Below are 110,013 nucleotides of genomic sequence, written 5' to 3'. Positions count from 1 at the left end.
ACCTACGGTCCCTCGCATCTTGATCCGCCGGAGCCGATCGATCCGGAGATCGCGCTGCAGGAGACCGAGAAATTCTGGCAGGAGTGGTCCAGCCGCTCCACGCATGACGGCGAGTATCGTGACCTCATCATGCGCTCGCTGATCACGCTGAAGGCGCTGACGTTCGGCCCCACCGGCGGCATCGTCGCGGCGCCGACCACGTCGCTGCCGGAAAAGCTCGGCGGCGCCAGAAACTGGGACTACCGCTTTTGCTGGCTACGCGATGCCACCTTTACGCTGCTGGCCCTGATGAACTCGGGCTATACCGAGGAAGCCTCGGCCTGGCACAATTGGCTGCTGCGCGCCGCCGCCGGCTCGCCGGCAAATATGCAGATCATGTACGGCATCTGGGGCCAGCGCCGGCTGCTGGAATGGGAAGCGGGCTGGCTCGACGGCTATGAGGGTGCGCAGCCCGTGCGCGTCGGCAATGCCGCGCATGCCCAGCTCCAGCTCGACGTCTACGGCGAGCTGATCGACGCCTTCCACCAGTCGCGCATGGCCAAGCTCAAGCTCGACGATGAAGCGACCTGGGCACTCGAACGCGCCGTGCTCCAGCATCTCGCCGAGGTCTGGGACCAGCCCGACCACGGCATCTGGGAGCGCCGCGGCGAGCCCCGGCACTACGTTTTCTCCAAGGTCATGACCTGGGTCGCCTTCGACCGCGGCATCAAGAGCGCCGAGACCTTTGGCTTCAAGGCGCCGCTGCTGCACTGGCGCGCCCTGCGCGAGGCCATTCACCGCGATGTCTGCCACAGCGGTTTTGACGCCGAGGAGAACGCCTTCGTCGAATCCTATGGCTCAAAACTGCTCGATGCCAGCGTGCTGCTGCTGCCGGCGGTCGGCTTCCTGCCGGCGGACGACCCGCGCATCGGTGGCACCATCGCCGCGGTCGAAAGGCACATGATGCGCGACGGCTTTGTGCTCCGACACGATCCGCGCGAGATCTCCGAGGAGATCCAGCCGATCGAGGGCGCGTTCCTGGCCTGCAGCCTGTGGCTGGCCGACGCTCATGTGCTCGCGGGCGATCTCGACAAGGCGCAAAAGCTGTTCGACCGCGTCGCGGGACTTGCGAACGATGTCGGGCTACTGGCCGAAGAGTATGATTCCGTCGCGCGCCGCCAAACCGGAAACTTCCCGCAGGCGCTGACCCACATCGCGCTGATCAACACCGCGCATAATCTCTCGGCGGCGAGGCACTCGAGCGAGAAGCCGGCGATGCAGCGGTCGAAGCAGTGAGCTAACCAGCCCCGTTCCGCGTCAAGATCATCTCCATCGCTTCCGCAAAACCATCCTGCTCGTTGGTCGCGGTGACGTTGGTCGCCTGCTCCTTGACGCTGTCGGTGGCGTTGCCCATGGCGATCGAGGTGCCGCTGACGCGGAACATCGCGAGATCGTTCTGCATGTCGCCGATGGTGGCGACCGCGTCGGTGGAGATTCCCAGCCGCTTGGCTATGGCCTGCACGAAGGTGCCCTTGTCGAAGCCGGGCGGGGTGATGTCGAGATAATAGGTCTGCGAGCGGACGGCAGTGGCCTCGCTGCCGAGCGCCTGCTGCATCGCCTTCTCGCAAGCCTCGAGCCCTGCCGCATCGGCGCTGGCGCCGACGATCTTGCAGGCGCTGGCGAGGTAGGGCGAAAAATCCGTCACGATGGTCGGCTCGGAGCGGATCGTGTGCTGCTCATGCGCGACATATTTGCCGGCCGGGTTGTCGATCAGCCATTTGTCGTAGGTGAACAGCCAGATGTCGGCGCCGAACTCGCGGAGGATTTGCAAGCTGCGCTCGGCCGCGCTTTTCGGGATCAAATGCTGCTCGACCGGATTCATCTCAGGGTCGACGATCGAGGAGCCGTTGAACGGGCCGACCGGCAGCCATAGCGCCAGCGGTTCGATCAGAAAGCGCATGCCGATCGCGGGGCGGCTGGAGGTGATGGTGAAGCCGATGCCGGCCTGGTGCAGCCGCTGCACCGCGGACCGTGCGCGGTCCGTCAGCGTCTTGTCCTTGGTCAGCAGCGTGCCGTCGACGTCGGAAACCACGAGTGAGATTTTGGTCATGGCTGAGCCCTGCTTTTTCCGCCGTCGATTTTCAATTGCCGCACGATGCCGTCCACAATCGCCTCGACCGATTCGTCGATCGACGCCGTGATGACATGTTCGCTCGCCACGGGCGGCTCCAGCGTGTTGAACTGGCTGGTGAGGAGCCCGGGCGGCATGAAATGGCCCTTGCGGTGCGCGAGCCGGTCGGCGATCAGCTCCTGCGTGCCCTTCAGGAACACGAAGCGCACGTCGTCGCGTCCGCGCAGCAGCACGTCGCGGTAGGTGTGCTTGAGCGCCGAGCAGGCGATGATGACGTGCTCGCCCTTGTTGCAGACCCGCGCGATCTCGTCGGCGATGGCGCTGAGCCATGGCCAGCGGTCCTCGTCGGTGAGGGGATGGCCGGCCCGCATCTTCGCGACATTGCTCGCGGGGTGAAAGCTGTCGCCATCCTCGAATCGCCAGCCGAGCCGCTTGCCGAGCAATTCCGCCACCGTGCTCTTGCCCGAACCCGACACGCCCATCACGATCAACGCACAAGGTGCTTTAGCGCCCGCCACGAATTCCCTCCGGAAGCGCGGCCTGGTCGACCATCCAGACGGTCTCACCATTCGAGCGCGCGCGTACAGCCGGCAGAGTCTCGCCATTGAGGAGGCGCGTCAAGATCGGCTGCTTGTCATGCCCGGCAATCTCGAACAGCATCTCGCGGCATGAGGCCAGCGCAGGCAGCGTCAGCGAGACCCGCGGCACGAAGGGCGCGACGTTGGCTTTTGGCACGCCGACAACCCAGCGCGCGGTCTCCTCGACGGCGGGATAGCCGGGAAACAGCGATGCAGTGTGGCCATCAGGGCCGGCGCCCATCAGCACCAGATCGAACAGCGGCCGCGCCGGATCGAGCTGGTCTGAGCCGTAGAAGGCTTTTAGCTTGCGCGCATAGGCCTCGGCGCTCTCGTCCGGGTTTTCGGCCGTGGTCGGGATCGGATGGATGTGTCCGGCCGGCGCATTGCGGTCGAGAAAGGTCGCGCGCGCGACCGCCATGTTGTTCAGGGGATCGCTCTCCGAGACAAAACGCTCGTCGCCGATGAACCAGTGCACACGATCCCAGGGGATTTTGCCGCGCCAGGCGTCGCTGCCGAGCAGCTGATAGAGCTTCTTCGGGCTCGAGCCGCCGGTGAGGCAGATTGCGATACGGCCGGGATTGGCCGAAATCAGAGCCATCACCCGCTCGGCCGCGGCCTGCGCCAGGGCCTCAGGATCGGCGACGACGATCAGCTTCGGCTCTCCGGCCGCTGCCATCACGAAAATTTCCGCCAGCTTCGGCCGTCGCGCCGCAGCAGCTCGTCGGCGCAGGCGGGGCCATCGCTGCCGGCCTCATAGGTTTCGATGCCGTTGGTGCCTGCGCTCTTCCAGGCATCGAGGAACGGCTGTACCGCTTCCCATCCGGCTTCGACGCCGTCGGCGCGCTGAAACAGGATGTTGTCGCCGATCATGCAGTCGTAGATCAGCGTCTCGTAGCCGGTCGAAGGATCGGCACGGAAATAGTCGCCGTACTTGAACTTCATCTCGACGCCGTCGATGGTGATGCTCGGCCCAGGAATCTTGGCGTTGAACTGAAGCTCGATGGTCTCGGTTGGCGCGATGCCGATGGTGAGAAAGTTCTGCGAGAGACGGTCGACCGTGGTCCCGTTGAACATCGACAGTGGCGCCTGCTTGAACTTGATCGCCACTTCCGTCCGCTTGTGACCGAGCGCCTTGCCGGTCCGCAGATAGAACGGCACGCCGGCCCAACGCCAATTGTCGATCAGAAGTTTCAGCGCGACATAGGTCTCGGTGGTGCTGCCGGGCTTGACCTCCTCGGTCTTGCGATAGTCGATGATATCGTCGTCGCCGATCCGACCGGCGAGATACTGCCCGCGAACCGAGCGCCTCAGTGCTTCTTCTTCCGTGGGCTGTTGAATTGCGGAAAGCACCTCGGCCTTCTCGGAGCGCACGGAATGTGCGTCGAAGCGCGCCGGAGGCTCCATCGCGACCAGCGACATCAGCTGGAACAGATGGTTCGGCACCATGTCGCGCAGCGCGCCGGTAGCGTCGTAGAAGCCGCCGCGATGGCCGACGCCGAGCTTTTCCTCCACCGTGATCTGGATGTGGTCGATGTGGTTGCGATTCCAGATCGGCTCGAACATGCCGTTGGCGAAGCGCAGCACCAGGATGTTCTGCACCGTCTCCTTGCCGAGATAGTGATCGATCCGGTAGATCTGGTGCTCTTCCATGATCTTCAGCAGCTCGGCATTCAGCGCCTTGGCCGATGCGAGGTCGGTACCGAACGGTTTTTCGATCACCAGTCGCCGCCAGGCGCCGTTCTCCTTCATCATACCGGTGCGGCCGAGCTCGCGCGCGGTCGGCGCGAAAGCGGCGGGCGGGGTCGCCAGGTAGAACAGGCGATTGCCGCCGGTGTCCTGCGCGCATTCCAGCGAATCCAGATGTTCGCGCAGGCGGTCGAACGACGGCGGGTCCTTCGCATCGGCTTCGACGAAGGTCACGCATTCCAGCAGCTTCCGGGCAATGTCGTCGTCCACGGGCCGCGTCGCGAATTGCTTCAGGCCCTTCAGCAGGCTGTCGCGCAGCTCGTCATCGGACTGGCCGTTGCGGGCCACGCCGACGACGCAGAACTTTTCCGGCAGCATGTGCTCGGCTGCGAGATTGTAGAGCGAGGGCATCACCAGGCGATGGGTGAGGTCGCCGGTGACGCCAAAGATGATGAAGGCGCAATTTTCCGGCTTGCGCTTTGCTTGCGGGTCTTTTGTCACGAACGATTGGCCTTCGCTTTGTGGAGTTTTTATTTGGGTTTCGAAGCGTCCGGCTGCTTTGGCTCCTTGTGGCCGCCGAAGCCCGCGCGCATCGCAGAGAGAATTTTTTCGGCGAAGGTGTGTTCCTTGCGGGAACGGAAACGTGCATACAGAGCCGCGGTCAGGACTTCGGCCGGCACGGCCTCGTCGATTGCCGCATTCACGGTCCAGCGACCTTCGCCGGAATCTTCCACGAACCCGGAATATTCCGACAGCGTCGGGTTATCGGCGAGCGCGGTTGAGGTGAGGTCGAGCAGCCAGGAGGGGATCACCGAACCGCGGCGCCAAACCTCGGCGATATCGGGGAGATTGAAATCGAAGCGATGGTCCACGGGCAGCGCATCGATATTGGCGTTCTTGAGAATATCAAAACCCTCGGCATAGGCCTGCATCAGGCCGTATTCGATGCCGTTGTGGATCATCTTGACGAAATGGCCGGCGCCGACCGGACCTGCATGGATGTAGCCCTGCTCGATGCGGGGATCGCGGCCGTCACGTCCTTCGGTGCGCGGAATGTCGCCGGCGCCGGGCGCGAGTGCCGCAAAGATCGGATCGAGCCGGTCGACCACCGGCTTCTCGCCGCCGATCATCATGCAATAGCCGCGGTCGAGGCCCCAGACGCCGCCGGAGGTGCCGACGTCGACATAGTGGATGCCGCGCGCGATCAGCGCCTTGCCGCGGCGAACGTCGTCCTGCCAGAAGGTGTTGCCGCCATCGATGATGACGTCGCCTTCCTGCATCGCGCCCGCGATCGTGTCGATGGTTTGCTCGGTGATGCGGCCCGCAGGCAGCATCACCCAGGCCGTGCGCGGCCGCTCCAGTTTCGAGATGAACTCTTCCAGCGTCGCCGAGCCGACTGCGCCATCCGCGGCCAGGCCGGCGACGGCCTTGGCGTCCTTGTCATAGACCACGGTCGAATGGCCGTGGCGCATCAGCCGGCGAACGATGTTGCCGCCCATCCGGCCGAGGCCGATCATGCCGAGTTGCATGTGAGAGATCCCCTTAATTCAGTGCGTCTGTGAGTGCGGCATTGAGTGCCGCGAGACCTTTCTTGAGCGGACCCTTCAGGTGCACCCGGAGCGCGCGCCGGCCGCGCTCGGTAAGCACGTCGAAATCGCCGCGCGCCTGTGCTGCCTTGATCACGCCGAAGCTTGCCTTCTGGCCCGGCACGGCCAGGTCCTTGGCGTCATCGGCGGTGATCTGGAGGAACACGCCGCTGTCGGGCCCGCCCTTGTAGGCCTGGCCCGTGGAGTGCAGGAAGCGCGGTCCGAATTCGGCGGCCGTCGCCAGATGCCGCTTCTCGAGCACGGCCGTCCGCATCTCCTGAAGCGCCTCGATCGTGGCCTTGTCGCGCGCGATGTAGCCGAGCAGGGCAAAATAATCGCCGCGCCGCGAGCGCGTGATGTGCGCCTTTAGCCATGAGGTGAGGTCGCCATTGGCTCCCATCGTCCGCAACGCGGCGGCGTTGGTGTCGTTGGTGTAGAGGTCGAACTCCGCGGTGCTGACCACTGGCTCTTCGGCCGGCAGCGCGCCGGTCTTCTCATACGCCGACGTCAGCTCGCGGGTCTTGATCTTCGCCGCTTCGACGTCGGGCTGGTCGAACGGATTGATGCCGAGGATCGAGCCCGCGACGGCCGTTGCCATCTCGAAGCGGAAGAATTCCTGACCGAGATGGTCGATCGACTTCATCACGATGCGGGCGACGGGATGACCGGCCTGTTCGAGCGCGATGAGCTTTGCGTCATGGCCGGCATCCGCTTCGCCTTCGGTACGAATGTCGATGAAGAACCGGTCGGTGCCGTAGACCGAGGGATCGCCCAGCGGCTCGCCGGCGATCGGGATCAGGCCCTTGCCCTCCTTGCCGGTCGATTCCGCGATGAGCTGCTCGGCCCAGGCACCGAAATCGGCGATCTTCTTCGACGACAGGATCGTCATCTTGTCGCGGCCTTCGAGGCCGGCGAGGCCCATGGCGAGGCCGAGCTGCACGCCCGGGTTCTCAGCTGGTGGCACGTCCGGTCCGCAGGAGCGCGCCATCGCGAGCGCATGCTTGATCAAGGTCTTGACGTCGATGCCGGCCGTGGCCGCCGGCACCAGGCCGAACGGTGACAGCACCGAATAGCGGCCGCCGATCGACGGCTCGCCATGGAAGATACGGGCATAGTTCAGCTTCTTGGCCGCCTTCTCCAGCGAGGAGCCGGGGTCGGTCACCGCGATGAAGCGGAAGCCGGTCTTGGCCTTCGGGCCGAGCGCCTGCGCCACGCGCTCATGGAAATAATCTTTCATCGCGTTCGGCTCGGTGGTGCCGCCGGATTTGCTGGAGACGATGAACACGGTGTTGGCGATGTCGATCTTGGCTTCCATCGCCCGTACCTGCGCCGGATCGGTGGAATCCAGCACGTGCAGCTTCGGGAAGCCTGCCTTCCTTGCAAAGGTCTCGGCCAACACCTCGGGTCCGAGGCTCGATCCGCCCATGCCGAGCACGACGGCGTCGGAGAATTTCTGGCCCTTCACGCGGTTGGCATAGTCCTCATAGTCGGCCACGTCGGCTTTCGCCGCGCTGTCGAGCCAGCCGAGCCATTTGTCCTCATCCGTCCCGGTCCAGACCGATTTGTCGCGCTGCCACAGCTTGCGGATCTTGGCAGAGGCGCGCCATTCCTCGGTGCTCTTGGCCACGGCCTTGCCGAGGCCCTCGCCCAGCGAAAGCTGCTGGCGGTCGATCGCGGGCCCGAGCACGGTTGCGCGCTTGTGGGCGACCGCGCCGTAGAGCTTGTCGGCGGCATCGGCGAACTGCTTGACGCCGTCCTTGACGAGTTCCTCGGTGATGGCGTCGAGCGAGACGCCGGAGCGTTCCAGCCCTTCCAGCACGCGGCGGGCGTCGTCGACGTTTTCCTCCAGGCTGTCGCGCGGCTTGCCATGGTCGCGGAACGCATCGAGCGTCGCCGGCGGCACGGTGTTCACGGTGTCGGGGCCGATCAGCTCCTCGACATAGAGCACGTCGCTGTAATCCTTGTTCTTGGTGCCGGTCGAGGCCCACAGCATGCGCTGCGGCTTGGCGCCCTTGGCGGCGAGCTTCTCCCAGCGGGGGCCCGAGAACAGGCGCTTGTAGTCCTGGTAGGCGACCTTGGCGTTGGCGATCGCGACCTTGCCCTTCAGCGCGGCGAGGCGCTCCTTCTCGGATGGATCGTTGGCCCGCGCGATCTTGTCGTCGAGCTGCTTGTCGACCACGGAGTCGATGCGGCTGACGAAGAAGCTCGCCACGCTCGCGACATGCGAGGGGTCGCCGCCGCCGGCGACATACTTCTCGAGGCCGGCGAGATAGGCCTCGGCGACCTGGAGATAGACGGCCTTCGAAAACAGCAGGGTGATGTTGATGCTGATGCCGTCGCCGATCAGCGTTTCGACCGCCGGCAGGCCCTCCGGCGTCGCCGGCACCTTCACCATCAGGTTCTTGCGATTGACGTCCTTCCAGAGCCGCCGCGCCTCGGCGACGGTGCCGGCGGTGTCCATCGCCAGATAGGGCGAGACCTCGAGGCTGACATAGCCGTCATGGCCCTTGAGGCGGTCATAGACCGGCCGCAGCACGTCGGCGGCATTCTGGATGTCCTCGATCGCGACCGCCTCGAACAAATCGGCCACGGTCCGGTCGCCGCGCTTCAGCGCCTTGCCGATCGGGGCGTCGTATTCGTCCGAGCTGCCGATCGCCTTCTCGAAGATCGACGGATTGGAGGTGATGCCCTTGACGCCATCGGTGTCGATCAGCCGCTTCAGGTCGCCCTTGGCGATGAAGCCGCGGGCGAGGAAGTCCAGCCAGACGGCTTGTCCGTGCTTTTCCAGTTCTTTGACGGGATTCATGATGTTTTTTATCTCCAAGCCTGCGGGCGGAGGGGGTTTCCGCGCCGGTCCTGACGCGCTATCCTTTAGCTCACATGCTCCCGGGAGGGAACCAATCAAGGGTATTGGCGTCATTCTCTCAGTCTAACTCCGTCGCGATCATGGCGATCCAGGCGGGAGTCGTGCTTTTGCGTAAATAAAAATTGGCCGGGATGGTTCGGCCGAGGTCTTGTTGCGCGAGGGCATCTGTCGCGTCGCGGAGTGTCGTCAGCGGTTATCGATCCGTCTGATCGTCATTGGCTCGGTCGCGAATGGCCATGCTGGGGAAAAGCATGCGCGCACATCCTGACGGCGTTGCCGTGGGCCATCACCGGCCGTTGATCCCATCCGCCGTTCATATCGGCGCATCCCATGATCTCGACATCGGTCAATCCTTCATGCGGCTCCTGGTCGCGGCGCGCCTCGCGACGGCGCAGCTGAGCGCAGGCGTTTCTTTCAAACGGCTTGCTTTCAAATCAAGTGCGGCAGCTCGCCAGCGTCCGAGCCGCCACGCAGAACGACGTTATCCCTTCGGAGGGTTTGGCGACCGATTTTGATACAGCGCTGCGCGCTTGCCGCGACATTCATGCTGCATGCAGCCTACGCATCGCATTGCAGCAAGGGAAGATGAACGCGGCGTGCAAGGCATCGCCCCGCGAGCGTCATAAGTTCGCCGCTCGCAGATCGCTCTATGTTGCAGTGCCGGAGGGACGCGTCCCCGGTATTGCCCGGATGTGGCGAGCGAGTGACATTTCTAGGAAATGAGCGAAGATAGATAGAGATTCGCACAAATTACAGGCAAGTGCCTGTTCGTAATTCAGCGAGTGCCTACCTTGTGCGTTGCGTCGTGTTGGCGCCCGGGTGTCCAATGAACGTCATGTGCTCACGCTGATTCGAGAAGCGGCCTGAGGAACGGTCCAGTAACTGCTTTCGTTTCAGCTTGTGGCGGAACTCACGCGGAGAGGGATCATGTACAACGATTCTTTGTTCAACGCTTTCGCTAAGTCGTTCGAGGCGAGAAGCCAGCACGACATGTCGATGGCGGAATACCTGGAATCGTGTCGAAGCGATCCCATGAAATACGCTAATTCGGCCGAACGGTTACTAGCGGCGATCGGTGAGCCTCAGACGATTGACACGGCCAAGGACCCACGCCTTGGCCGTATTTTTTTGAACCGCACGATCCGCACCTATCCAGCCTTCGCCGGCTTCTACGGCATGGAAGAGACCATCGAGCGCATCGTCGGTTTCTTCCGACATGCGGCGCAGGGCCTGGAAGAGCGCAAGCAGATTCTCTATCTGCTCGGCCCGGTCGGCGGCGGCAAATCCTCGCTCGCCGAGCGGCTCAAGTCGCTGATGGAAGTGCATCCGATCTACGTGCTCAAGGCCGGCGATGAACTCTCGCCGGTGTTCGAGAGCCCGCTCAGCCTGTTCGATCCCGATCAACTGGGGCCGATGCTGGAAGAGAAGTACGGCATTCCACGCCGTCGTCTCACCGGCTTGATGAGCCCGTGGTGCTACAAGCGACTGGAAGCCTTTGGCGGCGACATTTCGCAATTCCGCGTCGCCAAGATCCAGCCGTCGCGGCTGCGCCAGATCGGTATTGCCAAGACCGAACCCGGTGATGAGAACAACCAGGATATCTCCTCGCTGGTCGGCAAGGTCGATATCCGCAAGCTGGAAACCTACGCGCAGAACGATCCCGACGCCTACAGCTATTCCGGCGGCCTCAACCGCGCCAACCAGGGCGTGCTCGAGTTCGTCGAAATGTTCAAGGCGCCGATCAAGATGCTGCATCCGTTGCTGACCGCAACGCAGGAAGGCAACTATATCGGCACCGAGAACATCGGCGCGATCCCGTTCACCGGCGTCATCCTCGCGCACTCCAACGAGGCGGAGTGGTCGAGCTTCAAGGCCAACAAGAACAACGAGGCCTTCATCGACCGTATCTGCGTGATCAAGGTGCCGTACTGCCTGCGGATCACGGAAGAGCAGAAGATCTACGAGAAGCTGATCCAGGGCTCCGAGCTCGCGGCCGCGCCATGTGCGCCCTCGACGCTGGAGACACTGGCGCGGTTCTCGGTGATGTCGCGCCTGCGCAAGCACGAGAACTCCACCGTGTTCGCCAAGATGCGGGTTTACGACGGCGAGAGCCTGAAGGAATCCGATCCGAAGGCGCGCAGCGTCCAGGAATATCGCGATGCCGCCGGCGTCGACGAAGGCATGGACGGCGTCTCCACCCGCTTCGCCTTCAAGATCCTGGCTGCGACCTTCAACCACGATCCGCAGGAGGTCGCCGCCGACGCCGTGCATCTGATGTACGCGCTGGAGCAGTCGATCAAGCGCGAGCAGCTGCCTGAGGAAGTCGAGAAGCGCTACCTCGAATTCATCAAGGCAGACCTTGCGCCGCGCTACGCCGAGTTCATCGGCAACGAGATCCAGAAGGCTTATCTGGAATCCTACTCCGATTACGGCCAGAACCTGTTCGACCGCTACGTTGATTATGCGGATGCATGGATCGAGGACCAGGACTTCAAGGATGCCGACACCGGCCAGTTGCTCGATCGCGAACTGTTGAACCAGGAACTGACGAAAATCGAGAAGCCGGCGGGCATCGCCAACCCCAAGGACTTCCGCAACGAGGTGGTCAAATTCTCGTTACGGTCGCGCGCCCAGAACGGCGGCAAGAATCCGACCTGGATCTCCTACGAGAAGATTCGCGATGTGATCGAAAAGCGGATATTCTCTCAGGTCGAGGACCTGCTTCCGGTCATCTCGTTCGGGTCGAAGAAGGACGGCGAGACGGAGAAGAAGCACGGCGAGTTCGTTTCACGCATGGTGGAGCGCGGCTACACCGAGCGTCAGGTTCGCCGACTGGTCGAATGGTACATGCGCGTGAAGCAAGCCGGTTGAGGCGGATGAGAAAGTGGCCATTCACATTATTGACAGGCGCCTGAATCCAGGCGGCAAGAGTCTTGAGAACCGCCAGCGGTTCTTGCGTCGGGCCAAATCCCTGGTGCAGGGCGCCGTCAAGAAGACCTCGCAGGAACGCGACATCAAGGACGTCCTGGAGGGTGGTGAGGTCACGATCCCGCTGGACGGTATGCATGAGCCGCGGTTCCGCCGTGAAGGCGGAACGCGTGACATGGTGCTGCCGGGCAACAAGAAGTTCATCGAGGGCGACTATCTGCAGCGCTCCGGCCAGGGCAGCGCCAAGGATTCCGGTCCCGGCGAAGGCGACAGCGAGGACGCTTTCCGCTTCGTGCTCAGCCGCGACGAGTTCGTCGACCTCTTCCTCGACGATCTCGAACTGCCGGATCTTGCCAAGCGCAAGATCGCACAGACCGAGAGCGAAGGCATTCAGCGCGCCGGCTACACCACGTCCGGTTCGCCCGCCAACATCTCGGTCAGCCGTACCGTAAAACTCGCGCTCGCCCGCCGCATCGCGCTCAAGCGTCCCAGCAAGGAGGAGATCGACGAGCTGGAAGCCGCGATCGCCGCAGCGACCGACGAGGACGAACGCGCGGAGCTCGTCCTCCGGCTCGAAAAGCTGAAGGCGAAGACCAAGCGCATTCCGTTCATCGACCCGCTCGACATCCGCTACCGCCGCTACGAGAAGGTGCCGCGGCCGGTGGCGCAGGCCGTGATGTTCTGCCTGATGGACGTCTCCGGCTCGATGTCCGAGCACATGAAGGATCTGGCAAAGCGCTTCTACATGCTGCTCTACGTGTTCCTGAAGCGGCGCTACAAGCATGTTGAGATCGTCTTCATCCGCCACACCGACCGCGCCGAGGAGGTCGACGAGCAGACCTTCTTCTACGGCCCGGCCTCCGGCGGCACGCTGGTCTCCAGCGCGCTGCAGGCGATGCACGAAATCGTGCGCGAGCGCTTCAATCCGTCGGACTGGAATATCTATGCCGCGCAAGCCTCCGACGGCGACAATTCCTATTCCGACGGCGAGCTCACCGGCCTGCTGCTGACTGAGAAGATTCTGCCGGTCTGCCAGTTCTTCGCCTATCTCGAGGTCGGGGAATCCGGCGGCAGCGCCTTCGATCTCTCCGATTCCTCGCTCTGGACCCTTTACGAGCGCCTGCGCAACAGCGGCGCACCGCTCTCGATGCGCAAGGTCAGCGAACGCAGCGAGATATTCCCGGTGTTCCACGATCTGTTCCAGCGCCGCGACACTGCTCAGGAGAAAGCCGCTCCATGACGGAACGCTTGTTCGAAGGCGCCGATTGGGATTTCCACACCTTGCAGCGCATCACCGATGCCTGCGAGGAGGTGGCGTTGAAAGATCTCGGGCTCGACGTCTATCCGAACCAGATCGAGGTGATCACCGCCGAGCAGATGCTGGATGCCTATTCGTCCGTCGGCATGCCGCTGTTCTACAAGCACTGGTCGTTCGGCAAGCATTTCGCCTATCACGAGGCGTCGTACCGCAAGGGCCTGATGGGCCTTGCCTATGAGATCGTGATCAATTCCTCGCCCTGTATCTCCTACCTCATGGAGGAGAACACGGCGACGATGCAGACGCTGGTGATCGCGCACGCCGCCTTCGGCCACAACCATTTCTTCAAGAACAATTACCTGTTCAAGCAGTGGACCGATGCGGAAGGGATTCTGGACTATCTGGATTTCGCCAAGAATTACGTCATGCAGTGCGAGGAGCGCTATGGCCGCACCGAGGTCGAGCGGACGCTCGACGCCGCGCACGCGCTGATGTCGCACGGCATCGACCGCTATCCCGGCAAGAAGCAGCTGGATTTGCGCGAGGAGGAGAAGCGGGCAGGGCGCCGCCGCCAGCACGAGGAGGAAGTCTTCAACGACCTCTGGCGCACCGTGCCCAAGGGCGCATCGAAGGCCCGGACCGCGATCTCCCTCGAGCGTCGCCGCAAGCTGCTCGGCCTGCCGCAGGAAAACCTGCTCTACTTCCTGGAGAAGAGTGCGCCGCGCCTTGCGCCTTGGCAGCGCGAACTGCTGCGTATCGTCCGCCACATCGCGCAATATTTCTATCCGCAGAGCCAGACCAAGGTGATGAACGAGGGGACGGCGACCTACGTCCACTATCGCATCATGACCCAGCTGCATCAGCAGGGCCGTATCACCGACGGCAACTTCCTCGAATTTTTGGGATCGCACACCAACGTGGTGTTCCAGCCCGAATTCGACGATCAGCGCTTCTCGGGCTTCAACCCCTATGCGCTGGGCTTTGCCATGATGCAGGACATCGAGCGCATCGTCGCCAATCCTTCGGACGAAGACCGCGAGTGGTTCCCGGACATCGCCGGCAAGAACGACGTGATGGGCGTGCTGCGCGACGTCTGGGCCAATTACCGCGATGAAAGCTTCATCGCCCAGTTCCTGAGCCCGAAACTGATGCGGCAACTCCGCATGTTCCATTTGCACGACGATCCCGAGGAGCGCGCCGGCATCCGCGTCGATGCCATCCACGACGAGCGCGGTTTCCGCCGCGTCCGCCGCGAGCTGGCCCGCCAGCACGATGTCGGCTACATCGACGCCAATATCGAGGTGGTCGACGTCGATCTCTCCGGCGACCGCCGGCTGATCCTGCATCACCGCGTTATCAAGGGCTCGCAGCTCAACGAGACCGACGCAAAGCGGGTGCTGCAGCATCTGGCCGATCTCTGGACCTACGACGTTGCGCTGATCGAGGTCGACGGGAGTGACAAGGTGCTGCGCGAATACGTCGTCAGCCCGCGGCCGATCACGGCGGCGGCCTAACGCCGCCGTTCAGGCCTAGCTCTTCTTGGCCGGCTTCTTCCTGGCCTTGGACGCGTTCAGCGCCACGGCCGCGCGGATCAGCGCCTTCAACGCCTTCTCGTTGATCTCGGTGCCCTCGGGAATATCGATCGCGCGCCGCACATTGCCGTCGAGGCTGGAATTGAACAGGCCGGCCGGATCATCCAGCGCCGCGCCATTGGCGAACGTCAGCTTGACCACGGCCTTGTAGGTCTCGCCGGTGCAGATGATGCCGTCGTGCTCCCACACGGGAACGCCGCGCCATTTCCATTCCTCGACGACCTCGGGATCGGCCTCCTTGATCAGCGCGCGGATTCGCTTCAGCGTCTCGCCGCGCCAGTCGCCGAGCTCCTTGATCCTGCCGTCGATCATCCTGGAGGGCGAAGGTCCGTCCGCGTCCTTCGCGCCGGTCTTCTTTGCGGTCACCACCTTTTTCATGATCGCGCCTCGCTGCGACGGCCAAGATAGGGCAGCGCGAACAGATAGAGCCCGGTCGCGAGCAACGGGATCAGCGGCACGAAGGCCAGCAACCCGATCCACGTCGCCTGAACCTGCATGGTCAGTGCAACGATGTTGGCGATGACGGCGAGCGTGAAAGCAAGCGACAGCCAGCGATGGATCTGTCGAATCCACATGTTCGAACTCATTGAGGGTCTCCGGTGAGAATATTGGAAATGGACGCGCGTGGCGGGGCTATTCGGCCCGTGCCAGCAACTCGTCCAGCTTGGTGAAAAACTGCTTCCAGCCGGCATGCGCGCCGCCATAGGCCTGCTTCTGGCTCGGACGGAAGCCCGCTTGTTCGACACGCAGATGCGTGCCTGTGCCTTGCGGGGTGAGCGTGAACGTCACCACGCTCTTGAGGTCGTAGGCCGCGTCCTCATGCGTGAAATTCCAGGTGTAGGCGAGCGATCGCTGCGGTTCGATGGCGAGCACCTCGCAATCCAGCACGCCACCCCACTCGCCGCGGAGATTGAAGCGGTGACCGACCGTCGGCTTGAAGTCGTTCTTCATCAGCCATTCCTCGATCAGATGCGGCTGCGTCAGCGCGCGCCACAGCCGCTCCGGCGGATAGGCAAATTCGCGCTCGATGACCACGGAACGTGTTTCGGTCGCAGCCTCAGTCATTGGTCCATCCTCTTCAGCAAATCATCGAGCGCATCGAGCCGGTTCTGCCAGAAGCCCGCCATCTGGCTGGTCCAGTCGATCAGCGGATTGAGCGCACCGGGCTGCGCGCTGTAATGGGTCTGGCGTCCTTCATGGCGATCGCGCACCAGGCCCGCCTGCTTCAGCGCGCCGAGATGCTTTGAGACCGCCGGTTGGGAAACGCCCGATCGCACCGTCAGTGCCCCGACCGTCTGCTCTCCCTCGCGGCACAGCCGCTCGAAGATCGCCCGCCGGGTCGGGTCGGCGAGCGTCCGAAACAGAAGATCAGGGGTGGTGGACATGCGAAATCCATAACTTACAGGTTATGGATTTATTCATAACCGTAGGGTTATGGGTATGTCAAGCGGGATGAGGATGGGTCGGGAGGGAGCGCCACGGGCCCCTCTTACCTCTCCCGCTTGCGGGAGAGGTCGGCGCATCGCGCCGGGTGAGGGTTCTTTCCTCTAGGGGAGTGTCCCATTGCGGAAACACCCTCTCCCCATCCCTCCCCCGCGAGCGGGGGAGGGAGCGCACCGAATTCGCGGCGCGCCTCAGGGCCGCAAATACAGATACCCCTGCGACTGCAGCTCGGCCAAACGAACCACGCCGCCTTTCTCCGCGCTCACGAACCCCGGCAACAGATCCGTCAGCGTGATGTTCTGCGCCTTCATCGTGTTGCTGCAGGCGGCGAGCTCGACGCCGTCCTTGGAGAAATCGCCGATCCGCTTGGTGATATCAGGGTTGGCCTGCGCCGAGTGGAACGCCTTCAACGCCGGCCCGTGGATCACCAGCGCGATCGTGACATGGTCGGGGCCGCCGACGCCGTCGATGTGGTTCTGGATATTGCCGAGCACGAAATTGACCTTGTCGGCGTCGCTGAGGTGATAGACGACTTTCAGCTTGTCTAACTTGGTCGTCTCAGTTGCAGCATTGGCGCGCGAGGCGGCAAACGCCGCGCCGAGCGCCGAGACGGTGCTCCACAAGATGTTCCGGCGGTTCATGGCGATCTCCTTCAAAGCATGATCCGGAAAAGTGTGAAGCGGTTTTCCGGAAAGATCATGCGCAAACAACAACTGCGCCCGACTTTGCCGGTGGCATATCACTTGTGGCGGAGTGCGGCGAGTTCCTTGCGGTCGGTCACGAGCGCGGCGCACTCGCTGTTGTCGGTCCGGTCGAGCCGGAAAATCCCGTCATCACTGCCTGCGACCAGCGATCGCTCGGCCTCGTCGTCGGGCTTGTTGTGCAGCCAGACCCTGACGCTCGCGAGCCGCACGATGGCCGATTTGTCGTCCTTCGAGAGCGCGACGCCGATGCCGCCGCCCTCGCAATCGACGCCGCAGCCGAGGCGGACCTCGCCGCCGTCCTTGGTGAACACCACGTGGTGGCAGGAGCCGCTGGAGTCGAAATCGCCGCTGCGGTGGCGATACCGGAAGCCGAGCCGGAAGGAATTGTGGAGCTGCTTGTCCTCGCTGTCGGTCTCCGCCGAGACCAGCAGCTTCATCCCGGCGACCTTCTGCTTTGGATGCCGCGCCAGATGGTCGGCATCGTAGCGGCGGACGAAGCAGGCATAGGCCGTCTTGCCGGGCGTACCCGCGTACATGCGCGCGTTGAAGGCCTCGGTCTCGGTCTTGTTCGCCTCGCGGATGTCGTCGGCCTCCTCGGCCCGGGCGACGCCGATGAAGGCGGCAAGGGCAAGCGGAAGGACGAGGGCAAGCTTCATGATCGCACCGGATATGTCACCAATGACGGCCCGCATCGGGAGGGTCGGGGCCAATTGGCCGTTAGTCGCAAGCCGCACGCCGTGCGTTCAACTGCGTGGCCTCCGGCAGCCTCGCGCAAGGTTCCAGGCTTAACCGTTGCAAGGGAGGGGCGTGGATAGACCCCAGATTGTTGCAAATGGCTGGAGGCGATCGAAATGTCCGAAAGTCAAAACTTGCCCAATCTTGCGATCGGTTATTCGCGAGCCCGCCTGCTGACGCTTTTCGGTGGCAGCGGGCTGCTGACGCTGCTCTTTGCCGGGCTCGCATTCACCTGGCAGGAAGGCAAGAACATCACCTCATTCCAGGTCGCCGCCTGCTATGTCGGTGCGGTGTTCTTCGGCCTTGCCACCTGCCGCATGCTCTGGCGGCTGTTCTCCGCGCGGCAGCCGGTGGTCTTCATCAGCCGTGTCGGCATCCGCGACACCAGGCTCGCCGGCGAGACCATCGCCTGGAGCGCCGTGCGAAAGATCATGCTCTGGGAGCAGCGCACGCAGAAATTCGTGGTGCTCAAGGTCGACCCACTCATCGCCGAGCGATTCTCCGGAGGATTTGCGACGCAAGCCTTGGTGCTGATGAACAAGGCGCTTGGCGCTGACAGCGTGATCGTCAAAGCGGGCGGCCTGACCATGGACACCGAAACATTGCTCGAGACCTGCAAGCAATATTGGGGCGCCGGACGGCCGGCCCATGCGGACCATTCCGTGCCGGAGCCTGCGCCGGAGCCTGTCAGCTAAAGGTCAGGCTTGATTGCTTCCCAGCGGGTGGGCTTCCCTCGGAGCTGAGAGGGGTGTTCCGAGCGTTGCCTTAGTCGCAGGTTCGGCCAGGAAGGTTCAGGCAATTCATAAGTCGTTGCTCTCCGGAACTCTCTGTCGGCGATTCCTTCGACATTGTCCCAGTTCGTCAATGTGATAGCGTTCACACGCGATTGTTTCTCGAAGTCGTAGGCTGGGGCCGCCTCCTGCAGATTTGTGGAGTCCCCGTGCAATGGGCGAAATTCGCAACTTCAGATCCGGGAATCAGAACGAGCCGCCTCCGCACGGCGGAATGCCTCGTCGTCTCGCAGCCATCATTGTCGGGGACATCGCATCCTACAGCCGCTTGATGCAGGCCGACGAGGAAGGCACGCATGTCCGCGTCAAGCGGATCGAGCGGGACCTCATCGAACCCAGCATCGTCGAGCATCATGGAAGTCTGGTGAAGACCACGGGCGATGGTTTCATCGCCATTTTCGACAGCCCCGTCGAGGCCGTTCGATGCAGCATTGTGATCCAGCAGAACCTCATCGGCCGCAATGCCTCGATTCCGAAGGACTCCCGGATCGAATACCGAATCGGCGTCAATCTCGGTGATGTCATCGTTGAGCCGGACGACGTCTACGGCGATGGCGTCAACATCGCCACACGCATCGAGGGCATTGCCGAGCCTGGTCAGGTCTACATCTCTGGCGCGATCTACGAGCAGATCAAGCACAAGGTGGTGTGCGGCTATGAGTCGCTCGGGGATCGCAAGGTCAAGAACATCACGGATCCCGTGCGCGTCTATCGCGTGCTGCCGGACGCAGATGCAGTCGGCAGGACGCGTGGCCGGCGCGAGAATACCTTGATCTTTCTCCTGGGCATCACGCTGCTGGTGATTGCCACGGGCGTGCTCTGGTATTTGCTGGCGCAGACCGGCAGGGTGGGCGAGCAGGTCGCTACGCCGACCGCTGCTCCGGCCGCGTCACCGATCCCGCAGCCGTCGCCGCGCGAGGCGGCGACGCAGACACCGCAACCGTCTCCCTCAATGGCCTCAGTGCCTCCGTCGCCCACTCCGGCACCCAGCCAACCGACAGCGGCACCGGTCCGTGAACCCGAAATGATCGCCATTCGCGGCGGCAGCTTTGCGATGGGAAGCAACGATGATCCGACCGAACGTCCTGTCCACCAGGTCACGGTCAAGCCATTCTCGATCGGAAAATATCCAGTGACAGTGCAGGAATGGAACGAATGCGCCGCCGCCAAGGCGTGCGGATTCACTGCCATCGGCAAGGACGATGCGCCGATCACCAATGTGAGCTGGGCCGACGCCCAGCAATATGCCGCCTTCCTCGTGCAGACGACGAAGAAGCCTTACCGGCTCCCAAGCGAAGCCGAATGGGAGTATGCGGCGCGCGGCGGGACGTCGACAAAGTATTGGTGGGGCGACAAGGCCCAGCAGGGTATGGCCGGGTGCAAGGACTGCGGTGATGCCGCGGCCGAGCAGCCGGCGAAAGTCGGCAGCTTCAAGCCCAATCCGTTTGGTCTCTACGACATGGGCGGCGGCGTCGACCAATGGGTCGAGGACTGCTGGCACAAGACCTATCAGGGCGGGCCCAATGACGGTTCGGCATGGAGCGGCGGGGACTGCAGCTCGCACGTCCTGCGCTCGGGTTCCTGGAAGAACGACTTGAGATACGTACGGCCGTCCAACCGCGACGGTTACGATACCAATGTTCGTTACCCGACGCATGGATTCCGTGTCGCGCTCAGTCCCTAACTGCCGGAGTAGATCGATGCAAATCCTTCGCTGCCTTGCGCTGTCGGCGGCGCTCGCATTGCTCCCGGGCATGGCCTTCTCGCAAGGCAAGGCTGCTCCAAAGGACGCGAAGGTCTATTTTATAACCCCGTATGACGGGCAAAGGGTGCGCGGTACATTCCTGGTCCGGTTCGGCCTGCGCAACATGGGTGTGACGCATGCCGGCGACGACTATCAGAACGCTGGCCACCATCATTTGCTGGTCGATGTCAACGACCCCATCGATCCCAAGGAGCCGATCCCGCAGGACAAGTCGCATCTGCATTTCGGGGCAGGGCAGACCGAGACATCTCTCGAGCTTCCGCCCGGGACCCACACCCTGCAGCTGGTGCTCGGCGATGCGAAGCACTATCCGTTCGACCCGCCGGTCGTCTCGGACAAGATCACCGTGCGCGTCAGGCAGCCCGTTTCAGCGCGGAGCAAATGATCACCGCAGGCTGGGTTCTCGCCCGGGACGCGCGCTGCAACTGGCGCTGGGCGATGCCAAGCATAATCCGTTCGAGCCGCCCGTCGTTTCGAGCAAGATCACGGTGCCGGTGAGATAGAGCTTTCGGCGGCAAAGATTTGCCATTCGCCGGGAACGCCCTTCAGTGGCGTGACACCACGGCTGCCAAAGCGAAGGCCAGACCCCGCGACGAGATCCTTCACGGTGCTCGACACCAATACTTCCCCGGCGCCGGCCAGCGCCGCGACCCGCGCCCCGATGTGGACGGCGATCCCGCCGACATCATCGCCGATGATCTCGCATTCGCCCGTATGCAGGCCGGCGCGGATATCGATGCCCAGCGACCTGACTTCATCAGCGATCGCTCGAGCGCAACGGACCCCGCGCGCAGGCCCGTCAAACGTCGCGAAAAACCCGTCGCCGGTGGTCTTGACCTCGTGGCCCCGGAAGCGGGTGAGGATGCCGCGGACCATGGCGTGATGGTCGTCAAGCAGGGCGCGCCACCGACGATCGCCGAGGTTGGCAGCCTTTTCAGTCGAACCCACGATATCGGTGAACAGCACCGTTGCCAGCACGCGATCAGCCACTGCGGAACCACGTGCTCCCGTCAGGAATTCCACGATCGCATCGGAAATGTCGTCGGCGTTCTCGCCGACATAGAAGAGGTGATCGCTCCCGGGAAATTCCGCCAGACGCGCTCCGGGAATTTTCGCGGCGACGTCGCGCCCGCCCGCGACGTTGACGACCTGGTCCCCGGTCCGGTGGATGACGAGGGTTGGCACACGAACCGCCGGCAATACGCCGCCGATCTCGATCTGGCTGTTCATGCGCATCAAGGCCGTCACTGCGGCAGGGCTGGCGCCCAATCGCTCGTTGCGCCCCCACCAGCGCTGGAACGCGGCGTCGTTCGCCCGCGACGGTGCGAACTTCTGAACGCTGCCGCCGGTGCCCCAGGCTTTCTCGACATAGCCGAAGAATGCCGCGAGCGCCTCGTCGGTCGCAAACCAATAGGAGAAGCGCGAAAAGCTGCCGTAAAGCACGAGCGCGCGGCAACGATGCGGATAGGTGGCCGCAAACAGAATGGAGAGTGGCGCGCCCTCCGAGATTCCGAGCAGGGCGGCCTGCTCGATGCCAGCCGCATCCATCACCGCACGCAGATCGTCCATGCGCACGTCGAGACCCGGGAGTTCGCTGACGCGATCGGATCCGCCGGTACCTCGCTTGTCGAAGGTGACGACGCGCGCGTAGCTCGCAAGGCGGGTCAGGAAGCGAGCGAGGTCGGGTTGGTCCCAGTAGTTCTCGACGTTGGACACGAAGCCCGGCACCAGAACAAGGTTGATCGGACCGTCGCCGAACGTCTGGTAGGCAACGTGGACGTCTCCGCTCCTGGCGTACTGCGTAACCGGCTGCATAGGTGATCCCTGCCTGCAGGGCTGACCATAGCAAACAAGATTTGCAGACGGAAAGCCGTCACTTTGGTCCAAAAGGCTAAGGCGCGCTCGGGGACGAACGCGCCTCGGAATCGCGACGCCGGTTTCTAACGCAAACTGGCGTTGAACTTGTCCAGCGCCGCCGAGCCTGGGCAGAGCGTATCCGCCTCCAGCGTGTTGAGCGGCGTCTCGACTGTGTTGAGATGGCTGTGCAGATCTTCCGCGTCGGGATCGACGTAAAGCAGCCCGGTGACGATCTGGCCCTTGGCGGCGTGCCGCGCGAGGAACGTCTGGGCCCCTAACCGGTCATGCGGATCGTAATCGGCATCGATCTTGCGCAGCGCGATCTTGCTGCCGTCATGCTGCTCGACCACCTGCACCGTGCCCGGCGCATAGTCCACCGCGATGGGATCGCGGCCGACCAGCACGTCGAGCCGGTTCACGGCGTCATTGTGCTCGCGGACATAGTCAAAGCTCTTGGTCGAGCCGGCATGGTTGTTGAAGGCGATGCAGGGGCTGATGACGTCGATGAAGGACGCGCCCTTGTGGCCGATCGCAGCCGCGATCAGCGGCACGAGCTGGGCCTTGTCGCCGGAGAACGAGCGCGCCACGAAGGTCGCACCGAGCTGCAGCGCGATCGCGACGAGGTCGATGGCGTTGTCGGTGTTGGTGACGCCCTTCTTCGACTTCGAGCCGCGGTCGGCGGTGGCCGAGAACTGGCCCTTGGTCAGGCCGTAGACCCCGTTGTTCTCGACGATATAGGTCATGTTGACGCCGCGCCGGATCGAATGCGCGAACTGGCCGAAGCCGATCGAGGCGGAATCGCCGTCGCCGGAGACGCCGAGATAGATCAGATCGCGATTGGCGAGATTGGCGCCGGTCAGCACGCTGGGCATACGGCCGTGCACGGAGTTGAAGCCGTGCGAATTGCCGAGGAAATAATCCGGTGTCTTCGACGAACAGCCGATGCCGGAGATTTTTGCGACCCGGTGCGGCTCGATCGAGAGCTCGTAGCAGGCCTCGATGATCGAGGCCGTGATCGAGTCATGGCCGCAGCCCGCGCACAGCGTCGAGATTTTACCTTCGTAGTCGCGATGGGTGTAGCCGAGCTCGTTCTTCTTCAGCCCGGGATGATGAAATTTCGGCTTTGCAATATAGGTCATGATACGGCCTTGCGGAGCGGGGTCACCTTGAGGTGATCCTGGTGGTCGCCAATGGCTTTTGCGATGTAGCGGGCGGTGATCGGTGAGCCGTCGTAATGCACGATCGGCACGAGGCGAACGGGATCGATACCGTTCTCGTTGACGATGAGCTGACGGAGCTGGCTGTCGCGGTTCTGCTCGACCACGTAAACGAAATCGTGCTCGGCAAGGAAGCTCGCCACGCTCGAATGGAACGGGAAGGCGCGGATGCGCAGGCGGTCGAGCTGATGCCCGCGCGCCTCGAGCATCCCGATTGCTTCGTCCATCGCCGGCGAGGTCGAGCCGAAATAGATCACGCCATATTTGGTCGGCCGTTCCGCATTGGCTTGCAGCGGCCGCGGCACCAGGTCCTGCGCCGTCTCGAACTTGCGTACGAGCCGCTGCATGTTGTCCGCATAAACCGAGCCTTCCTCGGAGTAACGCGCATAGCGATCACGCGACGTGCCGCGGGTAAAATAGGAGCCCTTGGTCGGATGGGTACCGGGATAGGTGCGGTAGGGGATGCCGTCGCCGTCGACGTCGAGGTAGCGGCCGAAGTCGCGGCCCTCTTCCAGCATTTCCGTGGTCATCACCTTGCCGCGGTCATATTGCTTGGAATCGTCCCACTTCAAGGGACGGCAGAGCCGGTGGTTCATGCCGATGTCGAGATCGAGCATCAGGAAGATCGTGGTCTGCAGCCGTTCGGCCAGATCGAAGGCGGCGGCCGCGAACTCGAAGGCCTCGGCCGGATCTTCCGGGAACAGCAGCACATGCTTGGTGTCGCCGTGCGAAGCATAGGCGCAGGCGATGATGTCGCATTGCTGGGTGCGGGTCGGCATGCCCGTGGAGGGGCCGGCGCGCTGGATGTTCATGATCACGGCCGGAATCTCGGCAAAGTAGGACAGGCCGATGAACTCGGTCATCAGGGAGATGCCGGGGCCGGAGGTCGCGGTGAAGGCGCGGGCGCCGTTCCAGGAGGCCCCGATCACGATGCCGATCGAGGCCAGCTCGTCCTCGCCCTGCACGATGGCGTATTTCGCCTTGCCGGTTTCGGGATCGTGCCGGAACTTCTTGCAGTGAGCGGTGAAGGCCTCCGCCACCGACGAAGACGGCGTGATCGGATACCAGGCGCAGACAGTCGCGCCGCCATAGACGGCGCCGAGCGCCGCGGCACTGTTGCCCTCGATGAAGATGCGGTCGCCGACCTTGTCGGACTTCTTCACCCGCAGCCCGATCGGGCATTTCAGGTTTTGCAGCGCCCAGTCGCGGCCTAAATGCAGCGCATGGACGTTGGAGGACAAGAGCTTCTCCTTGCCTTTGTACTGCTCGCCGATCAGCTGCTCGATCAGCTTTGGGTCCATGTCGAGAAGCGCCGAGAGGCTGCCTAAATAGATGATGTTCTTGAACAGCTGGCGCTGGCGCGGATCGGTGTAGGTCGAGTTGGTGATCGCGGTGAGCGGCACGCCGATCACGGTGATGTCGTCGCGGAATTTGGTCGACGGCATCGGCTTGGTGGAATCGTAGAACAGATAGCCGCCGGGCTCGATGCCGGCGACGTCCTTGTCCCAGGTCTGCGGGTTCATCGCCACCATCATGTCGACGCCGCCACGGGCGCCGAGATGGCCGGCTTCGGTGACGCGCACCTCGTACCAGGTCGGCAGGCCCTGGATGTTGGAGGGGAAGATGTTGCGCGGGGACACCGGCACGCCATGGCGCAGGATCGCGCGCGCGAACATCTCGTTGGCGCTGGCCGAACCGGAGCCGTTGACGTTGGCGAAGCGGACGACGAAGTCGTTTACGCTGCTGATCGGCTTTTTGTCGGACATGTCGAACCCGCTTGAGTCATATCGATCAAATATTTCTGCATGTCCCAGGCTCCAGTGGGACAGCGCTCGGCGCACAGCCCGCAATGCAGGCAGACATCCTCGTCCTTGACCATCACGCGCCCGGTCTTGAGGTCGCTGGACACGTAGAGATCCTGGTCCGGATGCGGCGAGGGCGCCTTCAGGCGCTGCCGTAGATCGGTTTCCTCGCCATTCTCCGTGAAGGTGATGCAGTCCATCGGACAGATATCGACGCAGGCGTCGCACTCGATGCAGAGCGAAGTCGAGAACACCGTCTGCACGTCGCAATTCAGGCAGCGATGCGCCTCGCCGAGCGCCAGCTTGACGTCGTAGCCGAGCTCGACCTCGGTGCGGATGTCCTTCAGCGCAATCACCTTGTCGCGATGCGGCACCTTGAAGCGCTTGTCGTTGGAGATGTCGTTGTCATAGCTCCATTCGTGGATGCCCATCTTCTGCGAGGAAACGTGCACCTCCGGCAGCGGCCGTTCGGTGATGTCCTCGCCCGACAGCATCTTGTGGATCGACAGTGCGGCGTCGTGCCCCTGCGCCACCGCCCAGATGATGTTCTTGGGCCCGAACGCGGCGTCGCCGCCGAAGAACACTTTCGGGTTAGTCGAGACGAAGGTCTTGGGATCGACCTTTGGCATGTGCCATTTGTCGAACTCGATGCCGCAATCCTGCTCGATCCAGGGGAAGGCGTTCTCCTGGCCGACCGCGACCAGCACGTCGTCACACTCAATGGTCTGGTCGGGCTCGCCCGACGGCACGAGGTTGCGGCGACCCTTGGCATCGTATTCGGCCTTCACCTTCTGGAAGGTGACGCCGGTGAGCTTGCCATTGTCGTGGATGAAGGAGACCGGGACGAGGAAGTTGAGGATCGGAATGTCCTCGTGGATCGCGTCTTCCTTCTCCCAGGGCGAGGCCTTCATCTCCTCGAAGCCGGAGCGCACGATCACCTTGACGTCCTCGCCGCCGAGGCGGCGCGCGGTGCGGCAGCAATCCATCGCGGTGTTGCCGCCGCCGAGCACGATCACGCGCTTGCCGATCTTGTCGGTGTGGCCGAACGAGACCGAGGACAGCCAGTCGATGCCGATATGGACGTGCGCTGCGGCCTCTTTCCGGCCGGGGATGTCCAACTCGCGGCCGCGCGGCGCGCCGGAGCCGACGAAGATCGCGTCGTATTTCTCGGCGAGCAGCGCCTTCATGCTCTCGATGCGGTGACCGCCTTTGAAGTCGACACCGAGATTGAGGATGTAGCCGGTCTCCTCGTCGATGACCGAATTGGGCAGGCGGAATTTCGGGATCTGCGTCCGCATCATGCCGCCGGCTTCCGGGTCGCCGTCGAACACGGTGCAGTGATAGCCGAGCGGCGCGAGATCGCGCGCCACCGTCAGCGAGGCCGGGCCACCTCCGACGAACGCAACGCGCTTGCCGTTCTTCGCGGAAGGGCGCGGCAGACGGTGCGTGATGTCATCCTTGAAGTCGGCAGCGACGCGCTTGAGGCGACAGATCGCCACCGGCGTTTCTTCGACGCGTCCGCGGCGGCACGCCGGCTCGCAGGGACGATCGCAGGTGCGTCCCAGGATTCCGGGAAACACGTTCGATTTCCAATTGATCATGTAGGCGTCGCTGTAGCGGCCTTGTGCGATCAATCGGATGTATTCGGGAACCGGGGTGTGCGCAGGACAGGCCCACTGGCAATCGACCACTTTGTGAAAGTAGTCGGGGGCCGCGATATCGGTCGGTTTCATTCCTACCCTGTCCGCGCAGGCTCAAAGACCCGGCGGCCTTTTCTTGAGCTTGTCGAACGCTTAACGCGCCGCGATCTGGTTTCTGAATGACGTCATTGGGTTAGCTTATTAGAACCGTTCCCAAGTACAACGGCAAATTTGGGTGATCACCGGCTTTCATGGGAGCTGCGCGTGCACAGCATTAACGGCCGCGCGCAACTAATGCGGCGGTGCAATATGTTGCGATGCGGGTGACGCTTTAGCTGTGAGCAATATCGCTCTTCGCGAGGTCCCACATCAGGCTGTAAGTGCCGACGGAGACGGGAAGCGGGAAGGGTGTGGCCGCAGGGCCGGTGAAGCGCTCGGCGATGATAGCCGAGACTGCGCCGACACGTGTGCCGTCGATCAGCACGAACCAGTCGCGTGCGCCTTCGTTGCGCACCGCTGGAATGTCCGCCGTCGCGCCCGACAATTCCGGTTCGCTTTCGAGCAGATGCATCGAGATGATGCCCTCGCGCTCTCCGGGCGCCAGCTTTTCTTGCAGTGCATCACGCCATGCGCCGGCATTGTCGGCGCTGGGGCGCAGCCGCACCAGGCCGAGCGCCGCGCCGCGGCCGGTGCCTTTGCTGATAGTGATGCGCGCGACCACGCGCAGCATGTTCTTGAAATGCGCCATGGTTCGCCGCGACCATTCGGTCTGGTTGGCGAGCCGCGCCCGGTAGGCGGGACTGTCGAGCACGTCGAGCGTCGCGGTCGAATACAGCGAGAGATATTTGGGATTGGCGGCGTGCGCGACATAGCGCCGCGCTTCCAGAAACCCCTCGATCGCGACGCGCTCTTCAAGATGCTCGCGATCGTACCAGCGATTGAAATCGGCTTCGTCGCTTGCGTCGATGTTCATCGACGTCAGCAGCATGCCTGTCCCGGCGAGCGGCATTTTCTTGTCCTTCTTGATAGACCCTCATGGTGAGGAGCCACGAAGTGGCGTCTCGAACCATGAAGGCCCCGCTGTTGCATCTCGGCCTTCATCCTTCGAGACGCGCTCTTCGAGCGCTCCTCAGGATGAGGGATAGAGTTTATCGCGCGGCCTTCGACGCAAGATCGGCGATCGACCTCATGACCGCGTCCCGCACGCCGGCATCATAGAGCGAATGTCCGGCTTCTTCCACGATCCGAATCTCGGAACCGGGCCAAACTTTCGCGAGGGCTTGGGATGTCTCAGGAGGGCACAGCAGGTCGTACCGGCCCTGCACGATGATGCCGGGAATGCCGGCGAGCCGGGGCGCGTTTCGCAACAGCTGGTTCTCAGCCATGAAGCTGTCATTGATGAAGTAATGTGCTTCCATGAACGGTGTCGCGGGCAATGTGCGCCAGACGTTCAGTGACGCCAGGTCGATCCGCGCCTTTGCCGGCTTGTGCTCCGACAGCGCGCGCTCGGTGTCGTGCCAGGCGCGCGAGGCAGGTCCATGCACGGCCGGATCGGCGTCGAGGATGCGGCGATAATAGGCTGCCACCGGCTGCGCTCGTTCCTCCGGCGGCAGCACGCTCAGAAAATCCTCGTGCAGCGCCGGATAGAATTGAGCCAGGCGCGAGGTGAAGGCCGTCTCGACCTCTGCCTGTGTGCCCAGAAAGGTCGCACGTAGCGCAATGCCGGAGACGCGCTCGGGATGGGCCTGCGCATAAGCCAGCGCCAGCGTCGCGCCCCAGGAGCCGCCGACCACCATCCAGCGGTCGAAGCCGAATTTTTCGCGGATTTTTTCCATGTCCGCGATCAGATGCGCGGTCGTGTTGTGCTCGCGCGATCCCTTCGGGCGGCTGCGGCCGCAGCCGCGCTGGTCGAACAGCACCGCTTGCATACGCTCGGGATCAAAAAGCCGGCGATGATCGGGCTGGCAGCCGCTGCCGGGACCGCCATGCAGATAGATCGCGGGGATGCCGTCGGCGCGGCCGACGCTTTCGACATAGAGCTCGTGGCCGTCGCCGACGTCGAGCATGTCGGAGGTCAGTGGCGCAAAGGGATCGGCGCGTCTGGCCGATGCGGCCGCGTCGGCGTCAGGCGTCATTCCCGGATTCCAGAGTGCCGCCGGCAAAATTGCGATAGAGGAAGCGGTTGGTTTCGCCCTCGGCCTCGCGCTCGGCCTGCTTGAAGATGGTCTCGTGCAGCGGCGACAGCGCGCAGGCCGGATCGGTGTTGGCGGCGTCACCCGTCAGCGCAAAGGCCTGGCAGCGGCAGCCGCCAAAATCGATCTCGCGGAATTCGCAGGTCTTGCACGGCTCCTTCATCCAGCCGGTGCCGCGATAGCGGTTGAAGGCGTCGGAGTTTTGCCAGATCCAGGCGATCGAATGGTTCGAGCGCACCGACTCGAAATCGAGCCCGGTGATGCTTTCGGCGGCGTGGCAGGGCAGCACCTTGCCGGCGGGCGAGATGTTGAAGAACTGCCGGCCCCAGCCGCCCATGCACTTCTTCGGCCGCAGCGCGTAATAATCCGGCACGACGTAGTCGATCGCCAGTGTCCCCTTCAGCCGCTCGCGCGCCTCCTCGACGATACGGGTGCATTCGTCGAGCTGCGCCACTGTCGGCATCAGCGCGGCGCGATTCTTCAGCGCCCAGCCGTAATACTGCACGTTGGCGACCTCGAGCCGGTCGGCGTCGAGATCGATCGACATCTGAATGATGTCGGGGAGCTGGTGCAGGTTCTGCCGATGCATCACCGCATTCACGGTCAGCGGCAGATCCAGCTCGCGGGTCCACTTCGCGACCTCGAGCTTCTTGCGATGCCCGTTCTTGTAGCCGGCAACGCGATCGGCGAGGCCGTCTTCGACGCCCTGGAAACTGATCTGCACATGGCAGAGCCCGGCGTCCGCAAGGTCGCTGAGCTTCTCGCGCGTCAGCAGCACGGCCGAGGTGATGAGGTTGGTGTAGAGGCCGACGTCGCTGGCGTGCTTCACCAACTCGACGAGGTCCTTGCGCGCCGTCGGCTCGCCGCCGGAGAAATGCACCTGGAGCACGCCGATCTCGGCGAGCTCGCTCAGCACTTTCTTCCATTCGTCCGTCGTCAGCTCCTTGCCGGAGCGGTCGAGCTCGACAGGGTTAGAGCAATAGGGGCATTGCAGCGGGCAGCGATGGGTGATCTCGAGCAGCACGGCGAGCGGAATGCCAAAGGTCTCCGCCGTCGAGCGGCTCTTCTCCAGCACCGCGAGGCTGTCGCTTGTGTCAGGCGGGATGGTCGGGAGCACATCGCTCATGGCGTCTTCTCCCGGGCCTCGGTGAGGAAGCCCTTGTCGGCGAGATCCTGCAGCATGACGATGACGTCGGCGAGGATCGCCTCGCGCGGTGCGGCGTATTTCGCCGCCAGCTGATCGGACACGTCGCCGACATTGCGCTTGCCGTCGCAGAGCTGCAAGACCTCGACCGCGATCTCGTCAGGCGCCAGCACGCGCTCCGGCGCCAGGATCACCCAGACCTTTCGCGTGTCGTCATATTTCAGCTTGGCGTGCCGCGGCAGCACGGGGCGGCTTGCCTCGCTGACGCTGATGTTCCGCGGCCCGGCCATCGCTCTAGTTCCCTAACTCGCTTTGGGCACGAACGCGCCCGGCGGAATGTTGCCCTCGACATAGGCGTGCTGGAGCGCGTCCAGTTGCACCCATAGCACGCTGGTCTTGAAGATCAGCGCGTTGCACACCAGCGCGCGCTGCTCCGGGGTCGTGGCATGCGCCTTGACGTAATCGAGCGCAAAGCCGGCATCGCGCGGCGCCTGCGCCAGGCGGCGCTTGAAGTAGCTCATGATGTCGGGATTGACGAAGTCGTAATGCTCCAGCATGCCCGAGATGCGCTCTTCATGCAGGTTCGGCGCGAACAGTTCGGTGAGCGAGGACGCGATCGCCTCCAGCGGGCTCTTTTCGCGGCAGTAGTGGACATAAGCCTCCACCGCGAAGCGCGTCGCCGGCAAGATGCCTTCGGTGGATTCCACATAAGCCGTGTCGAGCCCGAGGCCTTCGGTCAGCTTCAGCCAGCGCTCGATGCCGCCCTCAGAGCCGACATCGCCATCATGGTCCTCGATGCGGTGGCGCCATTCCAGCCGCGTGGCGCGGTCGCGGAAGCGCGAGATCACCACCGCGTCCTTGATCGGGATCGTGCTCTGGTAATAGTAGCGGTTCAGCGCCCAGGCCTGCACCTGGCCCTTGTTGAGCTTGCCGCCATGCAGCAGCTTATGGAACGGATGCAGGCTGTGATAGCGCGTGGCGCCGATGTGGCGCAGCGTCGCCTCCAGCTCCTCGGCGCTGGTGAGCCTGATGTCCTTGCCGATCGAGAGCGCAGTCATTCCAGTCATGGACGCGGCATTCACAGCACGATCTCCGTTCCGTCGGCGGGTATCTGCCAGCCCGCTTCTTCAGCGGCCTTGCGCTCGGGGGACGAGGGCAGCAGCGCCGGGTTCGAATTATTGATATGCAGGAACATCTTCCTGTCGATATTGAGGTCGGCGAGCCGCGCGATCGCGCCATCGTGACCGGACATCGCGACATGGCCCATGCTCTTGCCGGTCTTGTGGCCGAGCCCGGCCTTGATCATCTCGTCATCCTGCCAGACCGTGCCGTCGAAGAACACCAGCGCGGCGCCGTCGATCTCGGCCTTCAGCGCATCGGTGACCTCGGCGCAGGCGGCGATGAAGTAGAAGCACTTGCCGGTCGCCTTGTCGGTGATCTTCAGGCCCAGCGTATCGCCGTCGCCGCTCGCGCCGCCGGGATGCGCCTTGCCTTCGAGATACCAGGCCGACTTGCCCGGCACCGCAAATGGCAGCACCTCCAGCCCCGAGCGCGCACCATCGGTAAGCCGCGGCTCGAACGGCTCGCTGATGCCGATCGGCTGGCGCCTGACGTTTGTCTCGTTCAGCACGTTGAAGATGCTGTTGCTGGCAAGGATCGCCAGCACCTTTTCATGCGCATAGACCGTGAAGGGCGAGCCCTCGCGCATCGAGAGCAGGCCGGTGACCGCATCGACTTCGCTGTTGGTCAGGATCACGCCTGCAACAGGCGTATGGCGCAGCGCGCCGGCCTTGGGATGCAGCTGCGGCGTGGCATTCAATTGCTGGCGAAGGTCGGGCGAGGCGTTGATCAGGAACCAGTGCTCGCCGTCGCCGCTGAAGGCAACCGAGGCCTGGGTTCGATAAAGCTCATGGCCGTGGTGACGGGCTGCCCGGCAGCCCTCGCAACCGCAATTCCATTGCGGGACTCCGCCGCCGGCCCCGGCGCCCAGGACGACGACGCGAAGCATGATCCGTCTCCTGGAAGCAACGTCGCCAGGTGGATCCTAAGGCCAACACAGTTTCCATCATCCGGAAACCGATCGTGACCGGCAGACCCACCTGCGCAGAACGCGTACTCACCAACCGCTTATTTGCGGGTGGCGCTCACATACATGTTGATTTCCATGCCGCACGGCACTTCGACGATCTTGGGGGCTTTCCAGGCCATTTTGGCTCTCCATTTTCGAGATTTCGGACGTGTACGCCCGAGAGCTAAGTTAATGCGGGCACAAAAGTTCGCCAGTGAAATTTTCCCGAGAAAGCCATGTTGCGCTGCGAAAAGCGCACGTGGAACGCCAGTTTCTGCCGATGCAGCCTTGCGCCTGGCGTATTCGGTCGCGAACCCTGTCCTGATAAAGCAGTTGTGAGTGCAGTGCAGCTTTTCTATCCGGTACAGGCGACCCAAGTGGAATTCGGTGATGCCCAAATATTTCTTCAACACCCGTATCGGCGATGAACTGATCGTGGATCCCGAAGGCGAGGATCTGCGCAACCCCGATCGTGCCTGGGAGGTCGCCCGCCAGATGATCCTGGAGGTGGTGAAATCCGAGGGCGCCCAGCCGGCGCTCATGGAGGCGGTGATCGAGGTCACCGACGTCGAAGGCGACATCGTGCTGGAATTCCCCTTCACCGAGGCGCTGCTGGACATCCCGGACGAGTCCGCAACGCGGCATTAGGGGCCCCGCTACGCTCTCCACGTCATTGCGAGGAGCTCGCGACAAAATTGCGTAGCAATTTTGCGCTGATGCGACGAAGCAATCCAGACTGCCTCCGCGGTGGGATTCTGGATTGCTTCGCTTCGCTCGCAATGACGGAGTATCCCTGCGAAATCCGCATGGCTTTGCCGCGTTCCCGGCGCTAAAAGAAGCCGGTTACACGGAGCAAATCATGCAAGATCTCTGGCGCCTGTCGGCCGCCGACCTCGCTACCCTCGTCAGATCCAAGAAGGTGTCCGCCCGGGAGGCGGCCAAGGCCGGCCTCGACCGCCTGGACGCCGTCAATCCCAAGCTCAACGCCGTGATCGACCACCGGCCCGAGGACGTGCTCAAGCAGGCCGACGCCGTCGATGCCGCCATCGCCAGGGGCGAGAACCCCGGCGTACTGGCCGGCGTGCCCGTCACCATCAAGGCCAATGTCGACCAGGAGGGCTTTGCCACCACCAACGGCCTCAGGCTGCAGCGCGACCTGATCGCGCGCGAGGACAATCCGGTGGTCGCCAATTTCCGCAAATCGGGCGCCATCCTCCTTGGGCGTACCAATTGCCCGGCCTTCTCCTACCGCTGGTTCACCACCAATCTGGTCCATGGCGACACCAGGAACCCGCGCGATGCGTCGCTGACCCCGGGCGGCTCGTCCGGCGGCGCCGGCTCGGCGGTTGCGGCCGGCATCGGCCACATCGCTCACGGCACCGACATCGCCGGCTCGATCCGCTATCCCGCCTATGCCTGCGGAGTGCACGGCCTGCGCCCGACCCTGGGCCGCATCCCCGCCTTCAATCCGGCGCTGCCGGAGCGCCCGATCGGGCCGCAGATCATGGCGGTGTCGGGACCGCTGGCGCGCACCGTGAATGACCTGCGCATCTCGCTCGCTGCCATGTCGGCCCGCGATGCGCGCGATCCCTGGTTTGTGCCGGCGCCGCTGGAAGGCCCGGCCGTGCCGAAACGCGCCGCGCTCTGCCTCAACCCCGACGGCCTCGCGACCACGCCAGAGGTGAAGGCCGCCGTGACCGACGCCGGCAAGCGCCTCGAGCGTGCCGGCTGGACTGTGGAGGTGATCGAGAACACCCCGCCGATGCGCGAAGCCGTCGAGTGGCAGCGCAAGCTCTGGCTCGGCGACGGCTACGAGGCGCAGCTGGACATGGCCGAGCGCGAAGGCGATCCCGGCGCGCTGGCGTGCCTGCGCGGCAACCGCGCCAAGGTCACGCCGATGGACCAGGCCAACTACGCGCAGGCGCTGACCCGCCGCGCCACGCTGACCCGCGACTGGATGCTGTTCTTCGAAAAATATGCCGTGGTGCTGACGCCGGTCTCCGGCGAGCTGCCGTTCCCCGATCATCTCGACCGCAAGGACGCCGCCTCCTTCGAGCGCGTCTGGGAGGCGCAGCTGCCGCAGATCGCGACGCCCTTCATGGGGCTGCCGGGCCTCGTGGTCTCGACCGGCCTCGTCGGCAAGACGCCGGTCGGCGTGCACATCGTCTCCGGCCGTTATCGCGAGGATCTGTGTCTGCTCGCCGGCGAAGCAATCGAGGCGGGCGGCGTGCCGCCGTCACCGATCGACCCCGTGGGTTAGCGATGTCTGTTATCTACGACTTCAAGGCCAATTCGCTTCTCGGCGATGAAGTGCCGATGCGCCAGTTCGAGGGGCAGGTGCTCTTGATCGTCAACACCGCAAGCAAATGCGGCTTCACGCCGCAATATCGGGGCCTCGAGGATCTGCACCGCGATCTGGCGCCGCGCGGCTTCTCGGTGCTCGGCTTTCCCTGCAACCAGTTCGGCGCGCAGGAGCCGGGGCAGGCCGCCGAGATCCAGGCGTTCTGCTCGACCAATTACGACGTCACCTTTCCCTTGTTCGAGAAGATCGACGTCAACGGTGCCCACGCGCATCCCCTGTATGAGTACCTGAAACACCAGCAATCCGGCCTGCTGGGCGCCTCCATCAAATGGAATTTCACCAAATTCCTGGTGGATCGTGCCGGCCAGGTGATCGCGCGCTACGCGCCGACCGCGCGGCCGGAAGGATTGCGGCAGAAGATCGAGACCCTGTTATGAGCGAGACAATCATGAGCGACGAATTTCCGGACCGCCTGTCGGTCGACCCGAACAGCCCCTATTACAACGCCGACATCCTGTCGCGCGACGTCGGCATTCGCTTCAAGGGTGTCGAGAAGACCAATGTCGAGGAGTACTGCATCAGCGAAGGCTGGGTCCGCGTCGCCGCCGGCAACGCCAAGGACCGCTACGGCAATCAGCTGACCATCAAGGTGCACGGGCCGGTGGAGCCGTATTTCAGGGATAAGAAGTAAGCGCAACGCGCACTCTCTCCTCGTCATTGCGAGGAGCCCTTGCGACGAAGCAATCCAGAATCTATCCGCAGGTCGCAGACTGGATTGCTTCGCTTCGCTCGCAATGACGAAAGGAACCCGCATGTCCGTCCGCATCGTCGACGTCCGCGAGATCACAAAGCCGATCTCGTCCCCGATCCGCAACGCCTATATCGACTTCACCAAGATGACGACGAGCCTCGTTGCCGTCGTCACCGATGTGGTGCGCGAGGGAAAACGCGTCGTCGGCTACGGCTTCAACTCCAACGGCCGCTATGGCCAGGGCGGCCTGATCCGCGAGCGTTTTGCCTCGCGTATCACCGAGGCCGATCCGAAGTCGCTCTTGAACGCTGCCGGCGACAATCTCGACCCCGACAAGGTCTGGGGCGCGATGATGACCAACGAGAAGCCGGGCGGCCATGGCGAGCGCTCGGTCGCGGTCGGCACCATCGACATGGCGGTGTGGGATGCGGTGGCGAAGATCGCAGGAAAACCGCTGTTTCGCTTGCTCGCTGAGCGTCACGGCCTCACAGCCAATCCGCGTGTGTTCGTCTACGCCGCCGGCGGCTATTATTATCCCGGCAAGGATCTCACGGCGCTGCCCGGCGAGATGCGCGGCTATCTCGATCGCGGCTACAACGTCGTGAAGATGAAGATCGGCGGCGCGCCGATCGATGAAGACCGCACCCGCATCGAGGCGGTGCTGAAGGAGATCGGCAAGGACGCGCAGCTTGCCGTCGACGCCAACGGCCGCTTCGGTCTGGAGACCGGCATCGCCTACGCCAAGATGCTGCGCGATTATCCGCTGTTCTGGTACGAGGAGGTCGGCGATCCCCTCGACTATGCGCTGCAGGCCGCACTTGCCGAGTTCTATCCCGGCCCGATGGCGACAGGCGAGAATCTCTTCAGCCACCAGGACGCCCGCAACCTGATCCGCTACGGCGGCATGCGCCCCGACCGCGACTGGCTGCAATTCGACTGCGCGCTGTCCTATGGTCTCTGCGAATACCAGCGCACGCTGGACGTGCTGAAAACCCACGGCTGGTCCCCCAACCGCTGCATCCCGCACGGCGGCCACCAGATGTCGCTCAACATCGCAGCCGGCTTAGGCTTGGGCGGTAATGAGAGCTACCCGGATCTGTTCCAGCCCTATGGCGGCTTCCCGGATGGCGTGCGCGTCGAAAATGGCCACATCACCATGCCGGACCTTCCGGGCATCGGGTTCGAAGGCAAGTCCGATCTCTACAAGGAGATGAAAGCGCTGGCGGAGTAGCCCTCGCTGGTGCAACCCACTCCGTCATTGCGAGCGCCTTGTCCGCCATAGCTCGAAGAGCGACGGCGGAAGCGAAGCAATCCAGAATCTCTCCGCAGCGACAGTCTGGATTGCTTCGTCGCAAGAGCTCCTCGCAATGACCGTGGAGGGAGTTGGGCCAGCTGCGGGTACCTTGCTCTGCGATGCACGGTGATTCGGAATTGGCGGGATGCCGCCACACACTCCGTCATTGCGAGCGCAGCGAAGCAATCCAGAGTCTTTCCGCGGAGGCAGTCTGGATTGCTTCGTCGCAAGAGCTCCTCGCAATGACGGCGGAGGGAGCTCTGTCACCCCACCGCCGCCTCCGCCACCACCATCGGCTGCCGCTCCCCATACATCAACGACCGCCATAGCCATTCGAGCGGGCCGTAGCGGTAGTGGTGCAGCCACCATGTGCTGAAGCGGACCTGTGCGGCGTAGACGATGAGGCCGATGGCAAGCGCCGGGGTGATGCCGAGCCGGCCGAACAGGCCGAGGCCGTAGCCGTAGAAGATCCAGCCGAAGATGATGGATTGTGCGACGTAGTTGGTGAAGGCCATCCGTCCCAACGGCGCGGCCCAGCCGAGCAGCTTCTTGCCGCGCTCGAAATGGGCAATGCCGAGAATGGCGGCGCCATAGCCCAGCGCCAGCAGGATGGTGCCGAGCGGCTCGATGCCGCGATAAAGCAGGCCAGCGCCGAGGCCGATCGCGGGGAGCGCGATGGCGAACAGGCCGCTTGTATTTTGCACAATGCCGCTGCGCCATGCCAGCGCGCCGACCAGAAACAGCCCGATCGTGCGCAGGAAGACGAAGGCGTGCAGTGAGGCGATCAGGGGAATCTCGCGCAGACGGAACGCCAGCACGTCGACGAAGCCGCCCGTTGCATAGATGCGATTGGCGTCCATGACGTCCTGCCAGATCGCGGCCCTGCTCGGAAACAATCCCGCCGGCGGAAAGGCCTGCATCGCCAGATACAGCGCGAGAGACACCAGCGCGGCGAGCGTCAGCAGCCAGCGCGGACCGAACAGGAACGGCAGCACGATGAACCCGGCAAGCGCATATTCGGTGAGGATGTCGCCGTTCCAGATCAGGCACAGATGAATGACGCCGAACACCAGCAGCACGGCGAGCCGGCGGACGAGCAGCGCGGCGCGGCGCCCGCTGTTTGCGAGCCGGTCGAACTGAATGGCAAGGCCTGCGCCGAACAGCAGCGAAAACAGCGCGAACGCCTTGAGCTCGACGGCCTGGGCCAGGATCGCTTCGATGGCGCGATCGATCGGCGAAGCCAGCAGCCTGGGGCCAAGAAACTGGTCGAAGATCGAAACGCGAAATTCCATCACGAGGTTGATGGCCATGACGCCGAACAGGGCGATGCCCCGCAGCACGTCGATGGCGTCGATCCGCTCCGCGGAGGACGTCGGCCTGGGGACTGCGGCGCTATCGGACGTCATGGAAGGATTCAGGTGCGTTGGATGAGTGGCCGCAAGCTCCTTATATCCGTCACCGTCTCGATCTCATACACCGACTTCACCAACTGCTCCGACTTGTCCCGTCCCACCACCGGCGCGATCAGGTCGCGGGCCTTGTCGATGACCTCTTCGCGCGTCATCGGGTTGCGCGGGGTGCCGCGCACGGCGGTGACGCGCTCGGACAGGCGGTTGCCGTCGGCAAGCTCGATCTCGACGATCGCGACGCGCACCGGCAACAGCTTGGCAAGCTCCTCGTCGCGCACCAAATTCACCTTGGCGCGCTCCTTCAGCACGGCGGCATCCTGCATGCGCGGCTTGTCGTGGGCGGCGTGGAACGAGGCGGTCTTGTCGAGCAGCATCACGGCGACCATGTGCTGCAGACAGATGTCGGGGATGTCGCGGTTGTCCACGACCTCGGCAACCGACGGCGCAAGGCGCACAATCACGCGCTTCACCTGCTCGGCCTCGAACGCCTGCTTGCTGCGGATCGCGTAGATCGCATCTAGCGGTCCCTGGATTGGCGAGCCCACCGTCCATTTCTTGATGTCGGTGCCCGCGATCTCGTAACGCTCGCCGAGTTTTTCGACGAGCTTTGCGGTCGCGGCCTTCGGCGCATAGGCCAGGAAATAATTGTCCGGTCCCGAAAACACGTCGTCCACGCCGTTCCAGTCCGCGCGCACCAGCAGCGCCGAGGTCACGCCGTTGCGGGCGGGCATGCCGGCGAACACAAACCCCTTCTCGATATGGTCGACGTCGCGCCGCCACACGATGAAGCCGGAGGATTGCTGCGCGGCATAGTCGAGCACCCAGCGCATCCGGCGTGCGTCGAAGCCGGCGACGCAGGCGGCTGCCGCGGAGGCGCAGAACGTGCCGGAAATGCTGTGCGTGCTCAGCACGCTCTCGTAACTGAAATCGGCGCCGCCCATCGCCATCACCACGCGTGTGCCGACATCGTAGCCGAGCGTCACCGCGCGCAGGAAATGCGCGCCGTCGATGCCGAGATGTTCGCCAAGCGCAAGCGCGGCGGGAACGGTCGAGGATCCCGGATGCGACCGCGACGGGCTGTGGGAATCGTCGGTCTCGTCGGCATGCGCCATGACGCCGTTGGCAAGCGCAGCCTCGACCGGCGACGCCGTGAACGCCGTGCCGGCAATTGTCGCCGAGCCCTGCGCGGCGTTGGCGCGGATGTAGCGCTGCGCGGCCTGACCGGGCGGCAGCTCCGACCCCGAGATCATCGACGCCAGCGTGTCGAGGATGTGGTGTTTTGCCTGTTCGGCGACTTCGGCCGGCAGCGCGCGGGTTTTGGCCGCGCTCATGTAATCGCACAGCGCCGTCATCTCCGGCCCGGAGCCGGCGCCTTCCGCGAAACCACGTGTGGGCGCGAGGGTAAGGCTGGTGGCGGCGGCCGCGGTGAGGCCGAGGAAGTCGCGTCGTTTCATGGTGTCCCGTTCTTTGGTGCAGGAACTGATGAACCGTCTAGCGCACATTCTCCGTCATTGCGAGCGTAGCGACCTGTCCGCCGAAGCTTTAGCGAAGGCGGAAGCAGTCTGGATTGCTTCGTCGCAAGGGCTCCTCGCAATGACGGGGGAGGGAGCGGGGTCGTCGGCTGGCGCTTTGGTCTGCGCTGCACGGTGATGCGGAGTTGTGCGAGAACTCGCCACATCATCCGTCATTGCGAGCGGAGCGAAGCAATCCAGGAGCTTTCCCCGGAGACGGTCTGGATTGCTTCCGCCTTCGCCCGCAATGATGGTGGAGAGAGCGTCTTCCCCCTACGACAACCGCATATCCAGCAGCCTTCGCCCTTCGCCCTTCAAGAGCTTCTTCACCGCGCCGGACGCCACGACCTCGCCGTCATTGGCGTAGGCTTCGTGGTTCTTCTCGATGTCGTCGAGGCGATAGAGGTAGTTCACCATCACGCCGGCGGATTCGCGCACGCCCTTTGGCGAGAGGTCGCCGAGCCAGTTGATGCGCTCGAGGCGGGCACCGTTGCCGAGATGGAAGCGGGCGACGGAGTCGATCAGCTTGCCCTTCGGCGTGCGCGCCTTCAGGAAATAATGGGCGGCCAGCGGCTCGATCACGGCGCGCAGCTGCGCGGTGGTCTCGGGATTCTCATACCATTTGGGATCGTCGAGGCGCTTGAGGATCTCGCGATCCTCGTCCGACAGCGGCAGGTCCTTGTCCTGCTTCACCCATGGCATGAAGCCCGGCACCGGCGATAGCGTCACGAAGGTGTCGAGCTTCGGCGTCTCGCGGCGCAGCTCCTCGACCACCTGCTTGATCAGGAAGCTGCCGAAAGAGATGCCGCCAAGACCGCGCTGGGTGTTGGAGATCGAGTAGAATACGGCGGTGCGCGCCTTCTCGATCGGCAGGTACTGCCGATCGACGGCCAGCAGCGGCGCGATCGCACCGGGAATGGTCTCGGTCAGCGCCACCTCGACGAAGATCAGGGGCTCGTCCACCATCGCGGGATGGAAGAAGGCGTAGCAGCGGCGGTCGACCGGATCGATGCGGCGGCGCAGATCGTCCCAGTCGGAGATCTCGTGCACGGCTTCATAGCGGATGATTTTTTCGAGGATGTTGGCCGGGGTCGACCAGTCAATCCGGCGCAGCACGAGAAACCCCCTGTTGAACCACGAAGAGAGAAGATGCGAGACGTCGCGGTCGAGCGCGGCGAGATCGGTGTGTCCGTTCATCATGCCGAGCAGATCGGCACGCATGCTGACGAGATCGCTGGTGCCGCCCGGCGCGCGGTTGAGACGGCGGATCAGCTCCTGCCGCCGCGGCTCCGAGGCGAAATGCAGCGCGCTCGCGTCCTCGTCGGCCGGCTTCGCGCGCCATGTCTCGATCGCCTGTGCCAGCCGTTCCCGGTCCGGGCCGAAATCGCGCACAAGTCCCTCGAAGAAGGCGCGGCGTCCTGCCGCATCCAACTCCTGGTAGATGTCGAGCACTTCACGCGCCATGGCGGTGCCGGAAGCTTCGCCCCGGCCCGACAGCAGCGCGCCACATAGCTCGATCAGCCCGTCGGCGTCCTGTTTGGTATCGGCAGAATCCCGGCGCAGCAGCGTGCGGCCGCGCTCGGAGATGGTGGCGAGCAGGTCGGAGAAGAAGGCGTTAGCCATCTGGGCCTTTCGAAACCGGATTTGTGCGTTGCGGAAGCTTACACGGGATTTAGGCGGAAGCCGATCACAATCAAGCAGGCGAATTTGGCAACTTTAGTTGGGCCGTGCGTTTCGAGAAGTCTGTCATGCCTGGCGAAGACGAGGTAATCACACGCGGGGGCTTGAGCTGCCGTAGGGTGGGCAAAGGCGCACTTGCGCCGTGCCCACCATCTCTCTCGATCACGAAAAATGCGTGGGCACGCTTCGCTTTGCCCACCCTACGAGTTCTGCGCTCGCAATCACGAGGCCTCAACCCTTCCCCGCAAACTCCGTCGGCGTCCGCCCCATCACCTGACGGAACGCCGCCGAAAACGCCGGCACGCTGGCATAACCCAGTTGCGTCGCAAGCTGTTTTACCGACACGCCGGCATCCGTCGACAGCCGCTGGATCGCCGCCGCAATCCTCGCCCGCTGGCACCAGCTCTTGAAGCTCAGCTGCGTCTCAGTCGAGAACAGCCGCGATAGCGTCCGCGCGGAGGTTCCGACCTCGCGTGCCAGCGTGTCGATGTCGTGGAGGCCGGTGGGATCATCGAGCACGATCATCGCGGCGCGCCGGCAGCGCGGCTCGTGCGGCAGCGGCACGAAGGTCGCGGAATCCTCGGCCTGGTGCAATTCCAGCATCACCAGGCGCACCAGCAACTCGGTGCGCTCTTCGGTGTTGCGCGCGTCGAACAGCGCGAGGATCGCCTGGTTGAGCAGCGGCGACACCCGCACCACGAATTCCCTGGTCAATCCCTCATAACGCTTCTCGCGCTTCAGCCAGGCGAGGTCGAAATACAGCGTGCGCATCTCGATGTCGGCGAGCACGTCGATGGCATGCTCGAGCCCGGCCGGGACCCACACCGCGCGGTCCGGCGGCACCAGCCAGCGTCCCCCGGGCGTGTTCACCTGCATCGTGCCCTTCGCGGCATAGACCAGCTGGGCCTCGCGGTGCATGTGCGGGTCGAGCCGCAGGCCCTTGGGATAGTCGCGCGCGACCAGGTGCACGCCCGCGGTGGAGCGGTGGTTGCCACGGACTTCCCTGAGGATTGGCGTTTCGACGACAGTCATTGGCAGCATCCCGTCAAGCCCACGACATATAACTCATTTCGGAACAGGAGAGGATTCCGAATGAACAGCCCCAGCCGGGTCATCAGTTTCGTCAACGCAGGCCATTTCATCGACCATTATGCGATGCTGATCTTCGCCGCAGCCGTGATCATCATGGGGCCGGCGCTCGGCATGGCCTATTCGGAACTGCTGCCCTACGCGACCCCCGGCTTCATCGCCTTCGGCGCCGGCTCGCTGCTCACCGGCTGGCTCGGGGACCGCTGGAGCCGCCGCCACATGATGCTGATCTTCTTCATCGGCATCGGCGCGTCCATGATCTCGGTCGGCTTCGTACAAACGCCTGTGCAGCTCGGCGCGGCCCTGTTCGCGATCGGTGTGTTCGCCTCGATCTATCATCCCGTCGGCACCGCGATGATCGTGTCCTATGCCGACAGGCTCGGCCGCGAGATGGGCATCAACGGCGTCTGGGGCAATCTCGGCGTCGCCTCGTCCGCGCTGGTCACCGGCGTGATCGGCCAGTATTTCGGCTGGCGTTTTGCCTTCATCGTCCCCGGCATCGTCACCATCCTGATCGGCATCGCCTTTGCGATGCTGGTCGTGCATGAGGACCGCAAGGGCTCGAAGCAGGCGGCCGCGCAAGCGCGCGTCGCCAAGCAGGACATGTGGCGCGTGGTGCTGTCGCTTCTGATCGTCGTGATCGCGATCTCGACCACCTTCAACGCCGTCACCGTCGCGCTGCCAAAGCTGTTCGCCGAGCGGCTCGCCGACCTGACCAAGAGCCCGGCGCTGTTAGGGGTCATCGCGGCCTGCGTCTATGTGTTCGGCGCGATGACGCAGTACACGATCGGCCGGCTGCTCGACCGCTACTCACTCAAGACGGTGGCCTTGCCGCTGTCCTTCATGCTGGCGCCGTTCCTCTATCTCGCCGCGAGCCTGTCCAACTTGCCGTTGATATTGGTCTCGATCGGCATCGTCATGGGCGCGTTCGGACAGGTCACGGTGAACGACGCCATGGTCGGCAAATACACCAGCGAGGAATGGCGCTCGCGCGCCTATGCCGTGCGCTATTTCATCGGCTTCACCGCGGCGGGTGCGTCCGTGGGCCTGGTCGCCTGGCTCTACGAGCAGGGCGGCTTCGTCACCATGCTGCACGCGTTTGCAGCGCTCTGCCTGCTCGCGATTGCGGCGGCGATCATCCTCCCGCGCGAGATCCGGACGCCGGCGGCGGCGTCCGTTTGACGGGTCGTCGTGAGGCGCGAGGCAGGGAACCCGCTCCACCTCCCGCGGGTTCTATCCCCGTGGCTCCGGCACGTGGCCGGGACGGAACGCGGGAAAGACACCTGCATGCAGTGGAGCCTGCTCCGGCCGGTCGGCCTTGTCCCGGCGGCGCTCGTCGTTACCACCATTGCGGCCAGCGCCGAGGGCGGCAAATCGGCCGGCCCGTCCGAATTCCTGCTGGTGGCGCAGATCGTGCTGCTGATCGCGGTGGGGCGCGGCCTCGGCGAGATCATGCAGCGGATCGGCCAGCCCTCGGTGATCGGCGAATTGCTCGCCGGCATCTTGCTCGGGCCGTCGCTGTTCGGCTGGATCTGGCCCGAGGCGCAGCACGCGATCTTTCCGAAGACACCCGAGCAGAAGGCGATGATCGACGGCATCGCGCAGTTCGGCATTCTGCTGCTGCTGTTGCTGACAGGCATGGAGACCGACCTCAAGCTGGTCAGGAAGGTCGGCAAGGCCGCAATCACGACCTCGATCGCCGGCATCCTTGTGCCGTTTGCCTGCGGCTTTGCGCTCGGCGGGTTCCTGCCCGATGCACTGCTGCCGAAGCCCGAGCAGCGGCTGGTGGCCTCGCTGTTCATGGGCACGGCGCTGTCGATTTCTTCCGTGAAGATCGTCGCCGTGGTCGTGCGCGAGATGAACTTCATGCGTCGCAATGTCGGCCAGATCATCGTCGCCACCGCGGTGATCGACGACACCATCGGCTGGATCATCATCGCCGTCATCTTCAGCCTGGCCTCGCAAGGCACGCTGGACGTCGCCTCGGTGGCGAAGGCCGTGCTAGGCACACTCGCCTTCCTCGCGGTCAGCTTCACCATTGGCCGCCGGCTGGTGTTTCAGCTGATCCGCTGGGCCAACGACAACCTCGTCAGCGCGGCGGCGGTCATCACCGTGATCCTGCTGCTGATGTGCGCGATGGCGCTGATTACGCACCTGATCGGCGTCCATACCGTGCTCGGTGCCTTCGTCGCCGGCATCCTCGTTGGCGAGTCGCCGATTCTGACACGGCAGATCGACGAGCGCTTGCGCGGGCTCATATCCAGCTTCTTCATGCCGGTGTTCTTCGGCCTCGCCGGCCTCAGCGCCGATCTGTCGGTATTGCGCGATCCCAATCTTCTGATGCTCACGGGCCTCTTGGTCGTGATCGCCAGCGTCGGCAAGTTCGGCGGCGCCTTTGTCGGCGGCACTGTGGGGGGCCTGAGCACGCGGGAGTCGCTGGCGCTCGCGAGCGGCATGAATGCGCGCGGCTCGACCGAGGTGATCATTGCCACCATCGGTCTCTCGATCGGCGTGCTCAGCCAGAACCTGTTCACGATGATCGTCACTATGGCGATCGTAACCACGATCGCGATGCCGCCGATGCTGCGCGCGGCGCTCGCGAAGCTGCCAATGAACAAGGAAGAGAAGGACCGGCTCGAGCGCGAGGAGTTCGAGAGGTGCGGCTTCGTCGCCAATCTCGAGCGTCCCTTGCTGGCGGTCGACGAGAGCGTCAACGCCACCTTCGCCGCTCACATCGCGGGCCTGATCGCCGGCATGCGCGGTTTTCCGGTGACTGTGCTGCATGTCGGCAAGCGTGGCAAAGAGCAGGAGAAGGGCCGTGACGAGGCGGAGAGCCACGAGGCCGTGGTGAAGAGGGCGGCGGAGACGGTGTCCGCCAATAGTGACGGCGATGCCGGCAGCGTCGATGTCGTCACCCGCTCGCGCCGCGCGGAGCTTGGCGAGACCATCGCCGACGAGGCGCGCAAGGGCTTCGATCTCCTCGTCGTCGGCGTCGACAAGGTCGCTGCGAGCAAGGATCGGTTCGATCGGAAGATCGAGGAGATCGCCGCAAAGTTCGACGGACCGCTCGCGATCGTTGCGGCCAAGGGCAAGCATTTGAAGCAGCCGATGCCGGACGGGCTCAACATCCTCGTTCCCGTCTCCGGCAGCGGCGTCTCCAAGCGTGGCGCGGAGGTCGCGGTCGCGCTGACGCAGGCGGGATCAGGCTCGTTACGCGTGATCTATGTTGCGACGACGCGGGACAAGGGCGCACAGCGCGGCGCCTCCCGCGGATTGAGCCAGGAGGCGGGCATCCTGAAGGACGCCAGCGATCTCGCCGCCCGCTACGACGTCGACATCACCACGACCTTGCGCGTGAACCGGGCGCCGGAGGCTGCGATCCTGCGCGAGATCGACACCACCGATGTCGATCTCGTCGTCATGGGCGTCGACCGCATCCAGGGCGACCATCTCTCCTTCGGTGGCGTCGCCGATGCAGTGCTGCGGCAGTCGAAGGTCTCGGTGGTGCTGGTTTCTAGCGGAGAGGCACGGCAGGCGCCGGCGGAGAAGGCTTAGCAGGTGATGCATACTCCGTCATTGCGAGCGTAGCGAAGCAATCCAGAATCGTTCCGCGGAGGGACTCTGGATTGCTTCGCTGCGCTGGCAATGACGGGGAGCCGTAGGCGTCGCGCCACGTCACGCACACCACCCATGATGCCATCATGCCAGTGTTTTGCCCGACGGAGCAAGCGATTTCGGCAAGACCGAAATTTCTCGCGCCTTTTCCACCCCATCTCTACTGTGCATGGGGTTGTTTTCGCCTTTTGGTCGGAGCGACCTAGGGCTTCACCTCCGCGACCGGCTGTGCCTTCGGCGCCTTCTTCGACGCGCGCCAGTTCTCGAAGCGCTGCACCACCACGAAGAACGCCGGCACGAACAGCACCGCGAGGCAGGTCGAGGCCAGCATGCCCGAGAACACCGTGATGCCGATCGACTTGCGGGCGCTGGCGCCGGCGCCGGTCGCGATCACCAGCGGCACCACGCCGAGGATGAAGGCGAACGACGTCATCAGGATCGGCCGGAAGCGGGCGCGCGCCGCCTCGATCGCGCTCTCGAGCACCGGCTTGCCGTCGCGGCCGTGCAGTTCGAGCCCGACCTCGACGATCAGGATCGCGTTCTTGGCCGACAGTGCGATCAGCAGGATCAGGCCGATCTGGCAATAGAGGTTGTTGTCGATCTTCAGGCCGTTGAGGATCAGCATAGGCCCGATCAGCGACAGCGGCACGGCGAGGATCACCGAGATCGGCGCGTACCAGCTCTCATACTGGCCGGCGAGCACGAGATAGACCAGCAGCATGGCCAGGCCGAACACCCAGTAGATCTGGTTCGAGACCGCCTTCTCCTGATAGGACATCGCGGTCCATTCGAAGCCGGTGCCCGGCGGCAGCGTCTTGTCGCCGATCTCCTCCATCAGCTTCAGCGACTGGCCCGACGAATAGCCCTGCGCCGGCAGGCCGACGATGGTCGAGGACGGATAGAGATTGTAGAGGCTGATCAGCGACGGGCCTGTCACCGGCGTGATGGTGGCGACCGTGCCGATCGGGATCATGTCGCCGTTCTGGTTGCGCACCTGCATGTTGGCGATGTCGCGCTCGGTGACGCGGAACGCCGGATCGGCCTGGGTGTAGACCTGGAACACGCGGCCGAACTTGTTGAACTGGTTGACGTAGGATGAGCCGAGATAAGTCGACAGCGCCGCGAACACCGCGTCCGTGGTCACATGCAGCGTCTGGGTCTTGACGCGGTCGATCTCGACGTTGAACTGCGGGACCGAAGAGCGGAACGAGGACGAGACGCGCTGCAGCGCGCTCTGGCTCTGGGCGTTGGAGACCATCGCGCTGGTGATGGCCTGCAGCTTGGCGAAATCGTTGTTGCCGTCGCGCAGCTCGACCTGCATCGAGAAGCCGGCGGCATTGCCGATGCCTTGAATGGGCGGCGGCGGCAGCACCAGCGTGCGCGCCTCCATGATGGTCGCGAGCTTGTCGTTCAAGCCGTACACCAGCGAGCGCAGATCCTCGCCAGGCCCTTTGCGTGCGTCCCAGTCCTTCAGGATGATGTAGGCGACGCCGGCATTGGCGAGGCTCGCACTGCTGTCGAGCGCGGAGATGCCGGCAATGGTGATGACCTGAGCGACGCCCGGTGTGTCCTTGATGATATCGGCGGCCCGGTCGAGCACCTTCTGGGTTCGCTCGAGCGAGGCGCCATCGGGCAGCTGCACCGCGGCGATCAGATAGCCCTGGTCCTCGATCGGCAGGAAGCCGGTCGGCACCCGCGACAGGCCGTAGCCGCCGATCCCGATCAGCACCAGTGCAATCGCGACCGAGATCGTGCTGTTCCTACACAGCATGCCAATCAGCCGCGTGTAGCCGCGCTCGACGCGGTCATAGACATTGTTGAAACCGCGATAGAAGAAGTTGCGCTTTTCCGGCGGCACCGTCGGCCGCAGCCAGAGCGCACACTGCGTCGGCTTCAGGGTCGCCGCGTTGATGGCGGACAAAAGCGCGGTCGCCGCGATCACCAGCGCGAATTGCGAGTAGATGCGCCCGGTGAGGCCGGCGAGGAACGAGGCCGGCAGGAACACCGAGATCAGCACCAGCGTGATGCCGACGATCGGCGCGAACAGCTGGTCCATCGCCTTGATCGCGGCGTCGTGGCCGTTCATGCCCTGCTCGATATTGTGGGCGGCGCCTTCGACCACGACGATGGCGTCGTCGACGACGATGCCGATTGCCAGCACGATCGCAAACAGCGTCGACATGTTGATGGTGAAGCCGAGCGCCGCCATCGCCGCGAAGGCGCCGATGATGGTGACCGGCACGGTCGTCGCCGGCACCAGCATCGCGCGCCAGTCCTGCAGGAACACCAGGATCACGACCAGCACCAGCAGGCCGGCCTCGATCAGCGTCATGTAGACCTCGTGCACCGAGGCATTGACGAATTTGGTGGTGTCGAACGGCGTGTCGTATTTGATGCCTTCCGGAAAACGCTTGGCGAGCTCCGTCATCTTCTTCTCGACGGCCTGCTCGACCTCGAGTGCGTTGGCGCCGGGCGACTGGAAGACGCCGATGCCGACCGAGGGCTGCTTGTTGAGCGAGAAAATCTGGCTGTAGGTCTGCGCACCCAATTCGACCCAGCCAACGTCGCGCACGCGGGTGACGTCGCCGCTGGTGCCGGTCTTGACGATGATGTTCTCGAACTGGCCGGTGTCGTCGAGCCTTCCGTTGACGTTGAGGGTGTACTGGAACGCCTGTCCCGGCGGTGTCGGCGGCGCGCCGACCTGTCCGGCCGAGACCTGCTGGCTCTGCTGCTGGATCGCCTGGATCACGTCCTGCGGCACCAATCCGCGCGCCTGCAGCTTGTTCGGATCGAGCCAGATCCGCATCGAATATTGGCCGGCGCCGAACACCGTGACGTTGCCGACGCCGGGCAGGCGCGAAAGCTCGTCGCGGAGATTGATGGTGGCGTAGTTGCTCAAGTAAAGGCTGTCGAAGCGGGAGTCCGGCGAGGTCAGCGTCACGAACAGCAGGATCGAGGTCGATTTCTTCTGAACGGTGACGCCCTGGTTCTGCACCGACGACGGCAGCTGCGACAGCGCGCTGGAGACGCGGTTCTGCACCAGCACCTGCGCGAAGTTGAGGTCGGTGCCGATCTTGAACGTGACCGTCAACGTATAGGTGCCGTCGGAGCCGCTGTAGGACTGCATGTAGAGCATGTCCTCGACGCCGTTGACTTGCTGTTCTATCGGCAAGGCAACCGTGTCGATCACGGTCTTGGCGCTAGCGCCGGGATAGCGCGTGGTGACCTGCACCGTCGGCGGCACCACGTCGGGATATTGCGAGATCGCGAGGTTGAACAGCGCGACGCCGCCGATCAGGATCATCAGGAGCGCGATGACGTTCGAGAGGACCGGCCGTTCGATGAAGAACTTTGAGATCATGGCTGGCGGCCCCTCACTTGGCAGACGCCTGCGGCTGCTCGATCTTGGTCTGTTGCGGGTCGATCTTCTGGCCTGGAATCACGCGCAGCAGTCCCGAAATGACCACGCGGTCGTCCGGCTTCAGGCCGCTTTCGATCACGCGCAGGCCGTTGTCCGCGGCGCCGATCTGCACCTTGCGCTGCTCGACCATATTGTCCTTGTTGACCACCAGCAGATAGCGGCCGCCCTGGTCGCTGCCGAGCGCGGTGTCGGGGACGAGGAGGGCGTTCTTGTCCTGGTCGAAGGGCACGCGGACGCGGACGAAATAGCCGGGCAGCAGCACCCGCTTGTCGTTGGGCACGAGGCCGCGCACGGCGAGCGTGCCGGTCGACGAATTCAGGGTCGGCGCGACGTAGTCGAGGTGGCCTTCATGCGGATAGCCGGTCTCGGTCTGGAGGCCGACTTCGATCGGGAATTGCTTGAGGTCGACGGCGGTCAGCCCGCGCCGTTGCGCTTCGGCGCGGATGCGCAGCACGTCCTGCTCGTTGACGGTGAAGTTCACCCAGATCGGGTCCATCGCGACGATGGTGGCGAGCTGTGTCGGAGAGGAGACGCCGACGAGCTCACCGACCGAGACCATATGCGCGCTGACGATACCGTCGAACGGCGCGCTCACCTTGGTATAGCTGTAGTTGAGCTCGGCGATCCTGGTGTTGGCCTGGGCCTGCTGGAGACTGGCCTGGGCGTTGTCGCGGGTGGATGTCGAGGTGTCGAGGGTGGCCTGCGAGACCGCCTGGCGCTGAACAAGATCGACCTGCCGCTTGAAATCGGCTTCGGCCTGTTTGAGCGTGGCCTGCGCGCCGGCCTCGGCGGCCTGCGCCTGGTCGAGCTTGAGCTTGTAGGTCTCAGGCTCGATCGTGAACAGCTGGGTGCCCTGCTTGACGAAGGTGCCGTCGGTGTAGTCGATCGTTTGCAGAAACCCCTGCACGCGGGCGACGAGATCGACGCTCTTGATCGGCGCGGTGTTGCCGGTGGCCTCGACATAGCGCGTGACAGGGCGCTGGATCGGCGTCGCGACGTCCACTTTCGGCGGCGGCGGCGCCACGAAAGTGTTCTTGTCCTCGCAGCCGGTGAGCGCGACTGTGGCCGCGATCGCGACAGGTAGAAGGCCGATCCGCCGCCATGGTCCGTCGGCTCGTGCGGGAGAAGCGAGAGTCGCGCGCGTCATTCGATGGCCCCCGATGGCTGGCTGTCGGTGCGGCAGGCTAGCAACAAATGCCCGGCCGTGGAACCACCATAGCTATGGTGGTCACAGGCCTTGCATCGCAAACAGACTTGAAGTTTGTCATGAGATGCCGCTTTTCACGGAGCGCATGATCCGTCAGAATTGCGGCAAAGGCTGCGCGACGGGCGCGACGCCGGCAAAATGAAGCGGACGCAAAAAAAGAAACGTGAGGAGATAATGACATGCCATCGCCGTTCTGGTCGGCCTGCGCCGGCCTCGCTCTTGCCGCCATGGTCGCCATGCCCGCGCTAGCCGATGGCCTGAAAGACGAGATCGCGCCGACCGGCAAGCTGCGGGTCGCGATCGCGATCAGCCCGGCGGGCGGCGCGTTCTGGTCGACCAAGACCGAAGCCGGTTATGCCGGCGTACCGGTCGATCTCGGCAAGGACATGGCGGCGCAAATCGGCATCCCCGTCGAGTATGTCGTGTACCAGAATTCCGGGCAGATTACCGACGCGGCCGGCAACGGCAGCTGGGACGTCACCTGGTTGCCGAAAGATCCCGAGCGCGAAACCAAGATGACATTCGGCCCGATCTACGAGGTCGCGGACGCCACCTATATCGTCAAGGCGGGTTCGAGCGTCACCAATTTCGCTACGCTCGACCAACCTGGTATCAAGGTCGCAGCCGTCAACGCCACGACCACGATGCGCGGCGCCGTTGCGCATCTGAAGAATGCGAACGTCACGGGCTATCAGACCTATGATGAGATCTTTGGCCTGTTGAAGAGCGGCGAGGTCGATGCCTTCGCGCTGTCGCGCGATCAGCTCAACAAGATGGCGCAGAAGATTCCCGGGACCAGGGTGCTGGACGAAACGTTCAAGAAGACGGTGACGGCCGTTGCGGTCCCGCTCGGCCACCCGCAGTCGCTTGCCTTCGTCACAAAATTCATGAACGAGGCCGTGACGAACGGCACCTTGCGCAAGGCCTATGATAATAATGGTCTGAAGGACACGCCGATCCGTACCGAGTAGATGGTCCTTGGGCTGAGAGCACATGCTTGGACGTTGGATTGTAGCCGCGATGGTGGCGCTGGTCTTGATGATGCAGAGCGCTCAGGCCCAACAGCTGACGGTCGATCCCGAGACCATCGTCCCGTTGCCGCCGCGGTTCGACATGGAGGCGCCGGCGTCCGACGTGCCGCCCGAGATCGCGCGCTTCCAGGGCGCTTGGATCGGGACCTGGCAAGATGACAGGCACATCCTCGTGGTCGAGCACGTCAGGGCCGACGGCCATGCAGACCTCGTCTTCGCCCGGTCGGACTCCGCCTTCAACGGCATGAATCGCGAATGGTGGCGCGACCAGGCGACGGTCGTGGACGGCGTGCTGACCATGACGGGGTTTCGCATCTTCCGTTATGCCTTTGATGGCCCCGACCGATTGTACATGACGGCCACGCTCAAGAATGGCGCCGTCACCTCCGGCGCGCTGGTCCGCACCGATCCGGCGCGTCTTGCTGCAGGCGATCGGCCGAACGACTGGCCGTGGCCCGGCGAGCGCGTCCGGATTCCGCATCTCACGGTTCGCACGCCTGATGGCACACGGCCGATCACGCTCGAAGGCACGTTCTATCCGCCGTCGACGCCGGGGCCGGCACCGCTTGCGATTTTCACCCATGGATCCGACGTCGGTCGCAATCAGCTCAGGTCGTGGTCGTTCTCGACCGAGGCGCATTGGCTGCGCGACAACGGATTTGCCGTGCTGGCGGTGATGCGTCGTGGACGCGGCAGTTCCGAGGGCATCAACGGTGAAGAAACCTTTGGACGCGATCATGACGGCGGGCTGACCGATGTCTCGGCCGGTGTCGCTGAGGCCGTCGAGGATCTCGAGTCCGCGATCGCCTATGGCCGCACGCTGCCGGGCGTCAAGCCGGGCAAGGTGCTGCTCGCCGGCCAGTCGCGTGGCGGCTTTCTCGCCATGCACTACGCTGGGCTCAAACCGAACGAGGTGATGGGCGTGGTGAATTTCAGCGGCGGCTGGTACCCGTACGGACCGGTGACCACGCCATATTACACGAATGCCGGCCGCGGCGCGGGGGCCAACGTCAAGCAGCTCTGGCTCTATGCCGACAACGACCGCCTCTACAAGGAAGATCTGATCCGCGAATATCAGCAGGCGTTCGCCGCCGCCGGCGGCAACGCGCACTTCGAGCTGCTGCACGGCGTTCCCGGCGACGGCCATTTGCTGCGGCTTTATCCCGAGCGATGGCGTGCAGTCGCAGACCAGTATCTCACGTCACTCGATCGATGAGTCCTTACGGCTCGGCAGTGCGGATGCCGGCAGGACTCACCTGCATCTTGAGCGTCGATGTCCTGGTCAGCGCCTTGCCATCGAACGAGAACGCGATCAGCTCGCTCTCGACCATGCACTGGGCCACGACAAATTTGGAGTCCGTTGACCACACCATGCCCTGGCACCAACGGCCGATCTTTGCATCTGCCACCGGCGCGAGCTCGGTCCCGGAGATCTTGTAGACTTTCAGCAGGCCGAAATCGTTGAAGAAGGGCGAGGCGGACGGCTTGTTCGAGCCGTTCATGACGGTGACGGCGACGTAGTGTCCGTCCGGCGACATCTTCACGCCCTCGGGCGTCTGCCCCACGCTGATCGTGGTGACGACGCGGATCGGCCTTGCATTCATGTCGATCACGCTGATCGTATCGGCGTCGCTGCCGCTGGCACCGACATTGCCGATGATGGCGGTGGCGCTCCCGGTGAGATCGATGTCGTAGGGGCGCACGCCGGAATAGAGGTCGCGCTTGGCGTACTCGACCTTGTTGCCGTCCACGGTCAGCAGCGAGGTCCGGCTGTCGCCGTCGCGGGTGACCAAGGCAGTTGCGCCGTCATGGGAGAAGACGACGTGGCTTGGACCTGATTTGGCGTCGCCGAGCTGGATCTTGCCGGCGGCCGTCAGCGTGTTGCCGTTGATGGTGAAGACCGAGACCGTGCCTTCGCTCCGGTTCGCGACCAGCGCCAGGGTCGCTGTACGGTTGATCGACACGCCGGCCGCCCCGGCGCCTGCCTGCAGCGTCGCCAGCACTTTTGGCGGCGAGGATTTCAGGTCGATCACGGAGAGCTTGTCGTCAGGCACCGTCTTGGTCGCATCCGCCGGGTCGACCTTCATCGCGCCCGTGACCAGCGCGAAGGAACCATCAGGCGCGACCGCGACGCTCGGCGGCGGGCCGACGACGCTTGCAGGAGCCGGCACCTCTGCCAAGAGCTTGAGTGCGCCGTCGGTGAAATCGATGACGCTGACCGTGTCGGGCAGAGGCTGCTTGCGCACCACGGCGTTGCCGTTCTCCAGCACCATCTTGCCGTCATTGGCCGTGACGAGGATCTCGGCATGGACGGGGAAATTGGCCAGGCCAGCCACTGCGCTTGCGACGACGGTTGATGCAACGCGGCACAGGCGCGTGTGATAAGCGGCTCTCATGGTTCCCCCGAAGGATTGTTTTTGTTCGACAAAGCTAAAGGTAACCGGAGCGATTTCGCAACAATGCCGGAACCGCGATTTTTTATTCCACGCGCGGAATAATTGCCGATGCGCGGGCCCGTGAATTTTTTTGTCCCAACAATTACGCAAGATGTCTCTTGCGTCAAACTGACACAGCTCTGTCAAATGTGATCGCTAGGGTCGCGCCGTCATTCCTTCAGGGCACACAAAAATGAAATCCAGATTTTTGACGACGGCTGCGATTTTCGCCGCCGCGACGACTCTTGCGTGCAGCGTTCCGGTGCTCGCAGAAGATTTCGGTCGTGATCACGACCGCGATCATCGCCATCCGCATGAGATTCATACGGAAACGCCGATCAAGCATCTCGTGATCATCTTCAACGAGAACCGCTCGTTCGACCATTATTTCGCGACCTATCCGATCGCGGCCAATCCCACGGGCTCGATCCCCTTCGTGCCGAAGCCGCATACGCCCCGGGTCAATAACCTCGCCAACGCCAATTTGCTGGTGAACAACCCGAACAACAATCCGGCCAATGGCACCGGCGCGACGGACCCGTTCCGGCTCGACCGCACCCAGGCCAACACGCGCTCGCAGAACCACTCCTATACGCCCGAGCAGCAGGCCGTCGACAACGGCAAGGACGACCTGTTCCCGAAATTCACGGGCCGCGGCACCGCCGGCGGCGCCGGCGCGTTCGGCACCAACGGCCAGGTGATGGGCTATTTCGACGGCAACACCACCACCGCGCTCTGGAACTACGCCCAGCACTTCGCCATGAGCGACAACAACTGGACCGACACCTTCGGTCCGTCGACGCCGGGCATGCTGGAAGTCGTCGGTGGCCAGACCAACGGCGTGCAGCCGGTCATCGGCACCACGGCGTCGATCGCGGACGGCCAGGGCGGCCTCACCCTGATCGGCGACACCGATCCGGGCAACGACGCCTGCTCGAGCACGACCAGCACCATGCTGATGGGCGGCAAGAACATCGGTAACCTGTTGACCGATGAGCGCATCAGCTGGGGCAGCTTCATGGGCGGCTTCGACCTGACCCTCAAGAACGCCAACGGCACCACCGGTTGCGCCCGCAGCACATTCTCGACCAACGTCAACGGTACCATCGTCGACTACATCCCGCACCACGCCTTCTTCCAGTATCACCCGTCGACGGCCAACCCCACCCATGCGCGGCCGAGCTCGGTGCACGCGATCGGCCATACCCATGACTTCAATGGCAAGGTCGATCCCGCCAACCACAATTACGACCTCGAAGACCTCTATGCCGCGATCAAGGCCGGCAATTTCCCGGCCGTCTCCTATGTCAAGATGCCCGCCTTCCAGGACGGTCACGCCGGCAACTCCGACCCGCTCGACGAGCAGGCCGGCAATGTCGAGCTGATCAACTTCCTCCAGAAGCAGCCGGAGTGGCGCGAGACCGCCGTCATCATCACCTATGACGACTCCGACGGCTGGTATGATCACCAGTACGTCGCGCCGAAGAACGCCTCGTATGATGCGACCGCCGATCAGGTCAACGGTCCCGGCCTTTGCGGCCTCGGCGCGAGCAAGCAGCCGGCGCCGATGGGTCTCAGCGGCAAGCCGGTCAACGGCCGCTGCGGTCCGGGCACCCGCGTTCCCCTGATCGTGGTCTCGCCCTACGCCAAGACCAACTATGTCAGCCACACCTATACGACCCAGGCTTCGGTGGTTCGCTTCATCGAAGACAACTGGCTGCATGGCCAACGTCTCGGCGGAGGCTCCTTCGACGCCACCTCCGGATCAATCATGGACCTGTTCGACTTCGACCAGGATCACAGCCATGACTTCCGCACCGACGCGCTGTTCCTTGATCCGACCACGGGCACAGTGATGGTCAGCCCGCCGGACGAGCACCACCACCACTAGTCCAACGGGACGTCATAATGAACAGCCGCACTTCGTGGCTCCTCGGCGCCGGCCTGCTCGCTCTGGCCGGCGCCGTCTTTGCAGCGGGGACGCAAGGACTTGCAGAGGCGAACCCGGCGGGCACGAACCCGAACCCGGTTCGCCTCATGCGTCCGCCTGTTGCCCCGTTGTCCGCGATGGCGCAGCTCGGCAAGGAGATCTTCTTCGACGCCTCGCTGTCCTCCTCCGGCGCGTTGTCATGCGCGTCCTGCCACAGCCCTGATCGCGCCTATGGCCCGCCCAACGACGGGCCGGTGATGCTCGGCGGCGCCACCCTGTCGCGGCAGGGTGCGCGCGCCGTGCCGTCACTGACCTATCTGGAGCGGCACCCGAATTTCAGCATCGGCCCGGACAAGGGCGACGACGACAACATCATCGACCTCGCGCAGATGGCCGCGCTCGGCCAGCAGGCCGCGCGTACGACCAAGACCGCAGGCGGCAACGCTGCATCGGCGCAAAACATCGTGCCGCAGGGCGGCCTGTTCTGGGACGGCCGCGCCGATACGCTTCAGGACCAGGCGCTGTTTCCGTTGCTCGATCCCAACGAGATGGACGGCGGCAGCGCGGAAATCGTCGCCGACAAGCTGCGCCGCTCGCCCTATGTCAACCGCTTCGTCGAGCTGTTCGGAGCCGGCGTGCTGAGGAATCAGCGGCTGCTGATTGCGGAGGCGATGTTCGCCGTCGCGCGCTATCAGGTCGAAGAGCAGAGCTTCCATCCCTACAGCAGCAAGTATGACTACTGGCTCGAGGGCAAAGCCCGGCTGTCCGAGAGCGAATTGCGCGGCCTGCAATTGTTCAACGACCCAGACAAGGCGAATTGCGCCGGCTGCCACACCTCCGCGCCGACCCGCGACGGCCTGCCGCCGCAGTTCACCGACCACCAATACGAGGCGCTCGGCGCGCCGCGCAACACCACGCTCGCGAACAATCGCGATCCGAATTACTTCGACCTCGGCGTCTGCGGTCCGCAGCGCACCGACGTTGCCGAGCAGACCCAATATTGCGGCATGTTCCTGACACCGACGCTGCGCAATACGGCGACGCGTCACGCCTTCTTCCACAATGGCGTCTTCTCCACCCTCGAGCAGGTGATGGATTTCTACAATTTCCGCGACACCAATCCGGACAAGGTGTTCCGGCGCGCCGCCGACGGCACGGTGCAGAAATTCGATGACATTCCGCAAAAATACCATGCCAATGTCGACGTGACCGATCCGCCGTTCGATCGTCATCTCGGCGATAAGCCGGCAATGACGGATCAGGACATGGCCGACATCATCGCCTTCCTGAAGACGCTCACGGACGGTTACAAGGTGGAGAACTAGGGGCTTCGGTCAGCGCGGTTTGATCTCCGCGTATTTCACCATCGCCTTCTCGAACTTCCGCTTGAACAGCCACATCGCGCCGAGAATCTCGCGGAAGCTCGCCGAGCTTCGCGCCCGGTCGGTCTTGCCGAAGGCGAAGATGCTGTTGTTGCGCAGGTGCTTCATGATGGTGGGATCGGAGACTCTGTAGTTCAGCAAGTCTCCTGACTTGAGTGCCGAGCGCGTCGGTGTCGGGATGATCTGGATCAGCTCGAACAGCTTCATCTGGTCGATCGGATCGGGCAGCGTCTTCACGATCGCGGGGATCTCGGCGAACAGCTCCGCATGCGCGTTCATGAGGCCGTCGCGCACATTGGTCCAGTGATTGAAACGGCGATCGGTGCCGCGGGATCGTGCCTCCTCCTTGTCGTCGCGCGCGTTCAGCGCGGGATCGACGGCCGCGATCGCACCCTTGATGGCCGCCCATTTGCGCTGGCCGTTGCGGTCCTCGGACGGGCCGGTCTGCAGGCTGCCCATATAAGTGTTCGAGCGCGCATTGCGGACGTTCTGCTTGCCGTTGGTCTCGGCAAAGAACAGCCCGAGGCTGATGCGGCCCGCCGCGTCAGCTTGAACAGGCGCAAGCCCCTTGGCGCGCGCAATCGCTGCAGCGAGATCGACGACATCCTTGAACGGCGTTGCCGAATTCTGTGCGCCCGCCGGCGGTGCCTCCATGATCTCGAACAGATCAGCATATTCGTCGACCAGCGGCTCGATTGCGGCATCGAAATAGGCCGGGGGGATTTCGAACTTGTTCGGTTTGCCGATCCGCGACGGTAGGGCGTCGGTGAGATCCTTGTACGTGCTGATCACCGCGACGCGCGCAAGATACAAGGCCTGGCCCGGCAGGTTGGGCAGCGGCTGCCTCGCCTCGATCTGGCGGCGACGCTCGGCAAGGACCGATTTGAAATCACCAAGCGCGCGATCGTAAGCGGCTTGCGCGTCCGATTGCGTTGCCGTGAGCGTTTGCGCTTCGCCCGTGACAGCCGTTGCGAGGAACAGGGTAAGCGCCGCGATGGCCGCGGCTGCGTGGCGTTGTGGTCGCATCGCGGGCTCCCGGGCCAGTCGATTCGTTCGCCTGGGAGCGTAAACATCAGGATGCAGCTTGGCGAGGCACAACTCCTGATCAGTCCACGTCGCGCCAAAACTCCGTAGAAGAACGGATCAATCCGTCGAGGCTGACAGGGATCTGACTAAACGCGCCCCCGATTCGCAAGACGACTTTACGATTAAGTAGTGCGGCATCTGCACAATGCACCGTCTCGTCAGGGACGACGCGAGTCTTCCAGCGGAATTCATCTTCGCTACCGCGTGTTGGTCCTGGCATCAGTTTCGTCTCACCTTCCTGCAATTCATCTCAGTTACTTCAGATCGAACAGTCGAGCGGGGGCTTGGCAATGGCAATTCCCGAAACGATCCAGCATGTCGGCCGGCTTATCTCGCGGTTGAAGCACGACACCAAGGCCAATATCGCCGTCACTTTCGCGGTCGCGCTCGTGCCGATCGTCGCGACGATTGGATGTGCGATCGACTACAGCATGGCGACGCGCATCAAAGCCAAGCTGCAAAGCTCGGCGGATTCGGCAAGCGTCGCTTCGATCTCAGTGAACTCGGCTGGTTACAACGCCGCGATGGCGATGACGTCGAACGGATCGGTTGGCGCCGGCGTCACGGAGGCGAATAACATCTTCAACGGAAATGCTGCGACGTTCTCCAGCAGCTACACCAATCTGGGTGTGACGAGCACCGTCACCAAGACCGGCAACAAGCTCGTGTCGAACGTGCAGTTCAGCGCGGATGTGCCTGTCACCTTCATGCAGATTCTCGGCTATAGGAAGTTGACGGTGACTGGCAATTCGTCCTCGTCCACGACACTGCCGCTGTATCTCGATTTCTACCTGACGCTGGATGTCTCGGGCTCGATGGGTCTGCCCTCGACCACCGCGGAAGCCCAGCGCATGCAGTCGATCAGTCCCGACAACTACCGGCAATATCCGACGGGCTGCACGCTCGCCTGCCATTTCTCGCCGCAGAACAGCGCCTGCACGGATTCGGGAACGCAAGGCTATCCCACCAACAATTACTGTCTCGGCTATGCGATCTCGCGCGTCAGTCAGAGCGGATACAAGGGCCTGCTGCAGACAAAGGCCAGCAACCCCATGGGGGTCCAGCTGCCGTCCTCGATCGTCTCCGGCCTGCCGAACTCGCTTTACTCCAACCTCGCGACAGTGGCGAACTGTCCGACGGATGGGACCGATTCCTGCATTCAGTTGCGGCTGGACGCCGTTGGCTATGCGGTCAACCAGTTGTTCGTCACCGCGAACAGCACCACGAAGGTGGCGAACCAGTTCCGCATCGGTCTCTATCCCTTCATCCGCTACCTCTATTCCTACTTTCCGTTGACCAGCAGCATCAATGGGTCGACGACCAACCCCTCGACCATCAACTATGCAGCCGCGAACCTCGCGACCTTGCTTGATACCAACACGAATACAGATCTCGGTTCGGGCGGCACGCATATCGACACGGCGTTGTCGAGTGTGAACACGCTGATCACGAGCGTGGGCGACGGCAGTGCGTGGAATAACACGTTGCCCTATGTCTTCCTCGTGACCGACGGCGCGCAGGATCCGCAGGTGAAGGGCGTTCCGAACGGCTCCTGGTCCGGCAGCAACCATGCCACGACGATTGATCCGGCCACGTCATGTACGCCGCTGAAGAACCGCGGCGTCATCATCTCCGTGCTCTATATTCCCTATCAGAAGATCAATCCGGTCAACACATCCTTCGCCGGCGACGAGGACGACTACGCCAACTGGAATATCCCGAACATTCCGGCGAGCTTGCAGAATTGCGCCTCGCCGGGCTTCTTCTACACCGCGAACACGCCAGCCGACATCACGTCGGCATTGAACGCGATGTTCAATCATGCGGTAGCCGAGGCCCGCATCACCAATTAACCCGTCGCCCGGTACTCCGGCGCTGACGTCAGGAATTTGGCATAGTCTTCGGCGTCGGGCGGCAGGAAGTGTCCGGCGAGGCCGCCGCGCTTCCGGGTCTTGGCGCCGATGTCGGTCATCAGCTCGTCGAAATGGCGATAGTGGTAAGGCGCGACGCACAAGCCGCCATAGACGCCGGCGGCCGGCCGCTCGACGCGCTTGAAGTGCAGCATCATCTCGATGTTGTCGCGCATCTGCTGCGCCGTCGGCTGGTTGGCGAGTTGCCCGTCGGCATAGCGGACCAGCCAGTTAGCGGCGAGATCGGCGCAGAGCACGGTGCAGAACGACGAGTTGAAGCCGACGAAGCCGAGGTCGGGCAGATCAGGGTTCGCGATCAGCCGGTAGAGCCGGTACTGCCCGTCTGCATCGACCAGCTTGGCCTGACAGGCGTCCGGCAGGAAGGGCACGCCGAGCTTGTAGCCGATCGCGAGCACGGCGATGTCGGCCGGCACACGCTCGCCGCCGCTCATCACGATGGTGTCGCCTTCGTAGTGGTCGAAGCTGCCGAACACGGCCTTGATCCGGCCATCGGCGACCATCGGGTAGAAGCCGGGCGTTGCGATCGGGACCGAGCAGTTGACGCCGTCCTCGATCCGCTCCTTCGGCACCATCTTGCACCGGTTGAGCTTGAGCTGCGCCTTCAACAGACTCTCAAGCCCGCGCCAGTTTGCCCAGATCAGGGGCGCGGCGACGCGGTACGCCAGGCGCGACATCGCGCCGATGCCCCAGCCCTGAAACATCTCCTCCTGCGCGCGGATGTAGAGGATGCGCTTGAAGTTCACGAGCCCGCCGATGAAATAGGGGATGCGCCAGACCGGCTCGCGCATCACGATGGTGACCTCGCGCGCGCCCGATTTCACCGCGTTCACGGCGATGTCGGTCGCGGACTTCGAACCGCCGAGCACGACGACGCGGCGTCCTTTTGCCGGCGCGGGATCGCTGTATTTCGACGAGTGCAGGATCTGCCCGCCCTGCGCCAGAAAGCCGTCCTCGCCGGGGCAATGCAGCTCGCGCGGCTCGTTGAACTGCCCGGTGCACACCGCGACGAAATCGAAGTCCTCGTTCGTGGTCGTACCGTCCTTGCCGGATAGCGCGAGCGTCCAGCCCGGCCTGCCGTCGGCGCGCCGCGCCATGCCGGCGACCGCGGTGTCGAGGTGCAGCATGCGGTCGAGACCAAAGCTTTTCGCGTAGTCGGCGAGATAGGCGTGGACCTGCGGCCCGGTCGGCCATTCCGGATAGGAGTCCGGCATGGCGCGATCGGTGTAGCGGTAGAGATCCTTGGGGCTTTGGGTCTGCACCTCCGGATAGGAGCGCGCCGGCTCCCAGACGCCGCCGAGATCGGCGCTGCGCTCCACGATGGTGACGCGGTGGCCGCGGGCGGAGAATGCTTTTGCGGTGGCGAGGCCGGAGACGCCGGCGCCGATCACGCAGACATGCTTTGGGCTGACCATGGGATGGCTCGCAATCAATGTGTTTCGCGCGCAAGCGGCCTCGTTCGGCCGCAAGACGCGGCCGGCGAACCACCAAGCAGATGAAAGTGGACGCGGAGGGCCCGACGCCTAGTCGTTGGCCTCGGGCGGCAGGAAGTCGACCTCGTGCAGCGCCGAGATGCGCACGACTTCGGCAGGGTCGGTCAGATTGTGGAGCTGATTGAACAACGCCTCCAGCTTCTGCATCGGCGAGACCCAGAACAGCGCGCGGGCCGGCTTGTCGGATTTGTTGAAATAGCCGTGCGGGATGCCGCGCGGCAGGCGCACGAGGTCGCCGGCATGGGCCTTGACCCATTTGCCGTCGAGCTTGAGGTCAAGGGTCCCTTCCTGCACGAGGATGAACTCGTCCTGAGTCGGATGGATGTGCACCGGCACGAACTGGCCGGGATCGCTGTTGGTCTCGAACGCGAAAGTGGACTCGGTAACGGCCTTGGGGAAATAGACCTGACCCAGAATGTTCCAGGTCTTGCCGCCATAGCCCGTGCCGTTTGCGGTAATGCCCTTTTCTAGTGCAGTCATGTTCGCCTCCATGTGAACTCCGGCTGGTACCGAGCTTCGGCCACGTGCGAGCCGGTGTCTATCCGCTAAACGAATCCTCAAGCGGCTGTTGCCGTGCAACACGACGATTTTGCGACGCGGCCCTTTTCGCGTCCGCGGAACCATTATAGGCTTAAAGTAATTCCGTGACGCGAAGCGTGGTCGACGATGTCCGCAGCCGTGCAGGAAATGAGCACACGGTGCTCCCAGGCCGAAAGGCTTGCGGAGTTCGCTCGCGTCACCACCGATGATGTCGACGAAGCGGCCGAGCAGATCGGACGCATCTTCTGTCCGCACGACCTCAAGCCGGCACAGGCCCGTGCTTCCGGATTTTCGGCCCGGCACAATTGCGCAGCGTTCGACGGCTTTTCCATCAACTACGTGGCCTATGGCGGGACCGTCAGCATCGATCCGGGCTGCCTCGATCGCTTCTTCCTCGTCCAGATACCGCTCACGGGCACCGCGCAGGTTTGGGCGGGTGCCAGCGGAGTCGATGCCGCGCCGGACCGGACGGCGTCGCTGCTGTCGCCGACGGTCCCGACCCGGATGATGTGGCGCGATTGTGCGCAGGCGATTCTGCTGCTCGACCGTCGCATGGTTGAACAGCGCGCCGCAGCGGTGTCGGGCAGGGCGTCCGGTGCGGTCGAGTTCGATCCCGTGATCGACCTGAGCGCGCCGTCCGGCCGCCACCTGCAAGCCAGCCTTGCCGAGCTGATGAGGCTTGCCGAAGGGCTCGGGCGGTCCGGCCGGCTTTCACCGGTCGCGATCGCCGACTGGCGCGAGGCGCTGCTCGATCGTCTCCTCAATGGCCAGCGGCACGGTCTGTCGGATGCGATCAGGACGTTCTCAGGGCAAGCCGAGCGTCTGCCGCGCGCACTCCGCGCCGCGCGGGACCATCTTGCGGAAAATGCCGGCGAGCCGCTCGATCTCGCGCAGCTCGCGGGTGCGTCCGGCATCGGCATCCGCGCGCTCCAGCTCGGCTTCCGCCGTCACTTCGGCGTGTCGATCTCGGAGATGCTGCTCGATATGCGCCTTGCAGGTCTCCATGCCAGGCTCGCGCAGGCTTCGCAGGAGGTCTCCATCACCGACATCGCTTTCGATCTCGGCTTCACCCATCTCGGCCGCATGGCCGGAGCCTATCGCGAAAAATTCGGCGAGACACCGTCGGCAACGCTGCGGCGGCGGATGAGCTAGCGAGAGGCGCTCGAAACGATCATTTTCGCGATCGCGTCGTGCCCTCGTCGGTCTCCTGCTTGCGCAAGAAGCCTTCGACCTCGGCCTGTACCGAATAGGGTGTCGGGATCGGGTCGCCTGCCGCATCGACGGCGGTGTCGAGCGAGCGGCGCAGCATGCGTGCGAGCTCGGCCTTGCGGTAGGGTTTCGTCAGAAGTGGCGCACCCATGGTGGCCTGTCCCGGCCCGTGCGGGGCGTCGTGGGCATAGCCTGACGTGAACAGCACCCGTAAGGACGGCCGCGCAGCCACCATCTCGTCGGCGAGCTCCCGTCCATTCAGGGCGCCGGCCATCACGATATCGGTGAAGAGCAGATCGAAGGGCGTGCCCTGAGCCGCGATCGCGAGCGCGTCGCTCGCGTTGGTGGCGGGGATGACCTTGTAGCCGAGGCTTTCGAGCTGGACCGTGACGTAGTGACGGACATCGCGGTCGTCCTCGACGCAAAGGATGGTTTCCGTCCCGCCCACGATCTTGCGCTCGTCAAAGCCGGTCGGGCGAAGCACGCTGGTCTCGGCCTTCGGCAGGTAGATCGTGAATGTCGTACCGCTGCCTTCGGCGGATTCGACCTTGACGCCGCCGCCTGACTGCTTGACGAAGCCGAACACCATGCTGAGCCCGAGGCCCGTGCCCTTGCCGACCTCCTTGGTCGAGAAGAACGGATCGAAGATGCGTTCGAGGATCGCCTGCGGAATGCCCGTGCCGGTGTCGGCAATCTGGATCTCGACATAGTCGCCGGCATAGCCGGCGCCGACCGCGACGGCCTCGCGCACGCCGAACACCACGTTGCGCGTCGTCAGCGTCAGCCTGCCGCCCTCAGGCATTGCGTCGCGGGCGTTGATCGCGAGGTTGAGCAACGCCGAGGAGAGCTGCCCGCGGTCGGCGAAGGCGAGCCAGATGGTGCCGTCGAGCCTCCTCACGATCTCGATCTTCTTGTCGAAGGTCGCCAGCATCAGCTTTGCGAGCTCTTCGAGCAGGTCGTTGACGTCGATATCGGCCGGCTGCAGCGCCTGCTTGCGCGCAAAGGACAGCAGGCTCGAGGTCAGTGCGGCGCCGCGATCGGCGGCCTCGCTGATCAGCTTGGTGATGGTGGCGAGCGGCGGGTTGTCTTTCACGGCATCGGCGAGGATCTCGATCGTGCCCGTGATCACCGTGAGCATGTTGTTGAATTCATGCGCGATGCCGCCGGTGAGCTGGCCGACAGCGTCCATCTTCTGCGCCTGGATCAGCTGCTCCTCGGCGGCGCGCTTCTGGGTGACGTCCTTGACGAAATTGTTGATGACGGTGCGCCCGCCGAGCTGGAGCGTGGTGCTCGACGCCTCGATCAGGATCTCATCGCCATCCCGGTGCAGCAGGGTCGCCTCAAACCGGATCCCGATCGGCGTATTCGCGAGTTCCGGCAGAAGGCGCATCATGCGTTGCCTGAAACCGTCGCGGAGCGGCTCGGCGATGAGAAGGTTGACGACATCAGCGCCAAGCGCCTCCTTGCGCGTCCATCCGGTCAGCGCCTCGGCCTGAACGCTCCACTCCAGGATGATCCCATTCGCGTCGGTCTGGACGAAAGCATCCAGCGCAGTCTTGATGACGGCCTGGGTCATCTGTGCGCTCGACTGCGCCTGCTCGGCCAGTTGCGCGGCGGTGCGCTTGTCCTGAACGGTCTCGATCGTGCGCGTGCAGAGCCGCGCGATCAGCACGGCGACGGCGCCGCTTGCGAGCAGGGCAATGATCTCCGCAACGCCGAACCCGGGTCCGGTCACGGCATACGAGACAAGGAGAGCCGCGGCGGTCACGACGACCTGCGCGGCCATCGCGAGTGTCAGAAGCCCCCTGAGTTTCATGGTCTCGCACCAACGACGTCAGCCGCGGAAGTCCGCTTTGTCAAAATGAGTCCGGCTCCCTGTGAGCTACAGACTCCCTGCGGCGGCGTCGAGGGCAATTTCCGGCGGTATCGGGGCGAGGTGTTGCCTTGGGTCAACCTGCCGGCGAATCGGTCTGGCGTAGCGTCGTGACCCAGATCACACGCGCCGCCTGCTGGGTCGGGTTGTCGAACATGTGCGGCACGATGCTCGGAAAACGAAAACTGTCGCCGGCCTCGAGCACATGGGCCTCGTTGTCGAGCCACAGCCGCAGGCTGCCGGAGAGGATGTAGCCGGCCTTCTCGCCGGTGTGCTGCAGGAAGTCGGTGCCCGACGAGGCGCCGGGATTGAGCGTGAGCTCGTAGAGTTCGAGCTGGCCCGTGCCTTCCGGCGTCAGCGCTTCCTTGACGACGCCGCTGGCGGTGAGCCGCAACAGGCGCCGGTTGTTCTTGCGCACGATGTAGCGCTGCACGTCGGCGGCGGGATCGCTGGTCTCGAAGAAATAGGAGATGGGGACGTCGAGCGCGATGCTGAGCAGGCGCAGCGTGCGGATCGACGGCATGGCGCGCGCCCGTTCGAGCTGGCTGATCATGCCGTTGGAGAGACCGGTCTTGTTGGCGACGTCCTGGATCGAGAGGCCGGCACGCTGGCGCAGCAGCCGCACGGTTTCGCCGAGCCGCTGGTCGATCGCATCGTCGGTCTCGGTCGTCGGCGCGTCCTTCGGACCGTTGGTGTTGCCGCGACCATCCATGTCGCTCTCCCGTGCATGACCTCACCGCCGGAATCGGCCGGCGCTGTGAAAAGGTCGCGCATCCTAGCAATCCGATTGACAGCTGTATTTAGTCATGATGAACTTTTGATCGAAAAATTTAGAAGCACTAAAGCCCACTCCTGTCCCTTTGCCGGGGTTTCGGGGGCGCGGGAGACGGTGCCGCGTGCGACAACGGAGAGTGGTCATGGCAGGCGACACCGGAAAGTTCGGCGTTGAGGCACTGCATCTCGGTAGTCCGAATCGCCGTCAGTTTGTCCAGCTCGGTGCGGGCGCCGCGGCGGGATGGAGCCTCGCAGGTAGCGCCTTTGCCCAGACCGAACGCCCGAGCAATCCGCCGGACAAGCCGCGCGGGCAGGTGATCGCGGCGCTGTCGCAGGAGCCGACCGTGTTTCATCCCTTGATGCCCTGCATCGAGGTCGATCAAGGCGTCTGGTACCAGGTGTTCTCGCTGCTCTGGTTCATCGACCCCGACGGCAATTTCATTCCCGATCTCGCCCGCGAAATCCCGACCGTGGAGAACGGCGGCCTGTCGGCCGACGGCCTGACCTGGAAGATCAAGCTGCGCAGCGACGTGAAATGGCACGACGGTACGGCCTTCACGGCCGACGACGTGAAGTTCTCGCTCGATCTGATCAACAATCCCGATTTCCGTACGCGCAGCCGCGTCGGCCACAGTCTGGTGAAGGACATCACGATCGTCGCGCCCGACGAGATCCACTGGCGCATGGAGGCTGCCTATTCGCCCTACATGTCGATCCTGGGATCGCTGACCTTCATCGTGCCAAAGCACATTCTGGAGAAGGTGTCCGACCCGAATTCGTCGCCGTTCCACAACGCGCCGGTCGGGACCGGACCGTTCCGCTGGGGCGAGCGCGTGCCCGGCGACCACATCCTGCTGAATGCCCACACCGGCTACCACGGCAAAGGGCCTTACGTCGAACGCGTCGTCTTCAAATACATCCCGGACCTCACCGTGCTCTACACGCAGTTCCGGACCGGGCAAGTCGACTACACAGGCATGCAAGGCATCCTGCCGAACTTCGTGCAGGAGGCGAAGACGCTGAAGGGCCGCAAGATCTTCGTTTCCTCGACCTCCTCGGTCGAGCATATCGCGCCCAATCTGGAATTCGGTCCCTTCGCCGATCGTGCGGTGCGCGAGGCGCTCTATCTCGGCATCAACAAGCAGGCGATCATCGATGCGCTCTATTACGGTCTGCCGACGCAGACCGAGAGTTTCGTGCCGCAACAGGCGTGGTCGTTCCAGCAGGGTCTGCCGCAACACAAATATGATCCGGCAAAAGCCAACGCGCTGCTCGATGCGGCGGGATGGGTTCGCGGCTCCGGCGGCATTCGCGAGAAGGGCGGCGTCAAGCTCGAATTCGCCAACTCGACGACCTCGGGCAATGCGGTGCGCGAGCAGACCCAGCAGCTCCTGATCCAGGACTGGCGCGCGATCGGTGCTGCGATGCGCGTCAACAACATGCCGGCCGCGGTGATCTGGGGTGACTTCTGGCAGCAGTCGAAATTCAATTCGGTGATCGTGGGCGTGAACTTCATGCTGGGTAGCGACCCCGACGTGACGCCGCGCTTCGGCTCCGGCGCCATTCCAGCCCAGGGCGGCCGCGGCTACAATACTTATCAGTACAAGAGCCCCGAGGCCGATCGCCTCCTGACCGAAGGCGCAAAGCAGTTCGATCTGGCGCAGCGCAAGACGACCTATGGCGATCTGCAAAAGCTGATCCGCAACGACCTCGCGATCCTGCCGCTGTTCCAGGCTTTCATTGCCGAGGGCGTCAAGGAGGGTCTGCAAGGCTTCCGGCCCAACATCAACACCTCGATCAATTGCTGGAACATCCGCGAATGGTACTGGGCCTGATGCGTCCGGCGCGCGGAATCGCCTGAGATGGCCCGTTACGTCGCCAATCGCCTGGCGCAGGCGATGATGCTGCTGGTGATCGTCTCGGCGATCGGCTTTGCCATTCTGCATCTTGCGCCTGGCGGCCCGCTCTCGCAATTTGCCGTGTCCGGGCAGATGACACAGGAGGATCTCGACCGCGTCACCAGGCAGCTCGGGCTCGATCGCCCGCTGCCGATCCAATATCTCGACTGGTTCGGCCGTATGCTCAAGGGCGATTGGGGCAAGTCGTATCGCGACGGCGAGACGGTGCTAACCGTGATCTCGTCGCATCTCGGCGCCACCCTCGAGCTGATGGCGACGGCGACCATCATCGCAGTCCTGCTCGGCTGCTGGATCGGCATAATCGGCGCGCTGCGCCGCTATTCGCTGTTCGATACGCTCGCAACCGTCGGCGCCATGATCGCGCTGTCGATCCCGACCTTCTGGTTCGGCCTCGTCACGATCTACGTGTTCTCGGTGAAGCTCGGCTGGCTGCCGGCCGGCAACCGCGAGACGGTCGGTGATGGGTCTTTCCTCGATCTCATGCATCATCTGATCGCGCCGGCTTTGGTGCTGGCGCTGGTCGAGACCGCGATGTGGGGCCGCTTCATGCGCTCCTCCATGCTGGAGGTCATCAACCAGGACTACATCCGCACCGCGCGCGCCAAGGGCATGCCGGAATGGCGGATCCTCACCGTGCACGCCCTTCGCAACGCGCTGCTGCCGATGATCACGGTCGCGGGCCTCCAGTTTCCGACGCTGCTCGGCGGCGCGCTGGTGGCGGAGACCGTGTTCACCTGGCCCGGCATGGGCCGTCTGTTCCTCGATTCCATCGGCTATCGCGACTATCCGGTGGTGATGGGCATCCTGATGTTCTCGGCGATGATGGTGCTGATCGGCTCGCTGCTGGCCGACATCTTCTATGCCGTCGTCGATCCGCGCATCCGGGTGGGCTAGGCGATGACGAGCGCGGCCCTCTCCACCGTCCATCTTACGCCCGGCCAGGCTGCCTGGCGGCGATTCCGCCGTCACCGGCTCGCGCTTGCGGGTGCGGTGATCATTCTGGTTCTCGTGCTCGGCTCGGCACTCGGTCCCTACCTGCTGCCGTTCGACGACACCTATATCGACATCATGAAGCGGTTCGCGCCGCCGTTCTCGGGCGCGCACATTCTCGGCACGGACGAGCTCGGCCGCGACGTACTGGCGCGGCTGATGATGGGCGGACGGGTGTCGCTCTCGGTGGGTATCGTCGCGATGGTGATGGCGATGGCGGTCGGCATCGTCGTCGGCGCCTTCGCCGGCTTCTATGGCGGCGTGGTCGGCGCGGTGCTGATGCGGCTCGTCGATGCCGTGCTGTGTTTTCCGACGATCTTTCTCCTGCTTGCACTCGCCGCGCTCACCGAGCCCGGCCCCGTCACCACCACCGTGCTGATTGCGGCGACCGCATGGATGAGCGTTGCCCGCATCGTCGAGGCGCAGGTCCGTTCACTGCGCGAGCGCGAATTCGCGGTCGCAGCTCTCGCGTTCGGTTCGTCGAACCTGCGGATCATGTTCCGCGAACTGGTGCCCAACGCGATCGCGCCGATCGTGGTGGCTGCGACGCTCAACGTTGCCCAGGCGATCCTGCTCGAATCCTATGTCAGCTATCTCGGCTACGGCATCCAGCCGCCGGCCGCGAGCTGGGGCAACATGCTCAACAACGCGCAGATCTATCTCACTAGTGCGCCCTGGCTTGCGATTGCGCCGGGCCTCGCCATCACGCTGGCGGTGACGAGCTTCAACTTTCTCGGTGACGGCTTGCGCGACGCGCTTGATCCGCGAATGAACATCCCATGACGAGTAAGACCTCGATCGAACTGAAGTCCAGGAGTGTCCGATGTCCCCGCCGCTCAATCGTATAAATAGCGACGAACGCCTGCCGGGACAGGCGGACGTCGTCGTCATCGGCGGCGGCGTCATCGGCGTCTCCGCCGCCTATCATCTCGCGAAGAAAGGGCTTTCCGTCGCGCTGGTCGAGAAGGGGCATGTCGGTGGCGAGCAGTCGAGCCGCAATTGGGGCTGGTGCCGTCAGCAGGGCCGCGCGCGTGAGGAAATTCCGCTGGCGCGCGAAGCGCTGCTTCTGTGGGAGGACATGCAGAACGACGCCGGCGTCGATGCCGGCTTCCGCCGCACCGGCGTGCTGTTCCTGACCAAGAGCAAGGACGAGCTCGCGAGCTGGGAGCGCTGGGCGGCGGTCGCGCGCGAGATGCAGGTTCACTCGACCGTGCTGACGCCGGCCGAGGTCGCCGAGCGCATGCCGGGCAATACCGACAAATGGGTCGGCGGCCTGCACACGCCGAGCGACGGACGCGCCGAACCGTCGATGGCCGTGCCTGCACTCGCCGCCGCCGCGCGAAAACACGGCGTCACGATCCATCAGGGCTGCGCCGCGCGTGGGCTGGAGACGACCGGCGGCCGGGTCAGCGCCGTCGTCACCGAGAAGGGCACCATCCGCACGCAAGCCGTGCTGCTGTCGGGTGGCGCGTGGTCCTCGCTGTTCTGCCGCCGTCACGGCATCGAGCTACCGATCGGTCTCGTCAATGCCACGGCATGCCGGACCACGCCAGCGCCGGAGATTACTTCGGGCGCGCTCGGCACCGATCTCTATTGCATCCGCCGCCGCCTGGACGGCGGTTTCACGCTGGCGCTGCGCAACCGTGGCACGGTGGAGCTGTCGCCCGACCTGTTCCGCTACGCGCGCACCTTCTGGCCGACCTATCAGCATCGCAAGGGCGGACTGAAGCTGTCGTTCGGCAAGTCGTTCTTCGACCAGATCATGCGCGGCACCAACTGGAGCCTCGACAAGCCGTCGCCGTTCGAGACCGAGCGCGTGCGCGATCCCGAGCCCGACATGTCGCTGGTCAATGCCGCGCTGGCCTCGCTGATCAAGGCGAACCCGGAACTGAAGGACATCGAGATCGCGGAGGCCTGGGGCGGCACCATCGACTGCACGCCGGACACGATCCCGGTGATCTCGCCGGTCGACGCGCTGCCCGGATTCTTCCTTGCGACCGGCTTCTCCGGCCATGGTTTCGGCATCGGTCCTGCGGCCGGCAAGCTCGCCGCCGACATCGTGACCGGCGCAACGCCGCTGGTCGATCCCGCGCCCTACAGCCACAAGCGCATGATCGACGGCCGGCGGCTCGCGCCGGTCAGCCCGTTCTGAGGGCGGCATGACGGTTCTCTATAAGGCGAACATGGTGCGCGGCGCAGAGTGGGCGACCTTCTTCGCCGAGCGCGCGCCTGACGTGCCGTTCCGGGTCTGGCCCGATATCGGCGATCCCCAGGCGGTGCGCTATCTGGTGGCCTGGCAGCCGCCGGACGACATCGCGGCGACGTTCCCCAATCTCGAGCTGGTGTTCTCGGTCGGCGCCGGCGTCGATCAGTTCGACATCACAAAACTTCCGCCGCATGTTCCGCTCGTACGTATGATGGAGCCCGGTATCACCGAGCGCATGGTCGAATATGCCTGCATGTCGGTGCTCGCGCTGCATCGCGATCTCGTGCAGTTCATCGGCCAGCAGCGCGACCAGGTCTGGCGCGAGCTCTCCGTGACGCACACGAGCGAACGGCGTGTCGGTGTGATGGGACTCGGTCTGCTTGGTCAAGCCGTGCTTGAGCGGCTTAAATCGTTCGACTTTCCGCTGCTCGGCTGGAACCGTTCGCCGCGCAGCGTCGAAGGTGTCACCTGTTATGCGGGTGCGGAAGCCCTGCCGGATTTCCTGAGGCAGACCGACATTCTCGTCTGCCTGCTGCCGCTGACATCGGAGACGCGCGGAATCCTCAACGCAAGATTGTTCGCGCGTCTGCCGCGCGGCGCGCGGCTGCTCAATGTCGGGCGCGGCGGGCATCTGGTCGAGGGCGACCTGATCGCGGCACTGGACGGCGGCGTGCTGTCGGCCGCCGTGCTCGACGTCGCCGAACCTGAGCCGCTGCCCGCGGGCCATCCGTTCTGGAGCCATCCGCGCGTTCTTCTGACGCCGCACATCGCCAGCACGACGAAGCCGGAAACGGCGGTCGACTACGTGCTCGACACCATCGCACGCCACCGCCGCGGCGAGCCCCTGCCGGGGCGTGTCGACCGTGATCGTGGCTATTAGGTTCTTCGCATGAGCATCGGCGCAAGCAGACCGGACCAGATCGTTGCCGAAGCACAGTCGCCCGTGCTGTCTGTTGCGGGTCTCACCACGTCCTTCCTACGCGAGCGGCAATGGATCCCGGTCGTCCGCAACATCTCCTTCGATGTCGCGCCCCGCGAAACCGTCGCGATCGTCGGCGAGTCCGGTTCGGGCAAGAGCGTCACCGCGCTCTCGATCATGCGGCTCATTCCCAAGGAGAGCGGCCGTAGCGAGGGCCGTATCATGCTCGCCGGCCGCAATCTGCTGACGCTGCCCGAAGCTGATATGAAGGACATCCGCGGCAACGACATCGCGATGATCTTCCAGGAGCCGATGACGAGCCTCAATCCGGTGCTCACGATCGGCTTCCAGATCGCGGAAGCGCTGATCCAGCATCGCGGCCTGTCGCGCGCGGCGGCGGAAGCCGAGACCGTCAGCCTGCTCGACCGTGTCCGTATCCCTGCGGCAAAATCGCGCTTCCACGAGCATCCGCATCGTTTCTCAGGAGGCATGCGCCAGCGCGTGATGATCGCGATGGCGCTGGCCTGCAAACCAAAACTCCTGATCGCGGACGAGCCGACCACGGCGCTCGACGTCACCATCCAGGCGCAGATCTTGCAATTGCTGAAGGAGCTTCAGCAGGAGGAGGGGATGTCGATCCTCTTCATCACCCACGACATGGGCGTGGTCGCGGAGATCGCTGATCGTACCGTGGTGATGTATGGCGGGCAGGCGGTTGAGACCGACGCGACGTCGCGCATCTTCGCCGCACCCTCGCATCCCTACACGCGCGCACTGCTCGCGGCCGTGCCGCGGCTCGGCTCGATGGACGGCCGGACGCGGCCGATGCGCTTTCCCATCGTCGACAAGGTCACGGGCACCTCGGACGAATCGGCGGAGACGCCGGACACGGTGTCGAGCGCCGAGCGTCCGCTGTTGGAGGTGTCAAATCTCACCACGCGATTTCCGATCCGCTCGGGCCTGTTCGGCAAGATCTCGGGCCGCGTCCACGCGGTCGAGAACATCTCCTTCACCTTGCGCGCCGGTGAGACGCTGGCGCTGGTCGGTGAATCCGGCTGCGGCAAGTCGACCACGGGCCGTTCGATCCTCAAGCTGACCGAACCGGACGCCGGCAGCGTCTTGATCGACGGCCAGGATGTGCTGGCCATGAGTGGCCGCACCTTGCGCGATTTCCGCAAGCACATGCAGATCGTGTTTCAGGATCCGTTCGCGAGCCTCAATCCGCGCATGTCGGTGGGAACGGCGATCGCAGCGCCACTGCTGGCCAATGGCCTCGCGACAGCGTCGCGGGCGCGCGACAAGGTCGCCGACCTGCTCGAGCGCGTCGGCCTCACCGCCGACATGGCCGCACGCTTTCCACACGAATTCTCTGGTGGCCAGCGCCAGCGCATCTGCATCGCGCGCGCGCTCGCGCTCGGACCAAAATTGATCGTCGCGGATGAGGCTGTCTCCGCGCTCGACGTCTCGGTCAAGGCGCAGGTCGTCAATCTGATGCTCGATCTTCAGGCCGGCATGGGACTGGCCTATCTCTTCATCTCGCACGACATCGCGGTGGTCGAGCGGATGAGCCATCGCGTCGCAGTAATGTATCTCGGCGAGATCGTCGAGATCGGTCCGCGTGCGGCATTGTTCGGCAATCCGCAGCATCCCTACACCGAGAAGCTGATGGCTGCCGTTCCCGTGCCCGATCCCGCGCGCCGCGGGACCAGGCGCGAGGTCGCAAACGACGAGATCAGAAGCCCGGTGCGCGCGCCCGACTATCAGCCGCCAGCGCGGCAATATCGTGAAGTCTCGCCCGGCCATGCCGTGCAGGTCTGGGGCGAGGAGTGGTCGGCTTAGTTCGTGCTCTGCGGCTCGGTCAGCAGCTTAGTCAGCAATCGGCCACTCGGTGGAAGTGGCCGGTTGATCGCCGACACCAGCGAGAACTGGGTCATGTAGCGAAACGCCTCGGCACCCGACACTTCCTCCAATGGATGGATCGGTCTTAGCATCTCGACATAATGCGTCGGCAGGAAGCCAACAAACCCGCCACCGACCAGCATTGTCGCGACCGCCTCGAGCCCGAAGGCAACGGCATGTTGCTTGATGTGAAGCCGCCGCGCGAGATTTTGCGTACGTCGATCGTTTGTCCGCGTCACTACAACCACACCGCCGTCGCGCAAATCGTCGAGCGCAAGCGGCGCCGCTGCCGCCGTGTAAAGCCGGAACTCCTCGGTGAACAGCGAGACGTATTCGAGCTTGCCGTTGACGGCCGGCTGTCCGCTGATGGCCAGATGCAGTCGTCGCTCCAGTACGTCGTCGACGAGCGCACTCGGCAGGCCGATCGCAACGTTCAGGGTGACATTGGGGGCGGCAGCGCGAAACCGAGCCAGCGTGTCCGCCAACCGGCAGTGCGGGTTGGACAGGCAGTTGTCGGCGATGCCAATCTTCAGTTCGCCCGACAGGAGGTTGCGGGCGAGATTGAGCTCGTGGTGCACCATTTCAAGCGCGTCACAGGCCGCGATGCTGGCCGATAGGGCCCGTTGCCCGAAATCAGTCAGTTCGAACCCGGAAGGACCGCGAAAACAGAGCCTGCTGCCGAGGCGCGTTTCCAGCGCGAGTAAATGCCGGCTGATGGTCGATCGCTCCATCCCGAGCTGGGCCTCCGCTGCGGTCAAGCCGCCCGCTTCGGCGACGGCGCGAAAGATGCGCAACAGCCTGAGATCGCTCTCCGTGAGCTGCGGAACGGGTGCCGACGGGACGTGCTTCATGTTGCGGTTCCTACAAGCATGGTTTCGGGAAACGTCATTCCGGGCGCTATTCGGTCCGCGTTAGCGTCGCTGAACATCTGAGCGATGCGCAGACCGGTTGCCTGGCGGCCGGATGCCGATTTGCTCGGCAAGACCAACCTGCTGTGACCTGGAGGACCTATGGTTCTGCCTCTGACGGTGCCGCCTTCTCTCAAGCACCAGAGCCTGCTCTGGTCGCCAATTTGCACCGATCTCGACGCTCTCGACGCGCACATTGCCATCCTCGGCATTCCCTACGGCAGCGCCTACGATGCCGCCGCGATCACTAACGACCAGTCGAAGGCACCTGATGCCGTCCGTTCGGTCACCGATCGCATCTGTCGCAGCCTGGAGCGCTACGATTTCGACGTCGGCGGCCCGATCTATGGCGGACGTGCCTTGAAAGTGGTCGATGTCGGCAACGTGCCCGCCGACATGACCGATCTCCGCAGCCACTCCATCCGCGCCGAACAAGCGGTAAGCAAGATCCTTGCCGCGGGCGCCATGCCCATCACGATCGGCGGCGACCATGGCATTCCGATCCCGATCCTGCGTGCCTTCAAGGGCCATGGTCCGATCACGCTGATCCAGGTCGATGCCCATATCGACTGGCGCGATGAAGTGAACGGCGTTCGCGATGGCCTCTCGAGCCCGATCCGGCGGGCCTCGGAGATGTCCCACATCGGCGAGATCTTCCAGATCGGTATTCGCTCATCCGGCAGCGCGCGACCCGAAGAGGTCGAGGCGGCGGCAGCCTATGGCGCCAACATTATTCCGGCCTTCGAGGTGCACGACAGGGGCATGGACTCGGTGCTTGAGCGGATTCCGGAGGGCGGCCAATATTACATCACGATCGACGCCGATGGCCTCGATCCGACCGTGATGCCTGCCGTCGAGGGCCCGGCTCCGGGCGGCCTCACCTTCCATCAGGTCCGCAAGCTCATCCACGGCCTGGTGCGCAAGGGGCGGGTGGTCGGCATGGACATCGTGGAGATCACGCCATCCATCGACGTCAACATGATCACCTGCATCACGGCCGGCCGCCTGATCGTGAATCTGATCGGCGCGGCGGTGAGGGCGAATTATTTCGACGCGCCGCCTGCCTGAGGCGGCGGCAACCTTTGCGGACATCGACAACGAAGGGATCAGCCATGCGGAAGACCAATCGCACGATATTCGGCGTTCTGGCGGGCAGCGCCTGTCTCGCGCTGGTCGCGAGCGAGCCTGCCTTCGCCGAGACGACGCTGGACAAGATCAAGCGGACCGGTGAACTGACGGTCGGCACCGAAGCGGCCTTTCCTCCTTTCGAATTCGTCAAGGATGGCAAGATCGTCGGCTATGGTTCCGATATTCTCGCCGAAGTGGTCAAGGAACTCGGCGTCAAGAAGCTGAACCAGCTCGACCTGCCCTGGCAGGGCATCCTGCCGGGTGTGCTGGCCGGCAAGTTCGATTTTGTCGCCACCACGGTCGGCATCAACGCGGAACGCGCCAAGCGTTACGCCTATACGATGCCGATCGCCGATGGCGTGCCCTACGCCATGAAGCGCAAGGGCGACAAGCTCACCAAGGTGGAAGACCTCAACGGCAAGGTGGTCGCAACCCAACTTGCGTCGTCAACCGAACCGGTCGCTCGTGCGCTCGATGCCAAGCTGAAGGCCGCGGGGGGAACGGGCTTCAAGGACCTGAAGCTCTTCACCGCTTTCCCCGAAAGCTACGTGGCCCTCGCCAGCGGCGAAGCCGACGCCGTGATCCAGTCGCTGCCGAGCCTTGCCGCGCTGGTCAAGGAGAAGCCTGACGTCTTCGAGTTGCTGGCGCCAACGCCTCAGGACGGCGGATACTCCTATCTCGCCTGGGTGACGCGGCCTGACGACAAGGATCTGCGGGACGCCATTTCCGCGGTGATCCGCAAGATGCGCGACGATGGCCGCCTCGCGACCCTTCAGAAGAAATGGTTCGGTTTCGAGATGACGATCCCGGATCAAGGCTATCTGCCGCCCGGGGCAATGTAGCCGATCGACGTGGTGACCGAGGGGTAACGGCGAGACCAGGCATCTTGCGACAGGAAAGGCCCGTGCCATGGGCTTCAAGCTCAACTACCTGCTGTCGATCCTGCCCCGTCTGATCGGTGCGGCGGCCGTGAACATCCGGCTGGCTGTCATCATCATGCTGTTCGCCCTTGCGCTCGGCACGGCGTTGACCATCGTCCGCTCGCTGAAGATCGTTGCCGTCAACGCGTGCATCGCCGTCGTCATCAGCTTCGTGCGCGGCACGCCGCTCCTGATCCAGATCTTCATCGCCTATTACGTGCTTCCGGCGGTCGGTCTCGACCTCTCGCCGGAAGTGGCGGGCGTCTCGGCCATCGCCTTCAACAGCATGGTCTTCGTCAGCGAGAGCATGCGCGGCGGCCTCGCCACCATCGATGCCGGTCAGATCGAGGCGTCGACGGCGCTCGGGCTGCCACCGCACGCCATCTGGCTCAAAGTGGTGCTGCCCCAGCTGTTCCGGCGCATCGTACCGGTGCTGATCAACGAAGCGACGATCGTCGTGAAGGGTACCGCGCTTCTGTCGGTCATCACCGTCGTCGACGTGCTGCGCACGGCGCAGCAGATCGCCAGTGCCAGCTATCGGCCGTTCGAGACCATGATCGGCTCGGCGCTCGTCTTCCTCGTCATCAATCTCGTCATCAGCCTGTCCGGCAGGGTGGCGGAGAGCCGCTTCGCTGCGGCGCGGGTCTGAGGCGATGCATTTCGATCCCGCCGTTCTGGTCGACTATTGGCCGCTACTCCTGCAAGGTGCGTGGCTGACGCTCCAGGTCTCGGTTGCGGCGCTCGTGATGGGCTATGTCGCGGGGATTGCGGTTGCCTTGATTGCGCTCGTGCCGGGTTGGCTGCCGGGACTCGTCACGGGCTGCTATGTCGAAACCCTGCGCAACATCCCCTTCATCATCATTCTCTTCGTCGTCTATTATGGATTGCCGTTTTGCGGTATCCGGCTGCCGGCGACCCTGGTCGGGACCACAGCACTCGCGCTGTTCGCCAGCGCCTATTATGCCGAGATCGTGCGTGCTGCGATTCTCGCATTGCCGCGTGGCCAGTTCGAAAGCGCGCGCGCCATCGGCATGTCTCCGATGAGCGCGATGTGGCATGTGGTAGCGCCACAGATCCTGCGCGCCCTGGTGCCGCCATCCACCAACATGACGCTGACCATGATGAAGGAGTCGTCCGTCCTGTCCTCCATCACTGTGCCGGAGCTCACCTACCAGAGCCTCGTGGTGCAGGGAAACACCTTCGCTCCCTTCGAGGTGTTCGCAGCCGTGGCCTCGATCTACTGGCTGATCGCGGTCGTCATCGCGGAGGCATCCAGGCGACTGGAGCGCAGGGTCGGTGCCGTGCAGGCCGAGGCCGTCAGCCGCAACCGCATCGCCGACCGCTATCTCTCGCTGGTGGCCAGGAGGACGTGATGAGCGCTCCCCCCGTCCTCCGCGTCTCCAACCTGACCAAGCGCTTTCACGGCGTCACCGCGCTCGACAAGGTGTATCTTGACGTGCATGCGGGTCAGATCGTGGCGCTGATCGGTCCGAGCGGGTGCGGAAAGAGCACCCTGTTGCGCTGCCTGACCTGGCTCGAGCAACCCGACGATGGCTTCATCGAGGTGGCGGGCAAGCCGTTGGGGCGCGAATTGATGCCGGGCGGCGTCGTGCGCCGCCAGAACCGCCGGCAGATCGACGCCTTGCGCCCGCAGGTCGGCATCGTCTTCCAGCAGTTTCATCTCTGGCCGCACATGACCGCGCTCGAGAATGTGGTCCGGCCACAGACCGTGGTGCTGGGCCGGCCGCGGGACGAAGCGACGCGGCGCGGTATCGAATTGCTCACGCGGCTCGGGCTCGCCGACCGGATGGACCGCCACCCGCATGCGCTCTCCGGCGGACAGAAGCAGCGCGTGGCCATTGCGCGAGCGCTGGCGATGGATCCGGCCCTGATGCTGTTCGACGAGCCGACCTCGGCGCTCGATCCGGAGCTGGTCGGTGAGGTACTCGCCGTGCTGCGCGCGCTGGCCGGTACCGGCATGACCATGCTGGTCGTCACGCATGAAATCGGCTTCGCGGCGAGCCTCGCCGACCGCATTGCCTTCATGGACCACGGACGCATCCTGGAGGAGGGGCCGGCGCGCGACATCATGGCCGCGCCGAAAGAGCCGCGCCTTCGCAACTTTCTCGACCTGGTGCGGGCGGACCACCGCATCGTCACGACTACAGTCACCCCCACGGAGTAGCGCCATGCCTCGCGTCAACCGTCCCTATGTCGGGATCCCGTCCTTCCTGCGTTCGCGAATCTGCGAGGATCTGTCCACGCTGGACGCGGCCATTGCCGTACTCGGCGTGCCTTTCGACGAGGGCTCGCCGTTCATGCCGGGCAGCCGCCTTGCGCCGCGCGCACTGCGCGAGCATTCACTGCGCTTCTACGGCAGCGGCGAAGGTTACTACGATCCGGAGACCCGGCGCGAATATCTGGTCGAGGAAATGTCGAAGGGCCTGATCGCCGACGTCGGCGATGTCGATATTCACCCGGCCAACGCGCCTCGCACCTTCGAGAACATCACGGCCATGGTGCGCGGGATCCTTGAGCGCGGCGCGCTACCGGTGGTGCTCGGCGGCGATCATTCGATTACCTATCCGATCTTCCGTGCCTTCCAGGAGAAGCTGCACGTCATCCATTTCGACGCGCATACCGATTATGCGCCGTTCGAGAACGACCTGACCATCACCAACAGCCATGCCTTTCGCCATATCGCCGGCATGGACAACACGCTCAGCCTGACGCAGGTCGGCATTCGCAGCCTGCGTCATTCGCCGGCGCAGGTTGAGGAGGTGATCGCCGGTGGCAACCGTGTCATTCCGATGGGCGAGTTCCGTCAGATCGGTCCGCAAGGGATCGCCGATCTGCTGCCCGCGGGCTCACGGGTGTACGTCAGCATCGACGTCGACGCTATGGACATGTCGCTGGTTCCAGGCTGCGTTTCGGCTGAGCCCAATGGACTGACGTATCCCGAGCTACGCGACAGCCTGAAGGCGATTGCCGAGAGGCACGATATCGCGGGCTTCGACTTCGTCGAGGTCAATCCGCCGCTCGACGTCGGCACCGGCGTCACCGCCTACCTTGGCGCGCTGACCGTCATCGAATTCCTGGGCCACATCTGCGCCCAGCCGCGCTGGGCAGCCCGCCGCAGCGCTCGTCTCGCCGCTTGAAGGAGGGCATCATGACTGGAACACTCGACGTCATCCCGGCCACGCGCGGCAAAGCCGTTCGGCTGGGCAAGGGGCAGGCCGTCCAAATCATCAACACCCATGGTTCTCAGGTCGTGGACACCTGGGCGTTCTGCATCGGGGATCTCGGACACCATATGTCGATGGAGCACACAAGGGTCGAGAACGGCCGGTTGATGCCAGCCGCCGGCCAGACGCTCTTCACCAATAAACGGGAACCGATTCTGGTGCTGGAGCAAGACACATCGCCCGGCATCCACGACACCCTGATGGCGGCGTGCGACCGCTGGCGCTATGAGCATCTGGGTTGCACGGACTATCACCGCAACTGCGCCGACAACATGGTCGAGGCCCTGGACGAGATCGGCGTGAAGGCGAGCCATGTACCGCAGCCGCTCAACCTGTTCATGAACATCCCGGTCAACGGCGATCTCAGCCTGACGCAGGGCGAGCCTGTCAGCAGGCCAGGCGACTATGTGGTGCTGCGGGCTCTCCGGGATTGCTACGTGGTCTTCTCGGCCTGCCCGCAGGATATCACACCGATCAACGGCGCCGGGCGCAAGCCGACCGCCGCGCATATCCGGCTGGTCACTTGAAATCGACGCAGCGCCTCACGAATTGACGTGCACGAAATCCCGCAGCAGCGGATAGATCTCGTTATTCCAGCGCTTGCCCGAGAATACGCCGTAATGGCCGACGCCGGCCTGCATGTGGTGGACGCGGCGATAGGCGCGCACGCCGGTGCAGAGGTCTTGCGCGGCGAGCGTCTGGCCGATCGAGCAGATGTCGTCCTTCTCGCCCTCGACCGTCATCAGGCCCATGCGGCCGACGGCCTTGGCGTCCACCGGGCGGCCGCGATGCATCAGCTTGCCTTGCGGCAGCAGATGCTCCTGGAACACGTCGCGCACAGTCTCGATGTAGAACTCGGCCGGCAGGTCCATCACGGCGAAATATTCGTCGTAGAAGGTCTTGATGCTGGCGGCCTTCTCCTTCTCGCCCTTGGCGATGTGGTTGGCGAGATCCATGTGCTGCTTGATGTGGCGCTCGAGATTCATCGAGACGAACGCGGTGAGCTGCACGAAGCCGGGATAGACTTTCCGGAGCGCGCCGCGGCACTGCACCGGCACGTAGTTGATCAGGTTCTGCTCGAACCATTCGATCGGCTTGCTCTTGGCGAAGTCGTTGACCTTGGTCGGCTGGATGCGCGTGTCGATCGGCCCCGCCATCAGCGTCAGCGTCGCCGGCCGCGAAGGGTGATTGCCCTCGCACATGATCGCGGCGGCCGCGAGCGCCGACACCGACGGCTGGCAGATCGCCACCATGTGCGGGCGCGGACCCAATTGTCCCAGGAAGTCGATGAGATGCTCGGTGTAGTCGTCGAGCCCGAAGCGGCCTTCGCTGCGCGGGATGTCGCGCGGATTGTGCCAGTCGGTGATGTAGACGTCGTGGTCCTGCAGCAGCGTCTTCACGGTGCCGCGCAGCAGCGTGGCAAAATGGCCGGACATCGGCGCCACCAGCAGCATGCGCGGCTGCTCGGTCATGCCGTCCTTCTTGAAGTGCAGCAGCGAGCCGAACGGCGTCGCGTAGGCGACCTCCTCGGTCACGCCGATTTCGCGATCGCCCACCATCACGCTGTCGATGCCATAGGCCGGGCGATGGTAAGTGAGGGTGGAGCGCGAGATCAGCTCAAGCGCCGCCGAGAGTCGGCCGACCACCTGATCCGACATGCCCTGCGGCACCAGATGGAGGAATTTGAGCGCGGACGAGGCGCCTGCCCGCCACGGCGCCGTCAGGTCCATCTGGTTCTGAAAAGCCTGATAATACATCGACATCATACTGAAGCGCCCACCTGTCCGATGGTGCCATGCAATATCGGAGCCAGAAGCGCGTTGAGCCGCCCTCAAAATTGGCACGTCGCTTGCTGCTCATTTCGCAGGAAGCACAGGTGACGGGCACGCCCAGGCCGGGCGGCGTGCAAGTCACTGCAGGTCAAAGGCGTGAGGGAATAGCCCTATGGCGAAGGCGACACTGACCATCAGCAGCAAGAACTACTCGTCCTGGTCGCTGCGTGGCTGGCTGCTGACGAAGTTTTCCGGGCTCGATTTCGAGGAGATCGTCACCGCGCCCGATGACGCATCGGCGCGCGCCGAAATCCTGCTGCTGTCGTCCTCGATCCTGGTGCCCTGCCTGCGCCACGACGGCGCCACCGTCTGGGATACGCTCGCCATTGCCGAATATCTCAACGAGGTGATGCCGGACGCAGGGCTCCTGCCCGCGGACCGCGTCCAGCGCGCGCATTGCCGCTCGATCTGCGGCGAAATCCATTCCGGCTTCACCACGCTGCGCGCCTCGCTGCCGGTCAATCTGAAGGGGCATTTTCCTGGCTTCAAGATCTGGTCGCGTGCGCAGGCCGACATCGACCGGGTCTGGTCGATCTGGAGCGACTGTCTGGCGAAGTCGGGCGGCCCATTCCTGTTCGGCGAGACGCGCACCATGGCGGATGCGATGTACGCCCCCGTCGTGACGCGCTTCGTCACCTATGACGTGAAGCTCGAGCCCCGGTTGAAGGCCTATGCCGACACCATCATGGCAATGCCCGAAATGAAGGAATGGATCGCGGCGGCAAAGGAAGAGCCGGCCGAGATCGAGGAGCTCGAGGTCGAATATTAGGCAGGCGCTGCATGGCCCTGCCTGTTTTGGGGGCGGCGGCGGCCCGCGTCCTCGCCGACCTCTATGTCTTTGCCATCATTAACTTTTGGCGCCGGTAGTTGGCGAGCGCGGCACGTGCCCCGCGCAGATCTTGTGCGTCCCGGGAGGTCCGTGTCGACATCTAGCCGTGAACAGCCGCGTACGGGGCTAAACGGCTGATTCGGACGTGATTCGTTCGGGCCGCGTTCCGTTCGTTAAGGCAGAGCGCGGCCCCGTTGCATTTTGAGACAGACGCGCGCCGTCAGGCCACGCCCGAATGCTTCATGCGCGGCACGCGCCAGCCGATGACGGTGGCTTCCACCGGGACGCCGGCCGCGTCGTTCTGCCAGCGGCCCTCGACATAGCGGCAGGCGAACGGCAGTTGATACGTCCCGCTGTGGTCCTCACACAGTACTTCGACTGGCAGGCCAGGTGGCGGCTCTCCGGCGCCATCGAATTCCGCCAGACGTCTATCACGCGTTGCCATTCCAAAAATCTCCCCTAATCAAAGCTGCGGAAAGAGCGCCCACTTCTTCCGCGCGCGGTTCACTGCTCCCCGTCCGAGGGAACAACCCAAGCTCAACGCGAGAATGCGGTACGAGTGTGGTAGCTTCGGGAAGGCGCGCCCAATCGGCGCACATTGCCGTGATTAATTTGACGAGGAACCTGAATGCCGCGCACGCTCGCCGCCGTGTGTTTCGCCATGTTACCGCTCGTCGCGCGCACTCAGGCGCTGGCGCAGGACGTGCCCGGCATCGAGATCTGCACGGTCGAGAAGACCATGGAGCGGCGCACTAGCTGTCTGCAGAGCAATGTCGATTTTCTCCAGAAGACCATCACCAAGCTCAATCTCGATCACCAGCAGAAGATCGATGCCGCCAATCGCCAGATCGATGCGCTGAAGGTGACGCTCGTGGGCCTGCAGAAGACCGTCGGCGATCTCCAGGCGGCGCAGACGAAGCAGGCGGACGATCTGAAGAAGAAGCAGGACGCGCCGCCGCCGAAGGATGCGGTGAAATAAATGGTGCGGTGTTCCTACGCGGTGCGGTGCCGTAGGGTGGGCAAAGCGAAGCGTGCCCACGACCGCGGGCGATGATGCGATGGATGCTGGACACGGCGCCAATGCGCCTTTGCCAACCCTACGATTGCAGCGCCCGGGGGCTCGACCGCAATCCTGATCAAGCGAGGCGCGCGGTGACAGCGCATCATCGCCACGCTTCGAACGAGAGTCGCAACCCATGAACCCAGCCCAGCGCGCGCTCTGGTACATCGAGAGCCATCTGGCCGAGCCGATGACGCTCGACGAGATCGCTGCGATCGGTGGTGTGTCGCGGTTCCACATCGTGCGTGCGTTTGCCGCAGCCACCGGTCTGCCGGTGATGCGTTACGTGCGCGCACGACGGCTGAGTGAGGCGGCGCGCAGTCTTGCCAGGGGCGCGCCGGACATTCTGTCGCTGGCGCTGGAGGCGGATTACGGCTCGCACGAAGCATTCACCCGCGCGTTCCGCGACCAGTTCGGCACCACGCCGGAAGCAGTAAGGGCGGCGACGTGCGTCAATCATCTCACGCTTCAGGAGCCGATCCTCATGGATTCCACCATGCTCGACCATCTCAAAGCCCCGCGTTTCGAAACCGCAAAAGCCTTCCTCGTCGCCGGCCTCGCCGAGCGCATCACCTGCGACAACGGCGCGATGATTCCTGGCTTATGGCATCGTTTCCATCAGGAGGTTGCCGACATTCCGGAGCGCGTCGGCAACGTCGCCTATGGCGTGTGTTGCAACGGCGATGATTCCGGCAATTTCGATTACATCGCCGGCGTCGAGGTCGCCGACTTCTCCGATCTGCCGCGCGGGCTTGGCCGCATCCGCATTCCCGAGCGGCGCTATGCGGTGTTCACTCACACCGACCACGTCGCCTCGATCCGCAGCACCGTCAACACCATCTGGAATCAATGGCTGCCGGCCTCTGGCTTCAAAGCGGCGGACGCGCCGAACTTCGAGCGCTACGACGAGAAGTTCGATCCCGTGAGCGGCAATGGCGGCTTCGAGATCTGGGTGCCGGTGAGGGAGTAGCATTGCAACGCTGGCATACCATCCCGCTTGCTTGGCAAGGGGGACCTACTTTGTCATAACCGCAGGCAAATCTTGCGTGTGGGGCCCGTGCCGGACATCCCGTGCAAGCCATAACAAGCAGCCGGGAGGGTCCCACATGTCCAACGTTCGCGTTCTCGCCACCGACCTCGAATTTCCCGAAGGGCCGGTCGTGATGCCGGACGGCTCGGTCGTGCTGGTGGAAATCCGCGGCCAGCGCCTGACCCGCGTTTATCCCGATGGCCGCAAGGAGGTCGTCGCCAAGGTGCCGGGCGGCCCGAACGGCGCGGCGCTGGGCCCCGACGGCAAGATCTACATCTGCAACAATGGCGGCTTCTCCTGGCATCCGACCGGCAAGCTGATCATGCCGGGTCCGCAGCCGGACGATTATCTCGGCGGCTCCATTCAGCGCGTCGACCTGCAATCAGGCCAAATCGAGACCGTCGTCACCAGATGCGGCGAGCACGATCTGCGCGGGCCGAACGATCTCGTGTTCGACAAGCATGGCGGCCTGTGGTTCTCCGATCTGGGAAAACGCCGCGCGCGCGAGATGGATGTCGGCGGCATGTACTATCTCAAGCCCGGCATGAAGGAGATCGTCGAGGTCGTGCACGGCGTGTTGCCCGCCAACGGCATTGGTCTCTCGCCGGACGAGAACACCGTGTACATCGCGGAGACGCCCACCGGCCGGCTCTGGGCCTATGAGCTCTCCGCGCCCGGCACGCTCAAGCCACGCGAGGTGATCTATCGCGGCGAGCGGGGCAAGCCGATCTGCGGCCTCGGCGGCTACCAGATGTTCGATTCGCTCGCAGTGGAAGCCAACGGCAATGTCTGCGTCGCCACCCTCGTCTCCGGCTGCATCTCGGTGATCGCGCCCGATGGCACCCTCGTCGAGCAGGTCCCGACCGGCGACCGCGTCACCACCAATATCGCCTTCGGCGGCCCCGAGCTGAAGACCGCCTACATCACGCTGTCCGGCAACGGCGAGCTGATCGCAATGGACTGGCCGCGCGGTGGTTTGCCGTTGAATTTCCTGAATAAGTGAGCCAAGCCGTCATTGCGAGCGAGGCCAAGCAACCAACAGACCCTCACCCTGAGGAGCGCGCCCTTCGCACGCGTCTCGAAGGGCGAGGCCACCAGCCGGGCCTTCATCCTTCGAGACGCGCGTTCCGCGCTCCTCAGGATGAGGGACTGACAGTCTGGAGTGCCTCGCTGCACAATGACGTAAGGAGAGACCCAAATGCCCTGGCCTGATCCGATCACCCTGCGTGGACAGCACGCCCGTCTCGAGCCGCTGTCGAAAGAGCACCGCGAGGGGCTGGTGGAGGCCGTGAAGGACGGCGAGCTCTACACGATCTGGTACACTGCGATCCCGACGCCGGAGAACGTGGCCAAGGAGATCGAACGCCGCCTCGGCCTGCAGGCCGCGGGCTCGATGCTGCCGTTCACCGTGTTCGACGCCGGCGGCAAGATCGTCGGCCAAACGACTTACATGAACATCGATGCCGCCAACCGCCGCGTCGAGATCGGCTCGACCTGGTATGGCAAGAGCGCACAGCGCGGCCCACTCAACACGCAGTGCAAGATCCTGCTGCTGACCCACGCGTTCGAGACGCTGAACTGCATCGCGGTCGAATTCCGCACGCACTTCTTCAACCACCAGAGCCGTCGCGCCATCGAGCGCCTCGGCGCCAAGCAGGACGGCATTTTGCGCAGCCACCAGGTCGCGCCGAACGGCACTCTGCGCGACACCGTCGTGTACAGCATCACCGCCGCGGAATGGCCGACGGTGCGAACGCATTTGAATTATCAACTCAACGACAAGCCGCGCTAAAGGCGGCCGAGGTACCATGGATAGATTTGATTATGTGATCGTCGGTGCGGGCTCCGCCGGTTGCGTGCTCACCAGCCGGCTCAGCGAAGATCCCTCGACCAGCGTCTGCGTGCTCGAGGCCGGCCCGAGCGACTGGCATCCCTACATCCATCTGCCGGCGGGTTTCATCAAAACCTTCCACATGAAGAGCATCAACTGGGCCTACCAGCAGGAGGTCGGGCCCTACACCGGCGGCCGCAGCATCTACGCGCCGCGCGGCAAGACGCTCGGCGGCTCGTCCTCGATCAACGGCCACATCTACAACCGCGGCCAGCGCATGGATTTCGACACCTGGGCGCAGATGGGCAATCGCGGCTGGGGCTATGCCGGCGTGCTGCCGTACTTCAAGCGGCTGGAGAAGCGGGTCGGTGAGGGCGAGGATACCTATCGCGGCCGTGACGGCAACCTCACCGTCACCACCATGAACTGGCGCGATCCGCTCTGCGAAGCCTTCATGGAAGGCGCGGTCTCGCTCGGCATTCCCCGCAACCCCGATTACAACGGCGCGAAGCAGGAGGGCGTCTCCTACTGCCAGCGCACCATCGACAAGGGCCTGCGCGTCTCCGGCTCGACCGCGTTTCTGAAGCCCGCGATGAAGCGGCCGAACGTGCATGTGCACACCCATGCGCACGCGACCGAGATCATTTTCGAAGGCAGGCGCGCCGTCGGCGTGCGCTACGCCAAGGGCGGCCGCGACGGTACGCCGATCGAAGTGCGCGCCAACAAGGAAGTGATCCTGTCCGGCGGCACCTATAATTCGCCGCAGCTGCTCCAGCTCTCCGGCATCGGCTCGCCCGATTTGCTGAACGCCCACGGCATCCAGGTGCGCCACGCGCTGCCGGTCGGCGAGGGCCTGCAAGACCATTACGCGCCCCGAACGGTGGCGCGTGTCAAGGACATCAAGACCATCAACGAGCTCCGCCGCGGCTTCTCGCTGTGGATCGAGGCTCTGAAATGGGCGACGACGCGCCGCGGCCTGCTCTCGCTGTCGCCGACCATGGTCTATTGCTTCTGGCACTCCGGCGAGAGCGCCGACTCGTCCGACCTGCAGCTCACCTTCACCCCCGCGAGCTACAAGGAAGGCGTGCAGGGCCAGCTCGAGGACGAGCCCGGCATGACCGTCGCATCCTGGCAGCAGCGCCCGGAGAGCCGCGGCTATGTCCGCATCCGCTCAAGCGATCCGTTCGCGCCGCCGATCATCCAGACCAATTATCTCGACGCCGAGCTCGACCGCCGCGTCATCGTCGGCGGCATGAAGCTCGCGCGCAATCTGCTGAAGTCCGCGCCGCTGTCGCCCTACTACGCCTACGAGGATTTCCCGGGCCCCAACATCAACACCGACGACGAATTCCTCGCCGCCGCCACCGAACGCGGCACCACCACCTTCCACCCCGGCTGCACCTGCCGCATGGGCCCGGCGGATTCGACCTGGGCGGTGGTGGACGACCAGCTCCGCGTCCATGGGTTGGAGGGTCTCCGCGTGATCGATGCCTCCGTGATGCCGCGCATGATCTCGGCGAACCTCAATGCATCCACGATGATGATCGCGGATCGTGCCTCGGACCTCATCCGCGGCAAGGTGCCGATGGAAGCCGCGCGTATTCCGGAGGCCGCGGTGCACACAGCTGCGTAGGGTGGGCGAAGGCGCAACGCGCGGTGCCACCGTCGCTCCGCGGTCGCGATAGATGTGGTGGCACGCTTTCGCTTTGCCCACCGAGTTCCGTTTCGTGTCGCGTTGGGCAAAACACCGCACCTTGCTCCGTCATTGCCAGCGCAGCGAAGCAATCCAGAATCCCTCCGCGGGAAGACTCTGGATTGCTTCGCTGCGCTCGCAATGACGAATGGAGAGAGCGGCGTGCTCAAATCTCTCACCGTCACCCTGAGGTGGCCGCTTCTTCAGCGGCCCTCGAAGGGCGACGGCCCGGCTGTATCGGGGCCGTTCATCCTTCGAGGCTCCCCGTGAAGCGCGTTGCGCTTCACGGCTCGCGCCTCAGGATGACGGAGCCGATGGCCCCTCAAACTTCCCGTCTGCTCAAGAACGCCAGCCGCTCGAACAGATGCACGTCCTGCTCGTTCTTCAGCAGCGCGCCGTGCAGCGGCGGGATCAGCCTGCGCGGGTCGCGCTCGCGCAGTTGCTCGACGCTCATGTCTTCGTTGAGCAGGAGCTTCAGCCAGTCGAGCAGCTCGGACGTCGACGGCTTCTTCTTCAGGCCGGGCACCTCGCGCACCTCGAAGAAGATGCGCAGCGCTTCCTCGACCAGGCGCTTCTTGATGCCGGGGAAGTGGACGTCGACGATGCGGCCCATGGTGTCGGCGTCGGGGAACTTGATGTAGTGGAAGAAGCAGCGGCGCAGGAAGGCGTCTGGCAGCTCCTTCTCGTTGTTGGAGGTGATCATCATGATCGGGCGCTGCTTGGCCTTGATCGTCTCGCCGGTCTCGTAGACATGGAATTCCATGCGGTCGAGCTCGAGCAGGAGGTCGTTCGGGAATTCGATGTCGGCCTTGTCGATCTCGTCGATCAGGAGCACCGGGCGCTGCTCGGCCGCGAAGGCGTCCCACAGCTTGCCGCGCTTGATGTAGTTCTTGATGTCGGACACGCGGGCGTCGCCGAGCTGGCTATCGCGCAGGCGCGACACCGCGTCGTATTCGTAGAGGCCCTGCTGCGCTTTGGTGGTGGACTTGATGTGCCAGGTCAGCAGCGGCGCGTTCAGCGCCTTCGCCACTTCCTCCGCCAGCACCGTCTTGCCGGTGCCGGGCTCACCCTTGATCAGCAGCGGGCGCTCCAGCACGATCGAGGCATTGACGGCGACCTTGAGATCGTCGGTCGCAACATAGTCCTTGGTGCCGGTAAATTTCATCGCGCGTCCTGGTTGATCGTCGGCCGAGGCGCTGCCTCGGTCACGACATGGGAACGGCCGCTCATGGCGGCCGTTCCTGGTTCGGTCAGGCTTTCAGACCCGTTTTATCAGCGAAAGGATGACGAGCACAATCACTGCGCCAACCGTGGCGTCCAGGATCAAACCCAGCGTACCCGTGGCCAGCGCAATGCCGAGTTGCGGCAGCACCCAGCCTGCGACCAGCGCGCCGATGATGCCGACCACGATGTTGCCGATCAGGCCAAATCCCGCCCCGTGGACAATCTTGCCGGCAAGCCAGCCGGCGATGGCACCAATGATCAGTGCTGCGAGAATTCCCATTGCAAACGTCCCCAAAACAACCCTGTGAGGCGGTCAATTCTAGAGCAAAAAGCCCACCGGTCCAGCGTGCAGCGCCGGTCTCCGCCCCTTGACGTTCGCCACCCGACGGGCAATCTGTTACCCATGTTCCTGCAATTCTTTACGTCTCTGCGCGATGCGCAGGTCCCCGTGACACTGCGCGAATACCTCACGCTGATGGAGGCGCTCGACGCTGACCTGTCGGACTACTCGGTCGAAAATTTCTACTATCTGTCGCGCACCTCGCTGGTGAAGGACGAGCGCAACCTCGACAAGTTCGACCGCGTCTTCGGCACGGTGTTCAAGGGGCTGGAAAGCCTGCTCGACGCCATGGAGAAGGCGGAGATCCCCGAGGAGTGGCTGAAGAAGCTCGCCGAGAAATACCTCTCCGAGGAAGAGAAGAAGCAGATCGAGGCCATGGGCTGGGACAAGCTCATGGAGACCTTGAAGAAGCGCCTCGAGGAGCAGAAGGGTCGCCATCAGGGCGGCTCGAAATGGATCGGCACCGCCGGCACCTCGCCGTTCGGCGCGCACGGCTACAATCCCGAAGGCATCCGCATCGGTCAGGAGAAGAACCGCAACAACCGTGCCGTGAAGGTGTGGGACAAGCGCGAGTTTAGGGATCTCGACGGCAATGTCGAGCTCGGCATCCGCAACATCAAGGTGGCGCTGCGCCGCCTGCGCAAGTTCGCGCGCACCGGTGCGCCGGATGAGCTCGATCTCGACACCACCATTCGCGAGACCGCCAATCACGGCTATCTCGACGTTCACATGCGGCCCGAGCGGCGCAATGCGGTGAAGCTTTTGGTGTTCTTCGACATCGGCGGCTCCATGGATTCGCATATCGAGCAGGTCGAGGAACTGTTCTCGGCGGCGAAGAGCGAGTTCAAGCACATGGAGTATTTCTATTTCCACAACTGCCTCTATGAAGGCGTGTGGAAGCAGAACAAGCGCCGGTTCACCGATCGCACGCCGACCTGGGACGTGCTGCATAAATATCCGCACGACTACAAGGTCGTGTTCGTCGGCGATGCCTCGATGTCGCCTTACGAGATCATGGTGCCCGGCGGCTCGGTCGAGCACGTCAACGAGGAGCCCGGCTCGGTCTGGCTCGACCGCATCATCCGCACCTATCCGCACTCGGTGTGGCTCAATCCGGTCGCGCAGAAGCACTGGGACTATTCGGAATCGACCACCATCATCAAACGCATCTTTGCCAACCGCATGTTCCCGATCACGATCGAGGGACTTGAAGGTGCGATGAAGGAATTGACGCACTAGCTGCACGCGCGGCCGACAAGAGGGAGAACCACATGCCCCAAAACATCACCCGCGGCATCAAGGCGCTGATCGACGAGGCCAATGCCGAGATCGAGACGCTCACCGCCAAGGACGCGATCGAGATCTCCAAGAACGGCGACGTCGTCATCGTCGACATCCGCGATCCCCGCGAGATCGAGCGCGACGGCCGAATCCCCGGCGCGTTCTCCTGCACCCGCGGCATGCTGGAGTTCTGGATCGATCCGCAGAGCCCGTATGCAAAACCGGTGTTCCAGGAAGACAAGAAGTTCGTTTTCCACTGCGCCGGCGGCCTGCGCTCCGCGCTCGCGGCCAAGACCGCGAAGGATATGGGCTTGAAGCCCGTCGCGCACATCGCCGGCGGTTACGCCGCCTGGCGTGATGCCGGCGGGCCGACGGAGCAGTGGGAGCCGAAGAAGAAAATCTAAATTGGACGAAAGCTACTCACCACACGTCATGCCCGGGCTCGTCCCGGGCATCCACGTCTTTGCCACGACGAAGAACGTGGATGGCCGGGACAAGTCCGGCCATGACGACTGAGGCAACTGCCGGAGCATGCAAATGACCACCGATCCCCTCGTCTCCACCGAATGGCTCGCAGCCCACATTAACGACGCCAACGTCAAAGTGCTCGACGCCAGCTTCAAGCTGCCGGGCGTGCTGCCGCTGCCGAAGGACGACTATCTCGCCGCGCATCTTCCGGGGGCGGTGTTCTTCGACGTCGATGCGGTGTCGGACCATTCCAATCCGCTGCCGCACATGTATCCGAGCGCCGAGCAATTCGGCCGCGATGTCGGCAATCTCGGCATCTCCAATGCCGACACGGTCGTGCTCTACGATGCCGGCGGCTGGGTCGCAGCACCGCGCGCGTGGTGGATGTTCCTGGCCTTCGGCCACAGCAATGTGCGCATCCTCAATGGCGGCCTGAAGAAATGGCGGGCCGAGGGGCGCGCCGTCGAGAGCGGCGAGGTCAAGCCGAAGGCTGCGACGTTCAAGGCGAGCTACGATCCCAAGCGCGTGCGCAGCATGCAGCAGCTGATCGCCAATGTCGAAAGTCGCGCCGAGCAGGTGATCGACGCACGTGCCGCCGATCGCTTCGAAGGCCGCGCGCCCGAGCCGCGCGTGGGCATCCGCTCCGGTCACATCCCCAATGCGCGCAACGTGCCATACAATCAGCTGTTCGATGCCGCGACTGGGACGATGAAGCCGCTCGACGATCTCCGCGCCGCCTTCACCGGCGCCGGCGTGAAGCTCGATGCGCCGATCGTGACGAGTTGCGGCTCCGGCGTCTCGGCCGGCGTGCTGACGCTCGCGCTCTATCGCTTGGGCGTTACCGACACCGCTCTCTATGACGGCTCGTGGTCGGAATGGGGCCAGGAAAAAGGCCCACCGATCGCGACGGGTCCGGCGTAAGCTCAGCGCGTGCGCGTGGCGGTCGTAGCGAGCGTCTGCTGCTGCTGGCCGAACGGATCGAGCGATTGCTGTAGCTGCTGAGGCGGCGGGCGTCGCACGATGCGGTGACGCTTCTTCTTGTGCGCGCGCGGCTTGCCGTCGGGTGTTGCGCTGTTGGCCTTGGTCTTTGCAGGCGCGAGGTCGTTCAGCGCAGCCACCCTGGCTGCTGCAATGTCGCTCACGCGCGAAGCCAGCGCCGGTGTCGCGGTTCGCGGCACGTCGGTGGCGCTCATCGCCGGGGCCGGCGTCGTGGTGGCGATGGACGCCGTCGTGTCGGCCAGGGTGAGCGTGTCGGTGGGCGCGGGAGCCGCAGCCTGGATCTGGGCCGGCTCCTCGGTGGCGGGCGGAGCCGTCTCTGCGGGCGGCGCGACGGCGGCGACCTGAGGCTCTGGCTGGGGCTCAGACTGAATCTTGGCCTCGAGCGTCACCGCGGCCATCTGCTCGGGCGCGGTTTCGACCGCGGGCAGGCCAATGCTCGGGACCTGGTTGCCCGCGACCTGCTCCTGCATCGCCGGCGCCGTCTCGTTGGCGACGGGCGCGACCGGCTCCACGCGGAGCGCCGCGAGCACCGGCTGGGCCGGCTCGGAGGCTTGCGCGAACATCTGCTCCTGCGGGCCGTTCCGCCAGGATGGGTTGCTGACATACTGCTCGTGGCTCGCCCGCAGCAGCGAAGCGGCCCCTAAGCCGAACACCAGGATGGAGGTAGACAGCAGGATCGCGGCAAGCAGGAAGCGAAAGCCGGGAAGCATTGACGGATTGCGAATTTCCGCCCCGGCGGGTGGTAGCCAGGGCCCATGAGCCATCTGAACGCGGTGACGGTACTGATTGCCGTCTTCGCCACGCGGGGATTCGAGCTCAAATCGGTGGCGAATCAGGCTGATTCGACCATATCGCAACGTCTCCGCGCCGTTCCGTAAAATCGGGGTGGATGACTCCGGCAATCTACGGCGTGATGCGATTTCCATTCCCGTGATGCAACGGGGCAACTGTGTGCGATTGCATCACAAATCGCTAAATCGGCCCAACCCGGCCTGTTATGTCTTGAATGTGCCGCTATCTTCGGTCATCTGGCCGTTGACGGCTCGGACGGGGGCCGGGGACTAACAAGAGCGATGATGATCAAACATTTTCTGACGATATGCGCTGCCGCAACAGTCGCTGCGGCGGGAACCTCGCTCGCACAGGCCCAGAGCTATCCGGTCCAGCAGGCGCCGAGCTACGGCGCTCCGGCCGAATACCGGCCTGGTGACCGCGCCCCGAATTTCGACTCGCTGGAAGATGACGACGACGCGATGCCGCAGGCGTCGCTGCCGCCGCCGGGTCCGGCCGACGATCCGCGCTACGGCCGCCCGGCCGGCGCTCCGCCGATCTATTCGGCCGCCCCGCCGCAGGGCCCGGTGATGTCGCCGGATGATCCGCGTTATGGCCGTCCGGCTGGCGCTCCGCCCGTCTATTCCGCCGCTCCGCCCCAGGGTCCGGTGATGTCGCCCGATGATCCCCGCTACGGCCGCCCCGCCGGTCCGCCCGCGGTGATCTATGCTGATCGTCCGGGCCAGGCGCCCGGCGGTGATGGCCTGCGTCCGCCGGAGGCCGTTGGTGGCCCGGCCTCGACCGGAGCGGTCTCGCAGCAGCCCGCCGTCGGTGCCAATGGCCGGCCGATGGCGATCGCATCGCTGCCGCCAGAGGAACAGCCCGACGCCGCTCCTGCCCAGTTGGCGCCGAACCTGCGCCGCCAGGAAGTGTCGCTGGCGACCAAGGAGCCGGCCGGCACCATCATCGTCGATACCCCGAACACCTACCTCTATTACGTCCTCGGCAATGGCCGCGCGATCCGCTACGGCGTCCGCGTCGGTCGCGATGGCTTCACCTGGACCGGCGTGCAGAAGATCACCCGCAAGGCCGAGTGGCCGGATTGGCATCCGCCGGCGGAAATGATCGAGCGCCAGCCTTATCTGCCGCGCTTCATGGCCGGCGGCGAAGGCAATCCGCTCGGCGCCCGCGCCATGTATCTCGGCTCGACTGTGTATCGCATCCACGGCACCAACCAGCCCTCGACGATCGGCAAGTTCGTCTCCTCCGGCTGTATCGGCATGCTGAACGAGGATGTCTCGGATCTGTTTGACCGTGCCAAGGTCGGCACCCGCGTCGTGGTGATGCCGGGCGGTACGCCACCGGGAACGGCGACTGCATCGGCTGCGCCTGCGCCGGGCGCGGCCCCGGCCGGTCCGGTTCCGGGTACCCAGCCGACGGTGGTGCCGCCGCTGCCCGCGCCGGTCACCGTGCGCTAAGCGCGTCGCGACAATTCAGATTGCAGAAGGGCGTGCCATTGGCACGCCCTTTTTCGTTTCAGGCTTTCCGTCGTTTCAGGTCCGCGTCGCCTCAGGCGAGCTTGCGCGGCAGCTCATTACCCTTGGTGAAGGCGTCGATCGCCTCGACCATCTGGCCGTAATGGATGCGCAAGCCGTCCTCGGTCGCGTAGCCGAGATGCGGCGTCAGCACGAGATTGTCGAGCTTGCGGAAGGGATGATCGACCGGCAGCGGCTCGACCGAGAACACGTCGATGCCGGCGCCGGCGATCTTCCGCTGCTGCAAGGCCTCAAGCAGCGCCGTCTCATCGACAATGGGCCCGCGGGCAGTGTTGACGAGGAACGCCGTCGGCTTCATCCGCGCGAGGTCGGCAGCGCCGACCAAGCCACGTGAGCGATCGCTCAACACCACATGGATGGTGACGATATCGGCCTTGGCGAACAGCTCCTCCTTGGTGGCGTAGCCGACGCCTGCGCCTGCGCACTTCTCCGGCGTCAGGTTCGGGCTCCAGGCGATCACGTTCATACCGAAGGCCTTGGCAATACCGGCCATCTTGGTGCCGAGCTTGCCAAGCCCGATGACGCCGAGCGTCAGGCCCTCGATCTCGACACCGGCAAAGGTCTGCCAGGGCTCGCCGGCATGCATGCGCGCATTCTCGCGGCCGATGCCGCGGGTCAGTTCCAGGATCAGGCCCATGGTGAGGGGCGCGGTCGGATCGCGGGAATATTGCGTCCCGCCGAGGACGACGCCTTTCGCCTTGGCGGCCTCCATGTCGATCGCGGCGTTGCGCATGCCCGAGGTGAGCAGCAGCTTCAGCTTCGGCAAGCTGTCGAACAGGCTCTTGGGGAACGCTGTGCGCTCGCGCATCGCGCAGATGATGTCGAAATCGGCCAGCGCGCTGGCTGCGGCCTGCTCGGAGGCGAAGGGGTGGCTGAACACGGTGGCATCGACGCGATCGGACAGTTTCGCCCAGTCGGCAACGTCGAGGGCGAGGTTGAAATAGTCGTCGAGAATTGCACAGCGCAGCCGCGTCATCAGCGTTCATCCATGGCGAGAGGTGGCGGCGCCGGCGGAGGGGCGCCATCGTCGGAACCGGGCCATGGTTGCGCGCAATCACGCCTGCGCGCAAGCAGTCTGGGTCTTCAAAAATCTGTAGGCAAACGAGAGGGAACGGCGGCTCAGAGGTCGCGGGGCTTCAGCCGGATCGGCGCATCCATGCCGTGCTTGGCGCGCCAGGCCGGGCCGGGGCCGCGCATGTAGTGCAGTTCGGGCCGGTAGGGGTTGAACGCCGTGGCGAAGAAGCGCTTCCAGAAGCCCTTGATCTCCGAAGCGAGCGCGGAGGCGCGGCCGGCTTCTGCCGGTACGGGAAGGGAATGGGTCTCGATCAGAGCCATGATGGGCCTCGCTGTGCTCCCCGTTCATTCTGAGCGGGTGGCGCTGTTTCCGCGCGAGACCGAGCTTTGGCCTGATTTATTAAAAGATGGTTTCAATTGTCCGGAACGGGGTCAGGATGGTGTCCGCCCAGTATTCATCCGTGGTGAACGGAGGGAAGACATTGCCCTTTGGAGGCTGGATCGCTACATCGGCACCAAGCAAAACTCCTCAAATTGAAGGTTTCACGGGACCGATGGCGCGCCAATTTGTCTACTTCATGGACGGCCTGACCAAGAGCTACCCGACCCGCAAGGTGCTCGACAACATCCGCCTCAGCTTTTACCCGGACGCCAAGATCGGCGTTCTCGGTGTCAACGGCTCCGGTAAGTCGACCCTGCTCAAGATCATGGCGGGCCTCGACAAGGAATACACCGGCGAGGCCTGGGTCGCCGAGGGCGCGCGCGTCGGCTATCTCGAGCAGGAACCGCATCTGGACCCTGCGCTGACCGCGCGCGAGAACGTCATGCTGGGCGTCGCCAAGCAGAAGGCCATCCTCGATCGCTACAATGAGCTGGCGATGAATTATTCCGAGGAGACCGCCGACGAGATGACCAAGCTGCAGGACGAGATCGAGGCCCAGGGCCTCTGGGATCTCGACAGCAAGGTCGACCAGGCGATGGACGCGCTGCGTTGCCCGCCCGACGATGCCGATGTGACGAAGCTCTCCGGCGGTGAACGCCGCCGCGTCGCGCTGTGCAAGCTGTTGCTCGACCAGCCCGAGCTGCTGCTGCTCGACGAGCCGACCAACCATCTCGATGCCGAGTCGGTGTCGTGGCTGGAAGGCCATCTGCGCACCTATCCCGGCGCGATCCTCATCGTGACCCACGATCGCTACTTCCTCGACAACGTCACGAGCTGGATCCTCGAGCTCGATCGCGGCAAGGGCATTCCCTACGAGGGCAACTATTCGTCCTGGCTGGTGCAGAAGCAGAAGCGGCTCGAGCAGGAAGGCCGCGAGGACGCCGCGCACCAGAAGACGATTGCACGCGAGCAGGAATGGGTCGCGTCCTCGCCGAAGGCGCGCCAGGCCAAGTCGAAGGCGCGTTACCAGCGCTATGAGGATCTGCTCAAGCAGGCGAGCGAGAAGCAGAGCCAGACCGCGCAGATCATCATTCCGGTCGCCGAACGGCTCGGCGCCAACGTGGTCGATTTCGAAACCCTCAGCAAAGGCTATGGCGATCGCCTGCTGATCGACGATCTCACCTTCAAGCTGCCACCCGGCGGCATCGTCGGCGTGATCGGCGCCAACGGCGCCGGCAAGACCACGCTGTTCAAGATGATCACCAAGCAGGAGACCCCGGACAAGGGCACCATCACGGTCGGCGAGACCGTGCATCTCGGTTATGTCGACCAGTCACGCGACGCGCTCGATGGCAGCAAGAACGTGTGGGAGGAGATCTCCGGCGGCAACGAGCTGATCCTGCTCGGCAAGAAGGAAGTGAACTCGCGCGGCTATTGCTCGTCGTTCAACTTCAAGGGCGCCGATCAGCAGAAGAAGGTCGGTGCGCTCTCGGGCGGTGAACGCAACCGCGTCCATCTCGCCAAGATGCTGAAGTCCGGCGCCAACGTTCTGCTGCTCGACGAACCGACGAACGACCTCGACGTCGATACGCTGCGCGCGCTCGAAGAGGCGTTGGAAGATTTCGCCGGCTGCGCCGTCATCATCAGCCATGATCGCTGGTTCCTCGATCGCATCGCGACCCACATCCTGGCCTTCGAAGGCGACAGCCATGTCGAATGGTTCGAGGGCAACTTCCAGGATTACGAGAAGGACAAGATGCGCCGGCTCGGCCAGGACAGCGTCATTCCGCACCGCGTGAAGTACAAGAAGCTGACGCGGTGATCAGCCGGTCTCGCAGGTTGTCGAACCTGTCGAGAAAGGCCTGGGCGCGCGGCAGCGCGTCGTGAAGGAACTGCTTTGGCTCACGCAGCCAAAGCCCCTCGAATGGGCGCGAGCGCCGTTCCGAGATCAGCGCATCCGCTGGCAGGTCAACGAGCGTCGCTTTCCAGCCCGGATGAAAGCGACGGGCGCGCCTGAAGCAGAGGGACAGTAGCTGCGCCTCTGTCGTCAGGCCGTGATAGTCGAACGCGTTGTGTCCGTCGGTGACGAAGATGTGGTTGCCGGTGAAGCCCGCCGCAGGCTTGATCCAGCGGGCGTGGAATCCAAAGCCTGCGTAGCGATCGAGGAACGCAAAGGCCAGGACCTGGCAGGCGCCGTTGGCGAAGAACTGACGGTCCGGCCGGTGCCATCGTCGAACCGGGTCGTCCTTGACATTGACCTTGGGCAGGAACATCNNTCTCCGGCTACAACCGCAAACGAGCGTCGCGACTCGGTCGATCTCCGAGCCTTCAGGAACAGGTGCGGAAATGCAATATCGGACAATGATCAAGCTGGCCGTCGCCCTGCTATGGATGGTTCTGCTCGGCTCGCAACCGATCCACGCCGCTGACGCTGCCTTCACGCAGTTCATCGCCTCGCTCTGGCCGGAAGCGCAGGAGGCCGGCGTCTCGCGCGCGACGTTCGATCAACAGACGCGCGGGCTCGAGCCGGATTACAAGCTGCCTGATCTGATCCTGCCCGGACGGCCCGCGACCGGCGCGCCGTCGCAGGCCGAATTTGTGCAGGTGCCGGCGGACTATGTCAGGGAAGGCTCGATTGCGAATCTCGCGGGCGAGGGGCAGCGGTTGCTGCAGAAATACAATGCCGCGCTGACGAAGATCGAGAAGAGCTCCGGTGTGCCCGCCACCGTGATGCTCGCGATCTGGGGACGCGAGACCGATTACGGCCGCTATACGCTGCCTTACGATCTCGTCCGCGTGCTGGCGACGCAGGCCTATGTCGGACGGCGCAAGGACACCTATCGCAACGAGTTCATCCTGTCGCTGAAGATCCTCGGCGAGGGCGTGGTGACGCGCAAGGACATGCGCTCGTCCTGGGCCGGCGCCACCGGGCTCACGCAGTTCCTGCCGTCCGAATATTACAAGCATGGCGTCGATTTCGATGGCGACGGCCGCATCGACATCTGGCACTCGGTGCCGGATGCGCTGGCCTCTGCTGCGCAGCAGCTCGTCAACAAGGGCTGGCAGAGCGGTGTGCGCTGGGCCTATGAGGTCAAGGCGCCGGCAAAGGTCGACTGCACCACCGGCGTGCCCGAGGTGACGAAGCCGATCGGCCAGTGGCTGCGTGAAGGCTTTGTGCCGGTGCGCGGCGAGAGTCTCAGCGCAGCCGAGCAGGCGCAGCCGGCATCACTGCTCCAGCCGGAGGGTATCTATGGTCCGGCGTTCCTGACCACGAAGAACTACTTCGTCATCAAGGAATACAATTTCTCCGACCTCTATGTGCTGTTTGTCGGCCATCTCAGCGACCGCATGACGAGCCCGCTCCCGTTCGCGACGCCGTGGTCCGCGTCGAAGCAATTGCGCACGAAGGACGTCGAGACAATGCAGCGCGGGCTGACGCACGCCGGGCTCTACAAGGACAAGATCGACGGCAAGGCCGGCATGCAGACGCGCGCTGCGCTTGGCGCCTATCAGAAGTCGGCCGGGCTCAAGGTCGATTGCTGGCCGAGCGAAGAGGTGCTGCGTTCGATCCAGGCGGCGCGCTGACAAAGCCGCCAAAAAGAAAAAAGCCCGGCCGATGGTCTCGGCCGGGCTTCGATCGCGGCGCTTGGTCAGCGCCGTGCGATCAGATCAGTAGCAGACGCGAACCGGGCGGACGGCCCAGCCGTAACCGTCCCAATAGCGCTGGCGCTGCCAGTAGCAGGGCGGCGGGGGCGGGCCGGGCTCGGCCACGTACACCGGTCCGCCGTAAGCGGGACGGCTCGACGCGATGGCGCCGCCGATGATCGCGCCGCCGAGCAGGCCGGCCGCGATGCCGACGCCAACGCCGTCATGGGCCTGGGCGGACGGCGTGGCGGTCACCAGCGAACCGGCGATCGTCGCAACCGTGAGGGCGGCAACAATAGTCTTCTTCATGCTCTTGGCACTCCTGAGAGATGGACGCTCCATGTTGGAAGCGCCCGGGTTTCAAAGGTTCACGCACACTCTGATCGAATTGGCCTTGCAGCTAGGAAGCGCGCAAATGGTCAATCCGCGGTAAACGCGCACGGAGCTGTGACGAGAAAAAGCGGTCTTTTTCAGGCCCGGAGATGAACGGCGCATCCGTAGTGGACAGGCTCAATTGAATCGCTTCAACCGAGTGGTCTAACGCGCCTCAGCCGCAGACTCTGACGCGGCGAACGCGCCAGGCGTAGCCGTCCCAGAAGCGCTGCTTCTGCCAGACACAGCCATCGCCGTAATAGTCGTCAGCGACGTAACCGGGACCCGGAGCGTAGTAGCGGGGCGGATAGTAACCGGGGCCGTAACCCGGGCCATACGCGTAGCCCGGTCCGGGTCCGTAATAATACGGAGAGGCTAGCGCGCCACCGACGATGGCGCCCCCGATGATCCCGGCGGCGACGCCGGCAGCGACACCGCGCTGTGCATGGGCCGGCGTACCCGCGGCCAGAACCAGGGTGGCGGCGGCAGCGACCGCCATAAGCGACTTCTTCATTGGGGCGACCTTTCACAGCGAACGCGGAACTCTTGCGGCCAAAGTTCCATACTTCGTTTGAACGATCAATGAACGGCGCATTGGCCGGGTGCGACCAATTGGTAGAAATGGCCGATTTCATGCCTGGGAGGCGAACATGAACATCCTGACCAACGCCCTGATCGCCGTCGCGGCCGTCGGCGTGGTCGGCTATGCCCTGATGAGCCATTTACAGAGCCGCGCCCCACGCCCGCGCGCCAGGGCAGGCGGCGACGGCGGAAGCGAGAGTTATTCGGACACCACGAATGAGGGCTTCTCGCTCGGAAGCTGGTTCTCCAGCGACAGTTCCGGAAGCTCAACCGACAGCGGCAACTGCTCCACGAGCGATAGCGGCGGGGGTGGAGATTGCGGAGGCGGGCGCGATGTTGGAGGAGGCGGGAGCAGCGACTAGGTCCTATCCGGCCTCATCTTGATCCAGCGCAACTCCCTATTTTAGAGCCGTTCTAGGCTGCTTCCGGGCCAGTTTGGAATAGCTTGAAATACCGGTTTTTCCTTTTGCATCCGGACGGCCCCTTAAATATCGATGATGGAGCATCACCGAAGGGCCTACCGCTTCCATGATCGTTTGTTCCTGTAACGTGCTGAGCGATGACGACATCCGCGCCGCCGTCGCCGAGTCCGACGATGCCGTGCGCCATGCCAAGCAGATCTATGGATGCCTCGGCTGCAGCGCCGAGTGCGGCCGCTGCGCCCGGACAATCAAGACCATCATCGACGAAGCGCTCGGCCCCTGTGCCAAATCGTGCTGTTCCGGCTGTCCGCACAGCCACACCGTGGCCGCCAACGACGAGACGGCCCAGCCCGCCCAGTTCGCCCTCGCGGCCTGCTGAAAACTTCCGCAAATTCGGCTGAGCTTTTCCCCGGCTGCGTCCCCGTAGCCGGTTGCCCTCGTGTTTAATCTGATTTAGAAGCGTTCTAAAGTCGGTTAGGTCCGATTTGGACGCAAGAGCTGGAGTGCATCATGCAGGGCGACGCAAAAGTTATCGACTATCTCAACAAGGCGCTGCGCCACGAGCTAACTGCGATCAACCAGTACTGGCTGCACTACCGCTTCCTCGACAATTGGGGTCTCCGCGACATGGCCAAGGTCTGGCGCAAGGAGTCCATCGAAGAGATGGAGCACGCCGACAAGCTCACCGAGCGGATCCTGTTCTTCGACGGCTTCCCGAACATGCAGGTGCTCGATCCGCTGCGCATCGGCCAGAACGTCAAGGAAATCATCGAGTGCGATCTCGCCGCCGAGATGAGCGCGCGGGCGCTCTACCAGGAGGCGGCCGGCTATTGCAACAGCGCCAAGGACTACGTCACGCGTGACCTGTTCGAGAAGCTGATGAGCGACGAGGAGCACCACATCGACTTCCTCGAGACCCAGCTCGACCTGATCGGCCGCATCGGCCTCGAGCTCTACACCCAGAAGCATGTCGGCGGGCTCGAGGGCGAAGGGCACTAAGCTCCGGCGCCAGCCGCGCATTTTTGCAAAACGTCTCGGCGAAAGGCCGGGACGTTTTTTTTGTCGACTACCCAGTTACAGCTGCGTCTTGTAGCGCTCTTCCACGATCTCCTGGCTCTCCGGCTCGCCGAGGCTGGTCTGATCGTGGATGACCTGGCTGATGCTCGGCATCACCGAGCGCTGCACCTTCTCCGGTGCCCATAGCTTTGAGCGCATCAGCGCCTTGCCGCAGTGGAAATAGACTTCGTTGACGGCGACGCTCAGCACCGCGCGCGGCGGTTTGCCGAACTCGACCATCGAGGCGAGCAGATCCGGATCGGCCGACAGCGTGCCGCGGCCGCCGACGCGCAGCGTCTCGTCGATGCCCGGCACGAAGAACAGCAGATGCACGAAGCCCGAGCCTTCGACGACGTTGCGGAAACTGTCGATGCGGTTGTTGCCGGCACGGTCGGGCATCAGCAGTTGATTGGGGCCGACGACATGGACGAAGCCGATGCCGCCGCCGCGCGGCGAGGCGTCGACGCTGCCGTCGGTGCCTGACGTCGCGAGCACGCAGAACGGCGACATCTCGATGAACTTCTTCGCATGCACGTCAATCGCGGGACGTGCCTTCGCGATCACGCGTGGGGTCGGCTTCGCGTAGATGGTGGCGAGGTCTTCGGAGCAAAGGTCGGTCAATTGTGTGCCTCCACATCAGCCTGCTGTCAAACTACCCGATCGAGGCGTCTCCAGCCAATGGAATCCACCAAGACGCGCTACACTGCGTCGGCGGGCACGAAGCAACTGATGATGATGGCGCCGCGGTGGTGGACGTACCACACCACGGCTTGACCGACCGGATTGCCACGATCGCGGATGATGGCGCGCTCGGGCACCTCCATCCATTGTCCCTCGATCGGCACCCAATAGGAACCTTTGCGCACGTCGTAGTCGGTGCGATGGCCGTCGGAGATGTCGCAGCAGGGTACGCCGTTCGGCGCGATCACACTCTTGAACCAGGCGCGGATGTCGGGCGGAACGTTGTCGTATTGGCCGTTGTCGAACGCGAACGCGGCGCTCGTCATCGCGGCGAGCCAAACGCACAGCGCAAGCCTGTGCATGCAATCCTCCTCATCGCGTGTCGATTCGTATCGTTGACGCGATTAAGCCCGAGCCGTCAGCTCATTGCATGCTCAAATTATATGCGGCACTGATGCGCCGCATATGATGCGTTGCGATATCGGGGCGGCTTTGACGATGCCTACATCGTGCGCTGCGGTGCAGTCTGCAGCAATTGCCGAACCTGCTCGCTGTAGAATTTTGCGTTGCCGGTGGTGCCGTGGCCGCGCGTCTCGGTGCTTGCGGGGATGAGATACAGCTTGCCGTTCTTGACCCGCTTCATTGCGGCGTCCGTCACGCCGGTCTCAGGCGGGTTGCGCTCGTCGTCGGCGGAGTTGATCAGCAGCAGCGAGGCCTCGATTCCCTCCAGCTTGTCGCCGGCGTTGTAGTCGTGCGAGGAGTCCCATTGGTAGACGTAGTCGTTGGCATCCGCCGGGATCGGCGTCGCCAGCCGTTCGTCGACGATCTTGTCGGCCTTCGCTGCGGTCGGTGCCTGTTGCTGATAGGCGAGCGTGCCGCCGATGCTGGCGATGCCATAGGCCGTGATGGCGTATTTCATCATGCGCGGCTGGCTGGTGTAATTGCCGCCATTGTAATCGGGATCGTTGCGGATGGTGTCGAGCATGATCCGCCGCATCATCCAGTTGCGCGATGCCATCTCGGTCGGCTGCGAGGCCATCGGCACCAGCGCGTCCATGTCCTTGGGATATGTCTCGCCCCACAGCCAGGTCTGCATGCCGCCCATGGAGTTGCCGATCACGAGCCGCAGATGCTTGACGCCGAGGCCATCGGTCACGAGGCGATGCTGCGCCTCGACCATGTCATCGTAATTGTATTTCGGGAAGCTCGTCTTCATGCCGTCGGACGGTTTTGACGATTTGCCGTGGCCGATCGCGTCGGGAATGATGATGTAATATTTGGACGCGTCGAGCGGCTGTCCGGCGCCGAACAGCTCGCCGGCGAAGGCGGGCGTCAGCATGCTCGCGCCCGAGCCGCCGGTGCCGTGTAGCACCAGCACCGGTTGTCCGGTCGGTTCACCGACAGTGGTGTAATGCAGCTTCAATTCCGGCATGACCTCGCCGGTGTGGAACTTGAAATCCTTGGCGACCCAATCGCCCTGTTTCGGCGCCGGATAATCGGCGGCGAAGACCGATGTCGAGATGCACAGCAGAACGGCCGACAGCGCCGCGCAAGAAGCTTTCATGTTGGTCTCCCCAAGTGCGGCTCATGGCTCGCGGCCGCGTTGGGTTGGACCTTAGCAGAAGTGTCCGGAAGGATGTAGGGTTTCGGCTCAGCCGATCGTCTTATGAGGAAATCCACGGGAGAGACTGCATGTGCCGCAACATCAAGACGCTGTTCAATTTCGAGCCGCCCGCGACGGAGGACGAGATCCATGCCAGCGCGCTCCAGTTCGTGCGAAAACTCTCCGGCTTCAGCAGGCCGTCGCAGGCCAATGAGGCGGCATTCGACCGCGCGGTCGCCGAGGTCTCGGAGGCTGCGCGAAAACTGCTGACCTCGCTGCACACCCACGCGCCGACGCGCGACCGCGAGGTCGAGGCGGAGAAGGCGAAGGAGCGTTCGCGGCTGCGCTTCGGTTAGAGGTTGCGCCAGGCACGACCGTGATCTGGCTCACGGAAGCGATGGCCGTCACGCGCGATGATGCTCGCCGGGGTTTTGACAACCCGGAGCACGATCATGAGCCGCCCCCTTCTTCCGCTGAAAGCAGGTGCCATCGTTTTCACGCTGTTGTGGACCGCGTGGATGATGTGGTGGAGCGGCTCGTTCTCGAGCGCGAACGTGGTGATCCTGGCCGTTTGCGGCGCGGTGGTCGGTTATCTCTGGTACCGCGCCATGCGCTGGCAATTCGAGCGCATGGGCATGCTGCCGCGGCGTGAGGATCAGGCGAAGTAGGCGCCTGCTAATCCTTGTGGCCGTGCTTCTTCTTTTTCTTCTTTTTCTTGTGCTCGTCGCCCTCGGCATCGTCGCTCTCGGCGTCCTCGTCGGAGGACGCATCTTCTTCAGCCTCGTGGACGGCGGCCTCTAACGCGGCGCGCTCCGCGGCCTCCTGCTCGCGCTGGCGGCGGCGTTCGTCCCAGGCATCGAACAGCTGCTCCAGCCACGGCAGCACCTGCTCGATCGACGGCAATTGGCCGGGCGGACCGGCCTCGCCGCGCGGGCCTTGAGGACCCACGGCGCCCTGCGGTCCGGCTGCGCCCCGCGCACCGGCTTCGCCCGCCTTGCCGGGCAGACCGGCCTTGCCTTGCGCTCCAGCCTTGCCGGCAGGCCCGGGCTTACCCTGCGGTCCCGGCTTGCCGCGGGTGCCGTCCGGGCCCCGCTTACCCGGGTGCCCCTGCGGCCCCGGCCGTCCCGGTTCGCCCTGCCGTCCGCGCGGACCCTGGGGTCCCGGCCGTCCCTGATCGTCTGCCACGCCGCTGCTCCTTCTGCGCAAGCAAGCTACTTAGCGGCGTTTGACGACAGCAGCAATTCCGCCCGCGCATCGTGCCGGGCTTGATCAACATCAATCGGCGCTGCGGCGCAGGGGGCTCTCGCGTCAATCGTGATACGCCGGCACGACGATGCCGGAGGCCGCATAGATCCTGATCTTGTTGCGCAGCGTGCGCACCGACAGGCCGAGCACGCGCGAGGCACGCGTGCGGTTGCCGTCGCAGCGTGCGAGCGTCTGGAGCACGAGCTCACGCTCGACCTCGCCGACGGTCGCGCCGATCAACAGTGGTACGATCTCGTTGGGTGCAAGAAATTGCGCGCCCTGCTCTGGCGCCGCGACATGAACAGTGGTCATCAACACACTCCCCGATCAACGCCCGCTTCCATCGTTGGAAGCGGATCGAGAACAAACGACCCCCAAGCCGTAGATCTACGGTGGGCGGGTTTGGTTAATGAAAGGTTAATTGCGCGCGATCGCACGAATTGACCTTGGGAATGCCGCCGCGTCGCCGCGATTGGCACGAGATGCATAGCGAGGCGGACCGATTTCGCGCCTCACACCGTGCGATATCCGCCATCCACCATCACGATCGTGCCCGTGACGAAGGACGACAGGTCCGAGGCGAGGAAGACCGCGGGGCCGACGATGTCCTCGGGCTTGCCGGTGCGCGCGAGCGGGGTGTGATCGACGAACGCCTGCACCAGCGCGGGATTGGTGGCGCGCACCTTGGCGTTGATGTTGGTCTCGATGAAGCCCGGCCCGATCGCGTTGACGCGCACGCCTTCCTTGCCGAGCTCGACCGCGAGCGCCTTGGTGAAGCCGAGCACGCCGTGCTTCGAGGTCGTGTACGCCGCCGAGCTCGGCGTGCGCAGATGCACGAAAGACTGGATCGATGCGATATTGACGATGCGGCCTTTGCTTGCGCGCAAGGGGCTGAGGAAGGCCTGCGTCATGTTGAAGACGCCGTTTAGGTTGAGCGAGATGATGTCGTTCCAGTCCTTCGCGACCGTCTCGGTCTCCGCGGTGAAGGCATTGCGGCGGGTGATGCCGGCATTGTTGACGAGGATCGAGACCTGCCCGACCTTGTCGGCGACGGTCTTTGCCAGCGCAAAGCAATCGTCGCGTTTGGTCACGTCGAGGGCAAAGCTCTCGGCCTTGCCGCCGGCCTTGCGGATCTCTTGGGCCGCCTCCGCGACCGTGTCGGCATTGACGTCGAGCAGCACCACTTGCGCGCCCTCGCGGGCATAGCCGGCGGCGATGGCCCGGCCGATGCCGGAACCGGCGCCCGTGACGACGGCGATGTGGTTTGCGAGCAATGCCATGGCAATTTCCTTCCGATTTCGTTTCTAAGTTTCATGAAAGGCTAACTCGAAATTAAGGGGTCGGAAACGGCCGCCTTGGCATACTCGTCTTCATTGCTAAACGTTGCGCGCATGATGGAACGACTTGAATCCTGGAAATTGGCGCTCGAGCGCCTGCGGTCGGCGGAATTCGCCGACTGGGCCGAGGCGGGACGGCTGGTGGCCGAGATCGTGCGGATGAGCAGCGATGCCACGCTGCGGCAGGCCGCCGAGCAGGCACTGCCCGTGTTGCGCCAGGCCGCGGACAATGACGATCACAGCGTGACGCAGGCCGCCCGGCGCCGCGTCGGCGTGATCCTCGATGTCGTGCATGATCTGACCGCGCCGCGCTTCGGCCGCCGCAACGCCGCGCCGAAGAAATTGTCCAGGGAGGATCGCGCGCGCAAGATGCTGGGCCTGCCGCTCGCAGTGCAGCTCACCTGCGACGACATCAACCAGGCCTATCGCCGCGCCGCCAAGGGCATGCATCCCGACCAGGGCGGCAGCGCGCAGGCCTTCATCGACCTCAGCTCTGCGCGCGATATTCTCATTCACCCCGGCGCGCACAAGGACGCCTGACGGCGCTCAGCTCTTGCTCACGCAGCTCGGATAGGGCGCGGCTTCGCCCGGCATGATCGGGCAGAGATCGATAGGTCTCAGATCGCGCAGGCGCGCTTCCCAGCGATCGTCGTTGACGGGCGGCTCGTCGCTTTCGGGGCCGCGCTCGGCCCATTGGATGGTGTAATAGTCGGTCGCGCCCTTGAGCGTGATCAGCAGCGCGGTTTCGCTGTGCCGCGTCGGGCCGCTGTCGATGCGGCCGCAGCCGATCACGGCGACAAAGCCCTCGAAGCGGCCGAAGGTCATCGCGCCGAGCGGCCTGGCGGCAAAGCTGTCGGGGCAGGCCGTCTTGAACCCGCCTGCGATCGTGCCTGCAAAAATCTGTGGCGATGCGCCCGGCGTCAACGTTATGCCCTTCTCGCCGGTGACCGTGATCATCTGCGTCCAGCGCTCGGGCGTCTCGCCCTTGAGCACGGCTTCGCGGATGTAGTGGCCGCCCTTGGTGTTCTCGAACACCGCTTCGAAATGTGACGGCATCGTGAAAGAGACGAGCTGGCCGAAGATCGGCGAGATCACGCGGAAGGATTGCGGAGCCTGCGCCTGCGCTGCTGCGGCGAGCAGCATCAAAGCGGAGAAAGCAGCCAGCGTCGTCGTCCGTGCGCGCATCGACCTGCTCCATATCAGCGAGGTAAAAAACGACCGGGCAAGGATGCTAGCATCGCATCCTTGCCCGGCCCTTATCGTCCGCCGATCGAATTCTTACCAGCTGCAGTGACCGGCCTTCAACGCGTTATCCTTCAGCGCGAGCGCGTCGAGGAAGGTCGGCACCGACGCGCTGGCACGATGGTAGCCGGCCGGCCATGGTGTGGTCGGGATGCTCTCGTCCCAGATCTGGCACACGCCGCTGTCCTGCCAGCGGACCAGATGATAGCCGGCTTCGGCCGGGCTCGCGGCGACGAAGGCGGCAGCGGCAAGACCGGCGGCAGCGCACAGCATGGAAATACGACGCATGGATCAGCTCCTCAAAATGAAAGATGGGATGCGCCTCCCGACAATGACGGGGAGGGGGTGCGGGGCGCTTCTCAGCCTGCGCCCCGGACAAGATGTGAGTAGTTCCGTGTGCTGATCAGGTTCAAAGCGCACGCGATGGAAATGCCGGAAATCGCTCACCAAAAGAAGAGGGCGGGCTGCTTGCGCAACCCGCCCTCGAACTGGATCGGCCGATCGGCTCAGAGCGTGCAGCGGCGCTCGGCGCGCATCTTGATCTGGAGCTCGGAGGCCTGCGTGAAAGTCGGGAGCGGCTTGCTGACGACCTTGTAGGTCGAGACGCCCCACTGGAACGGCTTGTAGCGCAGGTCCTCGTTCCAGACCTGGCAGATGCCGGTGTTGTCCCAGCGGATCACGTAATAGCCGACCGCCGCGGAGGCCGGTACGGCAAACACGGAGGTGGCGATGCCGGCAACGGCACAGAGGGCGAGAACGCGACGCATGAAAAATCTCCTTGTGGGGAAGTGTGACCCGAAAATTCGTGCGGTAAAAGCAGGTCCTTTGCAAGCCGGGGAGCGGCCGTTCACGGATATGTCAGATGGAGTCGTGCACTTGGTTCGGCCGAGTGCCCGGCAAGACACACGCGCCAAGCGTGGATCACTTCGCCAGGGAGGCCACCGCCTCGATCTCGATCAGCATCTTCGGATCGGGCAGCGCCTGCACCACGCACGTCGTGCGCGCAGGGAAAGGCGGCGGGCCGAATGCACCGGCATAGAGCGCGTTCATCGCGGCCACGTCCGAGGCGCGGGTCAGGAGCACGTTGACCTTGACGAGGTCGCGCATCGTGGCGCCGGCCTCATCCAGCACGCGCTTGATGTTGACGACGACATTGGCGAACTGCGTCTCGAAGCCGTCAGGCAGTGCGCCATGGGCATCGAAGCCGGGAATGCCGGAGACGAACAGCAGGTCGCCGACGCGGGTCGCGAAGGAGAGCGGTGGCGCCTTGACGTGCGGTGGGGCAGCGAAATGCTGGATCGGCATGGGGACCTCGGGGGTGATGGAGCTGGCACGAGCGTAGCGGCATGCGGGGCGTGCTCCAACACAAAACGCGAAAACAACCCCATGCACAGTAGAAATCGTTGGCGGAATCTGAATTTCGGGAAGGCAGAAATTGTGGTTGACCCGTCGAGGCTGGGCA

The 110,013-nt window shown here is 64.1% G+C and carries 109 protein-coding genes (1 of these 109 only partly in view); 53 read left to right on the top strand and 56 right to left on the bottom strand.

Annotation, left to right across the window (positions count from 1 at the left end; all coding sequences use genetic code 11):
- A protein-coding gene (locus FXB40_RS14270) for a glycoside hydrolase family 15 protein (RefSeq protein ID WP_148772822.1) crosses the window boundary here: on the top strand, window positions 1–1,275 show its 3' portion. It extends 531 nt beyond the left edge of the window; the window shows 1,275 of its 1,806 coding nt (coding positions 532–1,806); the start codon falls outside the window, past its left edge; its stop codon occupies window positions 1,273–1,275.
- A gap of 1 nt (window position 1,276) precedes the next feature.
- On the opposite strand, the gene FXB40_RS14265 is transcribed toward FXB40_RS14270, so the two are convergent.
- From FXB40_RS14265 to FXB40_RS14240, 6 genes are read right to left on the bottom strand one after another with little or no spacing between them, the layout of a single operon-like run.
- Entirely contained in the window at window positions 1,277–2,089 is an 813-nt protein-coding gene (locus FXB40_RS14265) for an HAD family hydrolase (protein WP_148772821.1), read from the bottom strand.
- Window positions 2,086–2,628, bottom strand: coding sequence for a gluconokinase (locus tag FXB40_RS14260; RefSeq protein ID WP_148772820.1), 543 nt, complete (start codon window positions 2,626–2,628; stop codon window positions 2,086–2,088). Before FXB40_RS14260 ends, FXB40_RS14265 begins: the two co-directional genes overlap by 4 nt.
- Entirely contained in the window at window positions 2,615–3,364 is a 750-nt protein-coding gene (gene pgl, locus FXB40_RS14255) for a 6-phosphogluconolactonase (protein ID WP_187436873.1), read from the bottom strand. The genes FXB40_RS14260 and pgl overlap by 14 nt, the downstream gene beginning before the upstream one ends.
- Window positions 3,364–4,875 carry a glucose-6-phosphate dehydrogenase gene (gene zwf, locus FXB40_RS14250; RefSeq protein ID WP_148772818.1) on the bottom strand — a complete coding sequence of 504 codons (1,512 nt, stop codon included), beginning with the start codon at window positions 4,873–4,875 and terminating at the stop codon, window positions 3,364–3,366. The genes pgl and zwf overlap by 1 nt, the downstream gene beginning before the upstream one ends.
- A 29-nt stretch (window positions 4,876–4,904) precedes the next feature.
- On the bottom strand, window positions 4,905–5,903 hold the full coding sequence (gene gnd / locus FXB40_RS14245) for a phosphogluconate dehydrogenase (NAD(+)-dependent, decarboxylating) (protein ID WP_148772817.1): 999 nt from the start codon (window positions 5,901–5,903) through the stop codon (window positions 4,905–4,907).
- A gap of 13 nt (window positions 5,904–5,916) precedes the next feature.
- Window positions 5,917–8,766, bottom strand: a complete 2,850-nt coding sequence (locus FXB40_RS14240) for a bifunctional transaldolase/phosoglucose isomerase (RefSeq protein ID WP_148772816.1) — start codon at window positions 8,764–8,766, stop codon at window positions 5,917–5,919.
- Between the two features lie 290 nt (window positions 8,767–9,056).
- Between FXB40_RS14240 and FXB40_RS14235 the strand changes: the two genes are divergently transcribed.
- The 4 genes from FXB40_RS14235 (at window position 9,057) to FXB40_RS14220 (ending at window position 14,526) form a co-directional block, all read left to right on the top strand.
- Window positions 9,057–9,341, top strand: a complete 285-nt coding sequence (locus FXB40_RS14235; protein ID WP_246207602.1) for a hypothetical protein — start codon at window positions 9,057–9,059, stop codon at window positions 9,339–9,341.
- Window positions 9,342–9,753: 412 nt separating this feature from the next.
- The gene (locus tag FXB40_RS14230; RefSeq protein WP_148772815.1) at window positions 9,754–11,697 is read left to right on the top strand and encodes a PrkA family serine protein kinase; all 1,944 of its coding nucleotides are present in this window, start codon (window positions 9,754–9,756) and stop codon (window positions 11,695–11,697) included.
- A 13-nt stretch (window positions 11,698–11,710) separates the two neighbouring features.
- Window positions 11,711–12,994, top strand: a complete 1,284-nt coding sequence (locus FXB40_RS14225; RefSeq protein ID WP_148772814.1) for a YeaH/YhbH family protein — start codon at window positions 11,711–11,713, stop codon at window positions 12,992–12,994.
- A complete protein-coding gene (locus FXB40_RS14220) occupies window positions 12,991–14,526 on the top strand; it encodes a SpoVR family protein (RefSeq protein WP_148772813.1) in 1,536 nt (511 codons plus the stop codon). The genes FXB40_RS14225 and FXB40_RS14220 overlap by 4 nt, the downstream gene beginning before the upstream one ends.
- Window positions 14,527–14,541: 15 nt before the next feature.
- Here the strand turns inward: FXB40_RS14220 and FXB40_RS14215 are convergent, their stop codons facing one another.
- The 6 genes from FXB40_RS14215 to FXB40_RS14190 all read right to left on the bottom strand — a co-directional run bounded on the left by FXB40_RS14215 (window position 14,542) and on the right by FXB40_RS14190 (window position 17,407).
- Window positions 14,542–14,982: a DUF1801 domain-containing protein gene (locus FXB40_RS14215; protein WP_148772812.1), complete on the bottom strand. Its 441-nt coding sequence runs from the start codon at window positions 14,980–14,982 to the stop codon at window positions 14,542–14,544.
- Window positions 14,979–15,191 (bottom strand): hypothetical protein, encoded by a 213-nt coding sequence (locus FXB40_RS14210; RefSeq protein WP_187436872.1) that lies wholly within the window; start codon window positions 15,189–15,191, stop codon window positions 14,979–14,981. The genes FXB40_RS14215 and FXB40_RS14210 overlap by 4 nt, the downstream gene beginning before the upstream one ends.
- A 46-nt stretch (window positions 15,192–15,237) precedes the next feature.
- Entirely contained in the window at window positions 15,238–15,669 is a 432-nt protein-coding gene (locus tag FXB40_RS14205) for an SRPBCC family protein (RefSeq protein WP_148772811.1), read from the bottom strand.
- Window positions 15,666–15,989 carry an ArsR/SmtB family transcription factor gene (locus FXB40_RS14200; protein ID WP_148772810.1) on the bottom strand — a complete coding sequence of 108 codons (324 nt, stop codon included), beginning with the start codon at window positions 15,987–15,989 and terminating at the stop codon, window positions 15,666–15,668. The genes FXB40_RS14205 and FXB40_RS14200 overlap by 4 nt, the downstream gene beginning before the upstream one ends.
- Before the next feature lie 249 nt (window positions 15,990–16,238).
- Window positions 16,239–16,688, bottom strand: coding sequence for a DsrE family protein (locus FXB40_RS14195; RefSeq protein ID WP_187436871.1), 450 nt, complete (start codon window positions 16,686–16,688; stop codon window positions 16,239–16,241).
- 98 nt (window positions 16,689–16,786) lie between these two features.
- Window positions 16,787–17,407 (bottom strand): hypothetical protein, encoded by a 621-nt coding sequence (locus FXB40_RS14190; RefSeq protein ID WP_148772808.1) that lies wholly within the window; start codon window positions 17,405–17,407, stop codon window positions 16,787–16,789.
- 195 nt (window positions 17,408–17,602) lie between these two features.
- Here FXB40_RS14190 and FXB40_RS14185 point away from each other — a divergent pair, with 195 nt between their 5' ends.
- From FXB40_RS14185 to FXB40_RS14175, 3 genes are all read left to right on the top strand, one after another.
- Window positions 17,603–18,181 carry an STM3941 family protein gene (locus FXB40_RS14185; RefSeq protein ID WP_148772807.1) on the top strand — a complete coding sequence of 193 codons (579 nt, stop codon included), beginning with the start codon at window positions 17,603–17,605 and terminating at the stop codon, window positions 18,179–18,181.
- A 250-nt stretch (window positions 18,182–18,431) separates the two neighbouring features.
- Window positions 18,432–19,961, top strand: coding sequence for an SUMF1/EgtB/PvdO family nonheme iron enzyme (locus FXB40_RS14180; RefSeq protein WP_148772806.1), 1,530 nt, complete (start codon window positions 18,432–18,434; stop codon window positions 19,959–19,961).
- A 16-nt stretch (window positions 19,962–19,977) separates the two neighbouring features.
- Window positions 19,978–20,427: a DUF4399 domain-containing protein gene (locus FXB40_RS14175; protein ID WP_148772805.1), complete on the top strand. Its 450-nt coding sequence runs from the start codon at window positions 19,978–19,980 to the stop codon at window positions 20,425–20,427.
- A gap of 98 nt (window positions 20,428–20,525) precedes the next feature.
- Here the strand turns inward: FXB40_RS14175 and FXB40_RS14165 are convergent, their stop codons facing one another.
- From FXB40_RS14165 to pqqA, 11 genes are all read right to left on the bottom strand, one after another.
- On the bottom strand, window positions 20,526–21,857 hold the full coding sequence (locus FXB40_RS14165; protein ID WP_148772804.1) for an adenylate/guanylate cyclase domain-containing protein: 1,332 nt from the start codon (window positions 21,855–21,857) through the stop codon (window positions 20,526–20,528).
- A 125-nt stretch (window positions 21,858–21,982) separates the two neighbouring features.
- Window positions 21,983–23,038 carry a 2-oxoacid:ferredoxin oxidoreductase subunit beta gene (locus FXB40_RS14160; protein ID WP_148772803.1) on the bottom strand — a complete coding sequence of 352 codons (1,056 nt, stop codon included), beginning with the start codon at window positions 23,036–23,038 and terminating at the stop codon, window positions 21,983–21,985.
- On the bottom strand, window positions 23,035–24,882 hold the full coding sequence (locus FXB40_RS14155; RefSeq protein ID WP_187436870.1) for a 2-oxoacid:acceptor oxidoreductase subunit alpha: 1,848 nt from the start codon (window positions 24,880–24,882) through the stop codon (window positions 23,035–23,037). The genes FXB40_RS14160 and FXB40_RS14155 overlap by 4 nt, the downstream gene beginning before the upstream one ends.
- On the bottom strand, window positions 24,852–26,651 hold the full coding sequence (locus tag FXB40_RS14150) for an FAD-dependent oxidoreductase (protein ID WP_148772802.1): 1,800 nt from the start codon (window positions 26,649–26,651) through the stop codon (window positions 24,852–24,854). The genes FXB40_RS14155 and FXB40_RS14150 overlap by 31 nt, the downstream gene beginning before the upstream one ends.
- Before the next feature lie 238 nt (window positions 26,652–26,889).
- Window positions 26,890–27,567 carry a DUF4286 family protein gene (locus FXB40_RS14145; RefSeq protein WP_148772801.1) on the bottom strand — a complete coding sequence of 226 codons (678 nt, stop codon included), beginning with the start codon at window positions 27,565–27,567 and terminating at the stop codon, window positions 26,890–26,892.
- 139 nt (window positions 27,568–27,706) lie between these two features.
- Entirely contained in the window at window positions 27,707–28,693 is a 987-nt protein-coding gene (gene pip / locus FXB40_RS14140) for a prolyl aminopeptidase (protein WP_148772800.1), read from the bottom strand.
- Window positions 28,683–29,876: a pyrroloquinoline quinone biosynthesis protein PqqE gene (gene pqqE / locus FXB40_RS14135; protein ID WP_148772799.1), complete on the bottom strand. Its 1,194-nt coding sequence runs from the start codon at window positions 29,874–29,876 to the stop codon at window positions 28,683–28,685. Before pqqE ends, pip begins: the two co-directional genes overlap by 11 nt.
- Window positions 29,873–30,184 carry a pyrroloquinoline quinone biosynthesis peptide chaperone PqqD gene (gene pqqD, locus FXB40_RS14130; RefSeq protein WP_148772798.1) on the bottom strand — a complete coding sequence of 104 codons (312 nt, stop codon included), beginning with the start codon at window positions 30,182–30,184 and terminating at the stop codon, window positions 29,873–29,875. Before pqqD ends, pqqE begins: the two co-directional genes overlap by 4 nt.
- A gap of 12 nt (window positions 30,185–30,196) precedes the next feature.
- Entirely contained in the window at window positions 30,197–30,976 is a 780-nt protein-coding gene (pqqC, locus tag FXB40_RS14125; protein ID WP_148772797.1) for a pyrroloquinoline-quinone synthase PqqC, read from the bottom strand.
- Window positions 30,973–31,902 carry a pyrroloquinoline quinone biosynthesis protein PqqB gene (pqqB, locus tag FXB40_RS14120; RefSeq protein ID WP_148772796.1) on the bottom strand — a complete coding sequence of 310 codons (930 nt, stop codon included), beginning with the start codon at window positions 31,900–31,902 and terminating at the stop codon, window positions 30,973–30,975. The genes pqqC and pqqB overlap by 4 nt, the downstream gene beginning before the upstream one ends.
- A gap of 119 nt (window positions 31,903–32,021) precedes the next feature.
- A complete protein-coding gene (gene pqqA / locus FXB40_RS14115; protein ID WP_007595659.1) occupies window positions 32,022–32,102 on the bottom strand; it encodes a pyrroloquinoline quinone precursor peptide PqqA in 81 nt (26 codons plus the stop codon).
- Between the two features lie 250 nt (window positions 32,103–32,352).
- Between pqqA and FXB40_RS14110 the strand changes: the two genes are divergently transcribed.
- The 5 genes from FXB40_RS14110 to tarD all read left to right on the top strand — a co-directional run bounded on the left by FXB40_RS14110 (window position 32,353) and on the right by tarD (window position 36,246).
- Entirely contained in the window at window positions 32,353–32,610 is a 258-nt protein-coding gene (locus FXB40_RS14110) for a DUF6894 family protein (protein WP_187436869.1), read from the top strand.
- A gap of 211 nt (window positions 32,611–32,821) precedes the next feature.
- Window positions 32,822–34,222: an amidase family protein gene (locus tag FXB40_RS14105; RefSeq protein WP_148772794.1), complete on the top strand. Its 1,401-nt coding sequence runs from the start codon at window positions 32,822–32,824 to the stop codon at window positions 34,220–34,222.
- Between the two features lie 2 nt (window positions 34,223–34,224).
- Entirely contained in the window at window positions 34,225–34,701 is a 477-nt protein-coding gene (locus FXB40_RS14100) for a glutathione peroxidase (protein ID WP_148772793.1), read from the top strand.
- A complete protein-coding gene (locus FXB40_RS14095) occupies window positions 34,698–34,955 on the top strand; it encodes a DUF3297 family protein (RefSeq protein WP_027529356.1) in 258 nt (85 codons plus the stop codon). Before FXB40_RS14100 ends, FXB40_RS14095 begins: the two co-directional genes overlap by 4 nt.
- Window positions 34,956–35,076: 121 nt before the next feature.
- Complete coding sequence (gene tarD, locus FXB40_RS14090; RefSeq protein ID WP_148772792.1) at window positions 35,077–36,246, top strand: D(-)-tartrate dehydratase; 1,170 nt, start codon at window positions 35,077–35,079, stop codon at window positions 36,244–36,246.
- Between the two features lie 326 nt (window positions 36,247–36,572).
- Here the strand turns inward: tarD and FXB40_RS14080 are convergent, their stop codons facing one another.
- The 4 genes from FXB40_RS14080 to FXB40_RS14060 form a co-directional block, all read right to left on the bottom strand.
- Entirely contained in the window at window positions 36,573–37,715 is a 1,143-nt protein-coding gene (locus FXB40_RS14080; RefSeq protein ID WP_148772790.1) for a DUF418 domain-containing protein, read from the bottom strand.
- A gap of 8 nt (window positions 37,716–37,723) precedes the next feature.
- Window positions 37,724–39,172: an MmgE/PrpD family protein gene (locus FXB40_RS14075; protein WP_148772789.1), complete on the bottom strand. Its 1,449-nt coding sequence runs from the start codon at window positions 39,170–39,172 to the stop codon at window positions 37,724–37,726.
- Between the two features lie 330 nt (window positions 39,173–39,502).
- On the bottom strand, window positions 39,503–40,852 hold the full coding sequence (locus FXB40_RS14065; protein ID WP_148772787.1) for a malonyl-CoA decarboxylase: 1,350 nt from the start codon (window positions 40,850–40,852) through the stop codon (window positions 39,503–39,505).
- Between the two features lie 288 nt (window positions 40,853–41,140).
- On the bottom strand, window positions 41,141–41,941 hold the full coding sequence (locus FXB40_RS14060; protein ID WP_187436868.1) for an AraC family transcriptional regulator: 801 nt from the start codon (window positions 41,939–41,941) through the stop codon (window positions 41,141–41,143).
- 60 nt (window positions 41,942–42,001) lie between these two features.
- Between FXB40_RS14060 and FXB40_RS14055 the strand changes: the two genes are divergently transcribed.
- Together FXB40_RS14055 and FXB40_RS14050 are read left to right on the top strand one after the other, a co-directional pair.
- Entirely contained in the window at window positions 42,002–43,180 is a 1,179-nt protein-coding gene (locus FXB40_RS14055) for an MFS transporter (protein WP_148772785.1), read from the top strand.
- A 105-nt stretch (window positions 43,181–43,285) separates the two neighbouring features.
- Entirely contained in the window at window positions 43,286–45,553 is a 2,268-nt protein-coding gene (locus FXB40_RS14050; RefSeq protein ID WP_148772784.1) for a cation:proton antiporter domain-containing protein, read from the top strand.
- Window positions 45,554–45,815: 262 nt separating this feature from the next.
- Here FXB40_RS14050 and FXB40_RS14045 read toward each other — a convergent pair whose 3' ends face one another.
- Window positions 45,816–48,974, bottom strand: a complete 3,159-nt coding sequence (locus FXB40_RS14045; RefSeq protein ID WP_148772783.1) for an efflux RND transporter permease subunit — start codon at window positions 48,972–48,974, stop codon at window positions 45,816–45,818.
- A 13-nt stretch (window positions 48,975–48,987) separates the two neighbouring features.
- Window positions 48,988–50,181 carry an efflux RND transporter periplasmic adaptor subunit gene (locus FXB40_RS14040; RefSeq protein WP_187436867.1) on the bottom strand — a complete coding sequence of 398 codons (1,194 nt, stop codon included), beginning with the start codon at window positions 50,179–50,181 and terminating at the stop codon, window positions 48,988–48,990.
- 239 nt (window positions 50,182–50,420) lie between these two features.
- On the opposite strand from FXB40_RS14040, the gene FXB40_RS14035 reads away from it, so the two are divergent.
- Window positions 50,421–51,212 (top strand): ABC transporter substrate-binding protein, encoded by a 792-nt coding sequence (locus FXB40_RS14035; RefSeq protein ID WP_148772781.1) that lies wholly within the window; start codon window positions 50,421–50,423, stop codon window positions 51,210–51,212.
- A gap of 22 nt (window positions 51,213–51,234) precedes the next feature.
- Window positions 51,235–52,488: an alpha/beta hydrolase family protein gene (locus FXB40_RS14030; RefSeq protein ID WP_148772780.1), complete on the top strand. Its 1,254-nt coding sequence runs from the start codon at window positions 51,235–51,237 to the stop codon at window positions 52,486–52,488.
- A gap of 4 nt (window positions 52,489–52,492) precedes the next feature.
- Here the strand turns inward: FXB40_RS14030 and FXB40_RS14025 are convergent, their stop codons facing one another.
- The gene (locus FXB40_RS14025; protein WP_148772779.1) at window positions 52,493–53,668 is read right to left on the bottom strand and encodes a beta-propeller fold lactonase family protein; all 1,176 of its coding nucleotides are present in this window, start codon (window positions 53,666–53,668) and stop codon (window positions 52,493–52,495) included.
- A 232-nt stretch (window positions 53,669–53,900) separates the two neighbouring features.
- Here FXB40_RS14025 and FXB40_RS14020 point away from each other — a divergent pair, with 232 nt between their 5' ends.
- Both FXB40_RS14020 and FXB40_RS14015 read left to right on the top strand, forming a co-directional pair.
- The gene (locus FXB40_RS14020; RefSeq protein WP_148772778.1) at window positions 53,901–55,598 is read left to right on the top strand and encodes an alkaline phosphatase family protein; all 1,698 of its coding nucleotides are present in this window, start codon (window positions 53,901–53,903) and stop codon (window positions 55,596–55,598) included.
- 17 nt (window positions 55,599–55,615) lie between these two features.
- The gene (locus tag FXB40_RS14015; protein WP_148772777.1) at window positions 55,616–56,962 is read left to right on the top strand and encodes a cytochrome-c peroxidase; all 1,347 of its coding nucleotides are present in this window, start codon (window positions 55,616–55,618) and stop codon (window positions 56,960–56,962) included.
- 9 nt (window positions 56,963–56,971) lie between these two features.
- On the opposite strand, the gene FXB40_RS14010 is transcribed toward FXB40_RS14015, so the two are convergent.
- Window positions 56,972–58,045 (bottom strand): hypothetical protein, encoded by a 1,074-nt coding sequence (locus tag FXB40_RS14010; RefSeq protein ID WP_148772776.1) that lies wholly within the window; start codon window positions 58,043–58,045, stop codon window positions 56,972–56,974.
- A gap of 350 nt (window positions 58,046–58,395) precedes the next feature.
- Here FXB40_RS14010 and FXB40_RS14005 point away from each other — a divergent pair, with 350 nt between their 5' ends.
- Window positions 58,396–59,958 carry a pilus assembly protein gene (locus FXB40_RS14005; RefSeq protein WP_148772775.1) on the top strand — a complete coding sequence of 521 codons (1,563 nt, stop codon included), beginning with the start codon at window positions 58,396–58,398 and terminating at the stop codon, window positions 59,956–59,958.
- On the opposite strand, the gene FXB40_RS14000 is transcribed toward FXB40_RS14005, so the two are convergent.
- Window positions 59,955–61,448, bottom strand: coding sequence for a flavin-containing monooxygenase (locus tag FXB40_RS14000; RefSeq protein WP_148772774.1), 1,494 nt, complete (start codon window positions 61,446–61,448; stop codon window positions 59,955–59,957). The two genes, FXB40_RS14005 and FXB40_RS14000, sit on opposite strands and share 4 nt — an antisense overlap.
- Window positions 61,449–61,556: 108 nt before the next feature.
- A complete protein-coding gene (locus FXB40_RS13995; protein WP_148772773.1) occupies window positions 61,557–62,006 on the bottom strand; it encodes a cupin domain-containing protein in 450 nt (149 codons plus the stop codon).
- A 186-nt stretch (window positions 62,007–62,192) separates the two neighbouring features.
- On the opposite strand from FXB40_RS13995, the gene FXB40_RS13990 reads away from it, so the two are divergent.
- On the top strand, window positions 62,193–63,218 hold the full coding sequence (locus FXB40_RS13990) for an AraC family transcriptional regulator (protein WP_148772772.1): 1,026 nt from the start codon (window positions 62,193–62,195) through the stop codon (window positions 63,216–63,218).
- A gap of 19 nt (window positions 63,219–63,237) precedes the next feature.
- Here FXB40_RS13990 and FXB40_RS13985 read toward each other — a convergent pair whose 3' ends face one another.
- Entirely contained in the window at window positions 63,238–65,091 is a 1,854-nt protein-coding gene (locus FXB40_RS13985) for an ATP-binding protein (protein ID WP_148772771.1), read from the bottom strand.
- Window positions 65,092–65,224: 133 nt separating this feature from the next.
- Entirely contained in the window at window positions 65,225–65,860 is a 636-nt protein-coding gene (locus FXB40_RS13980) for a helix-turn-helix domain-containing protein (RefSeq protein ID WP_148772770.1), read from the bottom strand.
- Between the two features lie 205 nt (window positions 65,861–66,065).
- Here FXB40_RS13980 and FXB40_RS13975 point away from each other — a divergent pair, with 205 nt between their 5' ends.
- Genes FXB40_RS13975 through FXB40_RS13950 form a run of 6 tightly spaced genes read left to right on the top strand, consistent with a single transcriptional unit; the run spans window position 66,066 to window position 73,795 of the window.
- Window positions 66,066–67,757: a peptide ABC transporter substrate-binding protein gene (locus FXB40_RS13975; RefSeq protein WP_148772769.1), complete on the top strand. Its 1,692-nt coding sequence runs from the start codon at window positions 66,066–66,068 to the stop codon at window positions 67,755–67,757.
- Between the two features lie 27 nt (window positions 67,758–67,784).
- Entirely contained in the window at window positions 67,785–68,735 is a 951-nt protein-coding gene (locus tag FXB40_RS13970; RefSeq protein WP_148772768.1) for an ABC transporter permease, read from the top strand.
- Between the two features lie 3 nt (window positions 68,736–68,738).
- On the top strand, window positions 68,739–69,614 hold the full coding sequence (locus tag FXB40_RS13965) for an ABC transporter permease (RefSeq protein ID WP_148772767.1): 876 nt from the start codon (window positions 68,739–68,741) through the stop codon (window positions 69,612–69,614).
- 40 nt (window positions 69,615–69,654) lie between these two features.
- A complete protein-coding gene (locus FXB40_RS13960; RefSeq protein WP_148772766.1) occupies window positions 69,655–70,983 on the top strand; it encodes an NAD(P)/FAD-dependent oxidoreductase in 1,329 nt (442 codons plus the stop codon).
- A 7-nt stretch (window positions 70,984–70,990) separates the two neighbouring features.
- Window positions 70,991–71,917: a 2-hydroxyacid dehydrogenase gene (locus tag FXB40_RS13955; RefSeq protein WP_148772765.1), complete on the top strand. Its 927-nt coding sequence runs from the start codon at window positions 70,991–70,993 to the stop codon at window positions 71,915–71,917.
- A 9-nt stretch (window positions 71,918–71,926) separates the two neighbouring features.
- Entirely contained in the window at window positions 71,927–73,795 is a 1,869-nt protein-coding gene (locus FXB40_RS13950) for an ABC transporter ATP-binding protein (RefSeq protein ID WP_148772764.1), read from the top strand.
- On the opposite strand, the gene FXB40_RS13945 is transcribed toward FXB40_RS13950, so the two are convergent.
- The gene (locus tag FXB40_RS13945) at window positions 73,792–74,649 is read right to left on the bottom strand and encodes a LysR family transcriptional regulator (protein WP_246207600.1); all 858 of its coding nucleotides are present in this window, start codon (window positions 74,647–74,649) and stop codon (window positions 73,792–73,794) included. The genes FXB40_RS13950 and FXB40_RS13945 overlap by 4 nt on opposite strands.
- Window positions 74,650–74,865: 216 nt before the next feature.
- On the opposite strand from FXB40_RS13945, the gene FXB40_RS13940 reads away from it, so the two are divergent.
- The 7 genes from FXB40_RS13940 (at window position 74,866) to FXB40_RS13910 (ending at window position 80,583) form a co-directional block, all read left to right on the top strand.
- Window positions 74,866–75,831: an agmatinase gene (locus FXB40_RS13940; protein ID WP_148772762.1), complete on the top strand. Its 966-nt coding sequence runs from the start codon at window positions 74,866–74,868 to the stop codon at window positions 75,829–75,831.
- 44 nt (window positions 75,832–75,875) lie between these two features.
- Window positions 75,876–76,733 (top strand): transporter substrate-binding domain-containing protein, encoded by an 858-nt coding sequence (locus FXB40_RS13935; RefSeq protein WP_148772761.1) that lies wholly within the window; start codon window positions 75,876–75,878, stop codon window positions 76,731–76,733.
- A 67-nt stretch (window positions 76,734–76,800) separates the two neighbouring features.
- Window positions 76,801–77,460: an amino acid ABC transporter permease gene (locus FXB40_RS13930; protein WP_148772760.1), complete on the top strand. Its 660-nt coding sequence runs from the start codon at window positions 76,801–76,803 to the stop codon at window positions 77,458–77,460.
- Window positions 77,461–77,464: 4 nt separating this feature from the next.
- Window positions 77,465–78,184 (top strand): amino acid ABC transporter permease, encoded by a 720-nt coding sequence (locus FXB40_RS13925; RefSeq protein WP_148772759.1) that lies wholly within the window; start codon window positions 77,465–77,467, stop codon window positions 78,182–78,184.
- Window positions 78,184–78,996: an amino acid ABC transporter ATP-binding protein gene (locus FXB40_RS13920; RefSeq protein WP_148772758.1), complete on the top strand. Its 813-nt coding sequence runs from the start codon at window positions 78,184–78,186 to the stop codon at window positions 78,994–78,996. The genes FXB40_RS13925 and FXB40_RS13920 overlap by 1 nt, the downstream gene beginning before the upstream one ends.
- A gap of 4 nt (window positions 78,997–79,000) precedes the next feature.
- On the top strand, window positions 79,001–79,969 hold the full coding sequence (locus FXB40_RS13915) for an arginase family protein (RefSeq protein WP_148772757.1): 969 nt from the start codon (window positions 79,001–79,003) through the stop codon (window positions 79,967–79,969).
- 11 nt (window positions 79,970–79,980) lie between these two features.
- Window positions 79,981–80,583, top strand: coding sequence for a DUF1989 domain-containing protein (locus tag FXB40_RS13910; protein ID WP_148772756.1), 603 nt, complete (start codon window positions 79,981–79,983; stop codon window positions 80,581–80,583).
- A gap of 15 nt (window positions 80,584–80,598) precedes the next feature.
- Here FXB40_RS13910 and FXB40_RS13905 read toward each other — a convergent pair whose 3' ends face one another.
- Window positions 80,599–81,822: a polyhydroxyalkanoate depolymerase gene (locus FXB40_RS13905; RefSeq protein ID WP_148772755.1), complete on the bottom strand. Its 1,224-nt coding sequence runs from the start codon at window positions 81,820–81,822 to the stop codon at window positions 80,599–80,601.
- A gap of 178 nt (window positions 81,823–82,000) precedes the next feature.
- Between FXB40_RS13905 and FXB40_RS13900 the strand changes: the two genes are divergently transcribed.
- Complete coding sequence (locus FXB40_RS13900) at window positions 82,001–82,657, top strand: glutathione S-transferase family protein (protein WP_148772754.1); 657 nt, start codon at window positions 82,001–82,003, stop codon at window positions 82,655–82,657.
- 280 nt (window positions 82,658–82,937) lie between these two features.
- Here the strand turns inward: FXB40_RS13900 and FXB40_RS13895 are convergent, their stop codons facing one another.
- The gene (locus tag FXB40_RS13895; RefSeq protein WP_027529381.1) at window positions 82,938–83,162 is read right to left on the bottom strand and encodes a hypothetical protein; all 225 of its coding nucleotides are present in this window, start codon (window positions 83,160–83,162) and stop codon (window positions 82,938–82,940) included.
- 183 nt (window positions 83,163–83,345) lie between these two features.
- On the opposite strand from FXB40_RS13895, the gene FXB40_RS13890 reads away from it, so the two are divergent.
- The 5 genes from FXB40_RS13890 to FXB40_RS13865 all read left to right on the top strand — a co-directional run bounded on the left by FXB40_RS13890 (window position 83,346) and on the right by FXB40_RS13865 (window position 88,271).
- On the top strand, window positions 83,346–83,696 hold the full coding sequence (locus FXB40_RS13890) for a hypothetical protein (protein ID WP_148772753.1): 351 nt from the start codon (window positions 83,346–83,348) through the stop codon (window positions 83,694–83,696).
- A gap of 217 nt (window positions 83,697–83,913) precedes the next feature.
- A complete protein-coding gene (locus FXB40_RS13880; protein WP_148772752.1) occupies window positions 83,914–84,747 on the top strand; it encodes an AraC family transcriptional regulator in 834 nt (277 codons plus the stop codon).
- A 136-nt stretch (window positions 84,748–84,883) separates the two neighbouring features.
- The gene (locus tag FXB40_RS13875) at window positions 84,884–85,810 is read left to right on the top strand and encodes an SMP-30/gluconolactonase/LRE family protein (RefSeq protein ID WP_148772751.1); all 927 of its coding nucleotides are present in this window, start codon (window positions 84,884–84,886) and stop codon (window positions 85,808–85,810) included.
- Between the two features lie 195 nt (window positions 85,811–86,005).
- Complete coding sequence (locus tag FXB40_RS13870) at window positions 86,006–86,599, top strand: GNAT family N-acetyltransferase (RefSeq protein ID WP_148772750.1); 594 nt, start codon at window positions 86,006–86,008, stop codon at window positions 86,597–86,599.
- Window positions 86,600–86,615: 16 nt separating this feature from the next.
- Window positions 86,616–88,271: a GMC family oxidoreductase gene (locus FXB40_RS13865; protein WP_148772749.1), complete on the top strand. Its 1,656-nt coding sequence runs from the start codon at window positions 86,616–86,618 to the stop codon at window positions 88,269–88,271.
- A gap of 382 nt (window positions 88,272–88,653) precedes the next feature.
- Here the strand turns inward: FXB40_RS13865 and FXB40_RS13855 are convergent, their stop codons facing one another.
- A complete protein-coding gene (locus FXB40_RS13855) occupies window positions 88,654–89,496 on the bottom strand; it encodes an AAA family ATPase (RefSeq protein ID WP_148772747.1) in 843 nt (280 codons plus the stop codon).
- Window positions 89,497–89,589: 93 nt separating this feature from the next.
- Complete coding sequence (locus FXB40_RS13850) at window positions 89,590–89,835, bottom strand: GlsB/YeaQ/YmgE family stress response membrane protein (protein ID WP_148772746.1); 246 nt, start codon at window positions 89,833–89,835, stop codon at window positions 89,590–89,592.
- 123 nt (window positions 89,836–89,958) lie between these two features.
- Between FXB40_RS13850 and FXB40_RS13845 the strand changes: the two genes are divergently transcribed.
- The 3 genes from FXB40_RS13845 to sseA all read left to right on the top strand — a co-directional run bounded on the left by FXB40_RS13845 (window position 89,959) and on the right by sseA (window position 92,565).
- On the top strand, window positions 89,959–91,134 hold the full coding sequence (locus FXB40_RS13845; protein WP_148772745.1) for a vWA domain-containing protein: 1,176 nt from the start codon (window positions 89,959–89,961) through the stop codon (window positions 91,132–91,134).
- A gap of 32 nt (window positions 91,135–91,166) precedes the next feature.
- Window positions 91,167–91,580: a rhodanese-like domain-containing protein gene (locus tag FXB40_RS13840; RefSeq protein ID WP_148772744.1), complete on the top strand. Its 414-nt coding sequence runs from the start codon at window positions 91,167–91,169 to the stop codon at window positions 91,578–91,580.
- A 133-nt stretch (window positions 91,581–91,713) separates the two neighbouring features.
- Window positions 91,714–92,565 (top strand): 3-mercaptopyruvate sulfurtransferase, encoded by an 852-nt coding sequence (sseA, locus tag FXB40_RS13835; RefSeq protein WP_148772743.1) that lies wholly within the window; start codon window positions 91,714–91,716, stop codon window positions 92,563–92,565.
- Between the two features lie 2 nt (window positions 92,566–92,567).
- Here the strand turns inward: sseA and FXB40_RS13830 are convergent, their stop codons facing one another.
- Window positions 92,568–93,569: a hypothetical protein gene (locus FXB40_RS13830; protein WP_246207598.1), complete on the bottom strand. Its 1,002-nt coding sequence runs from the start codon at window positions 93,567–93,569 to the stop codon at window positions 92,568–92,570.
- A gap of 150 nt (window positions 93,570–93,719) precedes the next feature.
- On the opposite strand from FXB40_RS13830, the gene FXB40_RS13825 reads away from it, so the two are divergent.
- A complete protein-coding gene (locus FXB40_RS13825; RefSeq protein ID WP_187436866.1) occupies window positions 93,720–94,892 on the top strand; it encodes a L,D-transpeptidase family protein in 1,173 nt (390 codons plus the stop codon).
- A gap of 91 nt (window positions 94,893–94,983) precedes the next feature.
- On the opposite strand, the gene FXB40_RS13820 is transcribed toward FXB40_RS13825, so the two are convergent.
- Together FXB40_RS13820 and FXB40_RS13815 are read right to left on the bottom strand one after the other, a co-directional pair.
- Entirely contained in the window at window positions 94,984–95,946 is a 963-nt protein-coding gene (locus FXB40_RS13820; protein ID WP_148772741.1) for a D-2-hydroxyacid dehydrogenase family protein, read from the bottom strand.
- A 143-nt stretch (window positions 95,947–96,089) separates the two neighbouring features.
- On the bottom strand, window positions 96,090–96,305 hold the full coding sequence (locus FXB40_RS13815; RefSeq protein WP_148772740.1) for a hypothetical protein: 216 nt from the start codon (window positions 96,303–96,305) through the stop codon (window positions 96,090–96,092).
- Here FXB40_RS13815 and FXB40_RS13810 point away from each other — a divergent pair.
- Both FXB40_RS13810 and ettA read left to right on the top strand, forming a co-directional pair.
- Window positions 96,304–96,522 carry a hypothetical protein gene (locus FXB40_RS13810; RefSeq protein WP_148772739.1) on the top strand — a complete coding sequence of 73 codons (219 nt, stop codon included), beginning with the start codon at window positions 96,304–96,306 and terminating at the stop codon, window positions 96,520–96,522. The two genes, FXB40_RS13815 and FXB40_RS13810, sit on opposite strands and share 2 nt — an antisense overlap.
- A gap of 16 nt (window positions 96,523–96,538) precedes the next feature.
- Window positions 96,539–98,188, top strand: coding sequence for an energy-dependent translational throttle protein EttA (ettA, locus tag FXB40_RS13805; RefSeq protein ID WP_148772738.1), 1,650 nt, complete (start codon window positions 96,539–96,541; stop codon window positions 98,186–98,188).
- On the opposite strand, the gene FXB40_RS13800 is transcribed toward ettA, so the two are convergent.
- Complete coding sequence (locus FXB40_RS13800; protein ID WP_148772737.1) at window positions 98,148–98,639, bottom strand: hypothetical protein; 492 nt, start codon at window positions 98,637–98,639, stop codon at window positions 98,148–98,150. The two genes, ettA and FXB40_RS13800, sit on opposite strands and share 41 nt — an antisense overlap.
- An 88-nt stretch (window positions 98,640–98,727) precedes the next feature.
- Here FXB40_RS13800 and FXB40_RS13795 point away from each other — a divergent pair, with 88 nt between their 5' ends.
- Window positions 98,728–99,951 carry a lytic murein transglycosylase gene (locus FXB40_RS13795; RefSeq protein WP_148773023.1) on the top strand — a complete coding sequence of 408 codons (1,224 nt, stop codon included), beginning with the start codon at window positions 98,728–98,730 and terminating at the stop codon, window positions 99,949–99,951.
- An 84-nt stretch (window positions 99,952–100,035) separates the two neighbouring features.
- On the opposite strand, the gene FXB40_RS13790 is transcribed toward FXB40_RS13795, so the two are convergent.
- Both FXB40_RS13790 and FXB40_RS13785 read right to left on the bottom strand, forming a co-directional pair.
- Window positions 100,036–100,320, bottom strand: a complete 285-nt coding sequence (locus FXB40_RS13790) for a hypothetical protein (protein ID WP_148772736.1) — start codon at window positions 100,318–100,320, stop codon at window positions 100,036–100,038.
- 238 nt (window positions 100,321–100,558) lie between these two features.
- A complete protein-coding gene (locus tag FXB40_RS13785) occupies window positions 100,559–100,897 on the bottom strand; it encodes a hypothetical protein (RefSeq protein WP_148772735.1) in 339 nt (112 codons plus the stop codon).
- 136 nt (window positions 100,898–101,033) lie between these two features.
- Between FXB40_RS13785 and FXB40_RS13780 the strand changes: the two genes are divergently transcribed.
- The 3 genes from FXB40_RS13780 to bfr all read left to right on the top strand — a co-directional run bounded on the left by FXB40_RS13780 (window position 101,034) and on the right by bfr (window position 102,386).
- Window positions 101,034–101,327, top strand: a complete 294-nt coding sequence (locus FXB40_RS13780) for a hypothetical protein (protein WP_148772734.1) — start codon at window positions 101,034–101,036, stop codon at window positions 101,325–101,327.
- 166 nt (window positions 101,328–101,493) lie between these two features.
- The gene (locus FXB40_RS13775; protein ID WP_148772733.1) at window positions 101,494–101,766 is read left to right on the top strand and encodes a (2Fe-2S)-binding protein; all 273 of its coding nucleotides are present in this window, start codon (window positions 101,494–101,496) and stop codon (window positions 101,764–101,766) included.
- 131 nt (window positions 101,767–101,897) lie between these two features.
- Complete coding sequence (gene bfr, locus FXB40_RS13770; protein ID WP_092021671.1) at window positions 101,898–102,386, top strand: bacterioferritin; 489 nt, start codon at window positions 101,898–101,900, stop codon at window positions 102,384–102,386.
- 75 nt (window positions 102,387–102,461) lie between these two features.
- Here the strand turns inward: bfr and FXB40_RS13765 are convergent, their stop codons facing one another.
- The 3 genes from FXB40_RS13765 to FXB40_RS13755 form a co-directional block, all read right to left on the bottom strand.
- Window positions 102,462–103,064, bottom strand: a complete 603-nt coding sequence (locus FXB40_RS13765; protein WP_148772732.1) for an MSMEG_1061 family FMN-dependent PPOX-type flavoprotein — start codon at window positions 103,062–103,064, stop codon at window positions 102,462–102,464.
- A gap of 77 nt (window positions 103,065–103,141) precedes the next feature.
- Window positions 103,142–103,486 carry a hypothetical protein gene (locus FXB40_RS13760; RefSeq protein ID WP_148772731.1) on the bottom strand — a complete coding sequence of 115 codons (345 nt, stop codon included), beginning with the start codon at window positions 103,484–103,486 and terminating at the stop codon, window positions 103,142–103,144.
- A 140-nt stretch (window positions 103,487–103,626) separates the two neighbouring features.
- Window positions 103,627–104,688 (bottom strand): alpha/beta fold hydrolase, encoded by a 1,062-nt coding sequence (locus FXB40_RS13755; RefSeq protein ID WP_148772730.1) that lies wholly within the window; start codon window positions 104,686–104,688, stop codon window positions 103,627–103,629.
- Window positions 104,689–104,816: 128 nt separating this feature from the next.
- On the opposite strand from FXB40_RS13755, the gene FXB40_RS13750 reads away from it, so the two are divergent.
- The gene (locus tag FXB40_RS13750) at window positions 104,817–105,083 is read left to right on the top strand and encodes a DUF2277 domain-containing protein (protein ID WP_148772729.1); all 267 of its coding nucleotides are present in this window, start codon (window positions 104,817–104,819) and stop codon (window positions 105,081–105,083) included.
- Window positions 105,084–105,179: 96 nt separating this feature from the next.
- Complete coding sequence (locus FXB40_RS13745) at window positions 105,180–105,395, top strand: hypothetical protein (protein WP_148772728.1); 216 nt, start codon at window positions 105,180–105,182, stop codon at window positions 105,393–105,395.
- 7 nt (window positions 105,396–105,402) lie between these two features.
- Here the strand turns inward: FXB40_RS13745 and FXB40_RS13740 are convergent, their stop codons facing one another.
- The 3 genes from FXB40_RS13740 to FXB40_RS13730 all read right to left on the bottom strand — a co-directional run bounded on the left by FXB40_RS13740 (window position 105,403) and on the right by FXB40_RS13730 (window position 107,252).
- On the bottom strand, window positions 105,403–105,912 hold the full coding sequence (locus FXB40_RS13740) for a collagen-like domain-containing protein (protein WP_148772727.1): 510 nt from the start codon (window positions 105,910–105,912) through the stop codon (window positions 105,403–105,405).
- Between the two features lie 123 nt (window positions 105,913–106,035).
- The gene (locus FXB40_RS13735; protein ID WP_148772726.1) at window positions 106,036–106,284 is read right to left on the bottom strand and encodes a helix-turn-helix domain-containing protein; all 249 of its coding nucleotides are present in this window, start codon (window positions 106,282–106,284) and stop codon (window positions 106,036–106,038) included.
- 200 nt (window positions 106,285–106,484) lie between these two features.
- Window positions 106,485–107,252, bottom strand: coding sequence for an SDR family NAD(P)-dependent oxidoreductase (locus tag FXB40_RS13730; RefSeq protein ID WP_148772725.1), 768 nt, complete (start codon window positions 107,250–107,252; stop codon window positions 106,485–106,487).
- Window positions 107,253–107,363: 111 nt separating this feature from the next.
- Between FXB40_RS13730 and FXB40_RS13725 the strand changes: the two genes are divergently transcribed.
- Window positions 107,364–107,849, top strand: coding sequence for a J domain-containing protein (locus FXB40_RS13725; RefSeq protein WP_148772724.1), 486 nt, complete (start codon window positions 107,364–107,366; stop codon window positions 107,847–107,849).
- 6 nt (window positions 107,850–107,855) lie between these two features.
- On the opposite strand, the gene FXB40_RS13720 is transcribed toward FXB40_RS13725, so the two are convergent.
- The 4 genes from FXB40_RS13720 to FXB40_RS13705 all read right to left on the bottom strand — a co-directional run bounded on the left by FXB40_RS13720 (window position 107,856) and on the right by FXB40_RS13705 (window position 109,856).
- Entirely contained in the window at window positions 107,856–108,494 is a 639-nt protein-coding gene (locus FXB40_RS13720; RefSeq protein WP_148772723.1) for a hypothetical protein, read from the bottom strand.
- Between the two features lie 93 nt (window positions 108,495–108,587).
- Window positions 108,588–108,839 carry a hypothetical protein gene (locus FXB40_RS13715; protein WP_148772722.1) on the bottom strand — a complete coding sequence of 84 codons (252 nt, stop codon included), beginning with the start codon at window positions 108,837–108,839 and terminating at the stop codon, window positions 108,588–108,590.
- A 218-nt stretch (window positions 108,840–109,057) separates the two neighbouring features.
- The gene (locus FXB40_RS47915) at window positions 109,058–109,318 is read right to left on the bottom strand and encodes a hypothetical protein (protein ID WP_187436865.1); all 261 of its coding nucleotides are present in this window, start codon (window positions 109,316–109,318) and stop codon (window positions 109,058–109,060) included.
- 154 nt (window positions 109,319–109,472) lie between these two features.
- Complete coding sequence (locus FXB40_RS13705; protein ID WP_148772721.1) at window positions 109,473–109,856, bottom strand: RidA family protein; 384 nt, start codon at window positions 109,854–109,856, stop codon at window positions 109,473–109,475.
- Between the last annotated feature and the right edge of the window lie 157 nt (window positions 109,857–110,013).

The sequence above is a fragment of the Bradyrhizobium rifense genome (assembly GCF_008123425.1).
Lineage (GTDB): Bacteria > Pseudomonadota > Alphaproteobacteria > Rhizobiales > Xanthobacteraceae > Bradyrhizobium > Bradyrhizobium rifense.
Note: the sequence above shows the minus strand (reverse complement) of the source record. Positions and strands in the feature narration are given on the sequence as shown.

What these genes read in the sequence shown, in the direction of transcription:
- FXB40_RS13865 (WP_148772749.1), top strand. Translation starts at nt 86,616, where the DNA reads ATGGATAGATTTGATTATGTGATCGTCGGTGCGGGCTCCGCCGGTTGC.
- FXB40_RS14020 (WP_148772778.1), top strand. Translation starts at nt 53,901, where the DNA reads ATGAAATCCAGATTTTTGACGACGGCTGCGATTTTCGCCGCCGCGACG.
- FXB40_RS14220 (WP_148772813.1), top strand. Translation starts at nt 12,991, where the DNA reads ATGACGGAACGCTTGTTCGAAGGCGCCGATTGGGATTTCCACACCTTG.
- FXB40_RS14000 (WP_148772774.1), bottom strand. Translation starts at nt 61,448, where the DNA reads ATGGTCAGCCCAAAGCATGTCTGCGTGATCGGCGCCGGCGTCTCCGGC.
- FXB40_RS13785 (WP_148772735.1), bottom strand. Translation starts at nt 100,897, where the DNA reads ATGAAGAAGTCGCTTATGGCGGTCGCTGCCGCCGCCACCCTGGTTCTG.
- FXB40_RS13875 (WP_148772751.1), top strand. Translation starts at nt 84,884, where the DNA reads ATGTCCAACGTTCGCGTTCTCGCCACCGACCTCGAATTTCCCGAAGGG.
- FXB40_RS13975 (WP_148772769.1), top strand. Translation starts at nt 66,066, where the DNA reads ATGGCAGGCGACACCGGAAAGTTCGGCGTTGAGGCACTGCATCTCGGT.
- FXB40_RS14095 (WP_027529356.1), top strand. Translation starts at nt 34,698, where the DNA reads ATGAGCGAGACAATCATGAGCGACGAATTTCCGGACCGCCTGTCGGTC.
- FXB40_RS14235 (WP_246207602.1), top strand. Translation starts at nt 9,057, where the DNA reads ATGGCCATGCTGGGGAAAAGCATGCGCGCACATCCTGACGGCGTTGCC.
- FXB40_RS13845 (WP_148772745.1), top strand. Translation starts at nt 89,959, where the DNA reads ATGTTCCTGCAATTCTTTACGTCTCTGCGCGATGCGCAGGTCCCCGTG.
- FXB40_RS13715 (WP_148772722.1), bottom strand. Translation starts at nt 108,839, where the DNA reads ATGCGTCGTATTTCCATGCTGTGCGCTGCCGCCGGTCTTGCCGCTGCC.
- pip (WP_148772800.1), bottom strand. Translation starts at nt 28,693, where the DNA reads ATGACGCCTGACGCCGACGCGGCCGCATCGGCCAGACGCGCCGATCCC.
- FXB40_RS13985 (WP_148772771.1), bottom strand. Translation starts at nt 65,091, where the DNA reads ATGAAACTCAGGGGGCTTCTGACACTCGCGATGGCCGCGCAGGTCGTC.
- sseA (WP_148772743.1), top strand. Translation starts at nt 91,714, where the DNA reads ATGACCACCGATCCCCTCGTCTCCACCGAATGGCTCGCAGCCCACATT.
- FXB40_RS14165 (WP_148772804.1), bottom strand. Translation starts at nt 21,857, where the DNA reads ATGCAGCCGGTTACGCAGTACGCCAGGAGCGGAGACGTCCACGTTGCC.
- FXB40_RS14180 (WP_148772806.1), top strand. Translation starts at nt 18,432, where the DNA reads ATGGGCGAAATTCGCAACTTCAGATCCGGGAATCAGAACGAGCCGCCT.
- FXB40_RS13890 (WP_148772753.1), top strand. Translation starts at nt 83,346, where the DNA reads ATGCCGCGCACGCTCGCCGCCGTGTGTTTCGCCATGTTACCGCTCGTC.
- FXB40_RS13800 (WP_148772737.1), bottom strand. Translation starts at nt 98,639, where the DNA reads ATGTTCCTGCCCAAGGTCAATGTCAAGGACGACCCGGTTCGACGATGG.
- gnd (WP_148772817.1), bottom strand. Translation starts at nt 5,903, where the DNA reads ATGCAACTCGGCATGATCGGCCTCGGCCGGATGGGCGGCAACATCGTT.
- FXB40_RS14230 (WP_148772815.1), top strand. Translation starts at nt 9,754, where the DNA reads ATGTACAACGATTCTTTGTTCAACGCTTTCGCTAAGTCGTTCGAGGCG.
- FXB40_RS13965 (WP_148772767.1), top strand. Translation starts at nt 68,739, where the DNA reads ATGACGAGCGCGGCCCTCTCCACCGTCCATCTTACGCCCGGCCAGGCT.
- FXB40_RS13915 (WP_148772757.1), top strand. Translation starts at nt 79,001, where the DNA reads ATGCCTCGCGTCAACCGTCCCTATGTCGGGATCCCGTCCTTCCTGCGT.
- FXB40_RS13815 (WP_148772740.1), bottom strand. Translation starts at nt 96,305, where the DNA reads ATGGCTCTGATCGAGACCCATTCCCTTCCCGTACCGGCAGAAGCCGGC.
- FXB40_RS14045 (WP_148772783.1), bottom strand. Translation starts at nt 48,974, where the DNA reads ATGATCTCAAAGTTCTTCATCGAACGGCCGGTCCTCTCGAACGTCATC.
- FXB40_RS14030 (WP_148772780.1), top strand. Translation starts at nt 51,235, where the DNA reads ATGCTTGGACGTTGGATTGTAGCCGCGATGGTGGCGCTGGTCTTGATG.
- FXB40_RS14110 (WP_187436869.1), top strand. Translation starts at nt 32,353, where the DNA reads ATGCCCAAATATTTCTTCAACACCCGTATCGGCGATGAACTGATCGTG.
- FXB40_RS14035 (WP_148772781.1), top strand. Translation starts at nt 50,421, where the DNA reads ATGCCATCGCCGTTCTGGTCGGCCTGCGCCGGCCTCGCTCTTGCCGCC.
- FXB40_RS13810 (WP_148772739.1), top strand. Translation starts at nt 96,304, where the DNA reads ATGATGGGCCTCGCTGTGCTCCCCGTTCATTCTGAGCGGGTGGCGCTG.
- FXB40_RS13900 (WP_148772754.1), top strand. Translation starts at nt 82,001, where the DNA reads ATGGCGAAGGCGACACTGACCATCAGCAGCAAGAACTACTCGTCCTGG.
- FXB40_RS14040 (WP_187436867.1), bottom strand. Translation starts at nt 50,181, where the DNA reads ATGACGCGCGCGACTCTCGCTTCTCCCGCACGAGCCGACGGACCATGG.
- FXB40_RS13850 (WP_148772746.1), bottom strand. Translation starts at nt 89,835, where the DNA reads ATGGGAATTCTCGCAGCACTGATCATTGGTGCCATCGCCGGCTGGCTT.
- FXB40_RS14005 (WP_148772775.1), top strand. Translation starts at nt 58,396, where the DNA reads ATGGCAATTCCCGAAACGATCCAGCATGTCGGCCGGCTTATCTCGCGG.
- FXB40_RS14210 (WP_187436872.1), bottom strand. Translation starts at nt 15,191, where the DNA reads ATGAGTTCGAACATGTGGATTCGACAGATCCATCGCTGGCTGTCGCTT.
- FXB40_RS13990 (WP_148772772.1), top strand. Translation starts at nt 62,193, where the DNA reads ATGTCCGCAGCCGTGCAGGAAATGAGCACACGGTGCTCCCAGGCCGAA.
- FXB40_RS13980 (WP_148772770.1), bottom strand. Translation starts at nt 65,860, where the DNA reads ATGGATGGTCGCGGCAACACCAACGGTCCGAAGGACGCGCCGACGACC.
- pqqD (WP_148772798.1), bottom strand. Translation starts at nt 30,184, where the DNA reads ATGGCCGGGCCGCGGAACATCAGCGTCAGCGAGGCAAGCCGCCCCGTG.
- FXB40_RS14025 (WP_148772779.1), bottom strand. Translation starts at nt 53,668, where the DNA reads ATGAGAGCCGCTTATCACACGCGCCTGTGCCGCGTTGCATCAACCGTC.
- pgl (WP_187436873.1), bottom strand. Translation starts at nt 3,364, where the DNA reads ATGGCAGCGGCCGGAGAGCCGAAGCTGATCGTCGTCGCCGATCCTGAG.
- FXB40_RS13725 (WP_148772724.1), top strand. Translation starts at nt 107,364, where the DNA reads ATGATGGAACGACTTGAATCCTGGAAATTGGCGCTCGAGCGCCTGCGG.
- FXB40_RS14150 (WP_148772802.1), bottom strand. Translation starts at nt 26,651, where the DNA reads ATGAAACCGACCGATATCGCGGCCCCCGACTACTTTCACAAAGTGGTC.
- bfr (WP_092021671.1), top strand. Translation starts at nt 101,898, where the DNA reads ATGCAGGGCGACGCAAAAGTTATCGACTATCTCAACAAGGCGCTGCGC.
- FXB40_RS13940 (WP_148772762.1), top strand. Translation starts at nt 74,866, where the DNA reads ATGGTTCTGCCTCTGACGGTGCCGCCTTCTCTCAAGCACCAGAGCCTG.
- FXB40_RS13935 (WP_148772761.1), top strand. Translation starts at nt 75,876, where the DNA reads ATGCGGAAGACCAATCGCACGATATTCGGCGTTCTGGCGGGCAGCGCC.
- FXB40_RS14215 (WP_148772812.1), bottom strand. Translation starts at nt 14,982, where the DNA reads ATGAAAAAGGTGGTGACCGCAAAGAAGACCGGCGCGAAGGACGCGGAC.
- FXB40_RS14105 (WP_148772794.1), top strand. Translation starts at nt 32,822, where the DNA reads ATGCAAGATCTCTGGCGCCTGTCGGCCGCCGACCTCGCTACCCTCGTC.
- FXB40_RS13840 (WP_148772744.1), top strand. Translation starts at nt 91,167, where the DNA reads ATGCCCCAAAACATCACCCGCGGCATCAAGGCGCTGATCGACGAGGCC.
- FXB40_RS13895 (WP_027529381.1), bottom strand. Translation starts at nt 83,162, where the DNA reads ATGGCAACGCGTGATAGACGTCTGGCGGAATTCGATGGCGCCGGAGAG.
- FXB40_RS13745 (WP_148772728.1), top strand. Translation starts at nt 105,180, where the DNA reads ATGAGCCGCCCCCTTCTTCCGCTGAAAGCAGGTGCCATCGTTTTCACG.
- FXB40_RS13750 (WP_148772729.1), top strand. Translation starts at nt 104,817, where the DNA reads ATGTGCCGCAACATCAAGACGCTGTTCAATTTCGAGCCGCCCGCGACG.
- FXB40_RS14060 (WP_187436868.1), bottom strand. Translation starts at nt 41,941, where the DNA reads ATGACTGTCGTCGAAACGCCAATCCTCAGGGAAGTCCGTGGCAACCAC.
- FXB40_RS14015 (WP_148772777.1), top strand. Translation starts at nt 55,616, where the DNA reads ATGAACAGCCGCACTTCGTGGCTCCTCGGCGCCGGCCTGCTCGCTCTG.
- FXB40_RS13955 (WP_148772765.1), top strand. Translation starts at nt 70,991, where the DNA reads ATGACGGTTCTCTATAAGGCGAACATGGTGCGCGGCGCAGAGTGGGCG.
- FXB40_RS13830 (WP_246207598.1), bottom strand. Translation starts at nt 93,569, where the DNA reads ATGGAAATCGCATCACGCCGTAGATTGCCGGAGTCATCCACCCCGATT.
- FXB40_RS13870 (WP_148772750.1), top strand. Translation starts at nt 86,006, where the DNA reads ATGCCCTGGCCTGATCCGATCACCCTGCGTGGACAGCACGCCCGTCTC.
- FXB40_RS14050 (WP_148772784.1), top strand. Translation starts at nt 43,286, where the DNA reads ATGCAGTGGAGCCTGCTCCGGCCGGTCGGCCTTGTCCCGGCGGCGCTC.
- FXB40_RS13720 (WP_148772723.1), bottom strand. Translation starts at nt 108,494, where the DNA reads ATGCGCGCACGGACGACGACGCTGGCTGCTTTCTCCGCTTTGATGCTG.
- FXB40_RS13820 (WP_148772741.1), bottom strand. Translation starts at nt 95,946, where the DNA reads ATGACGCGGCTGCGCTGTGCAATTCTCGACGACTATTTCAACCTCGCC.
- FXB40_RS13825 (WP_187436866.1), top strand. Translation starts at nt 93,720, where the DNA reads ATGATCAAACATTTTCTGACGATATGCGCTGCCGCAACAGTCGCTGCG.
- FXB40_RS13960 (WP_148772766.1), top strand. Translation starts at nt 69,655, where the DNA reads ATGTCCCCGCCGCTCAATCGTATAAATAGCGACGAACGCCTGCCGGGA.
- FXB40_RS13760 (WP_148772731.1), bottom strand. Translation starts at nt 103,486, where the DNA reads ATGCACAGGCTTGCGCTGTGCGTTTGGCTCGCCGCGATGACGAGCGCC.
- tarD (WP_148772792.1), top strand. Translation starts at nt 35,077, where the DNA reads ATGTCCGTCCGCATCGTCGACGTCCGCGAGATCACAAAGCCGATCTCG.
- FXB40_RS13780 (WP_148772734.1), top strand. Translation starts at nt 101,034, where the DNA reads ATGAACATCCTGACCAACGCCCTGATCGCCGTCGCGGCCGTCGGCGTG.
- FXB40_RS13995 (WP_148772773.1), bottom strand. Translation starts at nt 62,006, where the DNA reads ATGACTGCACTAGAAAAGGGCATTACCGCAAACGGCACGGGCTATGGC.
- FXB40_RS13730 (WP_148772725.1), bottom strand. Translation starts at nt 107,252, where the DNA reads ATGGCATTGCTCGCAAACCACATCGCCGTCGTCACGGGCGCCGGTTCC.
- FXB40_RS13795 (WP_148773023.1), top strand. Translation starts at nt 98,728, where the DNA reads ATGATCAAGCTGGCCGTCGCCCTGCTATGGATGGTTCTGCTCGGCTCG.
- FXB40_RS14195 (WP_187436871.1), bottom strand. Translation starts at nt 16,688, where the DNA reads ATGAACCGCCGGAACATCTTGTGGAGCACCGTCTCGGCGCTCGGCGCG.
- FXB40_RS13790 (WP_148772736.1), bottom strand. Translation starts at nt 100,320, where the DNA reads ATGAAGAAGACTATTGTTGCCGCCCTCACGGTTGCGACGATCGCCGGT.
- FXB40_RS14190 (WP_148772808.1), bottom strand. Translation starts at nt 17,407, where the DNA reads ATGAAGCTTGCCCTCGTCCTTCCGCTTGCCCTTGCCGCCTTCATCGGC.
- FXB40_RS13970 (WP_148772768.1), top strand. Translation starts at nt 67,785, where the DNA reads ATGGCCCGTTACGTCGCCAATCGCCTGGCGCAGGCGATGATGCTGCTG.
- FXB40_RS14160 (WP_148772803.1), bottom strand. Translation starts at nt 23,038, where the DNA reads ATGACCTATATTGCAAAGCCGAAATTTCATCATCCCGGGCTGAAGAAG.
- ettA (WP_148772738.1), top strand. Translation starts at nt 96,539, where the DNA reads ATGGCGCGCCAATTTGTCTACTTCATGGACGGCCTGACCAAGAGCTAC.
- FXB40_RS13950 (WP_148772764.1), top strand. Translation starts at nt 71,927, where the DNA reads ATGAGCATCGGCGCAAGCAGACCGGACCAGATCGTTGCCGAAGCACAG.
- FXB40_RS13925 (WP_148772759.1), top strand. Translation starts at nt 77,465, where the DNA reads ATGCATTTCGATCCCGCCGTTCTGGTCGACTATTGGCCGCTACTCCTG.
- pqqE (WP_148772799.1), bottom strand. Translation starts at nt 29,876, where the DNA reads ATGAGCGATGTGCTCCCGACCATCCCGCCTGACACAAGCGACAGCCTC.
- FXB40_RS14145 (WP_148772801.1), bottom strand. Translation starts at nt 27,567, where the DNA reads ATGCCGCTCGCCGGGACAGGCATGCTGCTGACGTCGATGAACATCGAC.
- FXB40_RS13855 (WP_148772747.1), bottom strand. Translation starts at nt 89,496, where the DNA reads ATGAAATTTACCGGCACCAAGGACTATGTTGCGACCGACGATCTCAAG.
- pqqB (WP_148772796.1), bottom strand. Translation starts at nt 31,902, where the DNA reads ATGCTTCGCGTCGTCGTCCTGGGCGCCGGGGCCGGCGGCGGAGTCCCG.
- FXB40_RS13905 (WP_148772755.1), bottom strand. Translation starts at nt 81,822, where the DNA reads ATGATGTCGATGTATTATCAGGCTTTTCAGAACCAGATGGACCTGACG.
- FXB40_RS13930 (WP_148772760.1), top strand. Translation starts at nt 76,801, where the DNA reads ATGGGCTTCAAGCTCAACTACCTGCTGTCGATCCTGCCCCGTCTGATC.
- FXB40_RS14265 (WP_148772821.1), bottom strand. Translation starts at nt 2,089, where the DNA reads ATGACCAAAATCTCACTCGTGGTTTCCGACGTCGACGGCACGCTGCTG.
- FXB40_RS14055 (WP_148772785.1), top strand. Translation starts at nt 42,002, where the DNA reads ATGAACAGCCCCAGCCGGGTCATCAGTTTCGTCAACGCAGGCCATTTC.
- FXB40_RS13705 (WP_148772721.1), bottom strand. Translation starts at nt 109,856, where the DNA reads ATGCCGATCCAGCATTTCGCTGCCCCACCGCACGTCAAGGCGCCACCG.
- FXB40_RS14065 (WP_148772787.1), bottom strand. Translation starts at nt 40,852, where the DNA reads ATGGCTAACGCCTTCTTCTCCGACCTGCTCGCCACCATCTCCGAGCGC.
- FXB40_RS14010 (WP_148772776.1), bottom strand. Translation starts at nt 58,045, where the DNA reads ATGCGACCACAACGCCACGCAGCCGCGGCCATCGCGGCGCTTACCCTG.
- FXB40_RS14155 (WP_187436870.1), bottom strand. Translation starts at nt 24,882, where the DNA reads ATGTCCGACAAAAAGCCGATCAGCAGCGTAAACGACTTCGTCGTCCGC.
- FXB40_RS13755 (WP_148772730.1), bottom strand. Translation starts at nt 104,688, where the DNA reads ATGAAAGCTTCTTGCGCGGCGCTGTCGGCCGTTCTGCTGTGCATCTCG.
- FXB40_RS13910 (WP_148772756.1), top strand. Translation starts at nt 79,981, where the DNA reads ATGACTGGAACACTCGACGTCATCCCGGCCACGCGCGGCAAAGCCGTT.
- FXB40_RS14080 (WP_148772790.1), bottom strand. Translation starts at nt 37,715, where the DNA reads ATGACGTCCGATAGCGCCGCAGTCCCCAGGCCGACGTCCTCCGCGGAG.
- FXB40_RS14185 (WP_148772807.1), top strand. Translation starts at nt 17,603, where the DNA reads ATGTCCGAAAGTCAAAACTTGCCCAATCTTGCGATCGGTTATTCGCGA.
- FXB40_RS13920 (WP_148772758.1), top strand. Translation starts at nt 78,184, where the DNA reads ATGAGCGCTCCCCCCGTCCTCCGCGTCTCCAACCTGACCAAGCGCTTT.
- FXB40_RS14200 (WP_148772810.1), bottom strand. Translation starts at nt 15,989, where the DNA reads ATGTCCACCACCCCTGATCTTCTGTTTCGGACGCTCGCCGACCCGACC.
- FXB40_RS14240 (WP_148772816.1), bottom strand. Translation starts at nt 8,766, where the DNA reads ATGAATCCCGTCAAAGAACTGGAAAAGCACGGACAAGCCGTCTGGCTG.
- FXB40_RS14100 (WP_148772793.1), top strand. Translation starts at nt 34,225, where the DNA reads ATGTCTGTTATCTACGACTTCAAGGCCAATTCGCTTCTCGGCGATGAA.
- FXB40_RS13775 (WP_148772733.1), top strand. Translation starts at nt 101,494, where the DNA reads ATGATCGTTTGTTCCTGTAACGTGCTGAGCGATGACGACATCCGCGCC.
- FXB40_RS13735 (WP_148772726.1), bottom strand. Translation starts at nt 106,284, where the DNA reads ATGACCACTGTTCATGTCGCGGCGCCAGAGCAGGGCGCGCAATTTCTT.
- FXB40_RS14075 (WP_148772789.1), bottom strand. Translation starts at nt 39,172, where the DNA reads ATGAAACGACGCGACTTCCTCGGCCTCACCGCGGCCGCCGCCACCAGC.
- FXB40_RS47915 (WP_187436865.1), bottom strand. Translation starts at nt 109,318, where the DNA reads ATGCGTCGCGTTCTCGCCCTCTGTGCCGTTGCCGGCATCGCCACCTCC.
- FXB40_RS13880 (WP_148772752.1), top strand. Translation starts at nt 83,914, where the DNA reads ATGAACCCAGCCCAGCGCGCGCTCTGGTACATCGAGAGCCATCTGGCC.
- FXB40_RS14175 (WP_148772805.1), top strand. Translation starts at nt 19,978, where the DNA reads ATGCAAATCCTTCGCTGCCTTGCGCTGTCGGCGGCGCTCGCATTGCTC.
- pqqA (WP_007595659.1), bottom strand. Translation starts at nt 32,102, where the DNA reads ATGGCCTGGAAAGCCCCCAAGATCGTCGAAGTGCCGTGCGGCATGGAA.
- FXB40_RS14205 (WP_148772811.1), bottom strand. Translation starts at nt 15,669, where the DNA reads ATGACTGAGGCTGCGACCGAAACACGTTCCGTGGTCATCGAGCGCGAA.